General features: G+C 64.2%; 106 protein-coding genes and 1 tRNA gene (2 of these 107 cut by a window edge). 87 read left to right on the forward strand and 20 right to left on the reverse strand.

Going from position 1 to position 114,069, the window contains the following annotated elements:
* Positions 1 to 1,551, reverse strand: the 5' portion of a protein-coding gene (locus tag INQ48_06750) for a phospholipase D family protein (protein ID QRF58928.1). It extends 51 nt beyond the left edge of the window; the window shows 1,551 of its 1,602 coding nt (coding positions 1–1,551); its start codon is at positions 1,549 to 1,551; its stop codon lies beyond the left edge, outside the window.
* A 213-nt stretch (positions 1,552 to 1,764) separates the two neighbouring features.
* Here INQ48_06750 and INQ48_06755 point away from each other — a divergent pair, with 213 nt between their 5' ends.
* The 4 genes from INQ48_06755 (at position 1,765) to INQ48_06770 (ending at position 7,562) form a co-directional block, all read left to right on the forward strand.
* Positions 1,765 to 3,876: a TonB-dependent siderophore receptor gene (locus INQ48_06755; GenBank protein QRF58929.1), complete on the forward strand. Its 2,112-nt coding sequence runs from the start codon at positions 1,765 to 1,767 to the stop codon at positions 3,874 to 3,876.
* 52 nt (positions 3,877 to 3,928) lie between these two features.
* Entirely contained in the window at positions 3,929 to 5,119 is a 1,191-nt protein-coding gene (locus INQ48_06760; protein ID QRF60643.1) for a PepSY domain-containing protein, read from the forward strand.
* Positions 5,120 to 5,123: 4 nt separating this feature from the next.
* Positions 5,124 to 5,333 (forward strand): hypothetical protein, encoded by a 210-nt coding sequence (locus INQ48_06765; protein ID QRF58930.1) that lies wholly within the window; start codon positions 5,124 to 5,126, stop codon positions 5,331 to 5,333.
* A gap of 90 nt (positions 5,334 to 5,423) precedes the next feature.
* On the forward strand, positions 5,424 to 7,562 hold the full coding sequence (locus INQ48_06770; protein ID QRF58931.1) for a TonB-dependent receptor: 2,139 nt from the start codon (positions 5,424 to 5,426) through the stop codon (positions 7,560 to 7,562).
* 63 nt (positions 7,563 to 7,625) lie between these two features.
* On the opposite strand, the gene INQ48_06775 is transcribed toward INQ48_06770, so the two are convergent.
* The 3 genes from INQ48_06775 to INQ48_06785 are packed head-to-tail and all read right to left on the reverse strand — an operon-like array spanning position 7,626 to position 10,365.
* The gene (locus INQ48_06775; GenBank protein QRF58932.1) at positions 7,626 to 8,504 is read right to left on the reverse strand and encodes an ABC transporter permease; all 879 of its coding nucleotides are present in this window, start codon (positions 8,502 to 8,504) and stop codon (positions 7,626 to 7,628) included.
* 29 nt (positions 8,505 to 8,533) lie between these two features.
* A complete protein-coding gene (locus INQ48_06780; protein ID QRF58933.1) occupies positions 8,534 to 9,352 on the reverse strand; it encodes an ABC transporter ATP-binding protein in 819 nt (272 codons plus the stop codon).
* 2 nt (positions 9,353 to 9,354) lie between these two features.
* Positions 9,355 to 10,365: an ABC transporter substrate-binding protein gene (locus INQ48_06785; protein QRF58934.1), complete on the reverse strand. Its 1,011-nt coding sequence runs from the start codon at positions 10,363 to 10,365 to the stop codon at positions 9,355 to 9,357.
* Positions 10,366 to 10,527: 162 nt separating this feature from the next.
* On the opposite strand from INQ48_06785, the gene INQ48_06790 reads away from it, so the two are divergent.
* Positions 10,528 to 11,202 carry a response regulator transcription factor gene (locus INQ48_06790; GenBank protein QRF58935.1) on the forward strand — a complete coding sequence of 225 codons (675 nt, stop codon included), beginning with the start codon at positions 10,528 to 10,530 and terminating at the stop codon, positions 11,200 to 11,202.
* The gene (locus INQ48_06795; GenBank protein ID QRF58936.1) at positions 11,199 to 12,632 is read left to right on the forward strand and encodes a sensor histidine kinase; all 1,434 of its coding nucleotides are present in this window, start codon (positions 11,199 to 11,201) and stop codon (positions 12,630 to 12,632) included. The genes INQ48_06790 and INQ48_06795 overlap by 4 nt, the downstream gene beginning before the upstream one ends.
* 3 nt (positions 12,633 to 12,635) lie before the next feature.
* Here INQ48_06795 and INQ48_06800 read toward each other — a convergent pair whose 3' ends face one another.
* Positions 12,636 to 13,817, reverse strand: coding sequence for a methionine adenosyltransferase (locus tag INQ48_06800; protein QRF58937.1), 1,182 nt, complete (start codon positions 13,815 to 13,817; stop codon positions 12,636 to 12,638).
* A 221-nt stretch (positions 13,818 to 14,038) separates the two neighbouring features.
* Between INQ48_06800 and INQ48_06805 the strand changes: the two genes are divergently transcribed.
* Positions 14,039 to 14,935, forward strand: coding sequence for a lysophospholipid acyltransferase family protein (locus INQ48_06805; protein ID QRF58938.1), 897 nt, complete (start codon positions 14,039 to 14,041; stop codon positions 14,933 to 14,935).
* Positions 14,932 to 15,816 carry a lipid A biosynthesis acyltransferase gene (locus tag INQ48_06810; protein QRF58939.1) on the forward strand — a complete coding sequence of 295 codons (885 nt, stop codon included), beginning with the start codon at positions 14,932 to 14,934 and terminating at the stop codon, positions 15,814 to 15,816. The genes INQ48_06805 and INQ48_06810 overlap by 4 nt, the downstream gene beginning before the upstream one ends.
* A 91-nt stretch (positions 15,817 to 15,907) precedes the next feature.
* Here INQ48_06810 and INQ48_06815 read toward each other — a convergent pair whose 3' ends face one another.
* Positions 15,908 to 16,819 (reverse strand): alpha/beta hydrolase, encoded by a 912-nt coding sequence (locus INQ48_06815; protein QRF58940.1) that lies wholly within the window; start codon positions 16,817 to 16,819, stop codon positions 15,908 to 15,910.
* Positions 16,820 to 16,893: 74 nt separating this feature from the next.
* Complete coding sequence (locus tag INQ48_06820) at positions 16,894 to 17,643, reverse strand: YihA family ribosome biogenesis GTP-binding protein (GenBank protein QRF58941.1); 750 nt, start codon at positions 17,641 to 17,643, stop codon at positions 16,894 to 16,896.
* Positions 17,644 to 17,714: 71 nt separating this feature from the next.
* Here INQ48_06820 and INQ48_06825 point away from each other — a divergent pair, with 71 nt between their 5' ends.
* The 5 genes from INQ48_06825 to INQ48_06845 all read left to right on the forward strand — a co-directional run bounded on the left by INQ48_06825 (position 17,715) and on the right by INQ48_06845 (position 23,845).
* The gene (locus INQ48_06825; protein QRF58942.1) at positions 17,715 to 18,398 is read left to right on the forward strand and encodes a cytochrome c4; all 684 of its coding nucleotides are present in this window, start codon (positions 17,715 to 17,717) and stop codon (positions 18,396 to 18,398) included.
* Between the two features lie 132 nt (positions 18,399 to 18,530).
* Positions 18,531 to 20,705: a cytochrome c biogenesis protein ResB gene (locus tag INQ48_06830; protein QRF58943.1), complete on the forward strand. Its 2,175-nt coding sequence runs from the start codon at positions 18,531 to 18,533 to the stop codon at positions 20,703 to 20,705.
* Complete coding sequence (gene ccsB, locus INQ48_06835; GenBank protein ID QRF58944.1) at positions 20,702 to 22,018, forward strand: c-type cytochrome biogenesis protein CcsB; 1,317 nt, start codon at positions 20,702 to 20,704, stop codon at positions 22,016 to 22,018. The genes INQ48_06830 and ccsB overlap by 4 nt, the downstream gene beginning before the upstream one ends.
* A 118-nt stretch (positions 22,019 to 22,136) precedes the next feature.
* Positions 22,137 to 23,147, forward strand: a complete 1,011-nt coding sequence (gene msrP, locus INQ48_06840) for a protein-methionine-sulfoxide reductase catalytic subunit MsrP (protein ID QRF58945.1) — start codon at positions 22,137 to 22,139, stop codon at positions 23,145 to 23,147.
* 47 nt (positions 23,148 to 23,194) lie between these two features.
* A complete protein-coding gene (locus tag INQ48_06845; protein QRF58946.1) occupies positions 23,195 to 23,845 on the forward strand; it encodes a sulfoxide reductase heme-binding subunit YedZ in 651 nt (216 codons plus the stop codon).
* A gap of 13 nt (positions 23,846 to 23,858) precedes the next feature.
* On the opposite strand, the gene lysA is transcribed toward INQ48_06845, so the two are convergent.
* Both lysA and INQ48_06855 read right to left on the reverse strand, forming a co-directional pair.
* Positions 23,859 to 25,142: a diaminopimelate decarboxylase gene (lysA, locus tag INQ48_06850; protein ID QRF58947.1), complete on the reverse strand. Its 1,284-nt coding sequence runs from the start codon at positions 25,140 to 25,142 to the stop codon at positions 23,859 to 23,861.
* On the reverse strand, positions 25,139 to 25,405 hold the full coding sequence (locus tag INQ48_06855) for a lipoprotein (GenBank protein ID QRF58948.1): 267 nt from the start codon (positions 25,403 to 25,405) through the stop codon (positions 25,139 to 25,141). Before INQ48_06855 ends, lysA begins: the two co-directional genes overlap by 4 nt.
* Before the next feature lie 12 nt (positions 25,406 to 25,417).
* Here INQ48_06855 and cyaY point away from each other — a divergent pair, with 12 nt between their 5' ends.
* Positions 25,418 to 25,750: an iron donor protein CyaY gene (gene cyaY, locus INQ48_06860; GenBank protein QRF58949.1), complete on the forward strand. Its 333-nt coding sequence runs from the start codon at positions 25,418 to 25,420 to the stop codon at positions 25,748 to 25,750.
* Positions 25,751 to 25,775: 25 nt separating this feature from the next.
* On the opposite strand, the gene INQ48_06865 is transcribed toward cyaY, so the two are convergent.
* Positions 25,776 to 28,199 (reverse strand): PBP1A family penicillin-binding protein, encoded by a 2,424-nt coding sequence (locus tag INQ48_06865; protein QRF58950.1) that lies wholly within the window; start codon positions 28,197 to 28,199, stop codon positions 25,776 to 25,778.
* 238 nt (positions 28,200 to 28,437) lie between these two features.
* Between INQ48_06865 and INQ48_06870 the strand changes: the two genes are divergently transcribed.
* The 11 genes from INQ48_06870 (at position 28,438) to INQ48_06920 (ending at position 39,271) form a co-directional block, all read left to right on the forward strand.
* Positions 28,438 to 29,517, forward strand: coding sequence for a pilus assembly protein PilM (locus tag INQ48_06870; protein ID QRF58951.1), 1,080 nt, complete (start codon positions 28,438 to 28,440; stop codon positions 29,515 to 29,517).
* The gene (locus INQ48_06875; GenBank protein QRF58952.1) at positions 29,514 to 30,140 is read left to right on the forward strand and encodes a PilN domain-containing protein; all 627 of its coding nucleotides are present in this window, start codon (positions 29,514 to 29,516) and stop codon (positions 30,138 to 30,140) included. The genes INQ48_06870 and INQ48_06875 overlap by 4 nt, the downstream gene beginning before the upstream one ends.
* Positions 30,141 to 30,146: 6 nt before the next feature.
* Positions 30,147 to 30,830 carry a type 4a pilus biogenesis protein PilO gene (locus INQ48_06880; protein QRF58953.1) on the forward strand — a complete coding sequence of 228 codons (684 nt, stop codon included), beginning with the start codon at positions 30,147 to 30,149 and terminating at the stop codon, positions 30,828 to 30,830.
* Positions 30,827 to 31,369, forward strand: coding sequence for a pilus assembly protein PilP (locus tag INQ48_06885; GenBank protein ID QRF58954.1), 543 nt, complete (start codon positions 30,827 to 30,829; stop codon positions 31,367 to 31,369). Before INQ48_06880 ends, INQ48_06885 begins: the two co-directional genes overlap by 4 nt.
* Positions 31,366 to 33,540: a type IV pilus secretin PilQ gene (locus INQ48_06890; GenBank protein QRF58955.1), complete on the forward strand. Its 2,175-nt coding sequence runs from the start codon at positions 31,366 to 31,368 to the stop codon at positions 33,538 to 33,540. The genes INQ48_06885 and INQ48_06890 overlap by 4 nt, the downstream gene beginning before the upstream one ends.
* Positions 33,541 to 33,563: 23 nt before the next feature.
* On the forward strand, positions 33,564 to 34,127 hold the full coding sequence (locus INQ48_06895) for a shikimate kinase (GenBank protein QRF58956.1): 564 nt from the start codon (positions 33,564 to 33,566) through the stop codon (positions 34,125 to 34,127).
* A gap of 94 nt (positions 34,128 to 34,221) precedes the next feature.
* Complete coding sequence (gene aroB, locus INQ48_06900) at positions 34,222 to 35,343, forward strand: 3-dehydroquinate synthase (GenBank protein ID QRF58957.1); 1,122 nt, start codon at positions 34,222 to 34,224, stop codon at positions 35,341 to 35,343.
* Between the two features lie 37 nt (positions 35,344 to 35,380).
* Positions 35,381 to 36,532 (forward strand): deoxyguanosinetriphosphate triphosphohydrolase, encoded by a 1,152-nt coding sequence (locus tag INQ48_06905; protein ID QRF58958.1) that lies wholly within the window; start codon positions 35,381 to 35,383, stop codon positions 36,530 to 36,532.
* On the forward strand, positions 36,529 to 37,794 hold the full coding sequence (locus INQ48_06910) for an MFS transporter (protein QRF58959.1): 1,266 nt from the start codon (positions 36,529 to 36,531) through the stop codon (positions 37,792 to 37,794). Before INQ48_06905 ends, INQ48_06910 begins: the two co-directional genes overlap by 4 nt.
* Positions 37,791 to 38,366, forward strand: coding sequence for a DUF1415 domain-containing protein (locus INQ48_06915; protein QRF58960.1), 576 nt, complete (start codon positions 37,791 to 37,793; stop codon positions 38,364 to 38,366). Before INQ48_06910 ends, INQ48_06915 begins: the two co-directional genes overlap by 4 nt.
* Positions 38,363 to 39,271, forward strand: coding sequence for an SAM-dependent methyltransferase (locus INQ48_06920; protein ID QRF58961.1), 909 nt, complete (start codon positions 38,363 to 38,365; stop codon positions 39,269 to 39,271). The genes INQ48_06915 and INQ48_06920 overlap by 4 nt, the downstream gene beginning before the upstream one ends.
* A gap of 18 nt (positions 39,272 to 39,289) precedes the next feature.
* On the opposite strand, the gene INQ48_06925 is transcribed toward INQ48_06920, so the two are convergent.
* Complete coding sequence (locus tag INQ48_06925) at positions 39,290 to 39,997, reverse strand: DUF1266 domain-containing protein (protein QRF58962.1); 708 nt, start codon at positions 39,995 to 39,997, stop codon at positions 39,290 to 39,292.
* An 84-nt stretch (positions 39,998 to 40,081) separates the two neighbouring features.
* Here INQ48_06925 and INQ48_06930 point away from each other — a divergent pair, with 84 nt between their 5' ends.
* From INQ48_06930 to INQ48_06970, 9 genes are all read left to right on the forward strand, one after another.
* Positions 40,082 to 40,777 (forward strand): transposase, encoded by a 696-nt coding sequence (locus INQ48_06930; protein ID QRF58963.1) that lies wholly within the window; start codon positions 40,082 to 40,084, stop codon positions 40,775 to 40,777.
* Positions 40,778 to 40,960: 183 nt separating this feature from the next.
* Complete coding sequence (locus tag INQ48_06935; GenBank protein QRF58964.1) at positions 40,961 to 45,715, forward strand: glutamate synthase subunit alpha; 4,755 nt, start codon at positions 40,961 to 40,963, stop codon at positions 45,713 to 45,715.
* Positions 45,716 to 45,754: 39 nt separating this feature from the next.
* Positions 45,755 to 47,233, forward strand: coding sequence for a glutamate synthase subunit beta (locus tag INQ48_06940; GenBank protein QRF58965.1), 1,479 nt, complete (start codon positions 45,755 to 45,757; stop codon positions 47,231 to 47,233).
* A 130-nt stretch (positions 47,234 to 47,363) separates the two neighbouring features.
* Entirely contained in the window at positions 47,364 to 48,233 is an 870-nt protein-coding gene (locus INQ48_06945) for an ABC transporter ATP-binding protein (protein QRF58966.1), read from the forward strand.
* On the forward strand, positions 48,230 to 49,012 hold the full coding sequence (gene mlaE / locus INQ48_06950) for a lipid asymmetry maintenance ABC transporter permease subunit MlaE (GenBank protein ID QRF58967.1): 783 nt from the start codon (positions 48,230 to 48,232) through the stop codon (positions 49,010 to 49,012). The genes INQ48_06945 and mlaE overlap by 4 nt, the downstream gene beginning before the upstream one ends.
* Positions 49,013 to 49,051: 39 nt before the next feature.
* A complete protein-coding gene (gene mlaD, locus INQ48_06955; protein ID QRF58968.1) occupies positions 49,052 to 49,540 on the forward strand; it encodes an outer membrane lipid asymmetry maintenance protein MlaD in 489 nt (162 codons plus the stop codon).
* Positions 49,541 to 49,566: 26 nt separating this feature from the next.
* Positions 49,567 to 50,316: a VacJ family lipoprotein gene (locus tag INQ48_06960; GenBank protein QRF58969.1), complete on the forward strand. Its 750-nt coding sequence runs from the start codon at positions 49,567 to 49,569 to the stop codon at positions 50,314 to 50,316.
* 195 nt (positions 50,317 to 50,511) lie between these two features.
* Positions 50,512 to 51,174, forward strand: coding sequence for an ABC transporter substrate-binding protein (locus tag INQ48_06965; protein QRF58970.1), 663 nt, complete (start codon positions 50,512 to 50,514; stop codon positions 51,172 to 51,174).
* Positions 51,175 to 51,208: 34 nt separating this feature from the next.
* Positions 51,209 to 51,484: an STAS domain-containing protein gene (locus INQ48_06970; GenBank protein QRF58971.1), complete on the forward strand. Its 276-nt coding sequence runs from the start codon at positions 51,209 to 51,211 to the stop codon at positions 51,482 to 51,484.
* 33 nt (positions 51,485 to 51,517) lie between these two features.
* Here the strand turns inward: INQ48_06970 and INQ48_06975 are convergent, their stop codons facing one another.
* Positions 51,518 to 53,092, reverse strand: a complete 1,575-nt coding sequence (locus INQ48_06975) for a serine hydrolase (protein QRF58972.1) — start codon at positions 53,090 to 53,092, stop codon at positions 51,518 to 51,520.
* Positions 53,093 to 53,251: 159 nt separating this feature from the next.
* On the opposite strand from INQ48_06975, the gene INQ48_06980 reads away from it, so the two are divergent.
* The 13 genes from INQ48_06980 to INQ48_07040 all read left to right on the forward strand — a co-directional run bounded on the left by INQ48_06980 (position 53,252) and on the right by INQ48_07040 (position 64,355).
* On the forward strand, positions 53,252 to 54,199 hold the full coding sequence (locus INQ48_06980; GenBank protein QRF58973.1) for an ABC transporter ATP-binding protein: 948 nt from the start codon (positions 53,252 to 53,254) through the stop codon (positions 54,197 to 54,199).
* Positions 54,196 to 54,960, forward strand: a complete 765-nt coding sequence (locus tag INQ48_06985) for an ABC transporter permease (GenBank protein ID QRF58974.1) — start codon at positions 54,196 to 54,198, stop codon at positions 54,958 to 54,960. Before INQ48_06980 ends, INQ48_06985 begins: the two co-directional genes overlap by 4 nt.
* A gap of 19 nt (positions 54,961 to 54,979) precedes the next feature.
* Positions 54,980 to 55,222: a BolA family transcriptional regulator gene (locus INQ48_06990; protein ID QRF58975.1), complete on the forward strand. Its 243-nt coding sequence runs from the start codon at positions 54,980 to 54,982 to the stop codon at positions 55,220 to 55,222.
* A gap of 46 nt (positions 55,223 to 55,268) precedes the next feature.
* Positions 55,269 to 56,552 (forward strand): UDP-N-acetylglucosamine 1-carboxyvinyltransferase, encoded by a 1,284-nt coding sequence (murA, locus tag INQ48_06995; GenBank protein ID QRF58976.1) that lies wholly within the window; start codon positions 55,269 to 55,271, stop codon positions 56,550 to 56,552.
* Positions 56,549 to 57,190 (forward strand): ATP phosphoribosyltransferase, encoded by a 642-nt coding sequence (locus tag INQ48_07000; GenBank protein QRF58977.1) that lies wholly within the window; start codon positions 56,549 to 56,551, stop codon positions 57,188 to 57,190. The genes murA and INQ48_07000 overlap by 4 nt, the downstream gene beginning before the upstream one ends.
* 23 nt (positions 57,191 to 57,213) lie before the next feature.
* Entirely contained in the window at positions 57,214 to 58,584 is a 1,371-nt protein-coding gene (gene hisD / locus INQ48_07005; protein QRF58978.1) for a histidinol dehydrogenase, read from the forward strand.
* A gap of 71 nt (positions 58,585 to 58,655) precedes the next feature.
* Positions 58,656 to 59,501 carry a hypothetical protein gene (locus tag INQ48_07010; protein QRF60644.1) on the forward strand — a complete coding sequence of 282 codons (846 nt, stop codon included), beginning with the start codon at positions 58,656 to 58,658 and terminating at the stop codon, positions 59,499 to 59,501.
* A gap of 8 nt (positions 59,502 to 59,509) precedes the next feature.
* Positions 59,510 to 59,869, forward strand: coding sequence for a hypothetical protein (locus INQ48_07015; GenBank protein QRF58979.1), 360 nt, complete (start codon positions 59,510 to 59,512; stop codon positions 59,867 to 59,869).
* 34 nt (positions 59,870 to 59,903) lie between these two features.
* Positions 59,904 to 60,995 carry a histidinol-phosphate transaminase gene (locus INQ48_07020; GenBank protein QRF58980.1) on the forward strand — a complete coding sequence of 364 codons (1,092 nt, stop codon included), beginning with the start codon at positions 59,904 to 59,906 and terminating at the stop codon, positions 60,993 to 60,995.
* Entirely contained in the window at positions 60,992 to 61,627 is a 636-nt protein-coding gene (hisB, locus tag INQ48_07025) for an imidazoleglycerol-phosphate dehydratase HisB (protein ID QRF58981.1), read from the forward strand. The genes INQ48_07020 and hisB overlap by 4 nt, the downstream gene beginning before the upstream one ends.
* A gap of 51 nt (positions 61,628 to 61,678) precedes the next feature.
* Positions 61,679 to 62,344, forward strand: a complete 666-nt coding sequence (hisH, locus tag INQ48_07030) for an imidazole glycerol phosphate synthase subunit HisH (GenBank protein QRF58982.1) — start codon at positions 61,679 to 61,681, stop codon at positions 62,342 to 62,344.
* 66 nt (positions 62,345 to 62,410) lie between these two features.
* Complete coding sequence (gene hisA, locus INQ48_07035; protein QRF58983.1) at positions 62,411 to 63,154, forward strand: 1-(5-phosphoribosyl)-5-[(5-phosphoribosylamino)methylideneamino]imidazole-4-carboxamide isomerase; 744 nt, start codon at positions 62,411 to 62,413, stop codon at positions 63,152 to 63,154.
* 16 nt (positions 63,155 to 63,170) lie between these two features.
* Positions 63,171 to 64,355 carry an AAA family ATPase gene (locus tag INQ48_07040; GenBank protein ID QRF58984.1) on the forward strand — a complete coding sequence of 395 codons (1,185 nt, stop codon included), beginning with the start codon at positions 63,171 to 63,173 and terminating at the stop codon, positions 64,353 to 64,355.
* 12 nt (positions 64,356 to 64,367) lie between these two features.
* Here the strand turns inward: INQ48_07040 and INQ48_07045 are convergent, their stop codons facing one another.
* Positions 64,368 to 65,264: an amino acid ABC transporter substrate-binding protein gene (locus INQ48_07045; protein QRF58985.1), complete on the reverse strand. Its 897-nt coding sequence runs from the start codon at positions 65,262 to 65,264 to the stop codon at positions 64,368 to 64,370.
* 13 nt (positions 65,265 to 65,277) lie between these two features.
* A complete protein-coding gene (locus INQ48_07050) occupies positions 65,278 to 66,585 on the reverse strand; it encodes a dicarboxylate/amino acid:cation symporter (GenBank protein QRF58986.1) in 1,308 nt (435 codons plus the stop codon).
* A 134-nt stretch (positions 66,586 to 66,719) separates the two neighbouring features.
* On the opposite strand from INQ48_07050, the gene INQ48_07055 reads away from it, so the two are divergent.
* The 9 genes from INQ48_07055 (at position 66,720) to tatC (ending at position 71,637) form a co-directional block, all read left to right on the forward strand.
* On the forward strand, positions 66,720 to 67,556 hold the full coding sequence (locus INQ48_07055) for a D-hexose-6-phosphate mutarotase (GenBank protein QRF58987.1): 837 nt from the start codon (positions 66,720 to 66,722) through the stop codon (positions 67,554 to 67,556).
* 26 nt (positions 67,557 to 67,582) lie between these two features.
* The gene (gene hisF / locus INQ48_07060) at positions 67,583 to 68,365 is read left to right on the forward strand and encodes an imidazole glycerol phosphate synthase subunit HisF (GenBank protein ID QRF58988.1); all 783 of its coding nucleotides are present in this window, start codon (positions 67,583 to 67,585) and stop codon (positions 68,363 to 68,365) included.
* Between the two features lie 37 nt (positions 68,366 to 68,402).
* The gene (gene hisI / locus INQ48_07065) at positions 68,403 to 68,801 is read left to right on the forward strand and encodes a phosphoribosyl-AMP cyclohydrolase (GenBank protein QRF60645.1); all 399 of its coding nucleotides are present in this window, start codon (positions 68,403 to 68,405) and stop codon (positions 68,799 to 68,801) included.
* A complete protein-coding gene (locus tag INQ48_07070; protein QRF58989.1) occupies positions 68,798 to 69,178 on the forward strand; it encodes a phosphoribosyl-ATP diphosphatase in 381 nt (126 codons plus the stop codon). Before hisI ends, INQ48_07070 begins: the two co-directional genes overlap by 4 nt.
* A 47-nt stretch (positions 69,179 to 69,225) precedes the next feature.
* Positions 69,226 to 69,615 carry a hypothetical protein gene (locus INQ48_07075; protein ID QRF58990.1) on the forward strand — a complete coding sequence of 130 codons (390 nt, stop codon included), beginning with the start codon at positions 69,226 to 69,228 and terminating at the stop codon, positions 69,613 to 69,615.
* On the forward strand, positions 69,605 to 69,964 hold the full coding sequence (locus INQ48_07080; GenBank protein ID QRF58991.1) for a histidine triad nucleotide-binding protein: 360 nt from the start codon (positions 69,605 to 69,607) through the stop codon (positions 69,962 to 69,964). The genes INQ48_07075 and INQ48_07080 overlap by 11 nt, the downstream gene beginning before the upstream one ends.
* A 62-nt stretch (positions 69,965 to 70,026) precedes the next feature.
* Positions 70,027 to 70,272: a Sec-independent protein translocase subunit TatA gene (gene tatA / locus INQ48_07085; protein QRF58992.1), complete on the forward strand. Its 246-nt coding sequence runs from the start codon at positions 70,027 to 70,029 to the stop codon at positions 70,270 to 70,272.
* A gap of 12 nt (positions 70,273 to 70,284) precedes the next feature.
* Positions 70,285 to 70,746 (forward strand): Sec-independent protein translocase subunit TatB, encoded by a 462-nt coding sequence (gene tatB / locus INQ48_07090; GenBank protein QRF58993.1) that lies wholly within the window; start codon positions 70,285 to 70,287, stop codon positions 70,744 to 70,746.
* A gap of 81 nt (positions 70,747 to 70,827) precedes the next feature.
* Positions 70,828 to 71,637 carry a twin-arginine translocase subunit TatC gene (tatC, locus tag INQ48_07095; protein QRF58994.1) on the forward strand — a complete coding sequence of 270 codons (810 nt, stop codon included), beginning with the start codon at positions 70,828 to 70,830 and terminating at the stop codon, positions 71,635 to 71,637.
* 94 nt (positions 71,638 to 71,731) lie between these two features.
* Here the strand turns inward: tatC and INQ48_07100 are convergent, their stop codons facing one another.
* Complete coding sequence (locus INQ48_07100; protein ID QRF58995.1) at positions 71,732 to 72,895, reverse strand: trypsin-like peptidase domain-containing protein; 1,164 nt, start codon at positions 72,893 to 72,895, stop codon at positions 71,732 to 71,734.
* Between the two features lie 134 nt (positions 72,896 to 73,029).
* On the opposite strand from INQ48_07100, the gene INQ48_07105 reads away from it, so the two are divergent.
* The gene (locus tag INQ48_07105; protein ID QRF58996.1) at positions 73,030 to 73,803 is read left to right on the forward strand and encodes a Nif3-like dinuclear metal center hexameric protein; all 774 of its coding nucleotides are present in this window, start codon (positions 73,030 to 73,032) and stop codon (positions 73,801 to 73,803) included.
* Positions 73,800 to 74,864 carry a 4-hydroxythreonine-4-phosphate dehydrogenase PdxA gene (pdxA, locus tag INQ48_07110; protein QRF58997.1) on the forward strand — a complete coding sequence of 355 codons (1,065 nt, stop codon included), beginning with the start codon at positions 73,800 to 73,802 and terminating at the stop codon, positions 74,862 to 74,864. The genes INQ48_07105 and pdxA overlap by 4 nt, the downstream gene beginning before the upstream one ends.
* 34 nt (positions 74,865 to 74,898) lie before the next feature.
* Here pdxA and mscL read toward each other — a convergent pair whose 3' ends face one another.
* A complete protein-coding gene (mscL, locus tag INQ48_07115) occupies positions 74,899 to 75,330 on the reverse strand; it encodes a large conductance mechanosensitive channel protein MscL (protein QRF58998.1) in 432 nt (143 codons plus the stop codon).
* Between the two features lie 905 nt (positions 75,331 to 76,235).
* Between mscL and INQ48_07120 the strand changes: the two genes are divergently transcribed.
* The 21 genes from INQ48_07120 (at position 76,236) to INQ48_07220 (ending at position 100,791) form a co-directional block, all read left to right on the forward strand.
* Complete coding sequence (locus INQ48_07120; GenBank protein ID QRF60646.1) at positions 76,236 to 77,312, forward strand: polysaccharide biosynthesis/export family protein; 1,077 nt, start codon at positions 76,236 to 76,238, stop codon at positions 77,310 to 77,312.
* Between the two features lie 127 nt (positions 77,313 to 77,439).
* Entirely contained in the window at positions 77,440 to 78,741 is a 1,302-nt protein-coding gene (locus tag INQ48_07125; protein ID QRF58999.1) for a nucleotide sugar dehydrogenase, read from the forward strand.
* A 23-nt stretch (positions 78,742 to 78,764) separates the two neighbouring features.
* Entirely contained in the window at positions 78,765 to 79,712 is a 948-nt protein-coding gene (locus tag INQ48_07130; GenBank protein ID QRF59000.1) for a Gfo/Idh/MocA family oxidoreductase, read from the forward strand.
* 17 nt (positions 79,713 to 79,729) lie between these two features.
* Positions 79,730 to 80,320 carry an N-acetyltransferase gene (locus INQ48_07135; protein QRF59001.1) on the forward strand — a complete coding sequence of 197 codons (591 nt, stop codon included), beginning with the start codon at positions 79,730 to 79,732 and terminating at the stop codon, positions 80,318 to 80,320.
* On the forward strand, positions 80,317 to 81,405 hold the full coding sequence (locus INQ48_07140) for a DegT/DnrJ/EryC1/StrS family aminotransferase (protein ID QRF59002.1): 1,089 nt from the start codon (positions 80,317 to 80,319) through the stop codon (positions 81,403 to 81,405). The genes INQ48_07135 and INQ48_07140 overlap by 4 nt, the downstream gene beginning before the upstream one ends.
* A gap of 48 nt (positions 81,406 to 81,453) precedes the next feature.
* Positions 81,454 to 82,845, forward strand: a complete 1,392-nt coding sequence (locus INQ48_07145) for an oligosaccharide flippase family protein (GenBank protein QRF59003.1) — start codon at positions 81,454 to 81,456, stop codon at positions 82,843 to 82,845.
* Positions 82,846 to 82,945: 100 nt separating this feature from the next.
* A complete protein-coding gene (locus INQ48_07150) occupies positions 82,946 to 84,145 on the forward strand; it encodes a glycosyltransferase family 4 protein (protein QRF59004.1) in 1,200 nt (399 codons plus the stop codon).
* A gap of 31 nt (positions 84,146 to 84,176) precedes the next feature.
* Positions 84,177 to 85,298 (forward strand): O-antigen ligase family protein, encoded by a 1,122-nt coding sequence (locus INQ48_07155; protein QRF59005.1) that lies wholly within the window; start codon positions 84,177 to 84,179, stop codon positions 85,296 to 85,298.
* A 5-nt stretch (positions 85,299 to 85,303) separates the two neighbouring features.
* On the forward strand, positions 85,304 to 86,251 hold the full coding sequence (locus INQ48_07160) for an acyltransferase family protein (protein QRF59006.1): 948 nt from the start codon (positions 85,304 to 85,306) through the stop codon (positions 86,249 to 86,251).
* A complete protein-coding gene (locus INQ48_07165; protein QRF59007.1) occupies positions 86,248 to 87,414 on the forward strand; it encodes a glycosyltransferase family 4 protein in 1,167 nt (388 codons plus the stop codon). Before INQ48_07160 ends, INQ48_07165 begins: the two co-directional genes overlap by 4 nt.
* A complete protein-coding gene (locus INQ48_07170) occupies positions 87,353 to 88,624 on the forward strand; it encodes a glycosyltransferase (GenBank protein ID QRF59008.1) in 1,272 nt (423 codons plus the stop codon). Before INQ48_07165 ends, INQ48_07170 begins: the two co-directional genes overlap by 62 nt.
* The gene (locus INQ48_07175) at positions 88,614 to 89,666 is read left to right on the forward strand and encodes a polysaccharide biosynthesis protein (protein QRF59009.1); all 1,053 of its coding nucleotides are present in this window, start codon (positions 88,614 to 88,616) and stop codon (positions 89,664 to 89,666) included. The genes INQ48_07170 and INQ48_07175 overlap by 11 nt, the downstream gene beginning before the upstream one ends.
* A gap of 3 nt (positions 89,667 to 89,669) precedes the next feature.
* Complete coding sequence (locus INQ48_07180) at positions 89,670 to 90,797, forward strand: capsular polysaccharide biosynthesis protein CapF (GenBank protein QRF59010.1); 1,128 nt, start codon at positions 89,670 to 89,672, stop codon at positions 90,795 to 90,797.
* Positions 90,798 to 90,820: 23 nt separating this feature from the next.
* Positions 90,821 to 91,957 (forward strand): UDP-N-acetylglucosamine 2-epimerase (non-hydrolyzing), encoded by a 1,137-nt coding sequence (wecB, locus tag INQ48_07185; GenBank protein QRF59011.1) that lies wholly within the window; start codon positions 90,821 to 90,823, stop codon positions 91,955 to 91,957.
* Between the two features lie 3 nt (positions 91,958 to 91,960).
* Entirely contained in the window at positions 91,961 to 93,184 is a 1,224-nt protein-coding gene (locus INQ48_07190) for a glycosyltransferase family 4 protein (GenBank protein ID QRF59012.1), read from the forward strand.
* A gap of 7 nt (positions 93,185 to 93,191) precedes the next feature.
* Positions 93,192 to 93,797, forward strand: a complete 606-nt coding sequence (locus INQ48_07195; protein QRF59013.1) for a sugar transferase — start codon at positions 93,192 to 93,194, stop codon at positions 93,795 to 93,797.
* Positions 93,794 to 94,468, forward strand: coding sequence for a NeuD/PglB/VioB family sugar acetyltransferase (locus INQ48_07200; protein QRF59014.1), 675 nt, complete (start codon positions 93,794 to 93,796; stop codon positions 94,466 to 94,468). The genes INQ48_07195 and INQ48_07200 overlap by 4 nt, the downstream gene beginning before the upstream one ends.
* Positions 94,462 to 95,649 (forward strand): DegT/DnrJ/EryC1/StrS aminotransferase family protein, encoded by a 1,188-nt coding sequence (locus INQ48_07205; protein QRF59015.1) that lies wholly within the window; start codon positions 94,462 to 94,464, stop codon positions 95,647 to 95,649. The genes INQ48_07200 and INQ48_07205 overlap by 7 nt, the downstream gene beginning before the upstream one ends.
* A gap of 237 nt (positions 95,650 to 95,886) precedes the next feature.
* Positions 95,887 to 96,321: a low molecular weight phosphotyrosine protein phosphatase gene (locus INQ48_07210; GenBank protein QRF60647.1), complete on the forward strand. Its 435-nt coding sequence runs from the start codon at positions 95,887 to 95,889 to the stop codon at positions 96,319 to 96,321.
* Complete coding sequence (locus INQ48_07215) at positions 96,318 to 98,567, forward strand: polysaccharide biosynthesis tyrosine autokinase (GenBank protein QRF59016.1); 2,250 nt, start codon at positions 96,318 to 96,320, stop codon at positions 98,565 to 98,567. The genes INQ48_07210 and INQ48_07215 overlap by 4 nt, the downstream gene beginning before the upstream one ends.
* Before the next feature lie 214 nt (positions 98,568 to 98,781).
* Positions 98,782 to 100,791, forward strand: coding sequence for a polysaccharide biosynthesis protein (locus INQ48_07220; protein ID QRF59017.1), 2,010 nt, complete (start codon positions 98,782 to 98,784; stop codon positions 100,789 to 100,791).
* A 169-nt stretch (positions 100,792 to 100,960) separates the two neighbouring features.
* On the opposite strand, the gene INQ48_07225 is transcribed toward INQ48_07220, so the two are convergent.
* From INQ48_07225 to INQ48_07235, 3 genes are all read right to left on the reverse strand, one after another.
* A complete protein-coding gene (locus tag INQ48_07225; GenBank protein ID QRF59018.1) occupies positions 100,961 to 104,074 on the reverse strand; it encodes a YjbH domain-containing protein in 3,114 nt (1,037 codons plus the stop codon).
* Positions 104,071 to 104,700 (reverse strand): YjbF family lipoprotein, encoded by a 630-nt coding sequence (locus INQ48_07230; protein ID QRF59019.1) that lies wholly within the window; start codon positions 104,698 to 104,700, stop codon positions 104,071 to 104,073. Before INQ48_07230 ends, INQ48_07225 begins: the two co-directional genes overlap by 4 nt.
* A gap of 134 nt (positions 104,701 to 104,834) precedes the next feature.
* Complete coding sequence (locus tag INQ48_07235) at positions 104,835 to 105,095, reverse strand: hypothetical protein (GenBank protein ID QRF59020.1); 261 nt, start codon at positions 105,093 to 105,095, stop codon at positions 104,835 to 104,837.
* A gap of 417 nt (positions 105,096 to 105,512) precedes the next feature.
* Between INQ48_07235 and INQ48_07240 the strand changes: the two genes are divergently transcribed.
* From INQ48_07240 to INQ48_07275, 8 genes are all read left to right on the forward strand, one after another.
* A complete protein-coding gene (locus INQ48_07240) occupies positions 105,513 to 106,214 on the forward strand; it encodes a response regulator transcription factor (GenBank protein QRF60648.1) in 702 nt (233 codons plus the stop codon).
* 224 nt (positions 106,215 to 106,438) lie between these two features.
* A complete protein-coding gene (gene petA / locus INQ48_07245) occupies positions 106,439 to 107,056 on the forward strand; it encodes a ubiquinol-cytochrome c reductase iron-sulfur subunit (protein QRF59021.1) in 618 nt (205 codons plus the stop codon).
* A gap of 14 nt (positions 107,057 to 107,070) precedes the next feature.
* A complete protein-coding gene (locus tag INQ48_07250) occupies positions 107,071 to 108,507 on the forward strand; it encodes a cytochrome bc complex cytochrome b subunit (GenBank protein ID QRF59022.1) in 1,437 nt (478 codons plus the stop codon).
* Between the two features lie 29 nt (positions 108,508 to 108,536).
* Entirely contained in the window at positions 108,537 to 109,313 is a 777-nt protein-coding gene (locus INQ48_07255; GenBank protein ID QRF59023.1) for a cytochrome c1, read from the forward strand.
* A 95-nt stretch (positions 109,314 to 109,408) separates the two neighbouring features.
* A complete protein-coding gene (locus INQ48_07260; GenBank protein QRF59024.1) occupies positions 109,409 to 110,020 on the forward strand; it encodes a glutathione S-transferase N-terminal domain-containing protein in 612 nt (203 codons plus the stop codon).
* Positions 110,021 to 110,064: 44 nt separating this feature from the next.
* Positions 110,065 to 110,655 carry a ClpXP protease specificity-enhancing factor gene (locus INQ48_07265; GenBank protein QRF59025.1) on the forward strand — a complete coding sequence of 197 codons (591 nt, stop codon included), beginning with the start codon at positions 110,065 to 110,067 and terminating at the stop codon, positions 110,653 to 110,655.
* Between the two features lie 79 nt (positions 110,656 to 110,734).
* A tRNA-Thr gene (locus INQ48_07270) sits at positions 110,735 to 110,810 on the forward strand.
* A gap of 262 nt (positions 110,811 to 111,072) precedes the next feature.
* The gene (locus INQ48_07275; protein ID QRF59026.1) at positions 111,073 to 112,158 is read left to right on the forward strand and encodes an IS630 family transposase; all 1,086 of its coding nucleotides are present in this window, start codon (positions 111,073 to 111,075) and stop codon (positions 112,156 to 112,158) included.
* A 72-nt stretch (positions 112,159 to 112,230) separates the two neighbouring features.
* Here INQ48_07275 and INQ48_07280 read toward each other — a convergent pair whose 3' ends face one another.
* On the reverse strand, positions 112,231 to 114,069 hold the 3' portion of the coding sequence (locus INQ48_07280) for an acyltransferase (protein ID QRF59027.1). It continues 159 nt past the right edge of the window; only the last 1,839 of its 1,998 coding nucleotides appear in the window; the start codon falls outside the window, past its right edge; the stop codon is at positions 112,231 to 112,233.

Below are 114,069 nucleotides of genomic sequence, written 5' to 3' on the forward strand. Positions count from 1 at the left end.
CGTCAGCATGCTCGAGTCGGGCTCGCTGTCGAGCACCTCGTTGTTGACGTCCCCCGTGCCGATCCACTGCACGTTCTCGCCATCGGGCTTGAGCACGACGCGGTAGACGCCCTCGATGTCGTCGAGCTGGTAGGCATAGAGCAGGGCCTGGGTCAGGTCGAAGCTGCGCACGCGCACGCCGAACTCGGTGTTGAGCAGGGCCGAGCGCGGGTCGAGGTTCATCGAGCCCAGCATTACCCATTCGCGGTCGATCAGCGCGAGCTTGGCGTGCAGCCGGCCGCGCGCCTTCTTCAGCAGGTCGCGGAACTGGCCGCTGCGCTTGAGCTGCTGCGTGCTGACCTCGTAGAGCTCGACGCCGAGCTTGAGCATGTCGACGCGGTAGCGGTTGTAGTTGATGTTGACCAGCGGCTCGTCGCTGTCGGCCAGCGAGTTGGTGATCACGCTGACCTGCACGCCGCGCCGGCGGCCTTCGCGGATGCGCGCCATGCCTTCGTCGCCCGGAATGAAATAGGGCGAGATCACGAGCACGCTCGAGCGCGCGGTGGCCGCCAGTTCGTGGAAGCGCTGCGCCACCGATTCGGTGGGATGGCGCATCACGCCGAGCGCCTTGTTCGGGCTGTCGGCGCTGGCGTGCGCGTCGGCGCGCATCCATTGCAGGGTGGGGATGTTCAGCAGCTGCAGGCCCAGCGGCGGATCGCCGAGCACGTCGCTGTCGCCCGGCGGATCGGGCCAGGGCGCGAAGCGCAGCGAAGTGGCGGTTTCGAAGTCGGCCTTCAGCACGGCCGGCGTGCGGTGGTTGATGGCCACGGTCTCGATCGGATAGACGACGTCGCTGTTCCAGTAGGTGTCGAAGACCGCGGCCGATTCGGCCACCACCGGGCCGGCCATCAGCAGTTCGAAGTCGATGAAGTTGGCGACCTCGCTGCGCAGGAAGTATTCGTCGGCGAGGTTGCGCCCGCCCGCGATGGCGATGGCGCCGTCGGCCACGAACAGCTTGTTGTGCATGCGGTGGTTGAGCCGCCGGAAGTCGCCGAGGAACTCCATCCAGCGCGTGGCCGAGTGGTCGCGCGCATTCACGAAGGGGTTGAACAGCCGCACCGACACATTCGACTCGGCGGCCAGGCCGAGCAGCAGCGGGTCCATGCCGGCCGTATAGAAGTCGTCGAGCAGAAGCCGCACGCGCACGCCGCGGCGCGCGGCATCGCGCAGTTCGCGCAGCAGCAGGCGGCCGGTCTTGTCGTTGCCGAGCTGGTAGGTCTGGACGTCGAGCGAACTCTGGGCCCGGCGGATCAGCTCGAGCCGTGCATCGAGCGCGAACGCGGCCTCGATCAGCGGCCGCACGCTCGACAGCCCGTCGCGCGGCGCATCGAGATGGGCGGCGGCGCGACCGAGCAGGGTGGCATTGGAGGCCGGAATGGCGAGCACCGGCGTATCGGCGGCCCGCGGCGGCAGGCCCGCGCAGCCCGCGAGCACGAAGGCGGCCGCCAGCGCGAACAGCCATGCCGCGGCACCGCGCAGGGCGGGGAAGCGGGAGGCGAGGGAGGTGTGCATGACGGCGGGCGCGCGAATGTTGCAGGGGCGGCAAGCGAAGCTTGACGGGACTATCCCGCGCCTGGCGCGCGCCGATGCTAGCTGTGTTGCGCCGAAACCACGAGGCGCACGATCAGGCGGCACCCCTCGAACCCACCCGGATTTGGCGGAAATGTGAATTACTCCGTTTTAGAATGAGAATGGTTCTTAATATCTATGAGGAGTGGAGTCGGAATGGCGGTCTTGTTGACGCAGCGCAATGCCTTGGCGCTGATGGGGTGTCTGGCGATCTACGCAAACCAGCAGGTGCTGGCGCAAACGGCCGCCACGACGGCACTGCCCGAAATCCGCGTCGAGGCGCCGGCCGAAACGGCGACCACGTCCGTGAACGGCTACCGAGCGAGGAATGCGGCCACCGCCACCAAGACCGACACGCCGCTGGCCGAGACGCCGCAGTCGGTGACGGTCGTGACCCGCGACCAGATCCTGGACCAGGGCGCCACCAACCTGCAGGATGCGCTCACTTACGCGGCCGGCGTGCGCTCCGATGCCTACGGTCTGGACTCGCGCTCCGACAACTTCCAGGTGCGCGGCAGCGAGGCCTCGGTCTACCTCGACGGGCTGCAGCTCTTCTCCGCGGGCTGGTACACCGCGACCGCGCGGCCCGACCCCTACACGCTCGAGCGCCTCGAGGTGCTGCGCGGCCCGTCGGGCATGCTGTTCGGCGCCGGCACGGCGGGCGGCGTGATCAACATGGTCAGCAAGCGGCCGCAGACGCAGGCCGCGCGCGAAGTGGGCGTGCAGTTCGGCTCCTGGGGCCGCAAGCAGATCCAGGCCGACCTGACCGGTGCGCTGACGGCCGATGGCGACTGGTCGTACCGCCTGGTGGCGCTGCAGCGCAAGGCCGACACCCAGGTCGACCACGTGCCCGACGACCGCACGCTGGTCATGCCCTCGCTGACCTGGCGCCCGAGCGCCGCCACCTCGCTGACCCTGCAGGGGCTCTACCAGAAGGACAAGACCGGCAGCACCTCGCAGTTCCTGCCGTGGCAGGGCACGATCCTGCCGAACCCCAACGGCAAGCTGCCCGTGAGCCGCTTCATCGGCGAGCCCGGCGACGGCTACGACACCGAGCGCAAGACCTTCGGCTGGCTGTTCGAGCACCAGTTCAACGACAACTGGACGTTCCGGCAGAACTTCCGGATGTCGCGCACCTACAACGACTCGCACTACCACTACGCCGATTTCTTCAGCATCCCCGGCGGCTGGGGCATGGACCCGATCGGCCAGCGCGTGATCGGCCGCATCAACGACAAGTCGCTGACCTGGACCCGCATGACGGGCATCGACAACCATGTCGAGGGCCACTTCGACACCGGCGCGCTGCGCCACACGCTGCTGGTGGGCGCCGAGTATTCGCGCCAGCGCCAGGACAAGTACGAAGGCTCGGCCTACAGCGCCATCGACGCCTACGCCCCGGTCTACGGCCTGGGCTATGTGCCGGTGACCGACCTGAGCTGGAAGCCCCGCACCACGCAGCGCAACGCCGGCGTGTACCTGCAGGACCAGATGAAGCTCGACAACTGGATCTTTGTCGCGGGCCTGCGCTACGACCGCAGCACGGCCGGCACCGAAGGCAGTGCTTCGGAAACCACCACCGCCACCTCGCGCCGGCTCGGCGTGATGTACACGCTGCCCTCGGGCTGGGCACCCTACCTGAGCTACACCGAGTCGTTCACGCCGCAGGCCGGCACGGACGTTAACGGCCGGCTGTTCAAGCCGCTGCGCGGCGAGCAGGTCGAGGCCGGCGTCAAGTACCAGCCCATGGGTTCGCCGACCAGCTTCACGGCCTCGGTCTTCTCGCTCAAGGAAAAGAACCGCACCGTCTCCGACAGCACCAACCCGAACTACGGCCGCCAGGTCGATTCGAGCAAGAACAAGGGCCTCGAGCTCGAGCTCAAGACCACGCTCGCGCGCGACCTCGACCTGATCGCCAACTACACCTACATCGAGGTCGATCCCAAGCTCACCGACACGCCGCGCAACCAGTTCTCGGTCTGGGGCAAGTACCGCTTCGCCGTCGGCGGCATCACGGGCTTCTCGGCCGGCGCCGGCGTGCGCTACATGAGCGGCTTCCGCGACATCGAAAGCACGGGCGCGGGCCCGCGCGTGCCGTCGGTCGCGCTGCTCGACCTGATGCTGGCCTACGAGTCGGACAAGTGGCGCTATGCGCTCAACATCAACAACGTGACCGACAAGGTCTACTTCAGCACCTGCCTGGCCCGCGGCGACTGCTGGTACGGCACGCGCCGCAACGTGGTCGCCACCGCGACCTACAAGTTCTGAGGCTTTTCGAGCCGCCGCCACACCGAGCCTCGGGGACAATTCCGCCATGTCGATGAACAGCCGAAAGATCAAGACCTGGGCCTGGGTGCACAAGTGGAGCAGCCTCGTGTGCACGGTCTTCATGCTGCTGCTGTGCCTGACGGGATTGCCGCTGATCTTCCACCACGAGATCGGCCACCTGCTGGGCACCGAGGTCGAGGCGCCGAAGATGCCCGCGGGCACGCCGCGCGTGAGCCTCGACCGCGTGCTCGAGGTGGCGCGCGCGCAGCACCCCGACCGCGTGGTGCAGTTCGCCTCGCAGCCCGAGGACGACGACGGCCTGTGGTTCGTCACGCTCACGCCCACGCCCGCGCCCACCGACGACTTCAAGTCGGTCGCGGTCGATGCGCGCACCGGCGTCATCCTCGCGCAGCCGAAGTTCGACGAGGGCTTCATGTACGTGATGTTCAAGCTGCACGTCGACCTGTTCGCGGGCCTGCCGGGCAAGCTGTTCCTCGGCTTCATGGGCTTCCTGCTGCTGGTCGCGATCGTCTCGGGCGTGGTGCTGTATTCGCCGTTCATGCGCAAGCTCGACTTCGGCACGGTGCGCCGCGAGAAGCGGCCGCGCCTCAAGTGGCTCGACCTGCACAACCTGCTGGGCATCGTCACGCTGGTGTGGCTGTTCGTGGTCGGCGCCACCGGCATGATCAACACCTGGGCCGACCTGGTGATCAAGTACTGGCAGTACGACCAGCTCACCACGCTGCTGGCCCCCTACAAGAACGAGCCCGTGGTCGCCGTGAGCGAACGCGGCTCGGTGCAGCGCTCCTACGAGGCGGCGATGCAGCACGCGCCGGGCAACCGGCTGTCGTTCATCGCCTTCCCGGGCACCGCGTTCTCGAGCCCGCACCACACCACCTTCTTCCTGCAGGGCAAGGAGCCCTTCACCTCGAAGCTGCTGCAGCCGGTGCTGGTCGATGCGAAGACCGCGCAGGTCACGGCGGCGCCGAAGCTGCCCTGGTATCTCACGGCGCTGCTGGTGTCGCAGCCGCTGCACTTCGGCGACTACGGCGGCATGCCGATGCAGATCCTCTGGGCGCTGCTCGACATCGCGACCATCATCGTGCTGGGCAGCGGCCTGTACCTGTGGCTCAAGCGCGGCAACACCGTGCCCGCGGCGGCTTCCAGGGCGGCCGCCGAACGTCCGCGGCGCGAGGAGGGCGGCGCACCGCAGGCCGATCCCGCGCCCGCATTGAAGGCCTGAGCCCATGACCGCAGCAAAGCATCCGCAGCACCACGGCTTCTGGCGCCTCTGGGGCTGGCCGATCGCCCTCGGCCTGCTCACCACCTTCGGCCTGATCTCGGCGCTGTTCAGCGACGGCGGCCTGGGCGACGTGCTGGCCTGGATCACGCTCGGCATTCCTGTCGTGGTCGGCGCGTGGTACGGCTGGCGCCGTCCGCGTCCGGCCAGCGAGTAGCTCGCCTCTTCGTATCGGTGCGCGCGTTCCGCGCGCCACGGTGAGAAACCCCGAGGCCCGGCCGCCGCGCGACACCGCAGAATCGGCGGCATGAAACCCGTTGCCGCCGCCGCCGTCGCCTGTCTCCTGCTCGATCTCTCCACGGCCTCGCGCGCGCAGTCCGGGCCCGAAACCCCGTCGCCGTTCGCGGGCGCCTCGCTGCGCGAGATCACCGTCTCCACGCCGCGCGGCGAGGTCGCGCCCTTCAACGTGCCGGGCTCGGTCGATCGTGTCGACGGCGAGTCCATGCGCGACGGCCGCCTCGGCGTGAACCTCTCAGAGAGCCTGGGCGCGGTGCCCGGGCTGCAGGTGCAGAACCGCCTCAACTACGCGCAGGACCTGCAGCTGTCGGTCCGCGGCTTTGGCGCGCGCTCGACCTTCGGCGTGCGCGGCGTGCGGCTCTATGTCGACGGCATTCCCGCCACCCTGCCCGACGGCCAGGGCCAGACCTCGAACATCGACATCGGCTCGCTCGACCGCGTCGAGATCCTGCGCGGGCCGTTCTCGGCGCTCTACGGCAACTCCTCGGGCGGCGTGCTGCAGGCCTTCACCGCTTCGGGCGAAGGCCGGCCGAAGCTGGCCTATTCGGCCGCCGCCGGCAGCAACGGCACCTGGCGTCAGTCGCTGCAGGCCAGCGGTTCGCAGGGCGCCGTCGACTACCTGCTCGGCGCCAGCCGCTTCCAGACCGACGGCTGGCGCGAGCACAGCGCCGCGCGGCGCGACATCGTCAACGGCAAGCTCGGCATCGCGCTCGACAACGGCGACCGGCTCACGCTGGTCGTCAACAGCGTGCGCATCGATGCGCAGGACCCGCTGGGCCTTACGGCCGACCAGTACGCGCTGGCACCTCGGCTCGCGCCGCTGGCCGTGCAATACGACACCCGCAAGACCGTCGAGCAGACCCAGGCCGGGCTGCTCTACGAACGCCGCCTGAGCCAGACGCAGCAGCTGCGCCTGATGGTCTACGGCGGCGAGCGCAAGACCACGCAATACCAGTCGATCCCGCCCTCGGCGCAGCAGAACCCGCTGCATGCGGGCGGCGTGATCGACCTCACGCGCCAGTACGGCGGCCTCGACCTGCGCTGGACCGGCGCCTTCACGCTGGCGGACCGTCCGTTCGAACTGGTGGCGGGCCTGGGCTACGACAGCCTGCGCGAATGGCGCCGCGGCTACGAGAACTACCTCGGCAGCGGCGCGGCGCAGATCCTCGGCGTGCAGGGCCGGCTGCGGCGCTACGAGCGCAACGAGGTCTGGAACCTCGACCCCTATGCGCAAGCCACCTGGCGCTTCGCCGAGCGCTGGACGCTCGAGGCCGGCCTGCGGCGCAGCAGCGTGCACTTCGACTCGGGCGACCGCTACATCGTCGGCAGCAACCGCGACGACAGCGGCAGCGCGCGCTATGCCAAGACCCTGCCCGCGGCCTCGCTGCGCTTCCAGGCCACGCGCGACATCGCGTTCTACGGCTCCATCGGCCGCGGCTTCGAGACGCCGACGCTCAACGAGCTGTCGTACCGCGCGGGCGGCGCGAGCGGGCTCAACTTCGCGCTGCGGCCCTCGGTCAACGACAGCCTCGAGCTCGGCGCCAAGGCGCGGCTCGGCGGCGGGTTGCTGACCGCGGCGCTGTTTCGCACCCGCACGCGCGACGAGATCGTGACCGACACCAACCTCGGCGGCCGCGCCACCTTCCAGAACGCGGGCCGCACGCGGCGCAACGGCTTCGAGCTGGCCTGGCAGCACGAAACCGAGAACCACTGGCGCACGCAGTTCGCCTACACCTGGCTCGATGCCACCTATCGCGACGCCTTCTGCTCGCCCTCGCCGTGCGCGGCCGCCAACACGGTGGCCGCGGGCAACCGCATCCCGGGCATCGCGCGGCAGTCGCTGTTCGCCTCCTTGGGCTGGGTGCCGCCCGAGGGCTGGCGCGCGGGCGTGGAGATGCGCGCGCTGGGCCGCATCCAGGCCAACGACCTCAACAGCGCGAGCGCGCCCGGCTACGCGGTCGCGGCGGCCTATGCCGGCTATCTCAAGAAGTGGGAGCGCTGGGAGTTCAATGCCTTCGCGCGCGTGGACAACCTGTTCGACCGCCGCTATGCCGGCTCGGTCATCGTCAACGAAGGCAATGCGCGCTATTTCGAGCCCGCGCCGGGGCGCAACTGGACGGTGGGCATGAGCGGTTCGTACCGCTTCTGAGCCTGCGGGCCGCCATGAAAAACGGCGGGCACTGCCCGCCGTCGCGATGGAGCGCAGAGCGCGTCAGAAGGCCGCGGGCCGCCATTTCAGCAGCCGCTTCTCGAGCGAGCTCAAGAGGAAGTCGGCCGCCAGCGCGACCACCGCGAGCACGATCATCGCCGCGAACACGCCACTGGCATTGAAGGCGCCCTGCGCGGTGGAGATCAGGAGGCCGATGCCTTCCTTGGCGCCGAGGAACTCGCCGACCACCGCGCCGACCAGCGCGAAGCCGAAGCTCACGTGCAGGCTCGCGAGGATCCAGGACATCGCCGACGGGATCACCACCGCCATCGTGAGCTGGCGTGGCGAGGCGCCGAGGATCTGCGCGTTCGCGATCATGTACTTGTCGGCTTCGCGCACGCCCTGGAAGGCATTGCCGAAGACCACGAAGAACACCATCACCACCGCCAGCGCCACTTTCGAGGCCATGCCCAGGCCGAGCGCGATCACGAAGATCGAGCCGAGCACCACGCGCGGGATCGAGTTGGCGATCTGGATGTAGAGGCTGAACACGTCCGACAGCAGCTTGTTGCGCCCGAGCACGATGCCGCAGATCACGCCGGCGATGGAGCCGATCAAAAAGCCGATCACCGTCTCCTCGAGCGTCACCGCGACCTGCATCCAGAGCGACCCCTGGGCGGTGCCGTCGCGCATCCATTCCACGAGCTGGTCGTAGATCATGGTGGGCATCGAATAGAAGAAGGGGTCGATCCACTTCAGGCGCGCCGCGATCTCCCAGCCGCCGAGCGCGACCACCAGCACGACCAGCCGCAGCGCGATGATCATGCGGCGCCGGCCGCGGATGGCCGCCTGCGCGATCTCGGATTCGCGCGCGAGCGCGGCGTCGCTGAGGGCCGAGGGAAGTTGCGCGGCGGCAGGCGTGGTGGTGGTGGAAGTGCTCATGGCGGCGTGGGAGGGTGTGACAGCGTTGTTCATTGGATGACGACCTCTTCGCGCAGGTCGTTCCAGATGTGCTTGGACAGTTCGATGAACTGCGCGTCGTAGCGCACCTGCGCCATCACGCGCGGTCGCGGCAGGTCGATCTCGTAGACGCGCTTGAGCGTGGCGGGCCGCGCCGAGAGCACGAACACGCGGTCGGCCAGCGCGATCGCCTCCTCGAGGTCGTGCGTCACGAAGACCACGCTGCCGCCGTTGTTCGACCACAGCTGCAGCAGCTCGTCCTGCATCAGCGTACGGGTCTGCATGTCGAGCGCGGAGAAGGGCTCGTCCATCAGCAGGATCTCGGGGTCGTTGATGAAGGTCTGGGCCAGCGCCACGCGCTTGCGCATGCCGCCCGAGAGCTGGTGCGGGTAGTGCTTGCCGAACTTGGCCAGGCCCACGCGGTGGATCCACTGCTGCGCCAGTTCCATCGCTTCCTTCTTCGGCTTGCCGCGGAAGATCGGGCCGGCCGCCACGTTGTCCTCCACGCTGCGCCACGGGAACACCGCGTCGGCCTGGAACACGAAGCCGATGCGCGGATCGACGCCGGTCACCGGCTGGCCCATCACGCGCACGTGGCCGACGGTGGGCTTGAGCAGGCCGGTGATCATGTTGAGCGTGGTCGACTTGCCGCAGCCCGTGGGCCCGACGATGGCGACGAACTCGCCGCGCGCCACCGACATGCTGAAGTTGCGCAGCGCGACCGTGGCGTTGCCGTCCTGCGAGATGAAGCGCAGCGACACGTCGTCGAAGTCGATCGCGGAGGTGGCCGCGACGTGGCCGCTGCCGGAGGAGGGAGTGCCGTGGCGCATGGTCATTTCGCCGCCGCGAGGTAGGCGTTGCTGTAGGTCTTCGACAGGTCGATGTTCTTGCTCTTGACCAGCGGCTTGTAGGTGGCCAGCACCTTGAGCACGGTCTCGGGGCCGCCCGCGGGCATCTTCGCGTCGGCCGTGAACATCGGCAGCGAGGCCTTGAGCGCCTGCACGTAGAGCGCCTTGTCGTTGCCGTAGTAGTCGCGCGGCACCTTCTCGGCGATCTCCTCGGCGCTGTGCGACTGGATGTACTGCATGGTGCGCGCGAAGGCACGCGCCAGCTTGCCGGCCTCGGCCTTGTGCGACTCGGCCCAGGCGTTCTGCACGTAGAGGCTGGCGGCCGGGTAGAGGCCGCCGAGCGCCTTCACCGTGTCGGCCTCGGTGCGCAGGTCGACCAGCACCTGCGCATCGCCGCTCTTGACCATCTGCGACACCGTGGGCTCGGTCGTCATGCCGGCCTGGATGCGGTCCTGCTTCATTGCGGCGATGAAGGTGTTGCCCGCGCCCACGGGCAGCAGCGAGTAGTCCTTCGAGGCCACGCCCGCGCGGTCGGCGAGGTAGCGCGTGAGGAAGTCGGTCGACGAGCCCAGGCCCGTCACGCCCAGGGTCTTGCCGCCCTTGGCGTCGGCCATGCTCTTGAAGCCGGCCGCGGCAGCCTTGGTGCTGACCAGCTCGACCTCGCCCGGCACCTTGCAGAAGACGGCGATCGCCTGGATCTCCTTGCCCTTGCTCTGCAGGTCGATGGTGTGGTCGTAGAAGCCGACCACGCCCTGCACGGCGCCGGCGATCAGCTGGTTCTCGGCGTCGACGCCCGCGGGCTGGGACTGCAGCTCGACGTTCAGGCCCTCGTCCTTGAAGTAGCCCAGCGCCTCGGTGAGCTTGGCCGGCAGGTAGATGATCTTGTTGATGCCGCCCACCATGATGGTGATGGGGGCGTCGGCGGCCTGGGCGAACGGCGTGGCGAAGGCGGCGCAGAGGGCGGCGGCGAGCAGGGTGCGGCGGGTGGCGGACATGGGGGCTTGTGTCTCCGGTGGGTGTGAGTGCGGTCGGGCCAGTCTAGGAATCGCCATCCTTCGGCCAGCTTTCAGCGCCGGGCGCGAATCCTCATGGTTATCCCTAGGCCCGTGCCCTGGCCGCCACCCTTCCTAGAATCCACGGCCACTCCCGCCGACCGCATGAAGCTGCTGCTGATCGAAGACAACCCGCAACTCGCGCACTGGCTTTCCAGCCTGCTGCGCGAACAGGACTTCGTGGTCGACCACGTCGCCAACGGCGAGGCCGCGGACCTGCAGCTGGCCCAGGCCGGCTACGACGTGGTGCTGCTCGACCTCAACATCCCGGGCCTGCCGGGCAAGGCCGTGCTGCGCCGGCTGCGCGAGCGCGGCGACACGGTGCCGGTGATCATCCTCACGGCCACCGCCTCGCTCGACCAGAAGGTGCTGTGCCTGGAGATCGGCGCCGACGACTACCTGGTGAAGCCCTTCGAGATCCGCGAGCTGGTGGCGCGCATCAAGGTGCTGGTGCGCCGGCAGATGCCGGGCAAGGCCAACGACATCGCCTGCGGCGACCTGCGCTACGACCTGCGCACGCGCCAGTTCGCGCTGGCCGGCGACGAGTTGGCGCTGCCGCCGCGCGAGCGCACGCTGCTCGAGACGCTGATGCTCAAGGCCGGCAGCACGGTGTCGAAGCAGGCGCTGATCGACGCCATCTTCGGCCTCGACGACGAGCCCAGCGCGGACGCGGTGGACATCTACATCCACCGCCTGCGCAAGAAGCTCGAGGCCAGCCAGGCGACCATCATCACGCTGCGCGGCGTGGGTTATTTGCTGCGCACGCGCCAGGAAGAATGAAGAAGCGCTCCAGCCTGCGCCTGCGCCTCGCGCTGTGGCTGCTGCTGCCGCTGTCGCTGTTCGTCGCGGTCTGCGGCTGGCTCAACTGGCGCAACGCGGCGGAGGTGGCCGACTACGTGCAGGACCACGACCTGCTGTCCTCGGCCAAGGTGCTGTCGGACCGCCTGATCTGGGAGGACAACGACGTGCAGGCCAGCGTGCCGCCGTCGGCGCTGAGCCTGTTCGTCTCGCCCGAGCACGACCGGGTATTTCTCAGCGTGACGGGCGCCAACGGCGAGCTGCTGGCCGGCTCGCCCGACTTCCCGCTGCCGGCGCGGCGCAAGCCCGAGGGCGTCGATCGCGCCCAGTGGTACGACGCGGAGTTCGGCGGGCTGTCGTTGCGCGCGGTCGTCACCACGCGCTCGATGTACGAGATCGGCGGCGCGCGCGACATCACCATCGCCGTTGGCAAGACCGAGCGCAGCCGCGACCACATGCTGCGCACGCTGTGGTGGCCGTCGATGGAGTACCTGCTGATCGCGCTCGCGCTGGCCATCGCGCTCGCCGTGGCGGCGCTGACGCTGGAGCTGCGGCCCATTGTGCGGCTGAGCCAGCAGCTCGCGCAGCGCGATCCGCTGCATCTGGACCTGGTGGTGGATACCGGCGCGCTGCATTCCGAACTGCGGCCGGTGGCCGACACCATCAACCGCTTCGTCGCGCAGCTGCGCGCGCATTCGGAGGCGCAGCGGCGCTTCATCGCCGACGCGGCGCACCAGCTGCGCACGCCGCTGGCGATGCAGGCCTCGCAGATCGAGTACGCGCGCTACACGCGCCAGCACCGCGGCGAATGGGACACGCGCCGGGCCGACATGGATGCGATGTGGCTCGCGATGCAGACCAGCAACCGGCGGCTGGTCGACGTCACCAACAAGCTGCTGCTGCTCGCGCAGGCCGAGCATGGCGATGCGCACACGCGGCTCGAGCGGGTCGACCTGGCTGCGGTGGCGCTGCGCTGCGTGGAGCAGCTCGCGGCGCTGGCGGATCGGCGCCGCATCGACCTGGGGCTGGAGGCGACTGGAACGGCCTTCGTGCGGGCGCAGCCGGCGCTGCTCGATGCGCTGGTCAGCAACCTGCTCGACAACGCACTGCGCTACACGCAGGAGGGCGGCCGGGTGACGCTGGGAGTGCGCGAGACCGCGGACGCGGTCGTGCTGAGCGTGGAAGACAACGGCCCGGGCATTCCCGCCGAGGCGCGCGAGCGCGTGTTCGAGCGCTTCTACCGGGTGGCGCAGGACAGCGAGGGAACGGGGCTGGGGCTGGCGATCGTGCGCGAGATCGCGCGGGCCTTCGAGGCCGACGTGGACCTGGCAGCCAACCCTCGCGAGGCGAGCGGGCTGCTGGTCACGGTGCGTTTTCCGCCGGCGGGGCCGGCGGCGGAAAACGCGAGGTAGGCCTCAGAGGCCGGCGGCTGCGCGCAGGGCCGCGGCCTGCGTGGTCGCTTCCCAGGTGAACTCGGGCTCCTCGCGGCCGAAGTGGCCGTAGGCGGCGGTCTTCTGGTAGATCGGACGCAGCAGGTCGAGCATCTGGATGATGCCCTTCGGACGCAGGTCGAAGTGCTCGCGCACGAGCTCGGCGATCTTCTCGTCGGGGATCACGCCGGTGCCTTCGGTGTAGACCGTGATGTTCATCGGCTGGGCCACGCCGATGGCGTAGGCCACCTGGATCTGGCACTGGCGCGCCAGGCCGGCGGCCACGATGTTCTTGGCCACGTAGCGCGCGGCATAGGCGGCCGAGCGGTCGACCTTCGACGGGTCCTTGCCCGAGAACGCGCCGCCGCCGTGCGGGCAGGCGCCGCCGTAGGTGTCGACGATGATCTTGCGGCCGGTGAGGCCGCAGTCGCCCTGCGGGCCGCCGATGACGAAGCGGCCGGTCGGGTTGATCAGGTAGCGCGTGTTCTGCAGCCATTCCTTGGGCAGCACGGGCTTGATGATCTCCTCGATGATGGCTTCGTTGAACGAGGCCTTCATCTTGGTCGGCGACTCGCTCTGGTCGGGGCTGTGCTGGGTCGAGAGCACCACGGTGTCGATGCTGTGCGGCTTGCCGTCGACGTAGCGCATCGTCACCTGGCTCTTGGCGTCGGGACGCAGGAAGGGCAGGCGGCCGTCCTTGCGCAGCTGGGCCTGGCGTTCGACCAGGCGGTGCGCGTAGTAGATCGGCGCGGGCATCAGCTCGGGCGTTTCGTCGCAGGCGTAGCCGAACATCAGGCCCTGGTCGCCGGCGCCGGTGTTCAGGTGGTCGTCCGATGCGTGGTCGACGCCCTGGGCGATGTCGTTGGACTGCTTGTCGTAGCAGACCATGACCGCGCAGCCCTTGTAGTCGATGCCGTAGTCGGTGTTGTCGTAGCCGATGCGCTTGATGGTGTCGCGCGCGACCTGGATGTAGTCGACGTGCGCGTTGGTCGTGATCTCGCCGGCGAGCACCACGAGGCCGGTGTTGGTCAGCGTCTCGGCGGCCACGCGGCTGCGCGGGTCCTGCTCGAAGATCGCGTCCAGGATGGCGTCCGAGATCTGGTCGGCCACCTTGTCGGGGTGGCCTTCGGAGACGGATTCGGAAGTGAAGAGGAAGTCGTTCGCCATTTGTTCAAAGCTCCTTGAAGTGGTTTGGCGCGTTGCCAACTCTGCGGAGCCCTGGCGAACGCTTTAGCAGATTGCCGATGAGCCATCGGCGGGCACAATCGCCATGCGGCGCCCGTGCTTGTCGCCCTGCAAGTTGTTCCGTAACTCGGCGACAATTTCGATTCTATTCGAGCCGCGCCAAACCGTGCGCGCGCGTCCTTGATCCCATTCCCGACCTGTCCATGATCGCTCTCTTCCGATTGCTCGCCCGCGTACCGATGCCCGTGATGCATTGGTTCGGCGCGGGGCTCGGATGGCTGGTCTGGGCCCTGGCGCCCGATTACCGAAGGCGCTTCCGGGCCAATGCGCAGAGCGCGGGCTTCGGCCCCGACGCCTATCGCCCGGCCATCGCCGCGGCCGGCAAGATGGCCTCCGAGCTGCCCTGGCTCTGGCTGCGTCCCCATGGCGAGACGGTGCTGCCGCGCGTGCTGCGCTGGGAGGGCGTCGAGGCCTTCGAGGCCGCGCTGCAGGCGAAGAAGGGCGTGATCCTCGTCGCGCCCCACCTGGGCAGCTGGGAGATGTGCGGCCAGGCGATTGGCGAGCGTTTCCATGAACGCTATGGCCCGATCACCGCGCTGTTCCGTCCCGCGCGCAAGAAGTGGATGGCCGAACTCATCGCCGCGGGCTCGCGCGACCGTCCCGGCCTGCAGACCCTGCCGACCAGCATCACCGGCGTGCGCGGCCTGATGCGCACGCTGCGCAACGGCGGCTACACCGGCATCCTGCCCGACCAGGTGCCGCCGCTGGGGCAGGGCGTGTGGGCGCCGTTCCTGGGCCGGCCCGCCTACACCATGAGCCTGCTGCCGCGGCTCGCGCAGCAGACCGGCGCGGCCTGCTTCCTCAGCGTCTGCGAACGGCTGCCGCGCGGCGCGGGCTACGTGATCCGCTTCGAGCCGATCGTAGGCACCGCGCTGACCGACCCGAAGGCCTCGCTCGAGGACGCGGCCGCGGCCATGAACGAGGCCATCGGCCGGCTGATCCGCAGCCTGCCGGGCCAGTACGTGTGGGACTACGCGCGCTACAAGGAGCCGCGCGGCGACGCGCCCGTGGTGGCCGAGGCCGGGGGGGCTGCACGATGAGCCTGGGTTCCCGTCTGGGCATCGGCTTCATGCGCGCGATCGCGCCGCTGCCGCTGCCGCTGGTGCGCGGCTTCGGTGCCTTCCTGGGCCGCGTGCTGCACACGATCGCGCTGCCGCGCCGGCGCGTGGTCGACACCAACCTCGCGGTCTGCTTCCCCGAGAAGTCCGAGGCCGAGCGACGCGCGATCGCGAAGCAGAGCTTCGTCTACGTGGCGCAATCGTGGCTCGACCGCAGCTGGCTCTGGCATGCGCCCGAGAAGGTGGTGGCGAGCCGGCTGAAGATCGTGGGCGCGGCGTCGGAGATCCGTGAGATCGCCGAGGGCAGCGCGCCGATGATCCTGTTCGCGCCGCACTTCTACGGCCTCGACGCCGCGGCCACCGCGCTCACGATGCACACGGCGCGGCCCTCGGCCACCATCTACACGACCCAGCGCGACCCGATGGTCGATGCCTGGATTCGCGAAGGCCGCACGCGCTTCGGCGACGTGGCGGCGCTCAACCGGGTCGACGGCATCAAGCCGGTGCTCGCGGGGCTGCGCAAGGGCGGGCTCTTGTACCTGCTGCCCGACATGGACTTCGGCCGCGACCAGACCATCTTCGTGCCCTTCTACGGCGTGCAGGCCGCCACCGTGCCCTCGCTCTCGCGCTTCGCGCGGCTGGGCAAGGCGAAGGTGGTGCCGATCGTCGCGAAGCTCACGCGCGGCGGTTACGAGATCGAGGTGCTCGAGACCTGGCAGAACTTCCCGACCGACGACGTCGAGGCCGACACCGCGCTGATGAACACGCGGTTGCAGGGCTACATCGATCCGATGCCGGCCCAGTACTACTGGGTGCACCGCCGCTTCAAGACCCGCCCCGAGGGCGATCCGCCGATCTACTGAGCCCCCCGGCTTTTCAGTCGCTTCGCGCCTGTAACTCCACCCCCCGAGGGGGAGGCGCGGTCCGCCTTGGGGCGGCCCGGCGGCGGCCGCCTCAATGGCGATTGAGGAAGGCCTCGATCTCGCCCGCCACGAGCCGCGGCTGCTCGTGCACGATCCAGTGGGTGGCGCCCGGCACCTTCTTGACCACGAGATCGGGCACGTACTCGTCGAGCCCCTCGAGCAGACCCGGCAGCAGCGCGGCATCGTCGAGCGCCCAGAACACGAAGGTGGGCACGTTGACCACCAGCCGCTCGCGCGGCAGCACCGGAATGCCGTCGATGGTCTGGCCCGGCAGCGGCGGCTTCATCGGCGTCACGCGGTAGAGGTTGCAGGCACCGGTGAGGCCGGCGCTCCAGACCTCGCGGTACTGCTGCTTCACTTCCTCGGTGAGCCAGCCGAAGCCATCGGGCCCGGCCTTCATCAGCAAGAAGAAGGGCCACATGCGCTTGAAGTCGTCGGCCGCGAGCAGGGCCTCGGCATCGGGCCGCGCGAGGAAGTTCATGTAGGCACTGGCCTGCTGCTGCGCCGGGCTGTTGCGCAGCTCGCGCGTGAAGGTGCCGGGATGCGGCGAGTTGATGATCACCAGCTTGCCGACCTGCTGCGGGAACGCGTTGGCATAGCCCCAGCCGAAGGCGCCGCCCCAGTCGTGCGCGACCAGCGCGGCCATGGTGCCGTCCTGGCTCTCGGTGGCCACCAGCTGCTGGATGTCCTGGATCAGCAGCTGCGCCTTGTATTCGGCCACCTCGGTGGGCGAGCTCGACTTCTCGAAGCCGCGCAGGTTCGGTGCCACGCAGCGGTAGCCGCCATGCGCCGGGTCGGCGAAGTGGGCGAGCAGCTCGTCCCAGATGAACGCGGCCTCGGGGAAGCCGTGCAGGAACACCATCAGCGGGCGGCCGGGTTCGCCGGCGGCGCGGCAGCTCAGGGTGATGCCGTTGGGCAGGCTGCGTTGGAAGGTCTCGATCATGCGTCTGTCTCCTCTTTGCTATCGTTTCAATAGTGAATCAGGCAGAAGGGACGGCCGCTGCAGCCGGGTCTGCCTCAGGACTCTTCGGGCGGCTCGGGCTCGGGTTCAGGCGCGGGGTCGGCGGCCGGCTCGGCCGTGTGGACCCAGCGCGACAGCAGCTCGGCGGCCTCGCCCACGCCCTGCTTCTTCAGTGCCGAGAACAGTTTGACCTCGCCGCCGCCGGCCTGCAGTCGCACGATGGACAGCACCTTCGCGCCCTCGGAGCGCGTGAGCTTGTCGGCCTTGGTCAGCAGCACCAGGAACTTCAGGCCCTGCTCGACGCGCGGGCGGATCACCTCGAGCAGGATCTCGTCGAGCTCGGTCAGGCCGTGGCGCGGATCGCACATCAGCACCACGCCGCGCAGGTTCTCGCGCGTCATCAGGTAGTTGCCCATCACGCGCTGCCAGCGCAGCTTGGCCTCGCGCGGCACGGCCGCGTAGCCGTAGCCGGGCAGGTCGGCGAGCACCGCGTCGTCGACCTTCTGCCGGCCGATGCCGAACAGGTTGATGTGCTGCGTGCGGCCCGGCGTCTTCGAGGCGAAGGCCAGCCGCGTCTGCTGCGTGAGCGTGTTGATGGCGGTGGACTTGCCGGCGTTGGAGCGGCCGACGAAGGCGATCTCGGGCAGGTCGAAGGGCGGCAGGTGCTCGAGCTGCGGGGCGCTGGTCAGGAAGTGCGCGGTGTGCAGCCAGCCCAGCGCGGCACGTTCGCGTTCGACGGTCTCGGGGTCTTGGGCGGGGGCCGCGCGGGAAGGAAATGCGGTGCTCTTGCGCGACGGCGTGGTCATCAATGGGCTTTCGGAACGGGGCGCCATTGTAGAATCGCGGGGTTTTGCGCCAATAAATTCGAGCCCCCGATATGAAGTTGTTTGCCAATTTTCTGCTTGCGGCCCTCGTGGGGATCGCTGGTACCGCAGTCAGCACAGGTGCTTTTGCCGAGGAGACGGCAGCCGCACCGACCACACCGGTCAAGGCCAAGCCCGACCCGGCCAAGGGCGACACCATCTTCAATGCCACCCCGGCCAACAGCCAGAGCTGCGCCTCCTGCCACAACGCGGACGGCAACTCGGCGATCCCGGCCAATCCCAAGCTGGCGCAGCAGCACCCCGAATACATCCTCAAGCAGCTCGAGGACTTCAAGTCCGGCAAGCGCAAGAGCGCGATCATGAAGCCGCTGGCCTCGGCGCTGTCCGAGGAGGACATGCGCAACATCGCCTGGTTCGTCGGCTCGAAGAAGGTCAAGCCCGGCTTCTCGAAGGACAAGGACACCATCGCCCTGGGCGAGCGGATCTACCGCGGCGGCATCGCCGACCGTCAGGTCCCGGCCTGTGCCGGCTGCCACAGCCCGAACGGCGCCGGCATGCCCGCGCAGTACCCGCGCCTGGGCGGCCAGCATGCCGACTACACGGCGGCCCAACTCACGGCCTTCCGCGGCGACGGTGCCACGGTGCGCGCCAACAACGCCGTGATGACCGGCGTGGCCGCCAAGCTCAACGACCGCGAAATCAAGGCCGTGGCCGACTACATCGCCGGTCTGCGTTGATCCCGCACGCGCGAGCGTGAACTAACCGCCGACAACAACCCCAAAAGAGGGCGGGCCGATCCAGAAGGATGGCCCGCCCTTTTGCGTTTCGCTTCCTCCGGACGCCTTTTCCCCTCTCTTCTCCAGCAATCGATGTCAGTCTCCACTCACGGCCTTCGCGTCCATCGCGGCCCGCAAGCGGTTCGCGCGGCGGTGGAACTGCTGTCGTCGATGCGCTTCGCGATCGCGCTGCTCACGATCATCTGCATCGCCTCGATCATCGGCACCGTGCTCAAGCAGCACGAGCCGATCAACAACTACATCAACCAGTTCGGGCCGTTTTGGGCCGAGGTGTTCCGCGCCGCGCGGCTCGACTCGATCTACAGCGCCTGGTGGTTCCTGCTGATCCTGCTGTTCCTGGTGATCAGCACCACGCTGTGCATCGTGCGCAACACGCCGCGCATCGTGGTCGAACTGCGCACCTTCAAGGAAGACATCCGCACCCAGAGCCTCAAGGCCTTCGGCCAGCGCGCGCAGACGCAGCTCGGCGAAACGCCCGACATGGCGGCCAACCGCATCGGCCAGTTGCTCGTGAGCGGCGGCTGGAAGGTCAAGCTGCAGCAGCGCGAGGCCACGGGCGATGGCAAGACGCCGGCCGGCTGGATGGTCGCCGCGCGTGCCGGCGGCGCGCACAAGCTCGGCTACATCGCGGCGCACAGCGCGATCGTGCTGGTGTGCATCGGCGGCCTGCTCGACGGCGACCTGGTGGTGCGCGCGCAGACCTGGTTCAACGGCAAGAGCGTGTTCACCGGCGGCGGCATGATCGCCGACGTGCCGCCGCAGCACCGGCTGTCGGCCGGCAATCCGACCTTCCGCGGCAACATCCTGGTGCCCGAGGGCGGGCAGGGCAGCGTGGCGATCCTCAACCAGGCCGATGGCGTGCTGCTGCAGGAGCTGCCGTTCTCGATCGAGCTCAAGAAGTTCATCGTCGACTACTACTCGACCGGCATGCCCAAGCTGTTCGCGAGCGAGGTGGTGCTGCACGACCGCGAGACCGGCGCGCAGGTGCCCGCGCGCATCGAGGTCAACCATCCGGCCAGCTACAAGGGCGTGGAGATCTATCAGTCGAGCTTCGACGACGGCGGCTCGACGGTGAAGCTCAAGGCGGTGCCGATGGCGGCCGCTGCCAAGCCCTTCGAGGTCGAGGGCGTGATCGGCGGCCCGAGCAGCGAGATCACCAACGGCAAGGAGAAGCTCACGCTGGAGTTCGCGGCGCTGCGCGTGATCAACGTCGAGAACTTCGCCGACGGCGGCGCCATGGGCAGCGGCGCCGACGTGCGCAAGGTCGACCTGCGCCACGACATCGAGTCGCGCCTGGGCGCGGCCAACAAGACCAACAAGCCCAAGGTGCTGCGCAACATCGGCCCGAGCATCGGCTACAAGCTGCGCGACGCGGCCGGCCAGGCGCGCGAATACCAGAACTACATGGTGCCGGTCGACACCGGCGACGGCCAGCCGGTGTTCCTGCTGGGCATGCGCGAGAAGCCCGAGGAGCCGTTCCGCTACCTGCGCGTGCCGGCCGACGAGCAGGGCTCGATGGACGGCTTCGTGCGCATGCGCGCCACGCTCGAGGACCCGGCGATGCGCGCGCGCGCCATCGAGCGCTACATCGCCAAGGCCAGCGATCCGAAGCGCCCCGAGATGGCCGACCAGCTGCGGGTGTCGGCCACGCGCGCGCTGGCGCTGTTCGCGGGCAGCGAGCCCGCGCGCGCCGATGCCGCCTCCGCGGGCGGCTGGCAGGCGATCGCCGAATTCATGGAGAGCAACGTGCCCGAGGCCGAGCGCGAGCGCGCGGGCGCGGTGCTGGTGCGCATCCTCAACGACGTGCTCTACGAGGTGCTGAACCTCAGCCGCGAAGGCGCGGGTCTCGCGGCGCTGCCGGGCGACGAGAAGTCGCAGGCCTTCCTCACGCAGGCGGTGATCGCGTTGAGCGACGCCCACTTCTACCCGGCCCCGGTCGCGATGATGATGACCGACTTCACCCAGGTGCAGGCCAGCGTGTTCCAGGTGGCGCGCGCCCCTGGCAAGAACGTCGTCTATCTGGGCTGTCTGTTGCTGATCGTCGGGATTTTTGCCATGCTGTACGTGCGCGAGCGTCGGCTCTGGGTGTGGCTGACACCCGCCGGCGCCCCTGGAGACAACACCACCGAAACCGCCGCGACGATGGCGTTCTCGGTCAATCGCAAGACCATCGACAGCGATCGGGAGTTCGAGCACCTGAAGCACAAGCTGCTCGCCCTGAAGAAAGAAGAGCCCGCCTCACCATGAACACCACCACCCTCACGCTCAACGAAAGCTGGCTCTCGCGGCGCAACTTGTTCGACTGGGTGTTCGCGGCGCTGGTGCTCGCGGGCGGCCTGTTCGCCTTCGCGCGCCATGCGGGCTCGATGGATTCCTACGAGAAGCCGATCCTGGTGGGCGCTCTGATCTGTGTGATCGCCATGGGCTGGTTCTGGCGCCCGCTGCGGGTGCTGGCGATCGTGGTCGCGGCGGCCTCGCTGCTGGCCATCGCGTCCTACCAGGGCGACCTGGCGCGCGCCGACACCGTGTTCTGGCTCAAGTACTTCCTCTCGAGCCAGTCGGCCATCCTCTGGATGAGCGTGCTGTTCTTCATGAGCACGCTGTTCTACTGGCTCGGCTTCTTCGGCGGCAAGCAGGGCGACGCGCTCGAGGCGATCGGTTCGCGGCTGGCCTGGGCCGCCATCACCATGGCGCTGATCGGCACCATGGTGCGCTGGTACGAAAGCCACCAGCTCGGCCCCGACATCGGCCACATCCCGGTGAGCAACCTCTACGAGGTGTTCGTGCTGTTCTGCTGGCTCACGGCCGCGTTCTATCTCTACTACGAAGAGCACTACCGCACGCGCGCGCTCGGCGCCTTCGTGATGCTGGTGGTGAGCGCGGCGGTCGGCTTCCTGCTCTGGTACACGCTGGTGCGCCAGGCGCACGAAATCCAGCCGCTGGTGCCCGCGCTGCAGAGCTGGTGGATGAAGCTGCACGTGCCCGCCAACTTCATCGGCTACGGCACCTTCTCGCTCGCGGCCATGGTGGCTTTCGCCTACCTGGTGAAGGAACAGGCGGACGAGACCCGCTGGTACAAGCTCACGCCGATCTGGCTGCTGGGCATGGCGCTGTGCTTCGTGCCGGTGGCGTTCCGCCAGCGCGTGCAGGAAGCCGGTGGCAGCTACTGGGTGGCCTATGCGGCGATCTCGGCGCTGATCGCGGCCGGCATCCTGCTGGGGCGCAAGCGCATCGCGGCACGCCTGCCGGCCAACGAGGTGCTCGACGACGTCATGTACAAGTCGATCGCGGTCGGCTTCGCCTTCTTCACCATCGCCACCGTGCTCGGTGCGCTGTGGGCCGCCGATGCCTGGGGCGGCTACTGGAGCTGGGACCCGAAGGAGACCTGGGCGCTGATCGTCTGGCTCAACTACGCGGCCTGGCTGCACATGCGCCTGGTCAAGGGCCTGCGCGGCACCGTGGCGGCCTGGTGGGCGCTCGCGGGGCTGGCGGTCACCACCTTCGCCTTCCTCGGCGTCAACATGTTCCTGAGCGGCCTGCACAGCTACGGCACCCTGTAGGCGCGCGCCGGCGGCCTTTCGCGAAGAATTGAAACCGCGCGCCCCGCGTGCGCGTAACCGAATCGGGGGGAGCCACGAACTACCTTCCGAACACAACGATTCCAGCGAAAGGCCCGTCATGTCCTTCCCTTCCCGTCCGTCGCGCCGCAACAGCGGCTTCATCCACCCGCTGTCCAGCGAGATCACGCCACGCGCCCTCTACGAAGGCCGGCGCGACCTGCTCAAGCTGATGGCGGGCGGCGCGGCCGGCGCCGCGCTGGCTTCCTTCGCGGGCCGCGAGGCGCTGGCCCAGACGGCGCGGCCGAACAAGCTGGAAGCGCTGCCGGGCGCGAAGTCCGCGGTGCCCGGTGCGCAGACGATGGAAAAGCTCACCGACTACAAGGACGCGACCAGCTACAACAACTACTACGAGTTCGGCACCGACAAGGGTGACCCCGTCAAGAACGCCGGCACGCTCAAGACCCGGCCCTGGACCGTCGAGGTCGAGGGGCTGGTGAAGAAGCCCGGCAAGTACTCGATCGAGGACCTGCTCAAGCTCAGCGCGCAGGAAGAGCGCATCTACCGGCTGCGCTGCGTCGAGGGCTGGTCGATGGTGATCCCGTGGGTCGGCTATTCGCTGGCCGAGCTGATCAAGAAGGTCGAGCCGCAGGGCAACGCCAAGTTCGTCGAGTTCGTGACCCTGGCCGATCCCAAGACCATGCCCTTCGTCGGCTCGCGCGTGCTCGACTGGCCCTACACCGAGGGCCTGCGCATGGACGAGGCGATGCATCCGCTCACGCTGCTGGCCTTCGGCATGTATGGCGAGGTGTTGCCGAACCAGAACGGCGCGCCGGTACGGCTCGTGGTGCCGTGGAAGTACGGCTTCAAGTCGGCCAAATCGATCGTGAAGATCCGCTTCGTCGAGAAGGAGCCGAGCACGGCCTGGAACAAGGCCGCGGCGCAGGAGTACGGCTTCTACTCGAACGTGAACCCGAACGTCGACCATCCGCGCTGGAGCCAGGCGACCGAGCGCCGCATCGGCGACGGCGGCGGCCTGTTCGCCAAGCGCAACAAGACCCTGCTGTTCAATGGCTACGAAGCGCAGGTCGGCCAGCTCTATGCGGGCATGGACCTGAAGAAGAACTACTGAGGCGGGCGCGCACCCCCGCAACCCGCGGGGGGCGCGACCCGAACGCCATGAACAAGCTGCTGCTGCATCCCGCCGCCAAGCCCGTCGTCTTCCTGCTGTGCCTGCTGCCTTTCGCGTGGCTGGCCTACGGCGTGGTGGTCGACCAGCTGGGCCCCAATCCCCAGGAGTACCTGATCCGCGCGACCGGCGACTGGACCTTGCGCTTCCTGTGCATCGTGCTGGCGGTCACGCCGCTGCGCGTGACGACGAAGTGGAACGGCCTGGCGCGCTTCCGGCGCATGCTGGGCCTGTACGCCTACTTCTACGTGGTGCTGCACCTGCTGTGCTACGCATGGTTCGACATGGGGCTCGACTGGGGCGAGATCGCCAAGGACATCGCGAAGCGGCCGTTCATCCTGGTGGGCTTCTCGGCGTTCGTGCTGCTGACCCCGCTGGCGCTGACCTCGTTCAACCGCGCGATCAAGGCCATCGGCGCGAAGCGCTGGCAGCTGCTGCACAAGCTGGTCTACCTGATCGCGGGGCTGGGCCTGCTGCACTTCTTCTGGATGCGCGCGGGCAAGAACAACTTCGCCGAGGTGTTCGTCTACGCGGCGATCATCGGCCTGCTGCTGGCGTGGCGACTCTGGCGCTGGATGGGCGCCCGCAAGGCGGGCGTGCCGGCAGCGCGGGCCGGCGCGCGGGCGCGGCCGTCGAACTAGCCGCGGTCCCCGCTCAGCCCCTGGCGGTCTGCAGCTCGGCCTGCAGCTGGTCTTCCAGCGTCTCGCGCCGGCGGATCAGCGTGGCGGCCGTGCCGCTCACGAGCACCTCGGCCGCGCGCGCGCGGGTGTTGTAGTTGCTCGCCATGCTCATGCAATAGGCACCGGCCGAGAGCACGCCCAGCAGGTCGCCGGCCACCACGTTGAGTTCGCGGTCGCGGCCGATCCAGTCGCCGCTCTCGCAGACCGGGCCCACCACGTCGTAGGTGGCGCCAGCGCCGGCGCGTTCGCGCAGCGGCACGATGCGATGGAAGGCCTGGTACATCGCGGGCCGCGGCAGGTCGTTCATGGCCGCGTCGACGATGCAGAAGTTCTTGTCCTCGCCGGGCTTGGTGTAGAGCACCTCGGTCAGGCACACGCCGGCATTGCCGACCAGCGAGCGGCCCGGTTCGATCACCAGCTTGCGCTGGCCGAAGCCGCGCGCGTCGAGCCGCTCGAGCAGTTGCCGCCACAGCGCATCGGCCTGCGGCGGCGTCTCGCCGTTGTAGTCGATGCCCAGGCCGCCGCCGAAGTCCAGGTGATGGATGGGAATGCCCGCGGCCTCGATCGCCACCACCAGGTCGAGTACGCGCTCGAAGGCGTCGAAGTAGGGCGAGGCCTCGGTGATCTGCGAGCCGATGTGGCAGTCGATGCCCACCACCTCGAGGCCCGGCAGGCTGGCCGCGTGGCGGTAGGCCTGCACCGCGCGGTCGTGCGCGATGCCGAACTTGTTGCCCTTGAGGCCGGTGGAGATGTAGGGGTGCGTCTTGGGATCGACGTTGGGATTGATGCGGATGCTGATCGGCGCGCGCGCCTTCTCGGCCAGCGCCACCTCGTTGAGCACGTCGAGCTCGGCCTCGCTCTCGACGTTGAAGCAGGCGATGCCGGCCGCGAGCGCCTGGCGCATCTCGGCGCGGGTCTTGCCGACACCCGAGAAGATGATCTTCTTCGGATCGGCGCCGACCGCGAGCACGCGCGCGAGTTCGCCGCCCGAGACGATGTCGAAGCCGCAGCCGGCCTCGGCGAACACGCGCAGCACGCCGAGCGAGGAGTTGGCCTTCATCGCGTAGCAGACCAGCGCATCGCGGCCTTCGAAGCCGCGCTGGTAGGCGGCCAGCGCATCGAGCATCCACTGCTTCGAGTAGACGAACAGCGGCGTGCCGTGCTCGCGCGCGAGCGCATCGAGCGACACGCCTTCGACCTGGAGCGCGCCGTCACGCTGCGCGATGTGGGGATGGCCGGGCAGGGGAAGGGTGCTCATCGTGCGGCTCCGCTGCTGGCGGTGGCAGGCTTCGGCGCGGCCTGGCCGGTGCTGGAAGACGGCGTGGCATTGCCGGTGCCGCCGGGCATGCTGGGCGTCAGCAGGTCGGGCAGCGTGGCGCGTTGCGAGGCGGCCGGATCGGTCGGCAGATAGAGGGCGCCGCGCTGTCCGCAGGCGGCCAGGCCGAGGGTGGCGGCGGCGAGGCAGACCATGAGCGCAGTGCGGCCGCGGGCGCTCACTAGAATTTGGTGGACATTCAACATAACGAAATTGTAATGACGGACTCCGAATACATGGACCGCGCCGAAGCCGCGCTGGCGGCGATCGAGCACAGCTGCGACCGCATCAACGACGCGACGGACGCCGACATCGACAACCAGCGCGTGGGCGGCATGATCACGATTTCGTTTCCCAACGGCAGCCAGCTGATCGTGAACCTGCAGAAGCCGCTGCAGGAGATCTGGCTCGCGGCGCGCTCGGGCGGCTACCACTACCGCTTCGACGGCCAGGCCTGGATCGACACCAAGAGCGCGGAAGAGTTCTTCGGCAACCTGTCGCGCGAGGCGAGCCTGCAGGCGGGGCAGCCGCTGAGCTTCACCGCGGGCTGAGACCCGCGGCGCGGCCGACGCGGCATCAGTTGCGGAACAGGTCGAGGATGCGGCTGCGCTCCTCGGGCGGCGCCGGCGGGCTCACCGGCGCGCCGCTCAGCGCTTCGGCCGGTGCCGCCGGCGTCGTGTCGACACCCAGGCTGGCCACGCCGCGGCCCGGTGCGTAGTCGTCGTAGTACCACTCGCCGCCCACGTTCACCACGCCCGCGGGCGGCGTGGTCGAGAGGTCGGTGACCGGCGCGCCCTTGATGGCGGTTTCCATGAAGTTGATCCAGATCGGCAGGCTCAGGCCGCCACCGGTCTCGCGGTCCCCGAGGTTGCGCGGCGTGTCGTAGCCGATCCACGAGATCGCGGTCATGGTCGGCTGGAAGCCTGCGAACCACGCATCGAGCGAATCGTTGGTGGTGCCGGTCTTGCCATAGAGGTCGGGTCGCTTGAGCATCGCCTGGGCCTTGGCCGCGGTGCCGGCGCGCGCCACCGATTGCAGCAGGCTGTCCATGATGAAGGCGTTGCGCTGCGGGATGGCGCGCAGCGCGTCATTGAGCAGCGGCGGCTGCTTGTCGACCAGCAGCTTGTCCTTGTGGTCGGTGATGCGCGTCACGAGGTAGGGATTGACGCGGTAGCCGCCGTTGGCGAACACCGAGTAGCCCACCGCCATCTGCATCGGCGTGACCGAGCCCGCGCCGAGCGCCATCGGCAGGTAGGCCGGATGCTTCTCGCGCTCGAAGCCGAAGTTGGTGATCCAGTCCTGCGCGTAGCGCGTGCCGATCGACTGCAGGATGCGGATCGAGACCAGGTTCTTCGACTTCATCAGCGCGGTGCGCATCGACATCGGGCCGTCGTAGCCGCCGCCGTAGTTCTTCGGCTCCCAGGGCTGGCCGCCGGTGGTGCCGGCATCGAAGAACAGCGGGCCGTCGTTGATCACGGTGGCGGGCGTGAAGCCCTTCTCGAGCGCGGCAGAGTAGATAAAGGGCTTGAAGCTCGAGCCCGGCTGGCGCCAGGCCTGCGTGACGTGGTTGAACTTGTTCTTGCCGAAGTCGAAGCCGCCGACCAGCGCCTTGATCGCGCCGTCGCGCGGGTCCATGGCGACGAAGGCGCCCTCGACCTCGGGCAGCTGGGTGATCTCCCAGGTGTTCTTGGGCGTCTTCACCACGCGGATCACCGCGCCGCGGCGGATCTTGATGTTGGGCGGCGCCTTGTCCGAGAGGCCCGACTGCGCGGGCTTGAGGCCTTCGCCCGTGATCTGCACCGCGTCGCCGTTGCCGCGCACCGCATCGATCTGCTTGGCGGTGGCCTTGAGCACCACGGCCGCCATCACGTCGCCGTTGTCGGGATGGTCGCTGAGCGCGTCGTCGACGGCTTCGTCGAGATCCTTGGCATCGTTCGGCAGCTCGACGAACTTCTCGGGGCCGCGGTAGATCTGGCGGCGCTCGTAATCCATGATGCCCTTGCGCAGCGCCTTGTAGGCGGCGGCCTGGTCGGCCGCCACGAGCGAGGTGTAGACCTTGAGGCCGCGCGTGTAGGTGCTGTCGCCGTACTGCGCATACATCAGCTGGCGCACCGTCTCGGCCACGTACTCGGCATGCAGCCGGTTCGGGTCGGCGGCGTCGCGCAGGTGCAGCTCTTCCTTCTTGGCGGCCGCGGCCTGCTCGGCGGTGATGAAGCCGGCTTCCTGCATGCGGTCGATCACGTAGAACTGCCGGCCGCGCGCGCGCTGCGGGTTGTTCACCGGGTTGTTCGCGCCGGGCGCCTTGGGCAGGCCGGCCAGCATCGCGGCCTGGGCGATGGTGAGCTCGGACAGCGGCTTGCCGAAGTAGGCCTCGGAGGCGGCGGAGAAGCCGTAGGCGCGGTTGCCGAGGTAGATCTGGTTCAGGTAGATCTCGAAGATCTGGTCCTTGCTCAGCAGGTGCTCGAGCTTGAAGGTCAGCAGCACCTCGTAGATCTTGCGCGTCAGCGTCTTCTCGGAACTCAGGTAGACGTTGCGCGCCACCTGCATGGTGATGGTGGAGGCGCCCTGGCTCTTCACGCGGTTCATGTTCGCGAGGCCAGCGCGGATCATGCCCTTGTAGTCGACGCCGCCGTGGTCATAGAAGCGGGCGTCCTCGGCCGCCAGCACGGCGTCCTTCACCACCTTGGGAATGGCCGAGATCGGCGTCAGGTTGCGGCGCTCCTCGCCGAACTCGCCGATCAGGATGCCCTCGGCCGAGAACACCCGCAGCGGCAGCTTGGGCCGGTAGTCGGAGAGCTCGGAGATGTCGGGCAGGTTCGGATAGGCGACCGCCAGCGCCACCGCGACCACGCAGATCACCGACAGCACGCCGGCCGCGGCGATGCCCAGGCCCCAGAACACGAAGCGCAGCAGCCATTTGAGCCAGGCGGGCCGGGTGGAGGCGGGTGGGGTCTTGGCTGGGCGCTTGGAGTTTGGCGTTGGCCGTGTGTTTTCTTGCATGGAGGGCCCGAGAGTCACCGCGCATTATAAAAAGCCACCCCTTGAGCGGGCCCCGATGTTTGCTCGGCGCCCCGGTCCTAAATCGAAAGTTACAAAACGAGGCTTTAGCGTCAGCTTTTGGCAACGATCGACCCTGCCGTCCCGATCCGCCCCTTGGATGGCGTCGGGCGTGCTGCTAGCATGCAACCGAATTCAAATTTTTCCATTGGTTACAAATGCAGGGGAAGAGGGACAGAACTTGGCTGCTCTTGGAACATTGTTTCGTCGTCAGAACGCCCCCCTGCTCGGGCTGGATGTCAGCTCGTCCAGCGTCAAGCTGGTCGAACTCGGCCGTGAAGCCAGCGGCAAGCTGATCCTGGAACGCTGCGCCATCGAGCCCCTCGAGCGCGGCTGGATCACCGATGGCAACGTCGAGAAGTTCGACGAGGTCGCCGAGGCCGTGCGCCGCGTGGTGCGCAAGAGCGGCACCCGCACGCGCAACGTCGCGCTGGCGTTGCCGCCCTCGGCGGTGATCACCAAGAAGATCATTCTTCCGGGCGGGATGAGCGAGCAGGAGCTCGAAATCCAAGTCGAATCGGAAGCCAATCAATACATTCCTTTCTCGCTGGACGAAGTGAGTCTCGATTTCTGCGTGACCGGGCCGAGCCTGAGCTCGGCGGGCGACGTCGAGGTGCTGATCGCCGCGTCGCGCAAGGAGAAGGTGCAGGACCGCGAAGGCCTGGCCGAGGCGGCGGGCCTCAAGGCCATGATCCTGGACGTCGAGTCCTATGCCTCGCGCCTCGCCACCGCGCGCCTGATCGAACAACTGCCGGGCAAGGGTCAGGACGCTATCGTCGCCCTGTTCGAGGTCGGCGCCTTCACCACCAGCATGCAGGTGCTGCGCAACCAGGAAGTGCTGTACGACCGCGACCAGGCCTTCGGCGGCGCCCAGCTCACCCAGATGATCGTGCGCCAGTACGGCTTCTCGGCCGAGGAGGCCGAGGCCAAGAAGCGCAGCGGCGACCTGCCCGACGACTACGGCTCGGGCGTCCTCAAGCCCTTCGTCGAGAGCATCGCCCAGGAAATCGCGCGCGCGCTGCAGTTCTTCTTCACCAGCACGCCGCACAACCGTGTCGACTACGTGATGCTGGCCGGTGGATCGGCCTCGCTGCCGGGCCTGAGCAATGCGGTGACGCGGCAGACCTCCTTCGCCTGCTCGCTCGTCAATCCCTTCGACGGCATGGAGCTCGGCTCGAACATCCGCGAGAAGAAGGTCCGGCGCGAAGCGCCTTCCTACCTGACCTCCTGCGGTCTGGCCATGCGGAGGTTCCTGCAGTGATCCTGATCAATCTGCTTCCGCACCGCGAGGCCGCGCGCAAGCGCCGGCGCGAAGCCTTCTATGGCGCGCTGGCCGGTGCCGCTTTGCTCGGCGGCCTGATCGCGTGCCTGGGCTATCTCTGGTTCGAGGCCCAGATCTCGGCCCAGCAATCGAAGAACCGCTTCCTGCAGGGCGAGATCAAGAAGCTCGAGGTCGAGATCAAGGAGATCTCGACCTTGCAGGAGGAGATCGCGGCGCTGCGCGCGCGCCAGCAGGCCGTCGAGGACCTGCAGGGTGACCGCAACCTGCCGGTCCATCTGCTCAACGAACTGGTGCGGCAACTGCCCGACGGCGTCTACCTGTCGAGCATGAAGCAGGACAACCAGACCGTCACGCTGCAGGGCATGGCGCAGTCGAACGAGCGCGTGTCCGAGCTGCTGCGCAATCTCGGCAACAACAGTCCCTGGCTGGTGAAGCCGGAGCTGGTCGAGATCACTTCCGCCACCGTGAGCCTGAGTGCGAACCAGCGCGACCAGCGGCGGGTGGCGAACTTCACCATGCGCATCGGCCTCAAGCGGCCGACCGACGCGCAGAAGGCCGCGGCCGACAAGGCGCTGGCCACCGCGGCGCAGTCCAAGGGCTAGGCGATCATGGCAAGCAAACGCTCTTCCCCCCCCATCGATCTCGGTGCCGCGCTGCGCCGCTTCGGCGATCAGTTCCGCGGGCTGAACACCAACGACCCCGCGAGCTGGCCGTCCGTGCCGCGCTATGCGCTGTGCCTGGGACTGGCCGTTTTCGTGGTCGTGGCCCTGTGGTTTGTCTGGCTCACGAATTCGAACGACGAACTCGAATCGGAGCGCAGCAAGGAAGCCACGCTCAAAACCGACTATCAGAAAAAGGTGGCGCAGGCCGCCAATCTCGACCTGCTGAAGAAGCAGCGCGAGCAGGTGCAGCAGTACGTCACGCTGCTCGAGAAGCAACTTCCGAGCAAGGCCGAGATGGACGCCTTGCTGTCGGACATCAACCAGGCAGGCCTCGGCCGCAGCCTGCAGTTCGAACTGTTCCGCCCGGGACAGGTCGTCGTCAAGGACTACTACGCCGAGTTGCCGATTGCTGTGCGTGTGACCGGCCGCTACCACGACATGGGCGCTTTTGCGGCCGATGTCGCCAGCCTGTCGCGCATCGTCACGTTGAACAACCTGAGCGTGGCGCCGCAGAAGGACAAGGACGGTGCGTTGACCATGGATGCGACGGCGCGCACTTACCGCTATCTCGATGAAGAAGAGCGGGCCACCCAGAAACGCGCTGCGGCGTCCAAAGGCGCGAAGAAATGAAAGCGGCCTTCAAGTTCTTGTGGCTCGCAATGGCCGCGTTGGGATTGAGTGCCTGCGGGAACTCCGATCAGGAAGATCTTCAGCGCTGGATGGTGGAGCAGCGCGCACAGGTCAAGCCCAGCATCTCGCCCATCACGGAACCGAAAAGATTCACACCACAGGCCTATACGGAAGCCTCGTCGTTCGAGCCTTTCAACATGCTAAAGCTCACGCAGGCACTGCGTCGGGAATCGAACCAGCCGGGCAACTCCGACCTGATCGCTCCCGAACTGGCGCGTCGCAAGGAGGCCCTCGAGGCCTTCCCGCTCGATTCGATGGCCATGGTCGGGACCATGAACCGCAGTGGCCAGCCGGTGGCGCTGGTGAAGGTCGACAAGCTGCTCTACAAAGTGCGTGTCGGCGAGTACCTGGGCCTCAACTACGGCCGCATCACGCGGATCAACGAAAGCGAAGTCGCCCTGCGAGAAATCGTGCAGGACGCGGCTGGCGAATGGATCGAACGCGCAGCATCGCTGCAGTTGCAAGAGAGTGCGAAATGAACCTAGAAAAATCGAAGATGGCACATCGGCTGCGAACCGTCGCGCTCGGGTTGCTTGCATTCGGCGCCCTGGCCATGGCCCATGCCCAGAACGCCATCGAGTCGGTGACCAGTTCAATGCAGTCCGGGGCGGAGGTGATCCGCATCGACTTGGCGCAACCCCTGGTCACCGTGCCCAATGGGTTCGCGGTGCAGACACCCGCGCGCATCGCACTCGATTTCCCCGGTGTCACGAATGCTATCGGACGCTCGGCGATCGAAGTGAATCAGGGCAATCTGCGCTCGGTCAATGTGGTGCAGGCCGGTGAACGCAGCCGCGTTGTGCTCAACCTCAAGCAGGCCACTGCATACAAGACTGAGATCCAAGGCAAGTCGCTGCTGGTGACGCTCGAACCTACGGCGGGCGTGGCGCTTGCGGCACCGGTTTCCGCGACTTTTGCTGAGAATCGCAACCGGGACACCCTGCCGTTGCGCGATGTGGATTTCCGTCTAGGCTCGGATAACACGGGCCGCGTCATCATCGATCTGGCGAACAACCAAGTCGGCGTCGATCTGCGCCAGCAAGGCAAGAGCCTTGTGGCGGAGTTCACCAAATCCGCGCTGCCCGAGGGGCTGCGTCGCCGGCTCGACGTGGCCGACTTCAATACGCCCGTCCAGTCGATCACGGCCCAGCAAGCTGGAGATCGTGTGCGCCTGACGATCGAGTCCAAGGGCGACTGGGAACACAGTGCCTACCAGAGCGACAACCAGTTCGTGGTGGAAGTCCGCGCACGCAAGGTCGATCCGACCAAGCTGACCCAGGGCGTGGGCTACACGGGTGAGAAGCTGTCGCTGAATTTCCAGAACATCGAGATTCGCTCGCTGCTGCAGGTGATCGCCGACTTCACGAACTTCAACATCGTGACTTCCGATTCGGTAACCGGTGGGTTGACCCTGCGGCTGAAGGACGTGCCCTGGGACCAGGCGCTCGACATCATCATGCAGGCCAAGAATCTCGGCATGCGCAAGAACGGCAGCGTGCTCTGGATCGCGCCGAAGGACGAGATCAACGCCAAGGAGAAGCTCGAGTTCGAGGCCAAAGCCGCGATCGAGAACCTCGAACCGCTGCGCACGCAGTCGTTTCAGTTGAACTACACCAAGGCGATTGCCATCGCGCAGGGGCTGACCGGGACCGGTGCATCCGCTGGCGGGGGTAGCGGTGGGGGCGGAGGCTCGGGCACGACCACGCGCATCCTGAGTCCCCGCGGCAGCGTGATCGCGGAGGCGCGCACCAATCAGCTGTTCGTCTCCGACATCCCCTCGCGCCTGGCGCAGGTGGCCGAACTGATCCAGAAGCTCGACGTTCCGGTGCGCCAGGTACTGATCGAGGCGCGCATCGTCGAGGCGACCGATACCTTCGGCAAGTCGCTCGGCGCCAGGCTGGGCGGCGGTATCGCCAACGAGAGAATCGCGTCGGCCAACGGCAACCGTGCCTTCGGCACCCTGGGTGTCATGCCGGTGTCTGGTTCGGGGAGTGGAGGATCCGGTGGCAACAGCGGGGGGGCCACGACGACCACCTGGACCAACTCGAATTTTGTGAATCTGCCGGCCAGCGATCCGACCGGCAATGGAGCCTCGCCCGGCACCTTCGCGATCTCGCTGTTCAATTCGAGCTTCTCCCGCATGCTGAACCTCGAGATCTCGGCACTCGAAGCCGACGGCAAGGGCAAGCTGGTATCCAGCCCCCGCGTCATCACGGCCGACCAGACCAAGGCGCTGATCGAGCAGGGCGAGGAAATCCCCTACCAGCAAGCGACTTCGAGCGGCGCCACCTCGATCTCGTTCCGCAAGGCCGTGCTCAAGCTCGAAGTCACGCCGCAGATCACGCCCGAGGGCAACATCATCCTGACGCTCGACGTCAGCAAGGATGCGCGCGGTATCAACACCACCGCGGGCCCGGCCATCAACACCAAGCACGTCCAGACCGAAGTGCTGGTCGAGAACGGCGGCACGGTCGTCATCGGTGGTATCTTCGAGCTCAACGAATCCAATGACGAGTCGCGCGTGCCGGTGCTGGGTGAAGTGCCCTATGTGGGGGCGCTGTTCCGCACACGGACTCGCATTGCGAACAAGACCGAAATGCTCGTCTTTATCACCCCGAAGATGATTACCGACCGCAACGCCGCGCGCTGACGCGCGGGCGTAGCAGCCACGGCGTGGCCGTCGCACTCGTCGGATTGCCCGGCGCCGGAAAGTCCGCGGTGGGCCGGCGGCTGGGTCTTCGGCTCAACCTTCCCTTCGTCGACACCGATCACGAGATCGAGCAGCGCATCGGCTGCTCGATCCGCGACTACTTCGAGCGCGAGGGCGAAGCCGCCTTCCGCGATCTCGAACAGCAAGTGATCGCCGAGCTGGCGGCCGGCGCGAACGGCGTGCTGGCCACCGGGGGCGGCGCGGTGCTGCGCGAGGCCAACCGGCTGCAACTGCGCGGCCACTTCCACGTGATCTACCTGCGGTCCTCGCCCGAGGACCTGTTCCGGCGCCTGCGCCACGACGTCAAGCGGCCGCTGCTGCAGGTGGCCGATCCGCTGGGTCGGCTGCGCGAGCTGCACGATGCGCGCGATCCCTTCTATCGCGAGACCGCCCACGACGTCGTCGACACGGGGCGTCCCACGGTCGCGACGCTCGTGAACATCATCGTGATGCAGCTCGAGCTGGCCGGCATCGTGCCGCCCGGCGCGCATCCCGAGGGGCCCGAGCCGACCTCGTCCTCGGACTGAGTTCGCGCGGCCCGAAGCACATCGACCCTCGCGCGCCGAGGCGCTTGCGGCCAGCGCTCCGGCCCCTGGGCGCCGCACCGCCTAAACTCCCGCCATGCCATCGCCCGCCGCTTCCGTTTCCCCGCCCACCCTCGAACGCGTCGACATCCCGCTCGGCGACCGCAGCTATCCCATCCTCATCGGCGCCGGACTGTTCGACGATCCCCAGACCTACGGCATCGTGCCGCAGGCGGCCAGCGCGCTGATCGTCAGCAACACCACGGTCGCGCCGCTCTACGCCCAGGGTCTGCGCCAGGCGCTGGCCGGCCGGTTCCGGCAGGTGCATCTGCTCGAGCTGCCCGATGGCGAGGTCTACAAGAACCTCGAGACCCTGAACCTGATCTTCGACGCGCTGCTGGGCCACGGCAGCGACCGCAAGACCGTGCTGTTCGCCCTCGGCGGCGGCGTGGTCGGCGACATGACCGGTTTCGCGGCCGCCAGCTACATGCGCGGCGTGCCCTTCGTCCAGGTGCCGACCACCTTGCTGGCGCAGGTCGATTCCTCGGTCGGCGGCAAGACGGCCATCAACCATCCGCTGGGCAAGAACATGATCGGCGCGTTCTACCAGCCGCAGTTGGTGGTCTGCGACCTCGGCACCCTGCAGACCCTGCCGCCGCGCGAACTCAGTGCCGGCCTGGCCGAGGTCATCAAGTACGGGCCGATCCACGACATGGCCTTCCTCGACTGGATCGAAGCCAACATCGACGCCCTGGTGGCGCGCGATCCCGCCGCGCTCGCGCATGCGGTCAAGCGCAGCTGCGAGATCAAGGCGCTGGTGGTCGGCCAGGACGAGCGCGAGACCGGCCTGCGCGCGATCCTCAATTTCGGCCACACCTTCGGCCATGCGATCGAATCGGGCCTGGGCTATGGCGAGTGGCTGCATGGCGAGGCCGTGGGCTGCGGCATGGTGATGGCGGCGCGGCTGTCGCAGCGCCTCGGCGGCGTGGATGCGGCCTTCGTCGAGCGCCTGACCCGCCTGATCCAGCGCGCCGGCCTGCCCACCGTCGGCCCCGACCTCGGCGCGGAGCGCTACCTCGAACTGATGCGCGTCGACAAGAAATCCGAGGGCGGCGAGATCCGCTTCGTGGTGATCGACAAGCCCGGCTCCGCCATCATGCGCGGCGCGCCCGACGCGCTGGTGCGCGAGGTGCTCGCGCAATCCTGCGCGGCGGCCTGAGCCCCGTTCCGATGGCCGGCATCGCCACCGCGGATCCATGAGCCTCGCGCCCTACGCCTCGCACCCCGCGCGTTCGCGCGGCCGCCGCCATCCCGAGCCGCCCGCGCCCACGCGCGACGCCTTCCAGCGCGATCGCGACCGCATCGTGCATTCGACGGCGTTCCGGCGGCTGGTCTACAAGACGCAGGTGTTCCTCAACCACGAAGGCGACCTGTTCCGCACGCGGCTCACCCATTCGCTCGAGGTGGCGCAGCTCGGCCGTTCGATCGCGCGTGCGCTGCGGCTCAACGAGGACCTGGTCGAGGCGGTCGCGCTGGCCCATGACCTGGGCCACACGCCCTTCGGCCACGCGGGGCAGGACGCGCTCAATGCCTGCATGGCCGAGCACGGCGGCTTCGAGCACAACCTGCAGAGCCTGCGCGTGGTCGATGCGCTCGAGCATCGCTATCCGCAGTACGACGGTCTCAACCTCAGCTTCGAGACGCGCGAGGGCATCCTCAAGCACTGCTCGCGCGCCAATGCCGAGAAGCTCGAGGCGGCCGAGCCCGGCGGCGTGGCGCGCCGCTTCATCGACCGCACCCAGCCCGGCCTCGAGGCGCAGCTGTGCAACCTGGCCGATGCGATCGCCTACAACGCCCACGACATCGACGACGGCGTGCGCTCCGGCCTGATCGCCGTCGAGCAACTGGCCGAGGTCGAGCTGTTCGAGCGCTACCGGCGCGAGGCGCTGGCCGAATACCCGGCGCTCAGCGGTCGCCGCGTGCTCTACGAGACCATCCGCCGCATGCTCAGCGCCCAGGTCTACGACGTGATCGACGCCACCCGCGCGACGCTCGAGGCGCTCGCGCCCGGCGATGCCGACGCGGTGCGCCGTGCGCCGCCGGTGGTCGCGTTCAGCGAGGGCATGCGCGCGCAGTCGGAGACGCTGCAGCGCTTCCTGTTCCGCAATCTCTACCGCCATCCGCAGGTGGTGCAGACCACCGATCAGGCGCGCGAGGTGGTGCGCGAACTGTTCGATGCCTACCTCGAGCGCGGCGCCGAGATGCCCGAGTCCTTCGCCGAGCGCGCCGATCGCCCACGTGCCGTGGCCGACTACATCGCCGGCATGACCGACCGCTTCGCGATGCGCGAGCACGAGCGGCTGACCGGCCGGCGCGGCATCGCGCGCGCCGACGGGCCGACGGCATGACATCGGCCGGCGCGCGCCCGCGCATTCCCGCGGCCGCCTTCGCGGTCGTGGTCGCGGGCGTCAGCGCCGCGCTGCACCTGGGCAAGCTGCCGCCCGCGGTGCCGGCGCTGCAGGCGTCGCTGGGCATCGGTCTGGTCGAGGCCGGCTTCCTGCTCTCGCTGGTGCAGGTCGCGAGCATGACGCTGGGCCTGCTCGCGGGGCTGGCGGCCGACACCATCGGCCTGCGCCGCAGCATGCTGGGCGGACTGGTGGTGCTGACCCTGGCCAGCCTCGCGGGCGGCGCGGTTGGCAGCCATCTGCCCCCCGAGCAGGCCGTGCCCTGGCTGCTGGTGCTGCGCGCCGTCGAGGGCATCGGCTTCCTGCTGGCGGTGATGCCGGGCCCGGGCCTGATCCGCGCCCTCACGCCCGCGGGCGCCGACAAGGCCGCGCTGGGGCTCTGGGGCGCCTACATGCCGTTCGGCGTGGCGCTGGCCCTCTTGCTCGGCCCGGTGCTGATCGGCTGGAACGGCTGGCCCGGCTGGTGGTGGGCGCTGGCGCTGGTGTCGGCGCTGGCGGCCGCCTGGCTGCTCGTCGCGGTGCCGGCCGACCGGCAGCGCGCGCCGAGCGCCGCCGCCGTGCCCGAGAGCGGCTGGTCGCGCCTGCGCACCACCGTCGGTGCGCGCGGGCCCTGGCTCACGGCGCTGAGCTTCGCCGTCTATTCGGCGCAGTGGATGGCGGTGATCGGCTTCCTGCCCGCGATCTATGCCGGCGCGGGCGTGCCGGCCGGCTGGAACGCGGTGCTCACGGCGCTGGCCGCGGCGATGAACATCGTCGGCAACATCATGGGCGGGCGCTGGCTGCAGCGCGGCATCGCGCCCGAGCGGCTGCTGCAGTGGGGCTTCCTGATCATGGCGCTGGGCGGCATCGCGGCTTTCGCTGAACTGCGCGGGCCGGGCGCCGATGCCGTCGGGCTGCCCGCCTCGCTGCGCTTCGTGGCCGTCTGCGCCTTCTCGCTCGCGGGCGGCATGGTGCCGGCCACGCTGTTCCTGCTCGGCGTGCGCTTCGCGCCCGGGCCGGCCACCGTGTCGACCACCGTCGGGCTGATGCAGCAGGCCTCGTCGCTGGGCCAGTTCCTGGCGCCGCCGACCGTTGCCTGGGTGGCGCACCGCGTCGGCGGATGGCACTGGACCTGGGTCGCGACGCTGGCCTGCTCGCTGACCGGCATCGCGATCGCGCGCCGGCTCGGCCGCGCGCGGCTGGCGCTGGAGGCGGCGACGCCATGAGCGGCGATGCTTCCGTCACGGCCGAGCAGGCCGTCGCCGACACGCGCCGCTGGCTCGAGCGCGCGGTGATCGGCCTCAACCTGTGCCCGTTCGCGAAGGCCGTGCACGTCAAGGGCCAGATCCACTACGCCACCTATTTGTCCGCCGAGCATGACGACCTGCTCGACGCTTTGCTCGCCGAAGCGCGGCAGCTCGTCGCGCTCGATGCCGCCGAGCGCGACACCACCTTGCTGATCGCGCCGAACGCGCTTTCGGACTTCCTCGACTTCAACGATTTCACGGCGCGCGCCGAGCGCCGGCTCGCCAAGGCCGGCTTCGACGGCGTGCTGCAGCTCGCGAGCTTCCATCCGCAATTCCAGTTTGGCGGCGCCGAGCCCGACGACATCGGCAACGCGACCAACCGCGCGCCCTATCCCACGCTGCACCTGCTGCGCGAAGAGAGCGTGGACCGCGCGGTCGAGGCCTTTCCCGATGCCGAAGAGATCTTCGGCCGCAACATCGACACCCTCGAGGCCCTCGGGCCCGAAGGCTGGGCCGCGCTCGACGTCGGCCCCGGGAGCACCCCCTCATGAATACCCACGCACCGAAGAAGACCCGCGAAGACCATTCCGCCAAGGGCGGCAAGACCGCCAAGGTGGCGAAGGCCGATGCCGAACTCGCCGAGTCCCTGCGCCCGGGCCAGTCGGTCGAGCTGCTCAAGGAGCTGCACATCCTCACGCGCGAGGGCCGGCTCAACCAGGACTCGCGCCGCAAGCTCAAGCAGGTCTACCACCTGTTCCAGTTCATCGAGCAGCTGCTGCGCGAGCTGCCCGAGGGCGGCGCCAACGCCACGCTGGCCGACCATGGCGCGGGCAAGTCGTACCTGGGCTTCATCGTCTACGACCTGTTCTTCCGCGCGGGGCAGGGCGGTCACGTCTACGGCATCGAGACGCGCGCCGAGCTGGTCCAGAAATCGCGCGAACTCGCGCAGCGGCTGGGCTTCGACCGCATGTCCTTTCTGAATCTGACGGTAGCCGAGTCCGCCACCGCGGGTGAGCTGCCATCGCAGATCGACGTGGTGACCGCGCTGCATGCCTGCGACACCGCCACCGACGACGCGATCGCCTTCGGCCTCGCGAAAAAGGCCCGCTGCATGGTGCTGGTGCCCTGCTGCCAGGCGGAGGTAGCGGCCTGCCTGCGCGAGACCAAGGCGCTGGCGCTGTCGCGCACGCCGCTGGCCGAGCTCTGGCGCCATCCGCTGCACACGCGCGAGATCGGCAGCCAGCTCACCAACGTGCTGCGCTGCCTGTACCTCGAGGCCAACGGCTACAGCGTCACCGTGACCGAGCTCGTGGGCTGGGAGCACAGCATGAAGAACGAACTGATCCTCGCGCGCCACACCGGCCAGCGCAAGGCGAGCGCGGCCGCGCGGCTGCGCGAACTGCTGGCGCAGTTCGGGCTCGATGCGTTGGGCGATACCCGCTTTCGGCTCGACTGAGCCGCGCGCCGCGCCGGGTCAGCGCGAAGCCAGCAGCGCCGGCAGCGCGTCGCGCGTGGGCCAGGCCAGCGTCTTCCACGGGCTGCGCTCGTCTTCCAGCAGCCGTTCGGTCACCGATGCCAGCACCTTGCGGCCCATGAAGTTGCTGCCCGCGGCATCGCGTTCGCCTTCGAGGAAGCTGCGGCCGTAGCCCTCCCAGCCGTCGAAGCGCTCGATCGCCAGCGCCACCGCCGGCTCGAGCGCATCCAGCGCCTCGCGCGCTTGCAGGTAGCCGACCGCCGCCGAGCCGGTCGCAAGGTGCGCGAAGCGGGCGATCCACACGGCCAGTTCGCCATCCGTGCTGCGGGCCATCGCCTCGGCCGCGTCGTGGGTGTCGGCGATGGCTTCGCGTGCCTGTGCCTCGTCGCCCGCGTCGAAGTCGCGCGCCAGCAGCTTCTTCCACGGCGCGACTTCCTCGTCGGGGATCGGCACGCACAGCAGGTGCACCGCGCTGCGGTTCGCTTCCTTGGCGGCCTTGAGCTCGGGCGCGAAGGTCTCGCGGTAGATCGCGGCCAGCGCCACGGCCACGTTCTCGTAGCGCGACGAGGCCGCGAGACGGGCCTCGAGCGCCGCGCCGTCCTGCTGCGCCTTGGCCTCGCGCTCGGCGGTTTCCTGCGCCAGCTCGGCGCGTCCCTCCGCCATGCCTTCCTTGACCGTATCGAGCATTTCCTTGAAGAACTTGAACATCGAATGGCTCCTCCCCCGCCACGATGGAATGGTTCGGCGGGCGGCTTAGGATACAGGCCCCGCGCGTCAACCCCTTCCTGGCCCATGGCCCGCCTTCCCCGTCTCACCCTTGCCGGCTTGCCGCACCACGCGATCCAGCGCGGCAACAACCGCCAGCCGATCTTCGTGGACCGTGCCGACCACGAGAAGCTGCTCGCCCTGCTGGCCGACAGCGCCACGCGCTTCGGCGTCGCGGTGCATGCCTACGTGCTGATGGACAACCACTTCCACCTGCTGGCCACGCCCGACACCGCCACGGGGCTGCCGCAGCTGATGCAGGCGGTCGGGCGCAGCTACGTGCGCTACTTCAACGACCGCCATGGCCGCAGCGGAACGCTGTGGGAAGGGCGCTACAGGTCGACCCTGATCCAGACCGAGCGCTACCTGCTGACCTGCATGGCCTACATCGACCTCAACCCGGTGCGCGCGGGGCTGGTGATCGATCCGCGCGACTTCGCGTGGTCCAGCCATGCGCACTACGCGGGGCTGCGGCACGACCGGCTGCTCACGCCCCATCCGCTGTACTGGGAGCTCGGTAACACCCCGTTCGCGCGCGAGGCCGCGTATGTCGAACTGGTGCGCGCGGGCGTCCGGGCCGCCGACCAGTCGGCGCTGACCGAGGCCACGCTGCGTGGCTGGGCGGCCGGCGACGCCGATTTTCTGGAAGCGTTGCAGAAGAACACCGAGCGTCGGGTGCTGCCGGCCAAGGCCGGGCGGCCGCCTTCGGGCATCAAAAGCTGAGCCGAAGCGAGTGGAAACCGCCGTCCGGTGGTCGTTTCCTGCTATCCAAATTGATGTGTCCCCAATTAAATTCTGACAAGAAAACTCAAGATTTAATCGGAATCTGACCCCTATTAAAGTGTTTGGCATTCTTTGTGCATCGCAATATGCTCCCAATCCCTGCGAAAACTGAAGGAGTGCGCCATGACGACGGCTGCCGAGATTCAACATCTCCAACAACACGGTCTGTATTCCGGTGCCGACGAGCACGATGCCTGCGGCGTCGGCTTCGTGGCCCACATCAAGGGCGAGAAGAGCCACGCCATCGTGCTGCAGGGCTTGAAGATCCTCGAGAACCTCGACCATCGCGGCGCCGTGGGCGCCGACAAGCTGATGGGCGACGGCGCCGGCATCCTGATCCAGCTGCCCGACCACCTGTACCGCGACGAGATGGCCAAGCAGGGCGTCACGCTGCCCCCGCCGGGCGAGTACGGCGTCGGCATGATCTTCCTGCCGAAGGAACACGCCTCGCGCCAGGCCTGCGAGCAGGAAATGGAACGCGCGATCAAGGCCGAAGGCCAGGTGCTGCTGGGCTGGCGCGACGTGCCGGTCAACCGCGACATGCCGATGTCGCCCACCGTGCGCGAAAAGGAACCGCTGCTGCGCCAGGTCTTCATCGGCCGCGGCAACGACGTGATCGTGCAGGACGCGCTCGAACGCAAGCTCTACGTGATCCGCAAGACCGCGAGCGCCAACATCCAGCGCCTGAAGCTCAAGCACAGCAAGGAATACTACGTTCCGAGCATGTCGAGCCGCACCGTGGTCTACAAGGGCCTGCTGCTCGCCGACCAGGTCGGTACCTACTACCTCGACCTGCAGGACAAGCGCTGCGTCTCGGCCCTGGGCCTGGTGCACCAGCGCTTCTCGACCAACACCTTCCCCGAGTGGCCGCTGGCCCACCCGTACCGCTACGTCGCGCACAACGGCGAAATCAACACGGTCAAGGGCAACTACAACTGGATGAAGGCGCGCGAGGGCGTCATGTCGTCTCCCGTGCTCGGCGCCGACCTGCAGAAGCTCTACCCGATCAGCTTCGCGGGCCAGTCCGACACCGCCACCTTCGACAACTGCCTCGAGCTGCTGACGATGGCCGGCTACCCGATCAGCCAGGCCGTGATGATGATGATTCCCGAGCCCTGGGAACAGCACAGCACCATGGATCCGCGCCGCCGCGCGTTCTATGAATACCACGCCGCCATGCTCGAGCCCTGGGACGGCCCGGCCTCGATCGTGTTCACCGACGGCCGCCAGATCGGCGCCACGCTCGACCGCAACGGCCTGCGTCCCTCGCGCTACTGCGTGACCGACGACGACCTGGTCATCATGGCCTCCGAGTCGGGCGTGCTGCCCGTGCCCGAGCAGAAGATCGTGCGCAAGTGGCGCCTGCAGCCCGGCAAGATGTTCCTGATCGACCTCGAGCAGGGCCGCATGATCGACGACGAGGAGGTCAAGGCCACCCTCGCCAACAGCAAGCCCTACAAGCAGTGGATCGAGAACCTGCGCATCAAGCTCGACAGCGTGCAGGCCGAGCCGGTCGCCGCGCCGATCTCGCAGGTCGCGCTGCTCGACCGCCAGCAGGCCTTCGGCTACACCCAGGAAGACATCAAGTTCCTGATGAGCCCGATGGCGCAGGCCGGCGAAGAGGGCATCGGCTCGATGGGCAACGACAGCCCGCTGGCCGTGCTCTCGAGCAAGAACAAGCCGCTGTACAACTACTTCAAGCAGCTGTTCGCCCAGGTCACGAACCCGCCGATCGACCCGATCCGCGAAGCCATCGTGATGTCGCTGGTGTCCTTCATCGGCCCCAAGCCCAACCTGCTCGACATCAACCAGGTCAACCCGCCGATGCGGCTCGAGGTGAGCCAGCCGATCCTCGACTTCGCCGACATGGCGAAGCTGCGCGACATCGGCAAGTACACGCAGGGCAAGTTCAAGAGCTACGTGCTCGACATCACCTACCCGCTCGCCTGGGGCGACGAAGGCGTCGAAGCCAAGCTGGCCTCGCTGTGCGCCGAAGCCGTCGATGCCATCAAGGGCGGCCACAACATCCTGATCGTGAGCGACCGCGGCGTCGGCCCGACGCAGGTCGCGATTCCCGCCGTGCTGGCGCTGTCGGCCGTGCACCAGTACCTGGTGCGCGAGGGCCTGCGCACCACGGCCGGCCTGGTGGTCGAGACCGGTTCGGCGCGCGAGGTGCACCACTTCGCCGTGCTCGCGGGCTACGGCGCCGAGGCGGTCCATCCCTACCTCGCGATGGACACCCTGGCCGGCATGCATGCCGACCTGCCGGGCGCGCTGAGCGCCGACAAGGCGATCTACAACTACGTGAAGGCGATCGGCAAGGGTCTGTCGAAGATCATGTCGAAGATGGGTGTCAGCACCTACATGAGCTACTGCGGCGCCCAGCTGTTCGAGGCCATCGGCCTGAACAGCGAGACCGTCAGCAAGTACTTCACCGGCACCGCCAGCCGCGTGGAAGGCATCGGCGTGTTCGAGATCGCCGAGGAGGCCATCCGCATGCACAAGGCCGCCTTCGGCGACGACCCGGTGCTCGCCAGCATGCTCGACGCCGGCGGCGAATACGCCTGGCGCACGCGCGGCGAAGAGCACATGTGGACGCCCGACGCGATCGCCAAGCTGCAGCACAGCACGCGCGCCAACAACTGGAACACGTACAAGGAATACGCCCAGCTGATCAACGACCAGAACCGCCGCCACCTCACGCTGCGCGGCCTGTTCGAGTTCAGGATCGATCCGGCGAAAGCAATTCCCGTGGACGAAGTCGAATCGGCGGCCGACATCGTCAAGCGCTTCGCCACCGGCGCGATGTCGCTGGGCTCGATCAGCACCGAGGCGCACTCGGTGCTGGCCGTGGCCATGAACCGCATCGGCGGCAAGAGCAACACCGGCGAAGGCGGCGAAGACCCCGCGCGCTACCGCAACGAGCTCAAGGGCATCCCGATCAAGCAGGGCGACACGCTGCGCAGCGTGATCGGCGCCGAGAACGTCGAGGTCGACCTGCCGCTCAAGGACGGCGACTCGCTGCGCTCGCGCATCAAGCAGGTGGCCTCGGGCCGCTTCGGCGTCACGGCCGAGTACCTGCATTCGGCCGACCAGATCCAGATCAAGATGGCCCAGGGCGCGAAGCCGGGCGAGGGCGGCCAGCTGCCGGGCGGCAAGGTCACCGAGTACATCGGCAAGCAGCGCTACGCGGTGCCGGGCGTGGGCCTGATCTCGCCGCCGCCGCACCACGACATCTACTCGATCGAGGACCTGGCCCAGCTGATCCACGACCTGAAGAACACCGCGCCGCACGCCAGCATCAGCGTGAAGCTGGTCAGCGAGATCGGCGTCGGCACCATCGCCGCGGGCGTGGCCAAGTGCAAGAGCGACCACGTCGTGATCGCCGGCCATGACGGCGGCACGGGCGCCTCGCCCTGGTCGTCGATCAAGCATGCGGGCAGCCCGTGGGAGATCGGCCTGGCCGAGACGCAGCAGACGCTGGTGCTCAACCGCCTGCGCAGCCGCATCCGCGTGCAGGCCGACGGCCAGATGAAGACCGGCCGCGACGTCGCCATCGGCGCGCTGCTGGGTGCCGACGAGTTCGGCTTCGCCACCGCACCGCTGGTGGTCGAGGGCTGCATCATGATGCGCAAGTGCCACCTCAACACCTGCCCGGTGGGCGTGGCCACGCAGGACCCGGTGCTGCGCAAGAAGTTCTCGGGCAAGCCCGAGCACGTCGTCAACTACTTCTTCTTCGTCGCGGAAGAGGTGCGCCAGATCATGGCCCAGCTCGGCATTCGCAAGTTCGACGACATGATCGGCCGCGCCGACCTGCTCGACATGCGCAAGGGCATCGAGCACTGGAAGGCCTCGGGCCTCGACTTCAGCCGCCTGTTCGCGCTGCCGAACGTGCCGGCCGACGTCTCGCGCTTCCATGTCGAGAACCAGGACCACGGCCTCGACAAGGCGCTCGACGTCCGGCTGATCGAGAAGTCGCGTCCCGCGATCGACAAGGGCGAGAAGGTGCAGTTCATCGAGGTGGCGCGCAACGTCAACCGCTCGGTGGGCGCGATGCTCTCGGGCGCGCTGACCAAGGTGCATCCGCAGGGCCTGCCCGACGACTCGATCCGCATCCAGCTCGAGGGCACGGGCGGCCAGTCGTTCGGCGCCTTCCTGGCACGCGGCATCACGCTGTACCTGATCGGCGACGCCAACGACTACACCGGCAAGGGCCTGTCGGGCGGCCGCGTGGTGGTGCGCCCCAGCCTCGACTTCCGCGGCGAGGCCGCGCGCAACACCATCGTCGGCAACACCGCGCTGTACGGCGCGACCACCGGCGAGGCCTACCTGTGCGGCGTGGCCGGCGAGCGCTTCGCGGTGCGCCTGTCGGGCGCCACGGCGGTCATCGAAGGCACGGGCGACCACGGCTGCGAATACATGACCGGCGGCACGGTGGCCGTGCTCGGCAAGACCGGGCGCAACTTCGCGGCCGGCATGAGCGGCGGCGTGGCCTTCGTCTACGACGAGGACGGCCAGTTCGCCTCGCGCTGCAACATGGCGATGGTCTCGCTCGACAAGGTGCTGACCTCGGCCGAGCAGACCGCCAGCGTGCATCGCAAGATCTGGCACGGCGGCGAGACCGACGAGGCCCAGCTGAAGAAGCTGCTCGAGGACCACCACCGCTGGACCGGCAGCAAGCGCGCGCGCGAGCTGCTCGACACCTGGGCCGTGTCGCGCACCAAGTTCGTCAAGGTCTTCCCCAACGAGTACAAGCGCGCCCTCGGCGAGCTGCACGACCGCAAGGTCGAGCTCACCAGCACCGGCAACAACGCGCATGTCGGCCTCGAGCCGCACGCGATCGCCGCCGCGCCCAAGACGGCGCCGGCCGCCGCCTGAAGGCGCCGGTGAACGAAGACACAACGAAGGAACAGCACGATGGGAAAGATCACCGGTTTTCTGGAGCATGAGCGCATCGAGGAGGGCTATCGCCCGGTCGAGGAACGACTCAAGCACTACAAGGAATTCGTCGTCGGCCTGGACACCGACCAGGCGAAGGTGCAGGGCGCGCGCTGCATGGACTGCGGCACGCCGTTCTGCAACAGCGGCTGCCCGGTCAACAACATCATTCCGGACTTCAACGACCTGGTGTACCGCAACGACTGGCAGAACGCCTTCGCGGTGCTCGACTCGACCAACAACTTCCCGGAGTTCACCGGCCGCATCTGCCCCGCGCCCTGCGAGGCGGCCTGCGTGCTCAACGTGAACGACGACGCGGTCGGCATCAAGTCGCTCGAGCACGCGATCATCGACCGCGCCTGGGACGAAGGCTGGGTCGCGCCGCGCGTGGCCAAGCACAAGACCGGCAAGAAGGTCGCGGTGGTGGGCGCGGGCCCGGCCGGCATGGCCGCCGCGCAGCAGCTCGCGCGCGCCGGCCACGACGTGACGCTGTTCGAGAAGAACGACCGCATCGGCGGCCTGCTGCGCTACGGCATCCCCGACTTCAAGATGGAGAAGTCGCACATCGACCGCCGCGTCGAGCAGATGAAGGCCGAGGGCGTGGTGTTCCGCACCGGCGTGGTCGTCGGCGCCGCCAAGGATCCGCTGGGCAAGGGCTCCAAGGTCACCAACCTGGCCAAGGAAACCGTCACGCCCGAGCAACTGCAGAAGGACTTCGACGCCGTGCTGCTGACCGGCGGCGCCGAGCAGTCGCGCGACCTGCCGGTGCCCGGACGCGACCTCGACGGCATCCATTTCGCGATGGAGTTCCTGCCGCAGCAGAACCGCGTCAATGCGGGCGACAAGGTCAAGGGCCAGCTGCGCGCCGACGGCAAGCACGTGATCGTGATCGGCGGCGGCGACACCGGCTCCGACTGCGTGGGCACCAGCAACCGCCATGGCGCCGTGAGCGTCACGCAGTTCGAGCTGATGCCGCAGCCGCCCGAGGAAGAGAACCGTCCGCTGACCTGGCCCTACTGGCCGATCAAGCTGCGCACCAGCTCCAGCCACGACGAGGGCTGCGAGCGCGAGTTCGCGATCTCCACGAAGGAGTTCATCGGCGAGAAGGGAAAGATCACCGGCCTGAAGACCGTTCGCGTCGAATGGAAGGACGGCAGGATGCAGGAAGTGGCCGGCAGCGAGCAGGTGCTCAAGGCCGACCTCGTGCTGCTCGCGATGGGCTTCGTGAGCCCCGTGGCGACCGTGCTCGATGCCTTCGGCGTCGAGAAGGATGCGCGCGGCAATGCGAAGGCCAGCGTCGACTTCATCGGCGGCTATGCCACCAACGTGCCGAAGGTCTTTGCCGCCGGCGACATCCGCCGCGGCCAGTCGCTGGTGGTGTGGGCGATCCGCGAAGGCCGCCAGGCCGCGCGCTCGGTCGACGAGTTCCTGATGGGTTTCAGCGACCTGCCGCGATAGGTCCAGGTGCCGCGCCGGCCCTCCCTCGGGAGGGCGGATGTCTCCTCCAAACGGAGCAGGCTGCCACGGCGGAAATTTGTTTCAATTCGGCGGGGCTTCTCGCGGCTCCTTTATCATCCGCGGAAACCGCATGCCGGGATGCCTCCTCAGGGCGCCCGGCTTTTTTATTGAGATGGACCCAGCCGCACAGCCACAGCCCTTCGTAGAGTTTCGCGACGTTCGCTTCGGCTATGGCGAGCGCGCGATCCTCGACGGCGTCTCGTTCTCGCTGCCGCGCGGCAAGGTCACGGCGCTCATGGGCGCGTCCGGCGGCGGCAAGACCACCGTGCTGCGCCTCATCGGCGGCCAGCAGCGCGCCCAGCGCGGCGAGGTGCTGTTCGACGGCCACGACGTCGGCCGCATGGACGCTTCCACGCTCTATGCCGCGCGGCGCCGCATGGGCATGCTGTTCCAGTTCGGCGCGCTGTTCACCGACATGAGCGTGCTCGACAACGTGGCCTTTCCGCTGCGCGAGCACACCGAGCTGCCCGAGGCGCTGGTGCGCGACATCGTGCTGATGAAGCTCGACGCCGTCGGCCTGCGCGGTGCGCGCGACCTGATGCCCAGCGAAGTCTCGGGCGGCATGGCGCGGCGCATCGCGCTGGCCCGCGCGATCGCGCTCGACCCCGACTTCGTGATGTACGACGAACCCTTCGCCGGCCTCGACCCGATCTCGCTCGGCACCGCGGCGCGGCTGATCCGCCAGCTCAACGACACGCTGGGACTCACCAGCATCATCGTGTCGCACGACGTGGAGGAAACCTTCCGCATCGCCGACCAGGTGATCGTGCTCGCCAACGGCGGCATCGCCGCGCAGGGCACGCCCGACGAGGTGCGCAACAGCAGCGATCCGCTGGTGCACCAGTTCGTGCATGCGCTGCCCGACGGTCCGGTGCGCTTTCATTACCCGGGCGTCGGCATCGAGGAAGACTTCGGCCCCGCGCACGGAGGCCATCCATGAGCTGGTGGAACCCGCGCGACGTCGGCTTCGCCGTGCGCAGCAAGCTGTCCGACCTCGGCTATGGCGCCAAGCTGTTCCTGCGGCTGGCCTTCCAGGGCTCGCGCAGCCTGCGCCGCTTCGCGCTGGTGCGCGACCAGATCCATTTCCTCGGCAACTACTCGCTCGCGATCATCGCGGTGTCGGGGCTGTTCGTGGGCTTCGTGCTCGGTCTGCAGATGTATTACGCGCTGCAGCGCTACGGTTCTTCCGAAGCGCTCGGCCTGCTGGTCACGCTGAGCCTGGTGCGCGAGCTCGGGCCGGTGGTGGCGGCCCTGCTGTTCGCGGGCCGCGCCGGCACTTCGCTCACGGCCGAGATCGGCCTCATGAAGGCCGGCGAACAGCTCAGCGCCATGGAGATGATGGCGGTCGACCCGGTGCAGCGCATCCTCGCGCCGCGCTTCTGGGCCGGCGTGATCACGATGCCGCTGCTGGCGGCCGTGTTCAGCGCGGTCGGCATCCTCGGCGGCTACGTGGTGGGCGTGCTGATGCTCGGCGTCGATCCCGGCGCGTTCTGGGGCCAGATGCAGGCCGGCGTCGATGTCTGGCGCGACGTCGGCAACGGCGTCATCAAGAGCATCGTGTTCGGCTTCACCGTGACCTTCATCGCGCTGCTTCAGGGCTACGAGGCGCAGCCCACGCCCGAGGGCGTGTCGCGCGCCACCACGCGCACGGTGGTGGCGGCTTCGCTGTCGGTGCTGGGGCTGGATTTCCTGCTCACGGCCATGATGTTCAGTATCTGAAGGGGCTCGCCCCGATCGTTCTAGATAGAGAGTGCAACCATGCAACGTTCCAACAACGACATCTGGGTCGGCCTGTTCGTGCTGCTCGGGGCGGCCGGGCTGCTGTTCCTCGCGCTGCAGTCGGCCAACCTGTTGAGCCTGAACTTCCAGAAGACCTACACCGTCACCGCGCGCTTCGACAACATCGGCGGCCTGAAGCCGCAGACGGCCGTCAAGAGCGCCGGCGTGGTGATCGGTCGCGTGCAATCGATCTCGTTCAACGACAAGACATTTCAGGCCGACGTGACGCTGGCATTGCAAAACCGTTACAGTTTTCCCAAGGACAGCTCGCTGAAGATCCTCACCAGTGGCTTGCTCGGCGAGCAGTACATCGGGATCGAGGCGGGCGTCGAGGAGAAGAACCTGCAGGCCGGCGACACGATCACCGCCACCCAATCGGCGGTGGTGCTCGAGAACCTGATCAGCCAGTTCCTCTATAGCAAGGCCGCCGAGGGAAGCTCCACACCGGCCAACAGCAACAAGAAATGAAAAACCGTCACCCCCTATTGAATGCTATGAATAACATAGCGACTTATGCCCGATGGATGGGCGTTTCCGCGCTCCTGTCGGTGCTCGCCGCGTGCGCCACCGGCCCCCAGGCCAACCCGCTCGATCCGCTCGAGCCCTTCAACCGCGGCGTGACCCGCTTCAACGACGTCGTCGACGAGAACGTGCTCGTGCCGGTGGCCACCACCTACACCCGCGTGCTGCCCTCGCTGGTGCGCACCGGCGTCAGCAACTTCTTCAACAACGTCGGCGACGTCTGGAACTTCGCGAACAACGTGGCGCAGGGCAAGGTGCAGAACAGCGCCCAGACCTTCATGCGCCTGAACGTCAACACGATCTTCGGCCTCGGCGGCCTGCTCGACATCGCGACCGAGGCGGGCATCGACCGCCACGACGAGGACTTCGGCCAGACCCTGGGCTACTGGGGCGTGGGCTCGGGCCCGTACCTCGTGCTGCCGCTGCTCGGCCCCTCGACCGTGCGCGATGCCGCGGCGCTGCCGGTGGACCGCTGGGGCGACCCGATCTCGCACATGAACGACGTGGCGTGGCGCAATTCGCTCAACGTGCTGAACCTGGTCGACACCCGCGCCAAGTACCTGCGCGCCGGCCGCCTGCTCGACGACGCGGCGCTCGACAAGTACACCTTCACGCGCGACGCCTACCTGCAGCACCGCCGCAGCGATATCTACGACGGCAATCCGCCCGACGAGCGCGAGGACATCGACACCAAGGATGGCAAGGGCGGCGACGGCAAGTAAGCGCCGGCCCGCCGTGCCCGGCGCGCGGCAACCCAGGCGACCGGCCGTGGCATTCGCTTGCATCCGGTTGCAGGCTTCATCCGACGTTCAGGAACCCGGTAGGCCGGTAGCCTGTCGAAACCGTTCCAGACTTGGCGCGGCTGCTCTCTTTTTCGAAGAGCCGCGCGGCAGATCCAACCAGAGGGACTCACGATCATGACAAAAACCCAGACCTTGATTCAACGACGCAGCCTCGGCCGCCTGGTGCTGGCCGGCGCGCTGCTGATCGGCGCCGGCGTCGCCTTCATGCGCCCCGCGCAGGCCGCGGACGAAGCGCCCGACGCGCTGGTCAAGCGGCTGTCGACCGACGTGCTCGAGACCATCAAGGCCGACACCTCGATCAAGGCCGGCGACGTCAACAAGATCATGCTGCTGGTCGACAGCAAGATCATGCCGAACGTCAATTTCCAGCGCATGACCGCCTCGGCCGTCGGCCCGGCCTGGCGCCAGGCCACGCCCGAGCAGCAGAAGCGCCTGCAGGAAGAGTTCAAGACCCTGCTGGTGCGCACCTATGCCGGTGCACTCGACCAGGTGAGCGACCAGACCGTCACCGTGCGTCCCTACCGCGGTTCGCCCGACGACAAGGAAGTGCTGGTGCGCACCGAGGTCCGCGGCCGCGGCGACCCGGTCCAGCTCGACTACCGCCTCGAGAAGACGCCCGGCCAGGGCGGCGGCTGGAAGGTCTACAACCTCAACGTGCTCGGCGTGTGGCTGGTCGATACCTACCGCACCCAGTTCTCGCAGGAGATCAACGCCCGCGGCATCGACGGCCTGATCACCGCGCTGGCAGCCCGCAACAAGGGCGGCGCCAAGGGCTGAGCCCGCCCAGGCGCGCCGAAGAGGAGCCGAGGCCATGCTGGTCCTGCCCACGAAGCTCACGCACGACGAGGCGCCCGCCTGCATGCGCATGCTGCAGAAGGGCCTCGCCGGCCAGACCGACGCCTCCGCCACCGTGGTCGATGCCAGCGCGCTGGTGCAGTTCGACTCGTCGGCGCTGGCGGTGCTGCTCGAATGCCGCCGCGAGGCCAGCGCTCTGGGGCGCGGCTTCGCGGTGAAGGGCCTGTCGCCGCGGCTGCGCGAGCTGGCGGCGCTCTACGGGATCGCCGGCCTGCTGCCGGCCGCGCCCTGATCCCTTCTTCCTCTCGCTCTCGCCCTTGCGAGTTCAGGAGGCCGGAACGGCCTCCATCAGCAGCTTCAGTGCATCGTTGAGCGCCCGGCCGTAGACCGGCGCGCCCTTCGAATGCCCGATGCGCACGATCACCAGGTCGTGCGAGGGCACGATCAGCACCACCTGCCCGTCCGCTCCCAGCATGTAGTAGGCCGAGGTCGGCACCGGGAACGCCGTGACGCCGTTGATCGACCCGTTGAGCCAGAAGAAGCCGCCGTAGATCGGCCGCTTGTCGGCCGCCCAGCCCGGCGCCACGGTGCGCACGAAATTCACGAAGCCCTCGGGCAGCAGGCGCTCGCCGTTCCAGACCCCGTCCTGCAGGTACAGGTTGGCCAGCCGCGCCCAGTCGCGGCCCGACATGAAGTCATAGCCCTGGGCCATGAAATTGCCGTAGGGATCGGTCTCCAGCACCATCGAGCGGATGCCGATCTTGTCGAACAGCGCGCGCTGCGGGAACGACAGGTACTCCTCGCCGCGCTTCTCGACCGCCAGGCGCACCAGGTAGCTGGCCAGCACGGGGTCGGTGTTGCGGTAGCGGCCCACGAGGTTGGGCTGCCATTGCTGCGGCCGCGTGGCGGCGTAGTTGAAGGCGTTGATGCGCCCCGTGTAGAAGTAGATGTGGTCGGGGTAGGTGCCGTTGGGGTCGAAGTCCGGATCGTCGGGCGCCTTGATGCGCAGCCCGCTCGACATGTGCAGCAGGTCCGAGATGCGGATCTTCTGGCGCGGGTCGCCTTCGCCCTGCCATTCGGGAATGGGCGCCGGCTGGTCGAGGGTGTAGACGCCCTGCTTGATCAGCAGGCCCATCATCGTGGCCACCACGCTCTTGCCCATCGACCACGATTCCAGCGGCGTCGTCGGGCCGATGCCCTGCATGTAGCGCTCGCCGATGATCCGGCCCTTGTGCGTGACCACGAAGGCCGAGGTGTAGGCCTCGGGGATGGCGAAGGCGGCATCCACCGCCTGCGCCACCTTGGCCATGTTCACGCCGGCCGGTGGCGCGGTGCTCGGCAGCAGGTCGCCCATCGGCCAGGGCTGGGTGGCCGCATCGGGCAGCGTGCTCTTGACCTCGATCGGCGTGAAGAACACGTCGTCGCGCCCGGGCGGCAGCGTCACGCAGCCTTGCGAGCCGAACTGGCGCGCGGTCAGGGTCGGGCCGCCGGGGATGGCGATGCGCACTTCGCGCTTCGTGCGGTCGATGACCGGCTTGCCGACCTTCCTGCGTTCCGAATACGGCCCGACGAAGTAGCCGATGGTCTCGGCGGCGACGTCCGGGTCGAGCCCGGTGATGAAGACCGCCGAGCACATCGCCTTGGCATAGCCCGAGGTGTTGTGTTCGAGCACGTTGCCGGGCGGCGGCACGTAGGGGGTGTTGAGCTCGAGGGAGCGGGCGCGCGCGATCAGCGCCTCGCGCGACGGCAGCTCGGCCGTGCTGGGCGGCGGCGTGCCACCGACGATGGGCAAGCCGCCCCCTCCACCGCCACCGCCGCAGGCGGACAGCAGGCTCGCAAGAATCAGGGCCCCGGCGGCCAGCCAGGGCCGGGCAGGGCGGTGCAACGATCGCAATCGCATCACGAAGGCTCCTCGCGACGGCCGGCGTGGGCGGTGCCCCGCTCGGCGTCGGGCGCGATTCTGATCCGAACCGGGCCCGCGGTCCTTCAGGGTCCGCCGGGCTTGCATTCCCGCACGAACTGCGCTGGAGGACCCGCGCCCTTAAAATCCTGGCCTCCCATGCCCGCGATCTCATTCCAATCGGTCTCCAAGACCTATCCTCCCTCACGACAGCAGCGGGCCCAGGGCAAGACCGGGCTGCGGGCGGTCGACGAGGTCAGCTTCGACATCGAGCCCGGCGAGTTCTTCGGCCTGCTCGGTCCCAACGGGGCCGGCAAGACCACGCTGATCAGCATGCTCGCGGGCCTCTCGCGACCCACCGCCGGGTCGATCAAGGTGCATGGCTTCGACGTGCAGCGCGATTACGCGCAGGCGCGCCGCCAGCTCGGCATCGTGCCGCAGGAGCTGGTGTTCGACCCCTTCTTCAACGTGCGCGAGTCGCTGCGCATCCAGTCGGGCTACTTCGGCATCACCAACAACGAGGCCTGGATCGACGAGCTGCTGCAGAGCCTGGGCCTGGCCGACAAGGCCACGGCCAACATGCGCCAGCTCTCGGGCGGCATGAAGCGCCGGGTGCTGGTGGCGCAGGCGCTGGTGCACAAGCCGCCAGTGATCGTGCTCGACGAGCCCACCGCGGGCGTCGACGTCGAGCTGCGCCAGACGCTGTGGCAGTTCGTCGCGCGGCTCAACAAGCAGGGCAGCACGGTGCTCTTGACCACCCATTACCTCGAGGAAGCCGAGGCGCTGTGCAACCGCATCGCGATGCTCAAGCTCGGCCGCGTGATCGCGCTCGACCGCACCAGCGAGCTGCTGAAGTCGGCCGCGAGCAACGTGCTGCGCTTCAAGACCGATGCGATGCTGCCCTGGGAAATCGCCCAGCACGCGCGCATCACGGGCCGCATCGTGCAGCTGCCGGCGCAGAACGCGCACGAGGTCGAACAACTGCTGGCCGCCATCCGGCAGGCCGGCGTGGCGGTGGAAGACGTGGAAATGCGCAAGGCCGACCTGGAAGACGTGTTCATCGACCTGATGGCGGGCGAGCAGACGCCGCTGGAGGTTGCACGATGATGGCTGTCACCGGCTGGCGCGCGCTGCTCTACAAGGAAACGCTGCGCTTCTGGAAGGTCGGCTTCCAGACCGTCGGCGCGCCGGTGCTCACCGCGCTGCTCTACCTGATGGTGTTCGGCCATGTGCTCGAGGACCACGTGAAGGTCTACGGCACCGTTGGCTACACCGCCTTCCTGATCCCCGGGCTGGTGATGATGAGCGTGCTGCAGAACGCCTTCGCCAACAGCTCGTCCTCGATCATCCAGAGCAAGATCATGGGCAACCTCGTGTTCGTGCTGCTCACGCCGCTGTCGCACTGGGGCTGGTTCCTGGCCTACGTGGGCTCCTCGGTGATCCGCGGGCTGGCGGTGGGGCTCGGCGTGTTCCTGGTCACGATCTTCTTCGCGGTGCCCGACTTCGCGGCGCCCGTGTGGATCCTGGTGTTCGCGCTGCTCGGCTCGGCCATGCTCGGCACCCTGGGCCTGATCGCCGGGCTCTGGGCCGAGAAGTTCGACCAGATGGCCGTGTTCCAGAATTTCCTGATCATGCCCATGACCTTCCTGTCGGGCGTGTTCTATTCGATCGGCTCGCTGCCGCCGTTCTGGCAGTCGGTGAGCCACCTGAACCCCTTCTTCTACATGATCGACGGCTTCCGCTACGGCTTCTTCGGCGTCAGCGACGCCTCGCCGTGGCTGAGCTTCGGGATCGTCGGCAGCGCCTGGCTCGTGGTCAGCGCGATCGCCGTCCACCTGCTGAAGATCGGCTACAAAATCCGAGGCTGAACGGCCCACCCCACACTCCATGACCGCAGACCAACTCAAGGCCATCATCCAGTCCCACCTGCCGTGCGAGCACATCGCGCTCGAGGGGGACGGCCGACATTGGTACGCCACCATCGTCTCGGCCGAATTCGAGGGCAAGCGCTCGATCCAGCGCCATCAGCGGGTCTACGCCACCCTCGGTGCGAAAATGCACACCGATGAGGTGCATGCGCTCTCGATGAAGACCTATACGCCGTCCGAATGGGCGGCGGCTGAAAAATAACTCTCCGGGCCTGCGGGCCCTTTGCGAGCCACTCGCTGGACCTTCGATGGACAAACTCCTGATTCGCGGCGGGCGCCAGCTCCGCGGCGAAGTACTCATTTCCGGCGCCAAGAACGCCGCGCTGCCCGAACTGTGCGCGGCCCTGCTGACCGACCAGCCCGTGGTGCTGCACAACGTGCCGCGGCTGCAGGACGTGTCGACCATGCTCAAGCTGGTGCGCAACATGGGCGTGTCGGCCGAGCGCGACGACAACGGAACCGTGCGCCTGAACGCCGGCGACCTGACCCGCCCCGAGGCCCCGTACGAACTCGTGAAGACGATGCGCGCCTCGGTGCTGGCGCTGGGCCCGCTGCTGGCGCGCTTCGGCCAAGCCAAGGTGTCGCTGCCGGGCGGCTGCGCCATCGGCTCGCGGCCGGTCGACCAGCACATCAAGGGCCTGCAGGCCATGGGCGCCGAGATCGTGGTCGAGCACGGCTACATGGTCGCGCGCCTGCCCGCGGGCCGCACGCGCCTGAAGGGTGCGCGCATCCTGACCGACATGGTGACCGTCACCGGCACCGAGAACTTCCTGATGGCCGCCGCGCTGGCCGAGGGCGAGACGCTGCTCGAGAACGCCGCGCAGGAGCCCGAGATCGTCGACCTGGCCGAGATGCTGATCCGCATGGGCGCGAAGATCGAGGGCCACGGCACCAGCCACATCCGCATCCAGGGCGTGGAGAAGCTGCACGGTTGCGAGCACGCCGTGGTGGCCGACCGCATCGAGGCCGGCACCTTCCTGTGCGCCGTGGCGGCCGCGGGCGGCGAGGCCTTGCTGCGCCATGCGCGCGGCGACCACCTCGACGCGGTGATCGACAAGCTGCGCGACGCCGGCTGCGAGGTCGGCTGCGAGCAGGACGGCATCCGCATCGCCTCGAAGGGCGCCGAACAGCTCAAGGCCCAGAACTTCAGCACCACCGAATACCCGGGCTTCCCGACCGACATGCAGGCGCAGTTCATGGCGCTCAACGTGATCGCGCACGGCGCCTCGATGGTCACCGAGACCATCTTCGAGAACCGCTTCATGCACGTGAACGAGATGGTGCGCCTGGGCGCGCGCATCCATGTCGAGGGCAAGGTGGCGATGGTCGAGGGCGTGCCGCAGTTGTCGGGCGCCACCGTGATGGCGACCGACCTGCGCGCCTCGGCCAGCCTGGTCATCGCCGGCCTGGTGGCCGAGGGCGAGACGCTGGTCGACCGCATCTACCACCTGGACCGCGGCTACGACCGCATGGAAGCCAAGCTGCGCGGCCTCGGGGCCGACATCGAACGCGTGACCGGAGCCACCGCATGATCACCCTGGCGCTTTCCAAAGGCCGCATCTTCGAAGAGACCATGCCGCTGCTGGCCGCGGCCGGCATCGAGGTCACGGAAGACCCCGAGAAGTCGCGCAAGCTGATCCTCGGCACCACCCGCCCCGACGTGCGCGTGGTGCTGGTGCGCGCCTCCGACGTGCCGACCTACGTGCAGTACGGCGGCGCCGACCTCGGCGTGACCGGCCTCGACGTGCTGCTCGAGCACGGCAACCAGGGCCTGTACCAGCCGCTCGACCTGCGCATCGCCGCCTGCCGCCTCAGCGTGGCCGTGCGCGCCGACTACGACTACGCCTCGGCCGTGCGCCAGGGTTCGCGCCTCAAGGTCGCGACCAAGTACGTGGGCCTGGCGCGCGACTTCTTCGCCAGCAAGGGCGTGCACGTCGACCTGATCAAGCTCTACGGCAGCATGGAGCTCGCGCCGCTGACCGGCCTGGCCGACGCCATCGTCGACCTGGTCTCGACCGGCAACACGCTCAAGGCCAACCAGCTGGTCGAGGTCGAGCGCATCATGGACATCAGCGCGCGCCTGGTCGTCAACCAGGCCGCGCTCAAGCTCAAGCGCGAACCCATCCGCCGCATCATCGACGCCTTCGCGTCGGCCATTCCCTCCGCCTGATCCCTCGAACCGCACTTCGCCAAATGACCCTGCAAGCAGCCCCCGCCCGACTGTCCACGACTTCAGCCAGCTTCGATGCTGAATTCAAGGCGCGGCTGCATTGGTCCGCGGATGCCGATGCCGCGATCGAGAAGACGGTGGCCGACATCCTGGCCGACGTGCAGGCGCGAGGCGACGCGGCGGTGCTCGAGTACACGCGCCGCTTCGACGGCCTGGGCGCCGCTTCGGTGTCCGAGCTCGAGCTGACGCAGGCCGACTTCAAGCAGGCCTTCGACTCGCTGCCCGCCGTGCAGCGCGAGGCGCTGCAGGCTGCGGCCGACCGCGTGCGCAGCTACCACGAGGCGCAGAAGAAGGCCTCGGGCGAGAGCTGGAGCTACCGCGACGCCGACGGCACGCTGCTGGGCCAGAAGGTCACGCCGCTCGATCGCGTGGGCATCTACGTGCCCGGCGGCAAGGCGGCCTATCCGTCGAGCCTGCTGATGAACGCCATTCCGGCCCACGTGGCCGGCGTGAGCGAGATCATCATGGTCGTGCCGACCCCGGTGAAGGGCAGCGTGGCCACCGGCGGCGCCGGCGGCGAATCGTCCGGCAAGGGCGAGCGCAACGTGCTGGTGCTGGCCGCCGCCTACGTGGCCGGCGTCACGCGCGCCTTCACCATCGGCGGCGCGCAGGCCGTGGCCGCGCTGGCCTATGGCACCGCGACCATTCCCGCGGTCGACAAGATCACCGGGCCCGGCAATGCCTACGTGGCCGCCGCCAAGCGCCGCGTGTTCGGCACCGTGGGCATCGACATGATCGCGGGCCCGAGCGAGATCCTGGTGCTGGCCGACGGCAGCACGCCGCCCGACTGGGTGGCGATGGACCTTTTCAGCCAGGCCGAGCACGACGAGCTCGCGCAGAGCATCCTGCTGTGCCCCGACGCCGCCTACATCGACCGCGTGCAGGCCGAGATCGACCGCCTGCTGCCGACCATGCCGCGCGCGGCGATCATCGCCGCCTCGCTCAACGGCCGCGGCGCGCTGATCCACACGAAGAGCATGGAAGAGGCCTGCGAGATCAGCAACCGCATCGCGCCCGAGCACCTGGAAGTCAGCAGCAGCGAGCCGCAGCGCTGGGAGCCGCTCTTGCGCCACGCCGGCGCGATCTTCCTCGGCGCCTTCACCAGCGAGAGCCTCGGCGACTACTGCGCCGGCCCGAACCACGTGCTGCCCACCAGCGGCACCGCGCGCTTCTCGAGCCCGCTGGGCGTGTACGACTTCCAGAAGCGCTCGAGCCTGATCGAGGTCAGCGAGGCCGGGGCCCAGGTGCTCGGGCCGATCGCCGTCACGCTGGCCGAGGGCGAGGGCCTGCAGGGCCACGCCGAGGCCGCGCGCATGCGGCTGCGCAAGGTTTGACGGCCGCGGCCGCGGGCCCGGTTCCGATGGCATTTCCGTCCACAACCCGCTCGGGAGGAGCAAGGCTGATGATGAATCAACGTCTGCGTCGTTCGCGCCTGTTCAAGTTCGCCTTCGGCCTGCTGGCCGGTGCCGCGCTGCTCGTGGCCTGCACCCCGATGCCGCGCACCCAGAGCCAGGCCGAGGCGGTGCCGAGCACGGCCGCCGCGGTTGCCGCGCCCGCCGCGCCGGCGCCGCGCCTGGGCACCCAGTGGGGCGAAGGCCGCGAATCGAACACGCGCAGCGTGCAGGTCCAGCGCTACACGCCCGAGCAGCCCGACGAGGTCGCCTCCATCGGCTACAACGACGCCGCCAGCGTGCGCCGCGGCGTCGGTGCCAATCCCGAGCGCCGGCTCAACCTGCAGCTGGCGCAGGGCAATGTCGAATGGTCGGTGATCGACGAATCGGGCCGCGCCATCGCGCTGCAGCGCGCGCGCCGCGGCACGGGCGGCGACGAGAACTTCCGCCTCGCCGGTGCCGAGGGCGCGCGCTACACGCTGCGCTTTCGCAACCTCAGCGATCGCAGCTACGAGGTGATCGCCACGGTCGACGGCCTCGACGTGCTCAACGGCAAGCCCGGCAGCCTGCGCAACGGCGGCTACGTGCTGCGTCCGCTGCAGGTGCTCGACATCGAGGGCTTCCGCAAGAGCCAGTCCGAGGTCGCGGCCTTCCGCTTCGCCACGCCGGGCCGCGCCTATGCCGCCAACACCGAGGCCGGCGACGCGCGCAACATCGGCATCCTCGGCGCCGCGCTGTTCGAGATCGCGCAGCCCGACGCCCCGCGCCGTCCGCGCCGCGGCCCCGATGCCGCGCAGCCCAACGCCTTCCCGGCCGACGGCGCGACCGGCTACGCGCCGCCGCCGCGCTACGCGAAGTGAGGCCCGCCATGCAGCGCACGCGCCTCCTGTTGCTGCCGCTCGCGCTGGCCGCGGCCAGCCTGGGCGCCCAGGCCATGAGCATCCGCGAGTTCCACACCCTCGAGGTGAAGGAGAAGAAGCAGGGCAAGGCCTACGCCAGCTACTACCTCGTGGGCGTGCTCGAGGGCCTGCGCGAGGCGGGCGACGCCGCTCGGCGCGCGGGCCAGAAGCCGCTGTTCTGCGTCGACGGCCGCCGGCTCGAGCCTTCGATGGCGCGCTCGCTGTTCGAGGCCGAGCTCAAGCGCAACGCCGAGCTCTACGAGGCCGACATGCCGGTGCAATTGGTGCTGTCGACCGCGCTGCAGAACAGCTTCCGCTGCGCTTCCTGAATTTTTCCATCGACCGTTTTTCCCCGAGCCCCCGATGTCCGACACCACCGCTCCCGTTCCCGCGCTCCAGCGCATCCGCGCCGACGTGCGCGCCATGCATGCCTACGCCGTGCAGGACGCGCGCGGCCTGGTCAAGCTCGACGCGATGGAGAACCCCTTCGGCCTGACGCCCGCGCTGCAGGCCGAGCTCGGCGCGCGGCTCGGCGCGCTGGCGCTCAACCGCTACCCGGGCGAGCGCGGCGCCGACCTGCAGCGCGCGCTGGCCGCGCAGGCGCGCCTGCCCGAGGGCTTCTCGCTGGTGCTGGGCAACGGCTCGGACGAGCTGATCTCGCTGCTCGCGATCGCCTGCGACCTGCCGGGCGCCAGCGTGCTGGCACCGCTGCCGGGCTTCGTCATGTACGCCATGAGCGCCCAGCTCCAGGGCCTGCGCTTCGTGGGCGTGCCGCTCACGGCCGACTTCGAGCTCGACGAGGCCGCCATGCTCGCCGCGATCGCGCGCGAGCAGCCGGCCATCGTCTACCTGGCCTATCCGAACAACCCGACCGCCAACCTCTGGGACGACGCGGTGCTCGAGAAGATCGTCGAGGCCCAGGGCGCGCAGGGCGGGCTGGTGGTGATCGACGAGGCCTACCAGCCCTTCGCCGCGCGCAGCTACATCGACCGGCTCGCGAAGCATCGCCACGTGCTGCTGATGCGCACCCTCAGCAAGTTCGGCCTGGCCGGCATCCGGCTGGGCTACCTGATGGGCCCGGCCGCGCTGATCGCCGAGATCGACAAGGTGCGCCCGCCCTACAACGTCAGCGTGCTGAACTGCGAGTGCGCGCTGTTTGCGCTCGAGCATGCCGAGGTGTTCGAGGCCCAGGCCCGGCAGATCCGCGAGGAGCGCGAGCGGCTGATGATGGGGCTCGGCCGGCTGCCGGGCGTCAAGGTCTGGCCCAGCGACGCCAACATGATCCTGCTGCGCGTGCCCGACGCGGCCCGCACCTTCGACGGCATGAAGGCGCGCGGGGTGCTGGTGAAGAACGTTTCTAAAATGCACGAACTGCTCGCGAACTGCCTGCGCCTGACCGTCGGAACGGCCGACGAGAATGCCAGGATGCTCGCGGCGCTCGAAGCCTCACTATGACCACCCCCCAAGCCGCTCCCGCGGCCACCCCCGACGCCCTCGCCGCGCGCACCGCCACGGTCGCGCGCAACACCGCCGAGACGAAGATCACCGTCAGCGTCAACCTCGACGGCACCGGCCGCGCCAAGCTGGCCACCGGCATCGGCTTCTTCGATCACATGCTCGACCAGATCGCCCGCCACGGGCTGATCGACCTCGAGATCGACTGCCAGGGCGACCTGCACATCGACGGCCACCACACGGTGGAAGACGTGGGCATCACGCTGGGCCAGGCCGTGGCCAAGGCCGTGGGCGACAAGAAGGGCATCCGCCGCTACGGCCATGCCTACGTGCCGCTCGACGAGGCGCTCAGCCGCGTGGTCATCGACTTCTCGGGCCGGCCCGGCCTCGAGATGCACGTGCCCTTCACCAGCGGGATGATCGGCGCCTTCGACAGCCAGCTCACCTACGAGTTCTTCCAGGGCTTCGTGAACCACGCCTTCGTCACGCTGCACATCGACAACCTCAAGGGCGTCAACGCGCACCACCAGTGCGAGACCGTGTTCAAGGCCTTCGCCCGCGCGCTGCGCGCCGCGCTGGAACTCGATCCGCGTTCGGCCGGTGTCATCCCCTCGACCAAGGGTTCGCTCTGATCCTGCAAGCGGAACAGCGTGCCATCGCACGCTCCGCCTGTCATTGAAGCTATGAAAACTGTAGCAAACAACGCCAACACCGTCGCCGTGGTGGACTACGGCATGGGCAATCTGCACTCCGTCGCGCAGGCGGTGCGCCATGCCGCCGACCAGGTCGGCGTCGAGGTGTTCGTGACCTCCGACCCCGAGGTGGTGCGCAAGGCCGCGCGCGTGGTGCTGCCGGGGCAGGGCGCCATGCCCGACTGCATGCGCGAGCTGCGCGACTCGGGGCTGCTCGAATCGGTGCTCGAGGCAGCAGCGAGCAAGCCGCTGTTCGGCGTCTGCGTGGGCATGCAGATGCTGCTGTCGCGCAGCGACGAGGGGCCGACCGACGGGCTCGGCCTGATCCCGGGCGAGGTGGTCCGCTTCGAGCTCGAGGGACAGCTGCAGCCCGACGGCAGCCGCTTCAAGGTGCCGCAGATGGGCTGGAACCAGGTGCGCCAGGCGCAGCCGCACGCGGTCTGGGCCGGGGTGCCGGACGGCAGCTACTTCTATTTCGTGCACAGCTTCTACGCGCGGCCGGTCGATGCGCGGCACAGCGTGGGCGAAGCCGAATACGGGGCATGCTTTACCGCCGCCATCGCACGCGATAACATTTTTGCCACCCAGTTCCACCCGGAGAAGAGTGCGGACCACGGGTTGCAGCTCTACCGAAACTTCCTCCACTGGAATCCCTGAACACTTCGTTCCCCTGACCGGGCGCCGCCGGCCGGCGCCCTTTCGTTGCACTCTCGCGTTACTTTCATGCTCCTCATCCCAGCGATCGACCTCAAAGACGGCCATTGCGTACGCCTGAAGCAAGGCGACATGGACCAGTCCACCATCTTCAGCGAAGACCCGGCCGCCATGGCGCGCAAATGGGTCGAGGCCGGTGCCCGGCGCCTGCACCTGGTCGATCTGAACGGGGCCTTCGCGGGCAAGCCGCAGAACCACGCGGCGATCAAGGCGATCCTGAAGGAGGTCGGCGACGACATCCCGGTGCAGCTCGGCGGCGGCATCCGCGACCTCGACACCATCGAGCGCTACATCGACGACGGCCTGCGCTACGTGATCATCGGCACCGCCGCCGTGAAGAACCCGGGCTTCCTGAAAGACGCCTGCAGCGCCTTCGGCGGCCACATCATCGTCGGCCTCGACGCCAAGGACGGCAAGGTCGCCACCGACGGCTGGAGCAAGCTCACGGGCCACGAGGTGGCCGACCTGGGCAAGAAGTTCGAGGACTACGGCGTCGAATCGATCATCTACACCGACATCGGCCGCGACGGCATGCTGTCGGGCATCAACATCGAAGCCACCGTCAAGCTCGCGCGCGCGCTGTCCATTCCGGTCATCGCCTCGGGTGGCCTGTCGAACATGGCCGACATCGATCAGCTCTGCGCGGTCGAATTCGAAGGCGTGGAAGGCGTGATCTGCGGCCGCGCCATCTACTCGGGCGACCTCGACTTCGCTCAGGCGCAGGCGCGCGCCGACGAACTGGCCGGCGCCTGAGGGGGCTCGGCGGCGCGTGCTGTCCGCGCTCGCCATCGCCAACTACCGCTCGCTGCGCCAGCTCACGGTGCCGCTCGCGCGGCTCACCGTGGTCACCGGGCCCAACGGCAGCGGCAAGTCGAGCGTCTACCGCGCCATGCGCCTCTTGGCCGAGATCGCCAACGGCGGCGCGATCCGTTCGCTGGTGCGCGAGGGCGGCCTGTCTTCCACGCTGTGGGCAGGACCCGAGCGCTTCTCGGCCGCCATGCTGCGCGGCGAGATGCCGGTGCAGGGCACCACGCGCAGCGAACCGGTCGCGCTGAAGCTGGGCTTCGCAGGCGCCAGCACCGAGGACTTCGGCTACGCGATCGACATCGGCCTGCCGCCGCCGATTCCCTCGACCGCCTTCTCGCGCGATCCCGAGATCAAGCACGAGGCCATCTGGGCCGGCCCGCTGCTGCGGCCGTCCACGCAGCTGGTCGACCGCAAGGGCGCCTCGCTGCGGCTGCGCGACGGGCGCGGCTGGCAGCCCGTGGGCCGGCCGATCCCGCCCTTCGCGAGCATGATGACCGAGCACGCCGATCCACGCGACGCGCCCGAGATGCTCACCCTGCGCGAGCAGATGCGTTCCTGGCGCTTCTACGACCACTTCCGCTCGGACGCCGAGGCGCCGGCGCGCCAGCCGCAGCTCGGCACCCGCACGCCGGTGCTGGCCAACGACGGCGCCGACCTGGCCGCCGCGCTGCAGACCATCCGCGAGATCGGCGATGGCGAGGCGCTCGATCGCGCCGTGGACGACGCCTTCCCGGGCGCGCGCATCGAGATCGATGCCGCGGGCGACCGCTTCCAGACCCTGATGCACCAGCACGGCCTGCTGCGCGCCCTGACCGCCGCCGAGCTGTCCGACGGCACCTTGCGCTACCTGCTGTGGATCGCCGCGCTGCTCACGCCGCGCCCGCCCGCGCTGCTGGTGCTCAACGAGCCCGAGACCAGCCTGCATCCCGACCTGCTGCCCGCGCTCGGCCGGCTGATCGCGCATGCCGCGCGCGAGTCGCAGGTGATCGTGGTGTCGCACGCCTCGCGGCTGATCGCCGCGCTCGAGGCGGCGGCCGCGGACGGCGTCGCGCTGCAGTCGGTGGTGCTCGAGAAGCGCCTGGGCGAGACCCGCATCGCGAACCTCAACATGAGCGAGATTCCGCGTTGGGAGTGGCCGGCGCGCTGAAGGCGGCGCGGGCTACTCGGCCTTCACCGACATCGTCTTGATGATCGTCTCGAGCTGCGCGCTCATCGGCAGGTCGAGGCTGGCGCCTGTGGGCAGCTTGCGCAGGAACCAGCGCTTGTACTGGCGCTCGATCTCGCCGTCCTCGGCCAGCACCTGGAAGCTGTCGTTGATCACCTTCGCGAGCTGCGGGTCGCCCTTGCGGTACATGATCCCGTAGGGGTCGTAGGAGAGGAAGTCGCCGACCACGCGGTAGTCGGCCTTGGCGTTCTCCTGCGCGATCAGGCCGTAGAGCAGCACATCGTCGGTCGCGAAGGCATCGGCCTGGCCGCTCTTCACGAGCGCGAAGGACTCGGCATGGTCGCGCGCCACCTGCAGCTGGATGCCGAGCTTGAACTTCTCGGACAGCTCGCGCAGCGTCTTCTCGTTGGTGGTGCCTGCCGTCACCGCCACCTTGCGGCCCGCGAGGTCGCGGAACGAGGCGATCGGCGTGCCCTTTTTCACCAGCACCTTGGTGCCCGAGACGAAGATCGTCGGCGAGAAGCTCACGCGCTTCTGGCGCTCGAGGTTGCTGGTGGTCGAGCCGCATTCGAGATCGACCTTGCCGCTGGCGACCGCGTCGAAGCGCGAGTCGGAGGTGACCGGTTCCCACTGGATCGCGAGCGTGCGGTCGACCGCGTTGCCGATCGCCGTGACCAGCTCGCGGCACAGCTCGATCGAATAGCCGACCGGTTCCTTGCGCGTGTTGAGGAAGGAGAAGGGCACCGAGGACTCGCGGTAGCCGATGGTGATGGCGCCGCTGGCGCGCGCCTTGGCGAGCGTGCCGGTGAGCAGTTCCTGCGCCTGCGCCGCGCCGGCCGCGAGCAGCAGGACCGCGCAGGCAAGGCCGGTCTTGCCGAGGATCGTCGTCATGCCGTGCATCGCCTCAGCCATGCGCCGGATGCGCGATCGTCGCGGCCGCTTCTTCGTCGAGCCGGGCCGCGTTGAGCTCGGCCTCGCTCTCCGGCAGCAGCTCGCCCTCCCACTTGGCGACCACGGCGGTGGCGATCGAGTTGCCCACCGCGTTGGTGGCCGAGCGGCCCATGTCGAGGAAGGTGTCCACGCCCAGGATCAGCAGCAGGCCGGCCTCGGGAATGTCGAAGTGGTTGAGCGTGGCGGCGATCACCACCAGCGAGGCGCGCGGCACGCCGGCCATGCCCTTGGAGGTGAGCATCAGGATCAGCAGCATTGTGACCTGCGTGCTGATCGGCATGTGGATGTTGTAGGCCTGCGCGATGAACAGCACGGCGAAGGTGCAGTACATCATCGAGCCGTCGAGGTTGAACGAATAGCCCATCGGCATCACGAAGCTCGAGATCTTGCGCTTGACGCCGAAGCGGTCGAGCGCCTGCAGGATCTTCGGGTACGCGGCCTCCGAACTGGCGGTGGCGAACGAGAGCAGGAAGGCCTCCTTGATCAGCACCAGCAGCTTGAGCACGCGCGGGCCGAGGAAGGTGAAGCCCGCGAGGATCAGCACGCCCCACAGCACGAACAGGCCGAGGTAGAAGTCGCGCATGAACACCGCGAACTTGATCAGGATGCCCAGCCCGTTGACCGCCACCGTTGCGGCCATGGCGGCCAGCACCGCGAGCGGCGCGAGCTTCATCACGTAGCCCGTGATCTTCAGCATCGCGTGCGAGAGTTCCTCGGTGGCGGCGACCAGCGTCTTCGCCTTGTCGCCGAGCGAGGCCAGCGCCACGCCGAAGAACATCGAGAACACCACGATCTGCAGGATCTCGTTGTTGGCCATGGCCTCGATGAAGGACTTCGGCACCGTGTGGCTCACGAAGTCCTTGAAGGTGAACTTGGAGGTCGCGAGGTTCGCCGAGGCGCCGATGTCGGGCAGCGGCAGGCCGAGGTTGGCGCCGGGCTCCAGCAGGTTGGCCATCACCAGGCCGATCACCAGCGAGATCAGCGAGGCGGTGAGGAACCAGCCGATGGCCTTGCCGAACACCCGGCCCACCGACTTGGCGTCGCCCATGTGCGCGATGCCGACCACCAGCGTGGAGAACACCAGCGGCCCGATCAGCATCTTGATCAGGCGCAGGAACACGTCCGAGACGATCGAGACGTAGCCCGCGATCTCCTTGGCGGTTCCCTTGTCCGGGAAGCTCGCGAAGATCATGTAGCCGAGGATGATGCCGAGCACCATGGCAATCAGGATCCACGCCGCCATCGGCAACTTCTTCTTCATTCGATTCCCCTTGTCCTTGGTTGTGTGAGCGTTTTTTAGGCAGGCACAGGGTATCCAAGAAGGCCCCCGGCTTGCAATCGGGGCCTGACCATGCAGTCTTTAGGCCCCATGGCGCGCTGCCTACAATTCTTCACATGCACATCAGCTCGATCGAGTTTCGCGGCCAGCCCGCGCTGCGCGCCACCGGTGCCGACGGCAGCACCCTCACCGTGGCCCTGCACGGGGCGCATCTGCTCTCGTGGACCACGGCCGACGGCAGGGAAAGGCTCTACCTGAGCCCGCGCGCCGTGTTCGACGGCAAGACCGCGATCCGCGGCGGCGTACCCATCTGCTGCCCGCAGTTCAACCAGCGCGGCATGCTCCCCAAACATGGTTTCATGCGCAATCTGCCTTGGGAAAACCAGGGCGTGGATGCCGAATCGGGCGCGCTGACCCTGCGGCTGCGCGATGACGACGCCACCCGGGCCCTGTGGCCGCATGCCTTCGAGGCGCGGGTCGCGTTCACGCTCGAGGCCGGGCAGCTGCGCACCGCGCTGAGCCTGCGCAACCTCGGCGGCGGGCCCTTCGGGTTCACCGCCGCGCTGCACACCTACCTGGCGGTCGACGACATCGCCGAGGCCCGGCTCGAGGGCCTGCAAGGCGCCAACCGCTGGGATGCGGTGCGCGACGACCGCCATGTGGAAACCGCGCCGGCCCTGCGTTTCGAATCCGAGTTCGACAGCGTCTATGCCGCGCCCGCCGAGCCGCTGCGGCTGGTGCAGCCGGGTGGCACGCTCGAGATTTCCCAAGGCGCCACCTGCACCGAAACCGTGGTCTGGAACCCGGGTGCCGTGCTCGGTGCGAAACTCGCCGACATGCCCGAGGACGGCTATCGCCACATGCTCTGCGTCGAGGCCGCGCGCATCGACGAGCCCGTGCAGCTCGCGCCCGGCGCCGAATGGCAGGGCTGGCAGCAGCTGCGCGTCCTCTGATTTCTTCTTTTCCCCGTTACCCCACCATGCTCGCCAAACGCATCATTCCCTGCCTCGACGTCACCGGCGGCCGCGTCGTCAAGGGCGTCAACTTCCTCGAACTGCGCGACGCGGGCGACCCGGTCGAGATCGCCGCGCGCTACAACGCGCAGGGCGCCGACGAGCTGACCTTCCTCGACATCACCGCCACCAGCGACGGCCGCGACCTGATCCTGCCGATCATCGAGTCGGTCGCCTCGCAGGTCTTCATCCCGCTGACCGTGGGCGGCGGCGTGCGCACCGTGGAAGACGTGCGCCGGCTGCTCAATGCCGGCGCCGACAAGACCAGCTTCAACTCGGCCGCCATCGCCAATCCGCAGGTGATCAGCGACGCCTCGGCCAAGTACGGCGCTCAGTGCATCGTGGTCGCCATTGATGCCAAGCGCCGCACACCCGAGGAAGCGGCCAGCCGCGGCCCGGGCTGGGACGTCTACAGCCACGGCGGGCGCAAGAACACCGGCCTCGACGCCGTCGAATGGGCCACCGAGATGGCGCGCCGCGGCGCCGGCGAGATCCTGCTGACCAGCATGGACCGCGACGGCACCAAGAGCGGCTTCGACCTGGCGCTGACCCGAGCGGTCAGCGACGCCGTCAACGTGCCGGTGATCGCCTCGGGCGGCGTGGGCAACCTCGACGACCTGGCCGACGGCATCCAGAAGGGCGGGGCGGACGCTGTGCTGGCCGCGAGCATCTTCCACTACGGGGAGCACACGGTCGGCGAAGCCAAGGCGCGGATGGCCGAGCGCGGCATCCCGGTGCGGATTGAATGACCCTTCGGCGCCGGTCGCGGCCGGCCGATCGCCGACAATCCCGCCCATGATCTGGCTCGATGAAGTGAAATGGGACGCCAACGGCCTCGTGCCGGTGATCGCCCAGGAACAAGGCACCAACGACGTGCTGATGTTCGCGTGGATGAACCGTGAGGCGCTCGAGAAGACCGCCGAACTCGGCCGCGCGGTGTATTTCAGCCGCTCGCGCGGCAAGCTCTGGTTCAAGGGCGAGGAATCGGGCCACGTGCAAACCGTGCACGAGATCCGCCTCGACTGCGACAACGACGTGGTGCTGCTCAAGGTCACCCAGCTCGGCCACGAGCCCGGCATCGCCTGCCACACCGGCCGCCACAGCTGCTTCTTCAGCAAGTACGAGAACGGCCAGTGGACCGTGACCGAGCCGGTCTTGAAAGACCCGGAATCGATCTACAAATGAGCGGCACCGTGAACACCAACGACGCCCTCGCACGCCTGGCCGCGGTCATCGAAAGCCGCCTGCCCGCCAATGGCGGCGATCCCGAGAAGAGCTACGTCGCGCGGCTGCTGCACAAGGGCCCCGACGCCTTCCTCAAGAAGATCGGCGAGGAGGCCACCGAGGTGGTGCTGGCGGCCAAGGACGCCGACCACGGCGGCGACCGCACGAAGGTGGTCTACGAAGTGGCCGACCTCTGGTTCCACACCATGGTGGCGCTCGCGCACTACGGCCTGTCGCCCGCCGAGGTGGTGGCCGAGCTCGAGCGGCGCGAAGGCACCAGCGGCATCGAGGAAAAGGCGCTGCGCAAGGTGCAGGCCCGCGAAGCCGCCAGCGAGTGACTGCCTGATTGCCCAGGGATGACTCTGACGACCGAAAGGACATCGCCATGCCCAACGACATCGTGAACGTTCAGCCCGACGACTCGCTCAAAACCTGGGGCTGGGTCAGCTACATCCTGCACCTGATCGTCGCCATCGGCGCCGTGGTGCCCGGGGCCCAGGCCTCGGTGCTGCTGCTGCTGGTGGCGCTGGTGATCGACTTCGTGAAGCGCGACGACGCGGCCGGCACCTGGCAGGCCTCGCACTTCAGCTGGCGCATCCGCTCGGTGCTCTGGGCCGGGCTGCTCTACATCGTCACCTCGTGGCTCTGGCTGCTGCTCTTCGTCCCGGGCTGGATCGCCTGGAGCCTGATTTCGCTGTGGTTCCTCTACCGGATCGTGAAAGGCATGATCCGGATGAACGACGGCCGTCCCATGGAACCCAACGATGTCATCTGATCCGAACTGCATCTTCTGCAAAATCGTCGAGGGCAAGATCCCGTCGCGCAAGGTCTACGAGGACGAGGACGTCTTCGGCTTCCACGACATCGCGCCCTGGGCGCCGGTGCATTTCATGCTGGTGCCCAAGAAGCACATCGCCTCGATGGCCCAGTTGACGCCCGACGACGCGGCCCTGATGGGCAAGATCATGACCCTGGCGCCCAAGCTGGCGCTCGAGCAGGGCTGCAATCCGTACCCCGAAGGCGGCTACCGGGTGGTAGTCAACACGGGTACCGAAGGGGGGCAGGAGGTGCATCATCTCCATGTCCACGTCATGGGCGGTCCGCGCCCCTGGCTTCGCGGCTGAGCCGTTAAGTAAATTTGTCACATTCGCCGCGACTAAAATCGGCACATTCTTAGGAGTCTTCCATGGGTTCTTTTTCCATCTGGCACTGGCTGATCGTGCTGCTCGTCGTCGTCATGATCTTCGGTACCAAGAAGCTTCGGAACATGGGTTCCGACCTCGGCGGTGCCGTCAAGGGCTTCAAGGACGGCATGAAGGACGGTTCCGCGACCGACGCGCCGACCGCCACCGGCCCGGCCGCCCAGGTCACGAGCCAGTCGGCCGCCACCGACAAGCCGACGATCGACGTCGAAGCACGCCACAAGTCCTGATCCGGGCGACACGTGCTGGACCTCGGCATTGAGAAGATGGCGCTGATCGGCGTCGTGGCGCTGATCGTCATCGGACCCGAAAAGCTGCCGCGCGTGGCGCGCACCGTCGGAATGCTGCTCGGCAAGGCGCAACGCTACGTCAACGACGTCAAGGCAGAGGTCAACCGTTCGATGGAGCTCGACGAGCTCCGCAAGATGAAGACCACCGTCGAGGACGCGGCGCGCGACGTGGAGCAGAACATCCATTCGGGCGTCAGCGACCTCGAGAAGCAGTTCTCCACCCCGGCGGGCGAAACCCTGTCGGCGCTGGCCGAACCCGAACCGGTGATGCCGGTCTACAAGCATCCGCGCAAGAACTGGCGCCTCAAGCAGGGCGCCACGCCGCAGTGGTACAAGTCCCGCAACGGCGTGCGCACCAAGGCGCTGTCGGGCGCGGCGCGCGTCGCGCGCTATCGGCCGCACAAGGTCAGCTAGCAGCGGCGCGGCGCGTTTTCCCCTCCACCCAGCGTTCCCACGCGCGCCGCCCGTCGGCAGCCCACGCTTTCCATCTCCTCAATGGCTGATTCCGACTCCAAGAACAAAGAAGACGAGCTCGCCGGCACCGAGCAGCCTTTCGTCGCGCACCTGATGGAGCTGCGCGACCGGCTGCTCTATTGCGTCTACGGCATGGCGATCGCGGGCATCCTGCTGGCGGTCTGGCCCGGTCCCGGCGGGCTGATCGACATCATCGCGATGCCGATCCGCGCCCACATGCCGCCCGACGCCAAGCTGATCGCCGTGGGCGTGTTCTCGCCCTTCTTCGTGCCGCTCAAGGTGCTGATGATGGCCGCGGTGCTGCTCGCGCTGCCGTGGCTCATGTACCAGGCCTGGATGTTCGTGGCGCCGGGCCTCTACACCCACGAGAAGCGCTTCGCGCTGCCGCTGATCATCTTCGGCAGCCTGCTGGCCTACGCGGGCATCGCCTTCGTGCAGCTGTTCGTGCTCGACAAGATGTTCGGCTTCATCCAGAAGTTCACGCCCGCGGCGGTGGCGGCCACGCCCGACATCTCCTCGTACGTCGAGGCCATCCTGTCGCTGTACCTCGCCTTCGGCGTCGCCTTCCAGGTGCCGATCGTCGTGATGCTGCTGGTGCGCTTCGAGATGGTGACCATCGAGAAGCTGCGCTCCTTCCGCGGCTACTTCATCGTCGTGGCCTTCATCGTGGCCGCCGTGCTGACGCCGCCCGACGTGGTGTCGCAACTGGCGCTGGCGATCCCGATGTGCGTGCTGTACGAGGTCGGGATCATCGGGGCCAAGTACTTCTCGCGTGTCTCGAAGTCGCCGGAGGACGAGGAAGCGGATTCGTCGTCGACCACGCCGCCCTGAGCGGCAAGGATCTTCCGGATCCGACAACGAAAAAGCGGCCCGTAGGCCGCTTTTTTTGTGGTGCCGCGGACTCTGGGGCCCGCGCCTCGTTCGTTCACTCCTGCTGGTTCGGCACCTGCCGCACCGGGCTCTTCGGCCGCAGCCCCGGCATCACGTCCAGTTCCATCTTGTCGCTGCCGCGCTGCAGCGCGAAGCGGGCGGTGCTGCCGGGCTTGAGGCCGGCCACGGCGGTCAGCAGCGCCTGCACGCTGTCGGTCTTCTTGTCGCCCACCGCGGTGATCACGTCGCCGGGGCGGATGCCGGCCTTGGCGGCCGGGCCGTTCTGCAGCACGCCGGTGATGATCACGCCCGCGTCGGCCTTCACGCCGAAGGTCTCGGCCAGCTCGGGCGAGAGGTCGCTCGGCTCGACGCCGATCCAGCCGCGGCGCACCTGGCCTTCCTTCACGATGCCCTCGAGCACGATCTTGGCCATCGACACGGGGATGGCGAAGCCGATGCCCATGCTGCCGCCCGAGCGCGAGTAGATCGCGGTGTTGATGCCCAGCAGATTGCCGTTGACGTCGATCAGCGCGCCGCCCGAGTTGCCGGGGTTGATGGCCGCGTCGGTCTGGATGAAGTTCTCGAAGTTGTTGATGCCGAGCTGGTTGCGGCCCAGCGCCGAGACGATGCCGCTGGTCACCGTCTGGCCGACGCCGAAGGGATTGCCGATGGCCAGCACCTGGTCGCCCACCTGCAGCTCGTCGGAGCTGCCCAGCACGATCACCGGCAGCTTGTCGAGCTCGATCTTGAGCACGGCCAGGTCGGTGTCGGGATCGGTGCCGATCACCTTGCCGCGCGCGTGGCGGCTGTCGTTGAGCGTGACCTCGATCTCGTCGGCGCCCTCGACCACGTGGTTGTTGGTGAGGATGTAACCATCGGTGCTCACGATCACGCCGCTGCCCAGGCCCACCTGGGGCTGGTCGTCCTGGTCGCCGAAGAAGAAGCGGAACCAGGGGTCGTTGCTGCGCGGATGGCGCTGCGCCGCCTTGCTGGTGTTGATGCTGACCACCGCCGGCGAGGCTTTCTTGGCCGCGGCGCTGAGGCTGCCGGGCGCGGGCACGCCGGGCGTGGAACTGGCGGGTGCCTCGATGATCGAGACCACGCCGCCCAGCGAGGTCGTGCGCCGGTTGATCCATTCGGGCTTGAGCGTGGCGACCACGAAATAGGCCGCCAGCAGGACGGTCACGGCTTGGGCGAAGAGCAGCCAGGTGCGTTTCATGAAAACTTGGTGAAAAGGCGCGAAAGGGCGGGGGCGCTGAGGGGAATAGGCCGCGGAGCGCGGCGCTGCGGGAGATTGTCTCTCAACGGCAGGGGGACGAAGACCGCGCCGGCCGGCGGCGCGACAATGTCGCGATGAGCACCACCCGCCACGAACTGCTGCACGCATTCGACCTGCTGCTCGCTCCCGAGCGATTCAAGGACTACGGACCGAACGGCCTGCAGGTCGAGGGCCGCACCACGGTGCGCAAGATCGTCTCGGGCGTGACCGCGAGCCGCGCGCTGATCGAGGCCGCGATCCGCGCCGAGGCCGATGCCATCTTCGTCCACCACGGCCTGTTCTGGCGCGGCCAGGACGGCCGAGTCACCGGCTGGATGAAGCAGCGGCTGGCGCTGCTGCTGAACCGCGACATCAACCTCTTCGCCTACCACCTGCCGCTCGACGCGCATCCCGAGCTCGGCAACAACGCGCAACTCGGCCTGCAGCTCGGCCTGCTGGCTCATCCCGGATCGGCCGGGCGCTTCGGCGAGCAGGAGCTGGGCTTTCTCGGCGGCCTCGAGGACGGCGAGACCCTGGCCAACGCGAAGGCGCTCGCCGTCCATGTCGAGAAGGTGCTCAAGCGGCCGGTGACGCTGGTCGACACCGCCCATCGCCCGATCAAGACCATCGCCTGGTGCACAGGCGGCGCGCAGGGCTACTTCGAGGCCGCCATCGCGGCGGGCGCCGACGCCTTCATCACCGGCGAGATCTCGGAGCCGCAGGCCCACTACGCGCGCGAGATGGGCGTGGCCTTCCTGGCCTGCGGGCACCATGCCACCGAGCGCTACGGCGCACCCGCCGTGGCCGAACACGTGGCCGCGCAGCTCGGGCTGCAGCACGAGTTCATCGATATCGACAACCCGGCATGACGAGCGTCTCTTCCGTGAGCAGCAAGCCCGTTGCCATCACGCTTGGCGACCCGGCCGGCATCGGGCCGGAGATCATCGGCAAGGCGTTTCGCGATGCACCCGAGGCCGCGCGCGGTGCCTTCGTGGCGGGCGACGTGGCGATGATGCGGGCGGCGCTGCAGGCCCTGTCGGCGCCTGGGCATCCGGCGTGGCCCGTGGTCGAGATTGCTTCGTCGGCGGAGGCGCTGGACGTCCCGCCGGGTTGCGTGCCCGTGCTGCAGGTGATCGCGCCGCCGGTGGGTGTGGTCCATGGCCGCATCAGCGCAGAGGCCGGGCGCGCGGCGGGCGACGCGGTGGTCTGGGCAGCGCGTGCCGCGCTGCGCGGCGAGATCGCCGCCATCGTCACCGCGCCCTTGCACAAGGAGGCGCTGTCCGCGGCGGGATTCCAGTTTCCTGGCCATACCGAACTGCTGCAGGCCGAAGCTGCTGCGCATCTGGGCCGCGACGTGGCCGAGGTGCCCGTGCGCATGATGCTGGCCAACGACGAGCTGCGCACCGTGCTCGTCAGCATCCACATTTCGTTGCGCCACGCGATCGAGGCCGTCACTTTCGACGGCGTGCTCGAGACCTTGCGCATCACCCACCATGCGCTCTCGCGCACCCTGGGCCGCGCGCCGCGTATCGGCGTAGCGGGGCTCAATCCGCATGCCGGAGAGGGCGGGCTGTTCGGATCGGAAGAGCAGGAGATCATCGTGCCCGCCATTGCGGCGGCGCGCGCCGAAGGCATCGCCGCCGATGGGCCGCATGCGCCCGATACCGTCTTCATGCGCGCACGGGCGAAGCAGGCCGGCGTGGCCGATAGTGGCGAGTTCGACGTCGTGGTGGCGATGTACCACGACCAGGGACTGATCCCGGTGAAGTACCTGGGCGTGGAGAAGGGCGTGAACGTCACGCTCGGGTTGCCGCTGATGCGGACCAGCCCCGATCACGGGACGGCGTTCGATATCGCGGGCACCGGCCGGGCGGATCCATCGAGCCTAGTCGAGGCGCTGCGCATGGCGCGCGCGCTGGCCGGTATCTGAGGGATGCGTGGCCCGCGATGGGCCGCGCTGCGCTTCAGGAGCGCTTGAGGCTGTCGCGGATCTCGCGCAGCAGCACGATGTCCTCGGGCGGTGCCGCGGGCGCGGCCGGCGCGGCTTCTTCCGTGCGGCGCAGGCGGTTGATCTGCTTGACCATCATGAAGATGATGAAGGCAAGGATCACGAAGTTGACCACGATGGTGATGAAGTTGCCGTACGCCAGCACCGGCACGCCGGCCTTCTTGAGGTCCGCCAGGGTGTTGGCGACACCCGCCGGCGCCGTGCCCAGCACCACGTAGAGGTTAGAGAAGTCCAGCTTGCCGAACACCAGCCCGACGACGGGCATGATGATGTCGGCCACCAGCGAATCGACGATCTTGCCGAAGGCCGCGCCGATGATCACGCCGACCGCCAGGTCGACGACATTGCCCTTGACGGCAAACTCCTTGAATTCGCTGAGGATGGTCATGGTTGGGAGGGTGCTGGAGCACTGGGGTTGAGGGAGGCGCCAGTATGCACGGGGAGGCTGGGGCCTTCGGCGTGGCGTGGTGCCTGAGCCCCATGAAGTCTTTCACAAAGCTGAGCCAAATCTGGATCGCTGCCGGCGCGATGGATTGGCGGTGATTCGGCGCGACGGGATCCAATTTGTCGCTAATTGTTTCGAGTTTTGTCCGGTCGGAGCGAGCCCCTCGCGACCCTTAGCTCCCTCAAGCGGGTGATGCGCGAACTTTTTCGCAACTTTACATTCGCGGGGAAGGCCTTCTTTCGCAGCTTTTTCGTGGGAGTTCAGCAACATGGCCTACGGAAAACGGTGCTGACACAAGGATCGCTAACACTTTGGCAATGCTACGAAGGTTATAAAAAAGTCTTCTTCTTCGAGTAGATTGGTTTGCTGGGCAGGGGTGTTGAAACGAGGAAAGCCAAGGGGACTCGCCTATGATCGGCCTGCCGAGCAAGGTTGGACACAATCTTTTGCAACTTACAAGCCGGGATAGCAGTCGTCACGTGCAGCGACAATGCCGGGTTGGCCTGGGGAGGGAAATCCCGCAGGTCTCTTGACCAACAGCCAAACAGGGAGGCTGCTGACCACCGCGTCAGAGGCCAGGCGCAGATGCGCCTGGGGGTCTGGGTTGTTCAACAATCAATCAGTCTTGCGACGAGGATCGTTTTGAGAAGACGCTATGTGCACCCCATTGGGCCAGCCAATCTTTTGGTTCGGGTTTTGTTGAGGTAGGGCTTGTCCCGAATTCGAAATTGACGATGGCGAAAATTGATTTTCCGTGGGGGTTGAAATTGAAAAAAGAATCGAGTTTTCTGAGGTGGGCTCTGCTGGCGTCCGTGGCGGTGTTGCAGGCGTGTGCCATTGCACCGGGCATGGGGAGCGTCGAGCCTTACGACGCGGCCAGTCCGTTGCCGAACGACTTCCGCTATCTGCCGGATGGCGCGCCGGAGGGCGAGATCACGCCCATTTCCCTTGCGCTAGTTCGTACCTTGGCCGAGGCTGCGCCCAAGGGAGTGCCGCCGGAGGTGCAAGCGCTGTTTGGCAAGGGCGCGCGGTACACGATTGGGTCGGGCGATGTGGTGGGCGTCATCGTGTATGACCATCCTGAGCTTCTGCCCAATGCAGGGGCTGTCATTTCGCAGTCGGTGGACCCGACGGGCGTGCAGGTTGCTCCTGGATTCATTGTCGACGCCGACGGCGAAATTGCATTTCCTTACATCGGACGTGTGCGCGTTGCAGGTTTGAGCGAAGGCGATGCCTCGGATCTGCTGATCAGGTTGCTGAGACCGCACATTCGCGATCCGCAGGTCACGGTGCGAATCCAATCCTTCAGAAGTCGCCGTGCGTACGTGGAAGGCGAAGTTCGCATCCCCGGCTCGCAGATCTTCACGGACGTGCCGATGACGCTGAATGAAGCCATCAACCGAGCTGGTGGCATCACGGCGGCGGGGAATCGGTCTTCGGTCACGCTTATCCGGAATGGCCAGTCCATCCTCATCGACTTGGTCAAGCTGCGCGAGGCCGGCTATGACGGTAACAGCATCCCTCTGAAAAGCGAGGACACCATCCGCGTGGCCAATAGGGAGGACTCCAAGGTCTTTCTCATGGGCGAGATCTTGGCGCCTTTGGCATTGCCCATGCGCAGCAATGGTCGTCTCAGCTTGAGTGAAGCCTTGGGCGAAGCGGGGGGGCCAATGAATGCCACGGCCAGCGCCGGTCAAATTTATGTCATTCGGCAAGGCGCAACGGGCGCCCCCGCGATCTTCAATCTCAATGCCAAGAATCCCGCTGCACTTGCGATTGCGAGCCAGTTTCGTCTGCAGTCTCAAGATGTTATCTACATCGATCCCGTGCCCTTGGTCAAGTGGAACCGTGTTGTCAACCTGATTTTGCCTTCGGCTTCGGTGGCGAATACCGCGAGCGAAATTTATATCAGACATAACAACTGATTGCAGCCCCATTCGTTGCCTGAACGGCGGATACGGTGACTAGGGCTATCAAAAAATCGTTCAGGCGCTCAGGCGAAGTCTTCTGTCGGAGACACGTCGACAAGTCTTTGGCTTCGGTGTTTTTAGTATGCAAATTCCTCCTTTCAAACAACCTATTGCGATCGTTGGCCTGGGCTATGTGGGGCTGCCCCTTGCCGTGGAGTTCGGCAAAAAGCGTCAAGTTGTCGGCTTCGACATCAATGCCAAACGCATTGCCGAACTTCAAGGTGGGCAGGATCACACGCTCGAGACCACGCCTGACGAATTGAAGGCTGCAACGCAACTTGTCTTTACGTCACACGTCGATGACTTGCGTGATTGCGCTGTCTTCATCGTGACGGTTCCAACGCCGATCGACGATGCCAACAGACCAGACCTGACTCCGCTAATAAAGGCCAGCGAAACCATCGGCAAGGTCATGAAGACCGGTGCGGTCGTGATTTTCGAATCGACGGTGTATCCAGGGGCCACGGAAGAGGTCTGCGTACCTGTGCTGGAGAAGTTCAGCGGTAAAAAATTCAATGTCGATTTTTTCTGCGGATACAGCCCGGAGCGAATCAATCCGGGGGACAAGGTCAACACGCTTACCAAGATCAAGAAGATCACCAGCGGCAGTACTCCTGACGTGGCCGATCTGGTGGATGCCCTCTACAACGAGATCATTACTGCGGGCACGCACAAAGCGGCCAGTCTCAAGGTGGCCGAGGCCGCCAAGGTTATCGAGAACACGCAACGCGATCTGAACATCGCGTTGGTGAACGAACTCTCTGTGATCTTCGAGCGCTTGGGCATCGACACTCTCGACGTGCTCGAGGCCGCGGGCAGCAAATGGAATTTTCTGCCGTTTCGTCCTGGCCTGGTTGGTGGGCACTGTATCGGCGTGGATCCCTACTACCTCACGCACAAGGCGGAGCAGGTTGGCTATCACCCACAGGTGATATTGGCCGGACGTCGCATCAACGACAACATGGCGCGCTATGTTGCCCGTAACACCATCAAGCTAATGCTGAAGAATGGCATGGACGTGCCGCGTTGCCGCATTGGTGTCCTGGGCATCACTTTCAAGGAAAACTGCCCGGACATCCGCAACAGCAAGATCGTGGATATGGTGCGGGAGTTCGAAGCGTGGGGGGCTTCCGTGGAAGTGGTGGACCCTTGGGCTGAACCTGAAGAGGTGTCCCATGAGTACGGCCTTCAACTCGGCTTGGTCGACATGGACCATCCGGTCGACGCACTCGTCGTCGCGGTGGGTCACAACGAGTACCGCCGCGCGAGCATGGCTGAATTGCGTGCTTTGTGTCGCGGCGAGCGGCCCGTGTTGGTGGACGTCAAGAGCCTGTTCAGCGCGCAGGATGCACGCGACAGCGGCTTTTCCGTGTTCCGTCTTTAAGCTATTTCCCGCTTTTCTCCGTCATGACAAACTTTGCTCTTATCGGTGCAGCCGGCTACATCGCTCCGCGCCACATGCGTGCCATCAAAGACACGGACAATCATCTAGCGGTCGCCTACGACATCAACGATTCGGTTGGCATCATCGACAGCATTTCGCCGCAAAGCGAATTTTTTACGGAGTTCGAACGGTTTTTTGAGTATGCGCAGCAACTCAAGCGGAATCCCGCAACTGCATTGGACTACGTGGCGATCTGCAGCCCCAATTATCTTCATCATCCGCACATTGCCGCAGGTTTGCGTCTAGGCTGCGATGTGATCTGCGAAAAGCCCCTGGTGCCCACGCCCGATCTGATTGACGAACTGGAGCTTGTAGAAAAGGAAACCGGCAAGCGCGTCTTCAACATTCTTCAGTTGCGTCACCACGATGCTATTCTGAAGCTACGCGACAAGGTCGCTGCCGCACCGGCAAACACCAAGTTCGATGTCGAGCTGACCTACATCACTTCGCGCGGCAAGTGGTACATGGAAAGCTGGAAGGGCGACAACCGCAAGTCGTTTGGCGTGGCAACCAACATCGGCGTGCACTTCTATGACATGCTGCATTTCATCTTCGGCAAGCTGCAGCGCAATGTGGTGCACTACAGCGGTACCGCGAAAGCGGCAGGGTATCTTGAATACGAGCGTGCGCGCGTGCGGTGGTTCTTGTCCATTGACGCCAATGATCTGCCGGCTGACGTAAAGGGAAAGAAGACCACTTTCCGAAACATCGACATCAGCGGCGAAAAGCTCGAATTTTCCGAAGGCTTCACGGACCTGCATACGGTGAGCTACAAGGAAATCCTCGCGGGTCGCGGCTATGGCCTCGAAGACGCGCGCCACTGCATCGAGACCGTCGACGCGATTCGCCGCTCGACGCCCGTTCAGGGCGAGCAGGGTGAAGTACATCCGTTTGTGCGCGATCTGGCCTGATGCGGAGCGAGGTCGCCATGGCATACAAAGCCCACCCTACCGCCATCATCGACGAGGGGGCCCGCATCGGCGACGGTTCCCGCATCTGGCATTGGGTTCACGTCAGCGCGCAAGCATCCATTGGCGAGGGATGCTCGTTGGGTCAGAACGTCTATATAGGCAACGACGTAACCATTGGCCGGAACGTAAAGATTCAGAACAACGTCAGCGTCTACGACGCAGTCACGTTGGAAGACGACGTGTTCTGCGGACCAAGCATGGTCTTTACCAATGTCTATAACCCGCGCTCGGCCGTCACTCGCAAGGACGAGTACCGCCGCACTGTCGTGAAGCGCGGCGCGACGCTGGGCGCCAATTGCACCATCGTTTGTGGCAACACGGTGGGGGAATACGCCTTTGTCGGCGCCGGTGCCGTAATCAACAGGAATGTGCCGGCGTATGCACTCATGGTTGGCGTACCAGCCCGGCAAATCGGCTGGATGAGCGAATTTGGCGAGCAACTTTCATTGCCACTCGAGGGCGAGGCAGAAGCCGTCTGTGCACAAACCGGTGCGCGTTATGTACTCGAAGGCAACGCCGTGACTAAGTTGGATACAAAGAAACCATGATTGAATTCATCGACCTCAAGACCCAGCAAGCGCGTATCAAGGACAAGATCGACGCTGCCATTCAGCGCGTCCTTGCCCATGGGCAGTACATCCTCGGCCCTGAAGTCGCTGAGTTGGAGGAAAAATTGGTTGCCTACACAGGCGCTAGGTATTGTATTACTGTAGCCAACGGCACCGACGCATTGCAGATTGCCCAGATGGCGCTTGGCATTGGACAGGGTGATGAAGTTATTACGCCAGGCTTTACGTACATAGCTACTGCGGAAACCGTGGCGCTGCTGGGTGCCAAACCAGTGTACGTGGATATTAGTCCGCGAACCTATAACTTGGATCCGATGCTGCTTGAAGCGGCGATTACTTCGCGGACCAAGGCTATTATTCCTGTGAGTTTGTATGGACAGTGTGCAGATTTTGACGCGATCAATGCAATTGCTGCTAAGTACGGAATTCCTGTAATTGAGGATGCAGCGCAAAGTTTCGGAGCAACGTATAACGGACGCAAAAGTTGTACCCTCAGCACACTTGCATGCGCCAGTTTTTTCCCAAGTAAACCTTTGGGCTGTTACGGGGACGGGGGTGCGATCTTTACCGATAATGCCGATCTTGCGAAGGCATGTCGTCAGATCGCGCGGCACGGTCAAGATATACGGTATCACCACATTCGCGTCGGCGTAAACAGTCGCCTAGACACAATTCAGGCGGCAATTCTTTTAGCAAAGATGGCAATCTTTCCCGATGAGTTGGCGGCGCGGGAGGAAGTCGCAAACAGATACAATCAACTATTTACGAACAATAAAAATGTTGAGAGGCCGTATATAGAGCATTCTAATAGAAGCTGCTGGGCCCAGTATACCGTTAAAGTTCGTGATCGCGAGCGAGCACAGACATATTTGCGTAAAAATGAGATTCCAACGGTTGTGCATTATCCAATTCCCTTGAACTTGCAGCCGGCAGTAGGAAACGATACCGCCTCGCTCCCTGTTGGTAATTCGGCTGCCAACTCCGTGTTAAGTTTGCCGATGCACCCCTACTTAGCGCCGGCAATCCAGGAGCGCATTGCTGAGCTTCTAATGCAATTCGAATGAATATCGCGGTAGCTTTCGAATTTAATTTGCATCCAGCCGGTTTAAGCAATGAAGCTGTTTAATCTGATTGGCGTAAAAATTGGCAAAGCATTGCCTCAGCGATCTTTTTTGCGAAGTGTAAGCATTCTCGCCGGAGGCACGGCATTTGCTCAGGCCATTGGCGTAGTTATGCTTCCAATAATTACGCGTATATACACGCCCAATGAATTTAGTGTGCTGGCGGTCTATACTTCAATTTTAGCGATTGTGGCGGGTGTGGCGTGTCTAAGACTTGATATCGCAATTCCTTTGCCCAAGAGTGACGCAGATGCGGCCAACTTGCTCTCGGTTAGTCTTGTAATTTGTACCATTCTTTCAGTATTTACTGGAGTGGCTGCATTCCTATTCGCCGATCAAGTCATTTTTTTTGTTAAGCAGCCAGATCTGCGTCCATACATTTGGATGATACCGCTTGGGATATGGCTGGCGAGCACGTATTCTGCTTTCCAATTCTGGGCCACAAGAAAGAAGCGATATGGAGCCATTGCTAAAACTCGAATAAGCCAAACTGGAAGCAGTGTTTTCGTTCAAATTAGCTTAGGTCTTGGAAGCGCATTTGGCCCCCTTGGCCTATTGTTAGGTCAAGCTATGAGTAGCGGCGCTGGAGTGTTCGCTCTAGCACGTCTGATGTGGCTGAAGGACAAAAGGCATTTCCGCCGAGTGAGTCGAGAACGCATGCGCGCTATGTTTATTGCGTATAAAAGATTCCCAAAGTATTCGGCGCTTGAGTCGTTTGCAAATAACGGGGCGGTTCAGTTGCCAGTTATTCTTATAGCAGCAGTGTCATCTGAATCGGACGCTGGGTACTTATTATTGGCAATGAAAGCAATGGCGATGCCTTTGGGATTGATTGGAGGCGCGGTGTCTCAAGTATATCTATCACGGGCTCCGGACGAGTGGCGTGCAGGAACACTTCCAACATTTACGCTGAATTCTATTGCGGGGCTGGCAAAAGTTGGAATCGGCCCACTAATATTTGCAGGGATAACCGCTCCCATTCTATTTCCAGTATTTTTTGGCACCGAGTGGAGACGCGCCGGCGAGATGGTCGCGTGGATGACTCCTTGGTTAATCCTGCAGTTCCTCTCCTCGCCAGTGTCAATGGCACTTCACATAACCGATCATCAGCGTGCCGCTCTGGCCCTTCAGTTGGTTGGATTAGTTGTTAGGCTCGGTTTGACGGCATTAGCGGTCCTGCTGTTGCCTAAATATACGTTTTTTGTTTATGCTATTTCTGGGTTGGTATTCTATTTTCTCTACCTACTCGTTATTACTCACGTCGTAGGAATTAAAGGAGTCGAATTGTGTTCCGCTATATTTAGAGAGGGTAGGGTCGTCGCCCTTTGGAGTGGGGCCGGCTTAGTTTTAGCCCTTGCACTACGACTTGGCCTTTCTCTTTAGCACGTTATGGAATAGCAATTCTAGCGCTGGGTAAATGGCGAAGCCAAAATTAAGCGGCCGATTTCATTAAATCGTACGTTACTCCCATTCTTTACTGACAATGAGCGACAAAGAATCCAAAATCCTAACGGTCGTCCAAATGAACCCGCGTCGACGGTTCTTGACTGCTAAAGCGATCGCCGATTTAGGAATGCTAAAAAGTATGCATATCCATGCATCAGCAATCGGTCGTGAAAGACGTCTGCAGCGATTTTTGTCGCCGAAAATAACGGCTGTAGGTGTAAAAAAAGATCTCGAGAATAACTTCCAATTGACAGGAGATTTCGATCTCCATCTTTATGATTCCTTTACCTCATCCGTCTTAAACAAAGTCCGAGGCAAATTTCTGCCTTCGGACGCATATGCATACAATAGGGAAATTGTAAAGTCCTTCTGTTTAGCTGCTAATAAGAATATAGCGAAATCCGAAGATGTCTACGCTTTTTCGGGTTGCGCGCTCGAACTCTTCAGAGAACGAAGCGGCGTAAAAATTCTTGATCAAGTTGCCCTTCTTCCTCTAGATGAGGTAGCCCTTTTAGAGTCCGATAAAAGGGCCGACCCTGTTTGGGTCCGACATATGAACTATTTGCACCTACGTAACTTGGAGGAGTTGGACCGTGCAGACATCGTATTGTGTCTTTACAACCAAATCCAAGATAGCGTCTTGAAATATCGTCCCGAAATAAGAACGGCTATCGTTAACCACCCATGTGCGCTTCCTCGAGCCAAGACTTTCGAGAGCCGGCCTCGGTTGAGGTTCCTATTCGCCGGGACTAAGTCGGTTGGGAAGGGGGTGAACCTGATTGAAAATTGGCTCTTACATTCAAGTTATGCGGAGAGAGTCGAAGTTTTAATCTGCGGAGGCGACGGAAACTACCCGCTGACACGCCTGAAACATCGACCAAACGTTAAGCTGCTGCCTCATCTAAAGAAGAGAGATCTCGAGTCGTTATACGCTAGTGTTGATATATGCCTGTTCCCGGAGCAACAAAATGCACTGGGTAATACGGCGTTCGAAGCGATGGAATTTGGTACACCCGTTCTCGCACGCGTGAACGAATTTATCGACCATAATCACAATGGATTTGTATTTGAGACTAACGCCGATTTCTTTCAGAAAATGGACGAAATATCTCAGTTGGACTCTGCTCAACTTTTCCGTGTGGGGCGGGCGGCGCTTAAAATCGCCGAAAATCGATATCTAAATTTTAAGAAAGAATTGAAAGCTGCAATAAATAGTTCTAAAACTTCCGGTGCTTAAAATGCGAATTACACTAAGGGGTTTTCAGAAAATGATTGTGGCGTTGCTGTTTCTGTGCGGGACGTTGCTGCATAGTGGGGAGTCGGATTCCAATACCGGGTGGGCGCCGCCTGCGCTAATTGTCCAAATTGGGCAATTTTCAGTATATACGGCATACGGACTTTTGCTTGTCTGTTTTGTATTAATTTTATTTCAGAGAAATTTTAGGTTCTATGGCGGCGGATATTTCCAGGTGGGAATGGCATATGTTTTCTTACTTGCTATCGCAGTTGCACATACGGATGACTTGGTCCGATATTTAGTGCTTGCTATCACTTCCATTTGTATCCCTCAAGTACTGCTCAAGCTTCAAAAAAGAAAGGGGCATGAGGAGGTTATTCTAGACGGAATGCAGGCGTGGGCACTTATGTATACGTTAATCTCGGTGTCCGGATTTCTTATAAACGATGCCCCTAGTGGCAGGTTGAGCGGGTATATGACAAACCCGAACTCGTTTGGTTTCTCGATGGTCGTTGCCCTATTGGTAAATTTATTTATAGGGCGCTATTCATTTGCCAAAAAAACTGTAATCGGATTGGTTGAGTTTTATCTAATACACGCTACCGGATCGAGACTTTCGGTGTTAGCGGCGGCCATCGTAGTTATGTATTGGATTGTTGCGCGTGCGAGATCCTCTAAGGCGGGATTTGCGCCGTTGGTTTTTTTTGCTATTACTGTGTGTATTTACCTCTTGATTTTTCAAAACCCGAGTGAGGGTGATCGGGGGTTGCAATTCGCCAGTGCCTTTTCGGATTCGGGGAGAGACATTTTGTATCAGCAGGCAATACAAGGAATTGCACGTAATCCGATTTTAGGATACGGAATGACCGCGCATGAGCTCATTTTGGGAACAGGTAACGTTCATAGTTCATTCCTTCGACTGGGATTTATGATTGGATTGCCATTGGCTGCGGTATTTTTTTTATTTTACGCTTACGGGTTGTTTTCAGTATATAAAATGAGCGCAAAGGGGAGCATGCTGCGGCCTTTCGTGATGGTCATTCCCTTGTTTTTTGTCGGCGAAGATTACATTGTAGGGGTCGGGTCGTTTTTTTATTTCGTATTTTTGGCAATGATGGGATTGTCGATACGTGCCCCTGCTGAAATGAATTGATCGGTATGAGCGCAGCTGCGTTGGGCGTCTTGAAGATGGTGGCAATTTATTCGATTGTCTCGGCTCATGTGGATGTTAAGGAGGGCGCGTCTGGGGTCTTAGCTGTCCTTAAGACTGTCTATTATGTTTTTGGGTCAATGGGAGTGGGTTTATTCTTCATTGTCACGGGCTGTGGGGTCGCAGCTCGCCCTAAGAAAATTAGCGCGACCTTCACGAAGCTATTCTCTTTTTACGCCTTGCCGTGGGTGCTATCCGGTTGCGTTGTTTATTCTTACCTATACTTTAGGAAAGGCGCACCCAATCTTTCCTTGGTTAACTTCCTTATTGGCAATGGAAGTTATTTGTATTTCATGCCCGTATTTTTTCTGGTTCTGCTTTTTGGTGTAAGCCTCAGGTTTAGAGTGCTAAGAATCTTTGCTCTCGTCGCTAGTTTGGCATACACAGTTTCTGGTCAAGCTTTAATGTCTCACGTAATCAGCGAACACTTAAATCCCTTACTATGGATCCCTTATGTCGTATTTGGATTCGCGCTTGATGCTTCTTCTCGCCAATCACGCAATGTTTTCATAAGTTTAGAGTTCTTATTGATCATAATTTTTGCTCTTTGGGGATTTTTATTTACTAAAGATCAATTTGTTACGCAAAGCGGTCTCAACTATCAGAGCGCGACCCTCGTTTTCTTGGTGTGTTCAGTTGGCGGAATATTAGTGTCGCACAGGAAGCTTCCTCTCGGCTCTTCAATAGACGAGGTTTCCAAAAATACTCTCCTCGTTTATCTATGGCACATGCCCTTAATTGGGGCTTTGAATTTTGCGTCGAATAATTATGTGAAACCGTTATTTCTTGTGAGTCCTGCGATTGTTTTGGGTTGCTTTTTCTTGCTTCTCAAATTGGCTCGACGTTTCGCTCCTTCAGCATGGGGGTTGAGACTTCTGGGGGCGCGTTTGCAATGAAATTTGGCACCACATTCGCGCAGGTAGATGAGATATGGTTCTGGCACCAGATCGTTAGTCCACATATGGCCTCCCTTGCGGTAGCAATCGCTAAAAAAGGTGTCGTGGTCCGCTACTTTGCCCGATGCGCAATTAGCGAGGAGCGAGCGAGTCAGGGTTGGAAATCACCGCCAATGCCAGGTGTTGATTTGGTTTATCTGGATTCTTTGGATGATATTAAGCGCGCAATTGATGAATCCTCGAATCGCGTCATTCACGTTTGCGAGGGCATCCGTGGCAATGGCTTTGTACAGCGCGCCGAAAATTATCTGAAATCTAAGCGTAAGGAATTTTGGATAATTATGGAAACCGTAGATGACAGCGGTTTCCGCGGCATAGTCAAACGTGCTTGCTACCGTTGGCTTTTTTGGCGATACCGAGCGGTTGTACAGGGATTCTTCGCCATTGGACGCCTGACGGCTTCTTGGATCGAAAGCCGTGGAGTTTCAAGAGCTAGAATCTTTGCCGCTACGTACTTTCTACCCGAAGAGTCTCTGCCGCCAACTTCTAAAGAGAGGGCCGAAACAATCTTTAGGTTTATATTCGTGGGCCAACTTATTAGGCGAAAGCAAATAGACATACTCATCGATGCTCTGGCCTCAGTCGCCGCTTTTCATCCAAACTTTGAGCTTCGAATTATTGGTGCAGGACCGCTGGAAGAGGTTCTGCGAAAGAGGGCTTCTCAGCTACTAGGTTCACGAGTTTTTTGGGTCGAACAGCTTTCGATGTCTGAGGTACGTAGAGAGATGAGAGACAGCGATTGTTTAGTTCTGCCAAGCCTCCACGACGGTTGGGGAGTGGTGGTCACAGAAGCGCTAATGGTAGGAACGCCTGCTATTTGCAGCGACCGGTGTGGCGCTGCAGAGGCGGTAATGGCGAGCGGTGTTGGAGGAGTGTTCCGCAGTAACGATCCCACTTCGCTTTCGAAACTTCTGTGCCGTCAAATTGAGTTGGGTAGACAAAAATCGTCAGATAGAACGGCGTTGGCTTCGTGGGCCTCGTCATTTGGCGCACGGGTGGGTGCGGAATATTTGTTGTCAGTTTTTTCGCATCGGCTCGCCGATGCTCCTCGCCCGATTGCTCCTTGGACTAGTTCTCGAAGTTTGCTTCAAAATGATGATTAGTTCGACTTCAAGAAATATCGAAGGCAAGGCTGATATGCTTGCTCCCGGAGATTTGAAAACTTCAATTTTGATATTTGTCGCGTATTATCTGCCCGGCTTTAAAGCGGGGGGGCCCATTCGCACCATTTCTAATATGGTGGAGAAACTCGGGAGCGAATTTGATTTTTTTGTGGTGACGGCTGACCGTGATTTGGGAGAGCAAGTCGCATACCAAGGGATCCGTCGAAATAGTTGGCACGAACTGGGCAAGGCATGCGTGTATTACGCTTCCTCCTCAGTGTTTTGGTTTTTCCGCCTTTTTTCCATCATTAAAAGATTTAATGGTGATATTCTTCATCTAAATAGTGTATTCTCTTTCAGGTTTAGCATACTCCCTATGTTGGTTTGGAGTATCTTAAGATCTCGCGGACTAATCGTTATTGGGCCGCGAGGAGAATTTTCTAAGAATGCTCTTCTTTTAAAAAAGAGAAAAAAAAGATTCTTTATCGCGATTGCTCGCGCCTTTCTTTTGTATAGAAATGTGACTTGGCACGCGTCGACGCAGCACGAGGCCGAAGATATTCGTGATGTAATTGGTAAAGATGCCAAAATTCGTGTTGCAATCGACATTGCCTGCCCCCCAAAAGAAATAATTTTTTCTCGCAAGATTGCAGGTAGCTTACGAATTGTGTTTGTTTCTCGAATTGCGCCAATGAAGAATTTGATTGGCGCAATAGAGATGCTTGAAGCTGCGCCATGCCCAGTTCTTTTTGACGTCTATGGCCCGATTGAGGATGCTGCATATTGGTCTAAATGTCAAACTGCTGTGGAGCGTTTGCCTGATCATGTACGGTTTAATTATTGTGGCCCGTTACCAGCGTCCGACGTACATTCGACGCTGACTGAGTACGATGTCTTTTACCTGCCTACCTTAGGAGAAAATTTTGGCCATGTGATCGCCGAAGCTCTAGGATGTGGGTTGCCTGTGATAATTAGTGACAAAACACCTTGGCGCGGATTGCAGCAAAGTAACTTAGGGTGGGATATTCCACTCGAACGCCCGGTGGAGTTTGTGGATGCGATACATCGCTGTTTTTTAATGACTGCCGAAGATCATCTCGCTTGGCGAGTGCGCATACGAAATTGGGCTTTGTCGAATGTTGGGGGCGGAGAAGCTAAAAAACAAAATCGTGAGCTTTTTTTGAATTTGGAGTTCGCTAATGAGCATTGATTTTTATAAAAAAATTCTATTAATATCGGGCGGTACTGGTTCTTTTGGTAATGCTGTACTCAAGCGATTTCTAGATACTGATGTTGCCGAAATTAGAATTTTTAGTCGCGATGAAAAGAAACAAGATGATATGCGTAAGCGCTATGGTAGCGCGAAGCTTAAATTTTATATTGGCGATGTGAGAGATGGTAGGAGTCTCTCTGCTGCAATGCGTGGAGTGGATTATGTGTTTCATGCCGCAGCGTTAAAGCAGGTTCCATCTTGCGAATTCCACCCGATGCAAGCCGTTCGCACCAATGTATTGGGCACCGAGAACGTTTTGGAGGCCGCAGTTGCAGCGCACGTGTCGCGTATTGTTTGCCTTAGCACAGATAAAGCGGTTTATCCCATTAACGCCATGGGCATCAGCAAGGCGATGATGGAAAAGGTGATGGTCTCCGCCAGTCGAAATCTTGAGAGTACTAACACCGTGATTTGTGGAACCCGTTATGGCAACGTGATGGCCTCGCGCGGTTCGGTCATTCCGTTGTTTGTGGAACAGGTACTTTCTGGTAGGCCCATTACCGTGACCGACCCCTCCATGACCCGCTTCATGATGACATTGGAGGACGCTGTTGAATTGGTGTTGCACGCATTCGAACATGGAAGCAACGGCGATATTTTTGTACAGAAGGCCCCCGCAGCAACCGTGCAGGTGTTGACGCAGGCCATCCTGGAACTGATGGGTAAGCCCAATCACGAGATTCGCGAGATTGGCACGCGCCATGGAGAGAAGCTCTATGAAGCGCTTTTGAGCCGTGAGGAAATGGCTTGTGCCGAAGATCAAGGAGGGTACTACCGGGTGCCACCCGATGGACGAGACCTGAACTATGCCAAGTATGTGGAACAAGGCGAGCAGCGCATCACTCGCAGTACGCACGGCGAAGACTACAACTCGCACAACACCACGCGGCTCGATGTGGAAAGCATGAAGAGGCTGCTGCTCAAGTTGGAATTCATGCAGCGGATCGCGCGCGGCGAACACGCCGAAGCAGAGGGCTGAATAATGAAGGTGTTGATTACCGGTGCCGAAGGGTTTTTGGGCAAGAACCTGCGGCTTCATTTAGCCGAGCGCAAAGATGTCCACGTGGTCTGCTTCACACGCGACAACGGCGTGGAGGAGTTGCCAGCATTGCTGCAGAATGTCGACTTCGTTTTTCACTTGGCAGGAGTCAATCGCCCTCGAGATCTGCGGGAATTCGTTACTGGTAATTCGGAACTCACGCAGACCCTCTGTTTCGCTGTTGGAGCTGTTGCGGAAGCGGCAGGCAAGAAGGTGCCGATCGTCTACACGTCGTCTACGCAGGCCGCATGCGACAATCCTTACGGCAATAGCAAGCGTGATGCAGAAGACGCGTTGCGAGGAGTCGCAGTCAACATCGGGATTCCTGTGCACATTTTCCGCTTGCCCAATGTATTCGGAAAATGGTGCCGGCCTAACTACAACTCTGCGGTGGCAACGTTCTGCCATAACATCGCCCGCGATATCCCGATTCAGGTCAACGATCCGGCCGCGCCAGTTACGCTGGTGTATGTGGACGATGTCATCGAGCGCTTCGTTCAGCTGATGGATGGCGCGGATACTACTGCGGACAAGGATGGCTTCGCGACGGTCGTGCCGCTGTATAGCTCCACGGTCGGGGAGGTTGCGCGGCAGATTCAGTCGTTCAAGGAAAGCCGTAGTACGCTTGTGACCGATCGCGTGGGAACCGGGTTCGTGCGTGCACTTTATTCCACCTATGTGAGCTATCTACCGCCAGAATCTTTTGCCTACGTCGTACCGCAACATGCAGATGCACGCGGCGTGTTCGTCGAGATGTTGAAGACGCCGGATGCGGGTCAATTTTCTTTCTTCACCGCGCATCCGGGTATCACCCGAGGCGGCCACTACCATCACAGCAAAACCGAAAAGTTCCTTGTCATTAAGGGATTGGCGCGCTTTAAGTTCCGGCATATGCAGACCGGCGAAATTCATGAATTGGTGACTACGGGAGAGAAGTCGGAAATCGTCGAGACGGTTCCAGGTTGGACGCACGACGTCACCAACATCGGTGCCGAAGAAATGGTCGTCATGCTATGGGCCAACGAAGTGTTTGATCGCGCACGGCCAGACACCTTCGCCTGCCCGCTGTAGGCCGGGGGCATAGGATCTTTTCGATGAAAAAACTCAAAGTCATGACCGTGGTCGGCACTCGACCCGAAATCATTCGTCTTTCGTGTGTCTTGGCTCGTCTGGATGAGCACTGCGATCACGTGCTGGTGCATACCGGCCAGAACTATGACTACGAACTCAATCAAGTTTTCTTCGATGACTTGGGTGTGCGCAAGCCCGACTATTTCCTGAACAGCGCAGCCAATGCAGCCAGTGCGGCGCACACTATCGGCAATCTCATCATAGCCGTGGACCAGGTGTTGGGCGAGGTGAAGCCTGAAGCGATGCTTGTACTGGGCGATACCAATAGCTGTCTCTCGGTGATTCCAGCCAAGCGCCGGAAGATCCCGATCTTTCATATGGAGGCAGGGAACCGTTGCTTCGATCAGCGTGTGCCAGAGGAAACCAACCGACGCATCGTGGACCACACGGCTGATGTCAATTTGACCTACAGCACAATCGCGCGCGATTACCTTCTGCGCGAGGGGCTGTCGCCTGATCTGGTCATTAAGACAGGTAGCCCTATGTTCGAAGTGCTGACGCACTACCGCCAGCGCATCGACGAATCCAAGGTGCTCGAGCGCTTGGGTTTGCAAGCTGAGCGGTATTTCGTAGTGAGCGCTCATCGCGAAGAGAACATCGAGTCTCCACAGTCCTTTGGCAAGCTCGTGGCAGTCTTGAATGCAGTTGCCGAAGACCATGACTTGCCAGTCATCGTCTCCACACATCCGCGCACGCAAAAACGCATCGACGCGACGGGCGCGCAGTTTCACAGCCAGGTACGTTTGCTGAAGCCGCTGGGCTTCCATGACTATGTGAAGCTGCAGCTTTCAGCGCGTGTCACGCTTTCCGACAGCGGTACCATCAACGAGGAATCGTCAATCCTCAATTTTCCGGCACTCAATCTGCGCGAAGCGCACGAGCGCCCCGAGGGGATGGAAGAGGCGGCCGTCATGATGACGGGCCTTGAAGTGGACCGCGTCCGCCAGGGCCTGTTAATTTTGGCTAACCAGCCCCGAGGGGGTGCGCGCGGCTTGCGCCAGGTGGCGGATTACAATATGCCTAACGTGTCGGACAAGGTGCTACGCATTGTCCACAGCTACACGGATTACGTGAACCGCGTGGTCTGGAAAAAGTACTGACACATGGCAATTCGTGTGTTGCTACTGACGCAGTGGTTCGATCCCGAACCGACATTCAAAGGCATCGTGTTCGCCCGTGAGTTGGTGCGGCAGGGTTTTGAAGTCGAGGTATTGACGGGGTTCCCCAACTATCCCGGCGGCAAGGTGTACCCGGGCTATCGGATCAACCTGCTGCAGCGCGAAGTGATCGACGGCGTCCAGGTGACGCGCGTTCCTCTTTACCCTAACCATAACCAGTCGGCGATCAAGCGGGTGTTGAACTACGCGAGTTTCGCCGCATCGTCGTTCGTTTATGGTCTGTTCATGGCGCGGCGACCCGACGTGATCTATGCCTATCATCCGCCACTCACGGTGGGTATCACGGCCGGGCTGCTGCGGCTTTTGCGCCGCATCCCAGTGGTCTACGACATTCAGGACATGTGGCCGGACACCCTGCGTGCCACTGGTATGGTCAGCAATAACAGAGCCTTGAGCGTAGTAGGGACTGTATGCCAATGGGTGTATCGGCGTATGGACCACATCGCAGTGCTCTCACCGGGGTTCAAGCGCCTTCTGTTGCAGCGTGGCGTGCCTGACACCAAAGTGGATGTGATCTACAACTGGGCCGATGAGGTTGCGCTGGCCTCACCGCAGGGCCATCCTCCCGCAAACTTTCCGGGTCCGGAGCGACTTCGCATCCTTTTTGCAGGGAATATGGGCAAGGCTCAGGCCCTGGACACCGTACTGGAAGCTGCTGCCCTCCTGCAAGCACGCGACGCCAGGGTGTGTTTCGTATTGCTGGGAGGGGGTGTCGAAGCTGCTCGGCTCGAGCAGCGCGCTATCGATATGCAATTGCACAACACGATCTTTTTACCTCCCGTACCTATGTCGGAAGTTGGAGCTCTGTTGAATGAGGCCGAAGTTCTCCTGGTCCACTTGCGCAAGGATTCGTTGTTTGAAATCACGATTCCGTCCAAGACGCAGGCCTATATGGCGGTGGGAAAACCGCTATTGATGGCGGTCGATGGTGATGCGGCCGAGCTAGTTTCACGGTCGGGTGGTGGTGTGGTCGTTGAATCCGAGAATGCACCGGCGCTCGCGGATGCCGCGGAAGCACTGGCAGCAGTGCAACAGGACGCGTTGGCCACCATGGGGCGCCAAGCTCAGCGTTTCTATCGTGAGCAACTGGCCTTGCAAGTCGGCGTCTCTAAGTTCGGTGCCATCTTCACGCGGCTGGCTGCGAGGTGATAGCGAAATGAAGCGTCTTTTCGACATCGTACTTGCTTGCTTGGCTTTGCTGGTCCTTAGCCTTCCGCTGTTGTTTTTGACATGGCAGGTGCGCCGTAAGCTGGGTAATCCAGCATTTTTTCGTCAGCGGCGACCGGGTCTGGGCGGCCGGCCATTCAATATGGTGAAGTTCCGCACGATGACTGACGCGCGTGACGCCGGTGGTGTGCTGCTGCCCGATGCAGACCGCTTGACCCCCTTCGGCCACTTTCTGCGCGCCAGTAGTCTCGACGAATTGCCTGAGCTCTGGAACGTGCTCAAGGGTGATATGAGCTTAGTTGGACCGCGCCCGCTGTTGATGGATTACCTGCCGCTTTATTCCGCCGAGCAAGCCCGCCGCCATGAGGTGCGCCCCGGTATCACCGGTTGGGCGCAGATCAATGGGCGCAATGCGCTCAGTTGGGACGAGAAATTCAAGCTCGATGTTTGGTATGTTGACAATCGTTCGCTCTATCTCGATATCAAGATCCTCTGGCTGACAGTACGCAAGGTGCTGGTGCGCGATGGCATCACCGCCAAGGGCGAAGCCACGATGCCGCGCTTTACAGGATCGCGAATGGAGCATAAGCAATGAGTCTGCCGCTGTTTGCTGTGTTTGGCGCTAGTGGATGCGGTCGTGGCGTGATGCCTTTGGCCCGCCTGCAGCTTGCGCGTGAAGGCATCCCGGCCACACAGCTGGTATTCGTTGACGACCGGCCCGAGGCCAGCGAGGTCAATGGCCATCGCGTACTGCGTTATGAAGAATTCGTGCAAATTGATGCAAGCACAAGACGAATAGTGATCGCCATTGCAAACAGCACTGTGCGGGAAAGTCTAGCCGACCGCTGTGCTGTAGATGGTGTGCTGCCCTGGACGGTCCAAGCCGCGAATGTCGTGATCATGGACGACGTGTCGCTGGGGGAGGGCGCGGCACTGAGCCCGTTCGTCACCATTACGTCCAACATTCGCATTGGCAAGCACTTCCACGCGAACCTGTACAGCTATGTCGAACACGATTGCGTGATAGGCGACTTCGTAACTTTTGCGCCTGGCGCAAAGTGCAATGGCAACGTGCACATCGAAGACCATGCGTACATCGGAGCCGGCGCTGTTATCAAGCAGGGCCAACCGGGCCGTCCTCTTGTGATCGGTCGAGGTGCCTTGGTTGGCATGGGCGCGGTCGTCACGCGCGATGTGCCACCTGGCGTCGTCGTGGTCGGAAACCCTGCCAACCCATATCTGAAAAAGGCTGAACTCTCGTGTTAAGTACTTCTTTCTCCCCCTGGCCTAGCTTCACTGCCGAAGAAGCCGATGCAGTGCAGCGCGTGCTGCTGTCCAACAAAGTCAACTACTGGACGGGGCAGGAGTGCCGCACCTTTGAAAAGGAGTTCGCCACTTGGGTTGGCACCTCGCATGCACTGGCTCTCGCCAATGGCACTTTGGCGCTGGACGTGATCCTCAAGGGCATGGGCATCGGGCCAGGCGACGAGGTGATCGTCACACCGCGCACTTTCATTGCCAGCGTGTCCTGTGTTGTGAATGCAGGGGCGACACCGGTATTTGCGGATGTCGATGCGGAAAGCGGCAATCTAGCGGCTGAAACCATCGCACAAGTCGTCACGCCTCGCACCAAGGCGGTGATCTGTGTACATCTGGGAGGCTGGCCCTGTGACATGGACCCGATCATGGCGCTGTCCGCCGAACACGGCTTCAAAGTGATCGAAGACTGCGCTCAGGCGCACGGCGCGCGCTACAAGAATCGCTCGGTCGGCTCGATTGGGCATGCGAGCGCTTGGTCGTTCTGCCAGGACAAGATCATGACGACAGGCGGCGAAGGTGGCATGGTCACCACCGACGACAATGCGTTGTGGCGTGCCATGTGGGAGTACAAGGACCATGGTAAGAGCTTCGAGGCCGTTTACGAGCGGGCGCATCCGCCAGGCTTTCGCTGGCTGCACGAAAGCTTTGGTACGAACTGGCGCATGCTCGAGATCCAGGCGGTCATCGGTCGAATCCAATTGCAGCGAATGGCGCAATGGACTGCAGTGCGTACGCGGCATGCGAAAGCGTTGTGGAATGCAGCCCGTCCTTATGCTGCTGTGCGTGTTCCCGATTTCGGCCACAACGAAGCCGCAGGGAGCGCTCATGCGCAGTACAAGTGCTACCTCTACACACAGCCAGAACGGTTGGCGCACGGCTGGACGCGCGACCGTATCATCGACGCCATTCAAAACGGTGGCGTTCCTTGTTATCAAGGATCATGCTCTGAGGTGTACTTGGAGAGAGCCTTCGATGACACCGGATGGCGGCCGATGCAACCACTTCCCATCGCGCAGGCGCTCGGCGAAACAAGCCTGATGTTTCTTGTGCATCCCACGCTGACGTCGCTCGAAATCGACAGGAGTTGCAGCGTGATTTCTCAAGTGCTGGCTGAGGCAACGGCTTGATTGGTGGCGTAAGTCTGTGTGGTTTTGCGACTCGGATTTGCAAGTCGAGGCGGCAGTGGTGGTTGGGTCTAGAAAAACTGCTACATGCGAGGGCGAGACGCGTCCCGATCGATTTGGTCATGCCGAATCAACGCAAAGCAATGGGCAACTAAAATGTGAAACAAGGGAAGAGAATATTGTGATCGATTCTTCAACGCGGTTGAAAACCGCCCTCAACTTCTCGGGTCATTGCTCGGCATGAAGTCTGTATTGGTCGTATGCATCGGCAATATCTGTCGTAGTCCGATGGGAGAGGCGCTGCTTGCGGCAGCATTGCCTGATTTAAATGTTCGGTCTGCCGGTGTTGGAGCTCTCGTTGGGCAGCCTGCAGATCCGTTGGCCTGTGCTTTGATGGCCGAGCGTGGACTAAACATCGAAGGCCATCGTGCGCGACAGTTGACTAGTCATATGTGCCAAGAGGTCGACCTGATTTTGGTCATGGACGAAGAGCAGCGCCTTCATATTAACCAGCGGCACCCGTTTGCCCGTGGCAAATTATTCCGCTTGGGCGAGGTTGCGCGTGTAGACATTCCCGATCCATATCGCCTGGGCCGAGCGGCCTTTGACGAAGCCTTGCAACTCATCGACGCCGGCGCTTCAGCCTGGGCCGAGCGCATTAAGAAGCTTTCATGAACGCCTTAGCTACATCATCTGCCTCGCCAGTAGGCGCTACTCCTTTGCACGACGACGACGGCATTCGCTTGTCGGAGTATCTGGATATCCTGATCGATCGTAGATGGCTCGTGGTGGCTATTACCGGCGTCGCGGTCGCGCTCGGAATGGCCTATGCAATGCTTTCCACGCCCGTATATCAGTCGAACCTCTTGATTCAGGTTGAGGACTCGGCGCCGGACGCAAAGAGCTTTCTCGGTGATACGGCGAACCTGTTCGATGTGAAGACCTCGGCGGCTGGCGAAATTCAGATACTGCGTTCGCGCATGATCATGGGCGGAGCCGTGGAGGCTACTCGACTTTACATCGACGCCCGGCCTCGCTATGTGCCATTCATCGGTGCATGGCTTGCAAGGCGTGCCAAGACGCTCTCCGAGCCTGGTTTTCTTGGGATGAGCGGGTATGTTTCAGGTACTGAAGCAATTGCCGTTGCTAAGTTTGATGTTCCTCCAGCTTTTGAGGATCAACAAGCTTTTACCATCACGGTCCAGTCTGACGGGCAGTACACGCTTACGCACCCTGGCCTTGAGGAAACGTTAAACGGGACCGTTGGTACGCCACTGACGCAGCATATTCCCGGAGGAGATTTGGTGCTAATCGTCTCGCAGTTGGAGGGAAAGCCTGGCGCTCAGTTCGTAGTGTCGCGTGCGTCCTCACTCGCCACCACAGAGAGCTTGCAGCGACGCGTTCAACTCAGCGAGCAGGGCAAACAATCGAATGTTATCAATGCGATGCTCGAAGACAGCGATCGTGATCGCCTGCGTCGGATCCTTGATGAAATTGGGGCTCAATATGTGCGTCAAAACGTAGATCGAAAAGCGGCGGAAGCGGAAAAAACGCTTCAATTTCTTGACTCTCAATTGCCGGACTTCAAAAAGCAACTTGAAAGTTCGGAAGATGCCTATGCGGATTTCCGTAACAAAAATGGAACTATTGCTTTTGATGAAGAGGCGAAGGCAGTTCTCGGTCAAGCGATTCAATTGCAAACCAAGCTGCTTGAGTCGCAGCAGCTTCGTCGAGATCTGCTTTCGCGTTTTACCGAAACAAACCCAAAGGTGCGTGTCATCGACGGTCAAATAGCTGCATTTCGCAATGAACTTGATGGTGTTGATCGGCGAGTAAGTTCAATGCCGGCGTTGCAGCGAGATGCATTGCGACTCGAGCGAGATGTCCGGGTTAATGGAGAGCTGTACAAGTCGCTTCTCAATAGCTCTCTTCAGCTGCGCCTTGTGAAAGAGGGTAAGGTCGGGAATGTACGTTTGTTGGATAAAGCCATCAAGCCAAAAAATCCGGTGAAGCCGCAGAAACCCCTAATCGTTGCGTTGTCGCTCATCTTGGGCCTGCTGTCTGGTATTGCGATAGCAATTGCACGCAGTAAAATGTCCAATGGCATTCACAATCCACAGGAAATCGAGGATCGTCTTGGATTGAGCGTATATTCGGTGGTGCCGCAAGCGATGGAACAAGACGCACTTCTCCAGCTGATTGCAACTGGAGCCGGTGGTGCTCAAGTTCTTGCCGTTACTGCTCCGGAAAGCCTTGCGATTGAGAGCCTGAGGAATTTGCGAATTTCCTTGCAACTCGCTCTTATGGAATCAGGAAGCAACCGAGTTTTAGTGACCGGCGCAACGCCAGGTGTTGGCAAGAGTTTTGTTTCTAGCAATTATGCTGTCATCATGGCTCAGGCTGGCAAGCGTGTATTGTTAATTGATGCGGACTTGCGCAAGGGGCATCTCAACAAGTCTTTTGGTCTTCCGCGCCAGGGGGGGCTTGCGGATGTTTTAGCCGGCGATATGACCTTTGAGCAAGCCCTTCATGCGCAGGTACTTCCCAATCTTGATGTGCTCACGACAGGAAATTATCCCTTCAACCCGGCCAATATGATGCTGTCGTCTGCTCTAGGAGAAATCTTGGACGGGGCGTCGCAGCGGTACGACTTGATAGTGATCGACAGCCCACCAGTTCTTGTTGCAGCAGATGCGGCCGCGGTGTCTGCTCACGTTGGGGCGATCTTGTTAGTTGCTCGCGATGGATTGACTCAGGTCGGAGAGTTGAGCGAGAGCGTCAAGAGGCTGGCACATGCCAATCAACGAGTCAGTGGGGTAGTCTTTAATGGGATGGACCTCTCTCGCAGACACTATGGGAGCTATGGATACAAGTATGGCGGCTATCGCTATACGGAGTACAAGTACAAGCAAGCGAGTTGACGCGAAGCGATGTAAGCAATCGGCAGCGGTGACGAGCGCCGTCGCTTCTCAGAGTTGACGAGATCGAATTTCGTATGTCTTTTGGAGGAATGTCTCCAAACCTAGTGGTTTGTACACTTTCTAACAATCAAGATTTGGGGGCACAAACAGCCTTGGAGCATGAGATGCACAATCATTCGCGATATCCGAGTGCGACTCGGGGTAGGAGTCTTGCGTGATTAATCGTCTGGCAGAGCGGTTGCTCGGATTGCCTAGACCTGCCAAACGGTTATTGGCGCTGTGCGTGGATGCACTCGTGTGTGTACTGTGCGTCTGCTTTGCGTTAAGCCTGCGCTTTGAGCAATGGATGCTCCCTCGGGGGTCACAATGGTGGGCGGCAACGATGGCGGTGTTGATTGCACTGCCGCTGTTCACGGTGTTCGGCTTGTACCGCGCGATTTTTCGCTATGCGGGTGCACCAGCGGTCTTGGCGATCTTGCGGGCGTGTGCGTTGTTCGGGCTCGCCTATGCCGTACTTTTTACTGTCTTCGGCGTCAGCACGGTGCCGCGCACGGTAGGGCTCGTGGTTCCATTGCTGCTCTTCATGTGCATCGGCGGTCTCCGCATGCTGGCGCGCTATTGGCTCGGCGGCATGTACATGAGCGCAGTCCAGCGCAAGTCGCTGCCGCAGGTGGTCATCTATGGTGCGGGCGGCGCTGGGCTGCAACTCGCGGCAGCGCTCGCCCAGAGTCGCGACATGCTGGTGCGAGCGTTCATCGACGATGCAAAGCATCTTCATGGCAGTACCCTCAACGGCATCAGGATTCAACCGCCAAGCTGGTTGCGAGAGAACGCCGCGATGCTCGGGATCTCGGACGTCTTGTTGGCGATGCCCTCTACCAGCAGGTCACGGCGAGCCGAGATCCTGCATGATTTGCTTCCCCTCCATCTGCATGTACGTACGCTGCCCGCGCTCGCCGACCTGGCCAATGGCCGCGTTCAAGTTCATGACTTGGTCGAAGTCGATATCGAGGATCTGCTGGGCCGTGATCCTGTCGCGCCGGTCGACGATCTACTGCACAAGCACATACGGCACCAGGTGGTATTGGTCACAGGCGCCGGCGGTTCGATCGGCAGCGAGCTCTGCCGGCAGATCGTCAAACTTTCGCCGTCGAAGCTGCTGTTGGTGGAGCTGACGGAGTTTGCGCTTTATGCCATTCATCAAGAACTAGAGGCGATGAGTCCGGAGGTCCAGATCATCCCTCTCCTGGCCTCGGTGCGAGACCCGGCACGCCTGCGCGAAATCATGCGTACTTGGCGGCCCGATACCGTCTACCACGCGGCCGCTTACAAGCACGTACCGCTCGTCGAGCACAACCCTGTCGAAGGCGTTCGGAACAACTCGCTGGGTACGCTTTTGGCGGCGCAGGTCGCAATGGAATGCCAGGTTCGCCGATTCGTGCTAGTGAGTACCGACAAGGCGGTGCGGCCGACCAATATCATGGGAGCGAGCAAGCGCTTGGCCGAACTCGCCTTGCAAGGGTTGGCACAGCAGCCTTCAGGAACCTGCTTTTCGATGGTGCGCTTCGGCAATGTCCTGGGCTCTAGCGGCTCGGTGGTTCCGTTGTTTCGCCGGCAGATCAAGGCTGGTGGCCCGATTACTTTGACGCACGCCGATATCACCCGTTACTTCATGACGATCCCGGAGGCGGCGCAACTCGTCATCCAGGCCGGCGCTATGGCGCAAGGTGGAGACGTCTTCGTTCTCGACATGGGCGAGCCAGTTCGAATCATCGATCTGGCCCGGAGACTGGTGGAGCTGTCGGGGCGAACCGTTCGTGACGAGAGTGCCCCTGACGGAGACATTGAACTTCGCATTACGGGTCTGCGACCGGGTGAAAAGCTCTACGAAGAGCTTCTCATCGGGGACAACGCGATGCAGACCACGCACTCTCGGGTGATGAAGGCCCACGAGCCTTGCCCACCTGCCGAGGAGCTATGGCGGCAGTTCGCAATGTTGGGGGCCATCCTCGATCGCAACGATGTACCGGCGCTCAAGCACGCGCTGGCGCAGATGCTTCCAGGATACCAGCCGCACGCGGAGGTGGTCGACTGGGTGCATTTGGAAAGGCACTCGGCAAACGCAGTGCTGTTGTGTGACACCGATCCGGATTCAGACGTCATCGGTGGTGAGGTCCTGCTGGACGGCTCTCCTCGGGTTGCCGGAGCTGCTCTGGTGGCTTGATCGGATTGCTTGACTCGCGTGCCTTAGGACGACTAAAAAATAAGCGACAAGGCGGCCCGTTGCTTCAGCAACGGGCCGCCTTGTTTTTGATGTGAGTGCCTTCGAACGCAGTGCGGAGGAACTGGAGTTCTCGACCCGTTCCGCAGTCCACAGTAGCCGATCCTCCGCCTCAGCGAGCCCCTTCGAAGTTCAAAATATTGTCCCCCGCCCGCGGCGGATTGCTCTCCGGAGCCCCGATCGAGAAGGCCTTCGGATCCCTGATCGACGTCATGTCGTAAAGCGGATTGATCCGGCCCAGCTTCGCGCCACCGTCCCGAATGAGCGGCGACCAATTGAACGCGGCCGTGAACTTGCTCGACTTCGGCAGGAAGGCGTCGAAAGGCACCGCCACGTAGATGCCCTTGTCGAAGCTGCCTTCGCCGAACTCACGCGACGACACGTTCGTCTTCGTCGCGTAGGCGCCGAGCACCACGCCGTTGTCGAAGCTCTTGCTGACGTTGAGCGTGACGCCCTTGTCGCCGGCGAGGTACTGACCCACGCTGACTGTTGCGCGAACGCCGTTCCAGCCCGTGTCCCAGTACAGCGTGGCGTGGCCCGTGTTGACCTTGTAGTCGCGCAGACCGAAGTCCTGCGCGAAGTCGCGTTGCCGTACATGGTTGATGTCAATGCCGAAAGCGATACGGCTGCGTGACGGGCGATAGAGCCATTCAGCGCCGACGCCCGCGAACATGGGTTCGAGTGCGCCACCATAGACGCTGTAGTACTGATCTTCCGCCAGGCGGCCCACATGCGTGAGCTGGAACACCGGCAAGGTGAGCCGCTTCGTCGTGGCGTACTCACGCTGGAAGGTCCGCACGCGCGGCAGATTGCTGGGGGCGGTGTAGCTGAACTTGTCGAAGTTGTCGAACATGCGCCAGTTGAGAGCGCCATTGAACCAGGTGCTGTCGGTGAACCGGTACTCGAGAACCGCTTGAATGCCGATTTGGTAAAGCAGGAAGGCGTCCGGGCCGCCGACGATCTGAGAGGTGCTGGGCGTGATGCCGAACGTGTAGCGTTCACGCTTGCGTTCCCATGGCGCCATCGGCGCAGGCGCCGTCGCCGTGGCAGTGGCCACATTGGTCGACGAACCATCCTCTGCCTTCTGCGGCGCATTGACGGATGCGCTCGCCGCCGTGGCGGCGACGGCAGGCAGAGGCTGCATGTCTTCGCTGCTGTCCACGTTGGGTGCGTACTCGCGCTGGCCAACAGCACGCTTCTCGCTCGGAGTCATCGCCCTGTAGTGCTCGTTGACCCACTCGTCGCGATTGATCACTTGCGCGTGCAGAGAGAGCCCGCGTTCGCGGTAGTGGAGGACGAAGTACTTGATCGAGGCCGGCGCGTCGCGATGCAGCAGCGCGGTGATGGTCTCGACGCGTGCTTCGCGATAGACCGTCAAGCTTTCGCTGATCCAGACATGCAGCTTGTCGCCCTGCGGGGCGATGCGCTGCACGGTCCATTCGGTACGGGCCTCGATGTCCGCCGCGGTGGTCGGCCAGCCAGGCGGCGCTTTGGGTGCTTCGGGCGTGAAGCGTGGCAGCGGCGCATCGAGCGCCTTGGGGGACTGGAGCTTGGCGAGATTGGTCGAGAGCGAGACGCCGAGCATGACCTTGTCGCCGCGTTCGAAGCCCAGGGAGAACGACAGTCCGGGCGCGTAGCGGTACTCGAGCCCCACGTTGAACGGGGTTCGCTGGCGCTGATTGATGCCCGACGGCTCGTGCTGATAGTCGTTGCCGTCGTATTCGAGCTTCAGGGTCAGCGGGTCCCAGGGAGTACGCCATTCGACGCCGCCGAAAAGCGCTGCGGGCCCGCGGAAGAAGCTGTTGAAGTTGGCCTGGCCGCCGGTGGTGGCTGTGCTGCCGGGACGTGTTCTGAAGCGATTGCTGACGGCGATCAGCGGATTCTTGATGTTGCCGCTGCTGCCCATGTAGCCCCAGCCGATGCCGAGGCTGAAATCGAAGTCGCCGTAGCGTTTGCTGGCGACGAGGTATTCGGACGAGAACAGGCCGGTACCGCCGAAGTCGCGGAATCCGAGCGCGAGTTCCGGCACGTAGGCCGACTCCTTGGCGAGCCGGACCTTGAAATCGATACTCTTGTCCTTGTTCGATTGGCCCGTGGTGCTTGCCGCGTAGGCCTGGTTGCTGATCGAGGTGTAGCGAAAGCCTGCCTCGAGCCAGTCCAGCGGCTGGAACATGAAGTTCAGCCGCGAGTAGGGATAGACGTTGGTGAGCGAGAGCCGGAAGTCTCCGAGCTCCCCCATGCGCGCTGAAGGCGTTTGGAGGAGGCCGGTTTCGCCCCAGTCGTTGGCGCTGGTCCGGAAGACCTTGGGCGTGGGCACCGGCTCAGGCAGCACGGAGCGCACAGGCGCGTAGTGGGTTGCGTCGACGCCTTTTCGTGTGTCGAGGGACGTGATCAGCGGCGCGCGCTTGTCGGCGGCGGGCGCCGGCGCGACAGCATCGAGCGCAGCGGCATCCAGGACCTGGGGCGAGGGCCCCTGGGTCGCCAGGAACTTGATCATCCCCTCCGACGCCGCGACCAGATCCGGCATGGCTCGCGGCGCGGCCCAGATCCAGGATCCAGGCGCGGGTTCGTCCGATGGCTGCGCGTTCCAGGGCGCGACAGCGACGCGTGCGGTGCGGCCATCGGGCTGCGCCACCCAGGCCCAATCGGCGGCGGGAAGATCGCAGGCGTTGGCATAGTCCAAGGCGCTGCGGCCGGCCTCGTGCCGGACATGGCAGAGCTCGCCGTTGGAACGCACCACGGCGATCGTCTTCAGTTCAGGCGGGCCTGCCACGAATTGCTGGCCGGCCGACAGGACGGGGTCCTCCGCGGGATGAGTTTCCAGCCACCGAGGGTCGACGATGCCCAGAGCCACGCGCCCGGTCACGGGCAGGCCTTGCAGCCAGGTGATCAGTGCAAGCCGGTCGACCTGGTCCGCACGAGGAGCGCGGCGGGCTTCGGCCTCGAGGCGGACCAGCAGGGTGTTCTTCAGGAACTGCTGCGCCAGCCGCTCCTCGGGAACACGCCATGAGAGTCCGGGGGATGCCGTCTCCGGCGGCTGCCGCAGCAGCCAGGTGCTGAAGCGCTCGCCGGCGCGGACATCGGCGTCCGAGCGCGTGGTTGGGCCGTTCGAAGGTGCCGTACCGCTTTGCTGGGCCCAAGCGCCGCATGTGACGAGCAGCGCGCACGCCGCCGCTATGTGACGGGGCCAATGGGAATGCCGAGGGGATGGGCCTCGCGAGCTCATGTCCCAGCGCTCGCCGGGGCGCCGGTTGCCGGCGTGGGAGGTGTCCAGCGCTCGAAGCTCATACACAGATTGTTGGAGATGCACTGCTCGGAATAGATGACAACAGGTGTGCCTGTCTTGTTCGAGATTCCGAATCGGGCGGCAGGAAGAGAGGCGCTTGCCGGACGCGAGACGCTGCGCTCCTCATACCACTGAAGCGACTTCGGGTCCGTGCCGGCAATCGCGCTGTCGCCGGGCGCCGGTATGGAGATGCGGGTGATTTCGTCGTTGATGCCGAATCGATAGCCAGGCATGACGTCGCGCTCGCGTTCGTAGCGCTGCACGGGGGCGCTACCGGCGTTCGAAGCCGTGGTGGGCCAAGCGGGCCAGTTGGCAATGCGAACGGCTCGCCAGTCCGTGGAAAGCCCGGTGGTGCCGATCAGGCGGCCATTCAACAACCGAATGATTTCGCCGCCGCCGCTGTACCAGACTTCGACAGCGCCTTCGGGTCGCTGGTCCAGGTAGCCAAGCACCATGTAAAGGGTGCGGCCCGAGATGTTGGCCCGCAGATACGCGAAATTGGGATTGAAAGTCGGCGAGGATGCCGACGTCTGCCCTCTATAGAGGGCGCGTGCTGTGTCCAGCATCGCGGAAGAACCGGAAGAACAACCGCCAACGCCCAAAAAAAACGTTGCCAAAAGGCAACATTTTATAAGTCGCGTGGCGATACCGACGCGGGGACTTTTTAGCGAATGCCCTCCGTCAAGGAGGGCTCGCGGCATCAGCGCGTGGTGCCAGTCGTGCCGGTGGTGCCGGTGCCGGGGATCAGGCCGAAGCCGCCGCCCGAATTGCCACCGTTGCCGCTCACGGCTGCGACGAACAGAGCCGCGCCTGCAGCAGCAGCGATCTTCTCTCCATCCGTGAAGCTGCCTTGCGCGTTGTTCGTGGCGGTGTTGCCGCCAGCAGGAGCGGTCTGAGCGAACGCCGACGAGGCCGCCAGGGCGGACAGAGCGACAGCTGCAAGCAGTTGGTTGGTCTTCATAAGGGATCCTCTCAAAGATTTTTTAGGCAATCGATTCGAGAGTAGCAGCATTGAAAGTGGGTCGCAACCCGTTTGCACTCGGTTTCTTCTCTGTGACCCGATGCGGGCCGCATCCGTGAAAAAGGTTACGCATCTGATGTTACGTAGCGACAGGCGTGACGTCGACCGTAACGGGGCCTTCGAAACGCTCGAAATCCACCGTGTTCCGGGGGCTGTTGGCCAAATTCGCATCAAAAAAGACCAATGAAATCAAACGCTTAGATGCCTTGAGCGCGGGTTGTTGGCTCCAGCGCGCCACGCAGGCATCGATCCTGCGTTTGCGTAAACCAACGTTAACTTTTTTCAGACCCGCAACCCAGTTGCCGCACCGGGAGACCCAAGGTGGAAATTCTGTTGGAAAAGACCGACGCCAGCGTGATGGCGAGGAATTCGAAGTTCCAGAGCGTGCTGATCGTCCATGACGATCTTCAGGTGACCGAGCGTCTGCGTACCGTCGTGTCGGTGCTCGAGCCCCGAGCCCGCGTGCTGGTCGCCCGCTCGTGCGCCCAGGCCCGCGAGATCCTGGCGCGCAGTTCCTGCTCGCTGGCGCTGGTCGGCATGGACCTGCCCGAGGACGGCGGTGTCTCGACGATCCTGCATCTGCGCGAGGCGCACCCGCACATGGAGCGCATCGCCGTCTCGGCGCTGCCCGATACGCAGCGTGTGCGCGCCGCGGTCTCGGCCGGCGTGGCGGGCTACCTGCTCACCGATGCGCTCGACACCGAACTGGTCTTCCTGCTGCGCTCGCTCGAGCGCGGCGGTGCGGCCATGGACCCGCGCGTCGCCCGTTGCGTGCTCGAACGCATGTTCGGCACGCCGCGCCGCGCGCCGGCCAGCAGCAGCACGCAGGTGCCGTCGGCCGCCGCCGAGACCGAAGCGCCGAAGTCCGTGCTGTCGGTCAGCGAGCTCAAGGTGCTGAACCTGATCGCGCAGGGCTGGAGCAATCGGCAGATCGCCGAGGCCTTCTACCTCTCGATCAACACGATCGAGTTCCACGCCAAGAGCATCTACCGCAAGCTCGCGGTCAAGTCGCGCACGCAAGCCGTTCGCGAAGCGATGCAGCACGGCCTGCTGAACTGAATCTCCCCTCGTGAAGCGCCCGCGGTCGCAAGCCGCGGGCGCTTTCGCGCGCGCTCGTTCCGTTCATCGATAGCCCATCGATCACGAGCGGACGGCACCCCGCCGATGTCGGATCGGAGCGTCATTCGCGCGACCGCGCGGTCCTGCAACCGTTGAATTCGCACGTTGCGCCCCGCTACAATCGTCGGTTGACCCTGCTCCAGCGAAGAAGATAGAGGATCCCCATGAGTGACATGACCGCCGGCTCCCCCCGGATCGACACAAGCAAGCGGACCTGGTTGATCGCGTCCGGCTGTGCCGGTGCAGTGGGAGGCGTGGCCACCGCGATTCCCTTTGTCAGCACGTTCCAGCCCTCCGAAAAGGCCAAGGCCGCCGGCGCTGCCGTCGAGGTCGACATCTCCGGCCTGAAGGTCGGCGAGAAAGTCACCGTCGAGTGGCGCGGCAAGCCGGTCTGGATCCTCAAGCGCTCCCCGGAGCAGATCGCCGAGCTCCCGAAGCTCGATGCGCAGCTCGCGGACCCGCAGTCCAAGCGTCATCCCGACGAATTCACGCCCAAGTACGCCCAGAACGAGCACCGCTCGATCAAGCCCGACGTGCTGGTCGTGGTCGGCATCTGCACCCACCTCGGCTGCTCGCCGGTGGACCGCCTGCAGTCCGGCCCGCAGCCCTCGCTGCCCAACGACTGGGAAGGCGGCTTCCTCTGCCCTTGCCACGGTTCCACGTTCGACCTGGCCGGCCGCGTCTTCAAGAACAAGCCCGCGCCCGACAACCTGCCTGTGCCGCCGCACATGTACCTGTCGGACACCAAGCTCCTGATCGGTGAAGACTCCAAGAAGGCCTGAGGCAGAAGAAGAACATGGCTGAATTCCACGAAATCTCCCCCAACGCCCCGGCCAGCGCCAAGCTGCTGAACTGGGTCGACAACCGCTTCCCGCTGACCAAGCTGTGGAACGATCAGTGGGGCAAGTACTACGCGCCGAAGAACTTCAACTTCTGGTACATCTTCGGCTCGCTGGCGATGCTGGTCCTCGTGATCCAGATCGTCACCGGCATCTTCCTCGTCATGCACTACAAGCCCGACGCGAACCAGGCGTTCGCATCGGTCGAGTACATCATGCGCGACGTGCCATGGGGCTGGCTGATCCGCTACATCCACTCGACGGGCGCCTCAGCGTTCTTCGTGGTGGTCTATTTGCACATGTTCCGCGGGCTCATGTACGGCAGCTACCGCAAGCCGCGCGAGCTGATCTGGGTGTTCGGCTGCGCGATCTTCCTGTGCCTGATGGCAGAAGCCTTCATGGGCTACCTGCTGCCCTGGGGCCAGATGTCCTACTGGGGCGCCCAGGTGATCGTGAACCTGTTCGCCGCCATCCCGTTCATCGGTCCTGACCTGGCCCTGCTGATCCGCGGCGACTACGTGGTGAGCGACGCCACGCTCAACCGCTTCTTCAGCTTCCACGTGATCGCCGTGCCGCTGGTGCTGCTCGGCCTGGTGGTGGCCCACCTGATCGCGCTGCACGAAGTGGGTTCGAACAACCCCGACGGCATCGAGATCAAGGCCAAGCGCGGTCCCGACGGCCATCCGCTCGACGGCATCCCGTCGCACCCGTACTACACGGTGCACGACATCTTCGGCGTGGTGGTGTTCCTCACGATCTTCTCGGCGGTGATCTTCTTCGCCCCCGAAGCCGGCGGCTACTTCCTGGAGTACAACAACTTCATCCCGGCCGATTCGCTGAAGACGCCGAACCACATCGCGCCGGTCTGGTACTTCACGCCCTTCTATTCGATGCTGCGTGCGACCACCGACGACATGGTCAACGTGTTCGCGCTGATCATCGGCGCGGCCGCGATCTGGAACTTCGTCAAGGGCAAGTCGGGCGTGGCGCTCAAGGTCGCGATCATCGTCGTGGCCGCCGTGGCGATCTTCCTGCTCAAGACCTTCGACGCCAAGTTTTGGGGCGTGGTCGTGATGGGCGGCTCGGTCATCATCCTGTTCTTCCTGCCGTGGCTCGACCACAGCGAAGTCAAGTCGATCCGCTACCGTCCGAGCTGGCACAAGTACGTGTACGGCGTGTTCGTCTTCTTCTTCCTGATCCTGGGCTACCTCGGCATCCAGCCGCCCGGCGTCTGGGGCAATCTCGTGATCGGCTCGTTCGCGCTCGACATCGCGCAGACCATCTCGCAGATCGGCACGCTGTTCTATTTCGGTTTCTTTCTGCTGATGCCGTGGTGGAGCCGCAAGGGCGAGTTCAAGACCGTGCCCGACCGCGTGACCTTCGCCGCCCATTGAAAAGCGCAAGACAGCTCGAGAGACACACGATGAAGAAAAGCATTTCCGGCTGGCTCGCGGCCCTGGGCTTGGCACTGGGCCTGACCTTCTCCGCAGCCGCTTCGGCCGAATCCGGCGGCCTCGCCTGGGACAAGGCCCCGAACAAGACCAACGACGTGGCAGCGCTGCAGAACGGCGCCAAGCTGTTCGTCAACTACTGCCTCAACTGCCACTCGGCCGCCTTCATGCGCTTCAACCGCCTGCAGGACATCGGCATCAGCGAGCAGCAGATCAAGGACAACCTTCTGTTCACGACCGAGAAGGTCGGCGAGACCATGAAGGCCAACATCGATGCACGCCAGGCCAAGGAATGGTTCGGCACCACGCCGCCCGACCTGACGCTGGTGGCGCGCTCGCGCGCCGGCCACGGCGGCACCGGTGCTGATTACCTCTACACCTACCTGCGCACCTACTACCGCGACGACACCAAGGCGACCGGCTGGAACAACCTCGCATTCCCGAGCGTGGCCATGCCCAATCCGCTGTGGGAGCTCCAGGGCGAGCGTCGTCCGATCCACGCCAAGGTCGAACAGCATGGCCACGAGGCCGATGTGTTCACCGGCAAGTGGGAGCAGGTCACGCCCGGCACCATGACCCCGCTGCAGTTCGACACCGCCGTGGGCGACCTGGTGAGCTACATGCAGTGGATGGCCGAGCCGGCTCAGAACACGCGCATCCGCATCGGTGTCTGGGTGCTGCTGTTCCTGTCGATGTCGGTGATTTTCGTGTGGCGACTGAACGCCTCGTATTGGAAAGACGTCAAGTAGTTCCATCCTTGCCGACCGGAGCGTCAAGTGCGCCGGTCCCGTGGAGTGGGTTGCCAACGCAACCCACTCTTTTTGATTTTTAGGAGTCTTTCGCCATGATGGTGCTGTATTCAGGTACGACCTGCCCCTTTTCCCACCGCTGCCGTTTCGTGCTGTTCGAGAAGGGCATGGACTTCGAGATCCGCGATGTCGATCTCTACAACAAGCCTGAAGACATCAGCGTGATGAACCCGTACGGCCAGGTCCCGATCCTGGTCGAGCGCGACCTGATCCTGTACGAGTCGAACATCATCAACGAGTACATCGACGAGCGTTTCCCCCATCCGCAGCTGATGCCCGGCGACCCGGTCGACCGCGCGCGCGTGCGCCTGTTCCTGCTCAACTTCGAGAAGGAACTGTTCGTGCACGTGTCGACGCTCGAGAACCGCACCGCCAAGGGCAACGAGAAGGCGCTCGAAAAGGCACGCTCGCACATCCGCGACCGCCTCACGCAGCTCGCGCCCGTGTTCCTCAAGAACAAGTACATGCTGGGCGACAACTTCTCCATGCTCGACGTGGCCATTGCGCCGCTGCTGTGGCGCCTGGACTACTATGGCATCGACCTCAGCAAGAACGCCGCGCCGCTTTTGAAGTACGCCGAGCGCATCTTCTCGCGCCCGGCCTACATCGAAGCGCTGACCCCCTCCGAAAAGGTCATGCGCAAGTAATCCTCGCGCAGGTCCGTTTCCGCTTCGCTTCATCGCCGTCCTTCATGATCAACGCGCTCGAGTCGTCTTCCACCCGCCCGTATCTCATCCGGGCGCTGTACGAATGGTGCACCGACAACGGGTTCACGCCCTATGTCGCGGTGCAGGTCGACGACACCGTGCAGGTGCCGCGCGAGTACGTGAAGAACGGCGAGATCGTGCTGAACATCAGTTTCGACGCGACCAGCTCGCTCAAGCTCGGCAACGACTTCATCGAGTTCAAGGCCCGTTTCGCGGGCACGGCGCGCGAGATCAGCGTGCCCGTGGGCCGCGTGATCGCGATCTATGCGCGCGAGAACGGCCAGGGCATGGCCTTTCCCGCACCGCCCCCGGCGGCCGACACCGGCATGGGGCTCGACTCCCCGGCCGCCACGGGCGTGTCGGCACCGGCGAGCCCGGTGCGTTCGGCGCTGCGTGATGCCTCGCGCGGCGGTAGCGAGAGCGAGGCCAACCGGGTCGTGCACCTGGTGACGGCCGACGATGCGGGCAGCGACGTGACCGACATCGGCGACGGCCCCGAGGCCGACCCGACCGACGAGCCGCCGCGCCCTCCGGCCGGCGGCGGTGCGCGGCCTTCGCTCAAGCGCGTCAAGTAGCGGCCCGGGCCCGCACGACGCGCCGGCTTCCGGACCCTGGTGGGCACGCCACTAGAATCCGCAGCAGGTTTTCTTTTCGGCCGCTTTAGCTCAGTTGGTAGAGCACCCGCCTTGTAAGCGGAAGGTCGTCCGTTCGATTCGGACAAGCGGCACCAAATCAAAGCCTTGTGATAAAGACAAGGCACCCCGAAAAGCCCGGCAGTTCAAGAACGACCGGGCTTTTTCTTTCGCATGAAAAGCCGAGATCGCCATGTGATGCGAATCTGAAGTCCAAACAGTTACGCTCGAGTTCCTTGAGAATCCTTCTGAGGTAGGCCTATTAAGGAATAGGTTGGTAGTGTGGTGAGTTAGAAGTTCATTGAATTATTCTTGAACGTTGATGTCTCTCGTGTACCGTGTGTACTCGACGAGGCTGCAATGAGCGGAAGACCCAAAGCGACATTGGTTTTGACGGACACCGAGCGCGAAGAGCTTAGGGCGTTGACGCTGCGACGCAAGACAGCGCAGGCCTTGGCGTTGCGCGCGCGCATCGTGCTGGCCTGCGCCGAAGGGCAAGACAACAAGGTGGTCGCGGCGCGCCAGCGCGTCACACCGCAGATGGTGAGTAAGTGGCGAGCACGGTTCGTCGAACAACGCCTGGATGGTCTGCTGGACGCGCCGCGCAGCGGTGCGCCAAGAACCATCGACGATGCCCGGGTGGATGCGGTGATCGCCAGGACGTTGGAGAGCGTGCCACACGGGGCGACGCACTGGAGTACGCGCACAATGGCCAGCACAGCCGGGCTTTCGCAGACGGCCGTCTCGCGCATCTGGCGTGCCTTTGGCTTGCAGCCGCATCGCCAAGAGACGTTCAAGCTGTCGAGTGATCCGATGTTTGTCGAGAAGGTACGAGACATCGTCGGCCTCTGCATGGATCCGCCTCTGATGGCGATGATGCTTTGCGTAGACGAGAAAAGCCAGATCCAGGCGTTGGATCGCACGCAACCCCTGCTGCCGCTCGCTCCTGGCATCCCCGAGCGGCGCACCCATGACTACGAGCGCCATGGCACGACCACGCTGTTCGCGGCGCTCGACATCGCTACAGGTGCGGTCATCGGCCAGATGCACCGGCGCCACCGCAGCAGCGAGTTCCTGCAGTTCCTGCGAACCGTGGAGGCCAGCGTGCCAGCGGTGCTGGACATCCACTTGGTCATGGACAACTACGGCACACACAAGACGGCTTCGATCAGATCGTGGCTGGCCCGCCACCCGCGCATTCATGTGCACTTCACGCCGACTTCGGCGTCATGGCTCAACCAGGTCGAGCGCTGGTTCGCGACGCTCACTCAACGCTGCATTCGTCGCGGCACACACCGTTCCACGCGACAACTCGAGCAGACCATCCGGGAGTACCGGGACATCAACAATGCCAAGCCGAAGCCCTTTGTTTGGTCGAAAACCGCCGAAGACATCCTCGCCAGTGTCGAGAGATTTTGTCTGCGAACTTCTAACTCACCACACTAGGAAGTGATGGTTTTAGACCTTATTCCAAAAGAGCTTCAGCGAACACTAATATTGTGCCGAAGCTTCCTATAGTCAATACTGTATTGGCTTGTCGATCGTTCTGAAGACTTCTGCGAACATAGGCACAAGCAGTTTGTTGCCAAACTCACTCAGATGGTCATCATCAACATAAAGAGGATGTCCATTTTTCGCTCCGTTGCAGCGCCCATCCTTGCACAAATATGGCAGAGGATCAAGTATTTTCACCCCGCAGCGATCGCGCGCGCTATCCTGTGCCGCCCAAACGGTTGCATGGCGTTGGTGGTAGTCTTCAAGCGAAATTGAGATTTCCTTGTACCTCCCGAGTATCATAGCTCGTGACATCGCTTTTGGAACATCGATACCCATTTCTGGAATTGGACGAACTAAGTATACAAGTCGATTTCTTGAAAATTGGCATGCAGTATCTGCGAGTTTTTGAGAAAATTCAGCTAGAGATTCTGGAGTGATAGTGTTGTAAGGGTTTTTAAAATAGACCAAAGGCTGGTCTCTAGTTTTTTCCCAGGGTTCATTGTTGCCCACGGCATAAGCAGAGGTGCGATTGACAATTACTAAAGGAACGTCTTGGCGAATGTCCTTAAGTTTTTCTTCCGCCCATAATAAAAATTCACCGCATTTTTCATTTGAGCCATCATTTGATTTGAGCTGTTTGACGCCTAACAGCGTCGGGCAACTCGAATATGCCCAGGCCATGATGCCATCTCTGTCATCAGTAAGTGCAGCGGCCAAACCTGTTGTAACCGCATCTGCGTGGCTGTCACCGATTAAAACCGCTCGCAAATTATTACCACCATAGATACATGAAGGGGATTCAGTGCCGCCTCTTACATAACACTCATTGTATCGAGGGTTTTTGTTGTTACTTTCATTTGCAACGAGTTCAATTGCTTCGGAGAAACGGCCGGGGATTCCTGGCATTGAACGAATTGCAATTCCTATTGCTGCCACTGCTGCGAAAGTACCTAACAGAAAAGCTGCGCCCGATATTTTCCAAAACCGTCCCAAAAATATGCGGGCCGGTGTTTCTACTAAACGGTAAGACAGTTCACCCAACGCCAATGTCAGGGATAGGCCTAAGGCGATAGCAATAAATTCTGTCTGCCGTTCCAAATATGTCAGCGCCACTACGATTGGCCAGTGCCAAAGGTACAAGGAGTAGGAGCGTGTACCGAGCCACTGTGCCAGGGGGCATCCAGTCCAACGGGAAGCAGGTTGCGCAGCCAGCAGCATCGTCGCAGTGCCTATCACGGGCACCATCGCGAGCGCGCCGGGCCAGGGCGATGAAGAGTCAAACCCGAAGATGGAAACAATCACCAGCGTAAGGCCGACCGCTTCAAGTGCTGTACGTTGCCGCGCGGCCAGTGTCCAACGGTTGGCCAACAAGTACGCCAGGCCGCCGGCCAGCATTTCCCAGGCTCGCGTAGGCAGTAGGTAAAAAGCCGCAGAGGGTCGTAGCGACGTTACTACCACTGACAACGCGAGCGAAGCCACCAATCCCGCAACCATTGCAACAAGCACGGGGCGCCTGCCTGGGCGCCACTTCCAAACAGCCAGCAGTACTAACGGTAGCAATAGGTAAAACTGCCACTCAACAGCCAGCGACCAAGTGTGCAGTAGCCATTTTTCGTGCGAAGCGGCATCAAAGTACCCAGCCTCGCGCCAAAACTTGATATTCGAAAGAAAGGCCAAGCTAAATGCCGCATGCGTTCCCAGAATTTGGTAATCGAGGGTCGCCAATGTCCACCATCCTAGGAGGAGCAACACTGCGCACAGCGCGATCAACGCGGGAAGAATGCGGCGCGCCCTTGCAAGGTAGAAATTTAAGACTGAGAAATTTCCGCGCTCCAGGCCCACTACGACGATGCCAGTCAT

Origin of the sequence: Variovorax paradoxus (genome assembly GCA_016806145.1) — a bacterium.
Classification (GTDB): Bacteria; Pseudomonadota; Gammaproteobacteria; order Burkholderiales; family Burkholderiaceae_C; genus Variovorax.

Bases quoted from the DNA above. Each gene is read 5' to 3' on its own strand.
- INQ48_06755 (QRF58929.1), top strand. From the start codon at position 1,765: ATGGCGGTCTTGTTGACGCAGCGCAATGCCTTGGCGCTGATGGGGTGT.
- INQ48_06760 (QRF60643.1), top strand. From the start codon at position 3,929: ATGAACAGCCGAAAGATCAAGACCTGGGCCTGGGTGCACAAGTGGAGC.
- INQ48_06765 (QRF58930.1), top strand. From the start codon at position 5,124: ATGACCGCAGCAAAGCATCCGCAGCACCACGGCTTCTGGCGCCTCTGG.
- INQ48_06770 (QRF58931.1), top strand. From the start codon at position 5,424: ATGAAACCCGTTGCCGCCGCCGCCGTCGCCTGTCTCCTGCTCGATCTC.
- INQ48_06775 (QRF58932.1), bottom strand. From the start codon at position 8,504: ATGAGCACTTCCACCACCACCACGCCTGCCGCCGCGCAACTTCCCTCG.
- INQ48_06780 (QRF58933.1), bottom strand. From the start codon at position 9,352: ATGCGCCACGGCACTCCCTCCTCCGGCAGCGGCCACGTCGCGGCCACC.
- INQ48_06785 (QRF58934.1), bottom strand. From the start codon at position 10,365: ATGTCCGCCACCCGCCGCACCCTGCTCGCCGCCGCCCTCTGCGCCGCC.
- INQ48_06790 (QRF58935.1), top strand. From the start codon at position 10,528: ATGAAGCTGCTGCTGATCGAAGACAACCCGCAACTCGCGCACTGGCTT.
- INQ48_06795 (QRF58936.1), top strand. From the start codon at position 11,199: ATGAAGAAGCGCTCCAGCCTGCGCCTGCGCCTCGCGCTGTGGCTGCTG.
- INQ48_06800 (QRF58937.1), bottom strand. From the start codon at position 13,817: ATGGCGAACGACTTCCTCTTCACTTCCGAATCCGTCTCCGAAGGCCAC.
- INQ48_06805 (QRF58938.1), top strand. From the start codon at position 14,039: ATGATCGCTCTCTTCCGATTGCTCGCCCGCGTACCGATGCCCGTGATG.
- INQ48_06810 (QRF58939.1), top strand. From the start codon at position 14,932: ATGAGCCTGGGTTCCCGTCTGGGCATCGGCTTCATGCGCGCGATCGCG.
- INQ48_06815 (QRF58940.1), bottom strand. From the start codon at position 16,819: ATGATCGAGACCTTCCAACGCAGCCTGCCCAACGGCATCACCCTGAGC.
- INQ48_06820 (QRF58941.1), bottom strand. From the start codon at position 17,643: ATGACCACGCCGTCGCGCAAGAGCACCGCATTTCCTTCCCGCGCGGCC.
- INQ48_06825 (QRF58942.1), top strand. From the start codon at position 17,715: ATGAAGTTGTTTGCCAATTTTCTGCTTGCGGCCCTCGTGGGGATCGCT.
- INQ48_06830 (QRF58943.1), top strand. From the start codon at position 18,531: ATGTCAGTCTCCACTCACGGCCTTCGCGTCCATCGCGGCCCGCAAGCG.
- ccsB (QRF58944.1), top strand. From the start codon at position 20,702: ATGAACACCACCACCCTCACGCTCAACGAAAGCTGGCTCTCGCGGCGC.
- msrP (QRF58945.1), top strand. From the start codon at position 22,137: ATGTCCTTCCCTTCCCGTCCGTCGCGCCGCAACAGCGGCTTCATCCAC.
- INQ48_06845 (QRF58946.1), top strand. From the start codon at position 23,195: ATGAACAAGCTGCTGCTGCATCCCGCCGCCAAGCCCGTCGTCTTCCTG.
- lysA (QRF58947.1), bottom strand. From the start codon at position 25,142: ATGAGCACCCTTCCCCTGCCCGGCCATCCCCACATCGCGCAGCGTGAC.
- INQ48_06855 (QRF58948.1), bottom strand. From the start codon at position 25,405: ATGTTGAATGTCCACCAAATTCTAGTGAGCGCCCGCGGCCGCACTGCG.
- cyaY (QRF58949.1), top strand. From the start codon at position 25,418: ATGACGGACTCCGAATACATGGACCGCGCCGAAGCCGCGCTGGCGGCG.
- INQ48_06865 (QRF58950.1), bottom strand. From the start codon at position 28,199: ATGCAAGAAAACACACGGCCAACGCCAAACTCCAAGCGCCCAGCCAAG.
- INQ48_06880 (QRF58953.1), top strand. From the start codon at position 30,147: ATGGCAAGCAAACGCTCTTCCCCCCCCATCGATCTCGGTGCCGCGCTG.
- INQ48_06885 (QRF58954.1), top strand. From the start codon at position 30,827: ATGAAAGCGGCCTTCAAGTTCTTGTGGCTCGCAATGGCCGCGTTGGGA.
- INQ48_06890 (QRF58955.1), top strand. From the start codon at position 31,366: ATGAACCTAGAAAAATCGAAGATGGCACATCGGCTGCGAACCGTCGCG.
- aroB (QRF58957.1), top strand. From the start codon at position 34,222: ATGCCATCGCCCGCCGCTTCCGTTTCCCCGCCCACCCTCGAACGCGTC.
- INQ48_06905 (QRF58958.1), top strand. From the start codon at position 35,381: ATGAGCCTCGCGCCCTACGCCTCGCACCCCGCGCGTTCGCGCGGCCGC.
- INQ48_06910 (QRF58959.1), top strand. From the start codon at position 36,529: ATGACATCGGCCGGCGCGCGCCCGCGCATTCCCGCGGCCGCCTTCGCG.
- INQ48_06915 (QRF58960.1), top strand. From the start codon at position 37,791: ATGAGCGGCGATGCTTCCGTCACGGCCGAGCAGGCCGTCGCCGACACG.
- INQ48_06920 (QRF58961.1), top strand. From the start codon at position 38,363: ATGAATACCCACGCACCGAAGAAGACCCGCGAAGACCATTCCGCCAAG.
- INQ48_06925 (QRF58962.1), bottom strand. From the start codon at position 39,997: ATGTTCAAGTTCTTCAAGGAAATGCTCGATACGGTCAAGGAAGGCATG.
- INQ48_06930 (QRF58963.1), top strand. From the start codon at position 40,082: ATGGCCCGCCTTCCCCGTCTCACCCTTGCCGGCTTGCCGCACCACGCG.
- INQ48_06935 (QRF58964.1), top strand. From the start codon at position 40,961: ATGACGACGGCTGCCGAGATTCAACATCTCCAACAACACGGTCTGTAT.
- INQ48_06940 (QRF58965.1), top strand. From the start codon at position 45,755: ATGGGAAAGATCACCGGTTTTCTGGAGCATGAGCGCATCGAGGAGGGC.
- INQ48_06945 (QRF58966.1), top strand. From the start codon at position 47,364: ATGCCGGGATGCCTCCTCAGGGCGCCCGGCTTTTTTATTGAGATGGAC.
- mlaE (QRF58967.1), top strand. From the start codon at position 48,230: ATGAGCTGGTGGAACCCGCGCGACGTCGGCTTCGCCGTGCGCAGCAAG.
- mlaD (QRF58968.1), top strand. From the start codon at position 49,052: ATGCAACGTTCCAACAACGACATCTGGGTCGGCCTGTTCGTGCTGCTC.
- INQ48_06960 (QRF58969.1), top strand. From the start codon at position 49,567: ATGAATAACATAGCGACTTATGCCCGATGGATGGGCGTTTCCGCGCTC.
- INQ48_06965 (QRF58970.1), top strand. From the start codon at position 50,512: ATGACAAAAACCCAGACCTTGATTCAACGACGCAGCCTCGGCCGCCTG.
- INQ48_06970 (QRF58971.1), top strand. From the start codon at position 51,209: ATGCTGGTCCTGCCCACGAAGCTCACGCACGACGAGGCGCCCGCCTGC.
- INQ48_06975 (QRF58972.1), bottom strand. From the start codon at position 53,092: ATGCGATTGCGATCGTTGCACCGCCCTGCCCGGCCCTGGCTGGCCGCC.
- INQ48_06980 (QRF58973.1), top strand. From the start codon at position 53,252: ATGCCCGCGATCTCATTCCAATCGGTCTCCAAGACCTATCCTCCCTCA.
- INQ48_06985 (QRF58974.1), top strand. From the start codon at position 54,196: ATGATGGCTGTCACCGGCTGGCGCGCGCTGCTCTACAAGGAAACGCTG.
- INQ48_06990 (QRF58975.1), top strand. From the start codon at position 54,980: ATGACCGCAGACCAACTCAAGGCCATCATCCAGTCCCACCTGCCGTGC.
- murA (QRF58976.1), top strand. From the start codon at position 55,269: ATGGACAAACTCCTGATTCGCGGCGGGCGCCAGCTCCGCGGCGAAGTA.
- INQ48_07000 (QRF58977.1), top strand. From the start codon at position 56,549: ATGATCACCCTGGCGCTTTCCAAAGGCCGCATCTTCGAAGAGACCATG.
- hisD (QRF58978.1), top strand. From the start codon at position 57,214: ATGACCCTGCAAGCAGCCCCCGCCCGACTGTCCACGACTTCAGCCAGC.
- INQ48_07010 (QRF60644.1), top strand. From the start codon at position 58,656: ATGAATCAACGTCTGCGTCGTTCGCGCCTGTTCAAGTTCGCCTTCGGC.
- INQ48_07015 (QRF58979.1), top strand. From the start codon at position 59,510: ATGCAGCGCACGCGCCTCCTGTTGCTGCCGCTCGCGCTGGCCGCGGCC.
- INQ48_07020 (QRF58980.1), top strand. From the start codon at position 59,904: ATGTCCGACACCACCGCTCCCGTTCCCGCGCTCCAGCGCATCCGCGCC.
- hisB (QRF58981.1), top strand. From the start codon at position 60,992: ATGACCACCCCCCAAGCCGCTCCCGCGGCCACCCCCGACGCCCTCGCC.
- hisH (QRF58982.1), top strand. From the start codon at position 61,679: ATGAAAACTGTAGCAAACAACGCCAACACCGTCGCCGTGGTGGACTAC.
- hisA (QRF58983.1), top strand. From the start codon at position 62,411: ATGCTCCTCATCCCAGCGATCGACCTCAAAGACGGCCATTGCGTACGC.
- INQ48_07045 (QRF58985.1), bottom strand. From the start codon at position 65,264: ATGACGACGATCCTCGGCAAGACCGGCCTTGCCTGCGCGGTCCTGCTG.
- INQ48_07050 (QRF58986.1), bottom strand. From the start codon at position 66,585: ATGAAGAAGAAGTTGCCGATGGCGGCGTGGATCCTGATTGCCATGGTG.
- INQ48_07055 (QRF58987.1), top strand. From the start codon at position 66,720: ATGCACATCAGCTCGATCGAGTTTCGCGGCCAGCCCGCGCTGCGCGCC.
- hisF (QRF58988.1), top strand. From the start codon at position 67,583: ATGCTCGCCAAACGCATCATTCCCTGCCTCGACGTCACCGGCGGCCGC.
- INQ48_07070 (QRF58989.1), top strand. From the start codon at position 68,798: ATGAGCGGCACCGTGAACACCAACGACGCCCTCGCACGCCTGGCCGCG.
- INQ48_07075 (QRF58990.1), top strand. From the start codon at position 69,226: ATGCCCAACGACATCGTGAACGTTCAGCCCGACGACTCGCTCAAAACC.
- INQ48_07080 (QRF58991.1), top strand. From the start codon at position 69,605: ATGTCATCTGATCCGAACTGCATCTTCTGCAAAATCGTCGAGGGCAAG.
- tatA (QRF58992.1), top strand. From the start codon at position 70,027: ATGGGTTCTTTTTCCATCTGGCACTGGCTGATCGTGCTGCTCGTCGTC.
- tatC (QRF58994.1), top strand. From the start codon at position 70,828: ATGGCTGATTCCGACTCCAAGAACAAAGAAGACGAGCTCGCCGGCACC.
- INQ48_07100 (QRF58995.1), bottom strand. From the start codon at position 72,895: ATGAAACGCACCTGGCTGCTCTTCGCCCAAGCCGTGACCGTCCTGCTG.
- INQ48_07105 (QRF58996.1), top strand. From the start codon at position 73,030: ATGAGCACCACCCGCCACGAACTGCTGCACGCATTCGACCTGCTGCTC.
- pdxA (QRF58997.1), top strand. From the start codon at position 73,800: ATGACGAGCGTCTCTTCCGTGAGCAGCAAGCCCGTTGCCATCACGCTT.
- mscL (QRF58998.1), bottom strand. From the start codon at position 75,330: ATGACCATCCTCAGCGAATTCAAGGAGTTTGCCGTCAAGGGCAATGTC.
- INQ48_07120 (QRF60646.1), top strand. From the start codon at position 76,236: ATGGGGAGCGTCGAGCCTTACGACGCGGCCAGTCCGTTGCCGAACGAC.
- INQ48_07125 (QRF58999.1), top strand. From the start codon at position 77,440: ATGCAAATTCCTCCTTTCAAACAACCTATTGCGATCGTTGGCCTGGGC.
- INQ48_07130 (QRF59000.1), top strand. From the start codon at position 78,765: ATGACAAACTTTGCTCTTATCGGTGCAGCCGGCTACATCGCTCCGCGC.
- INQ48_07135 (QRF59001.1), top strand. From the start codon at position 79,730: ATGGCATACAAAGCCCACCCTACCGCCATCATCGACGAGGGGGCCCGC.
- INQ48_07140 (QRF59002.1), top strand. From the start codon at position 80,317: ATGATTGAATTCATCGACCTCAAGACCCAGCAAGCGCGTATCAAGGAC.
- INQ48_07145 (QRF59003.1), top strand. From the start codon at position 81,454: ATGAAGCTGTTTAATCTGATTGGCGTAAAAATTGGCAAAGCATTGCCT.
- INQ48_07150 (QRF59004.1), top strand. From the start codon at position 82,946: ATGAGCGACAAAGAATCCAAAATCCTAACGGTCGTCCAAATGAACCCG.
- INQ48_07155 (QRF59005.1), top strand. From the start codon at position 84,177: ATGATTGTGGCGTTGCTGTTTCTGTGCGGGACGTTGCTGCATAGTGGG.
- INQ48_07160 (QRF59006.1), top strand. From the start codon at position 85,304: ATGAGCGCAGCTGCGTTGGGCGTCTTGAAGATGGTGGCAATTTATTCG.
- INQ48_07165 (QRF59007.1), top strand. From the start codon at position 86,248: ATGAAATTTGGCACCACATTCGCGCAGGTAGATGAGATATGGTTCTGG.
- INQ48_07170 (QRF59008.1), top strand. From the start codon at position 87,353: ATGCTCCTCGCCCGATTGCTCCTTGGACTAGTTCTCGAAGTTTGCTTC.
- INQ48_07175 (QRF59009.1), top strand. From the start codon at position 88,614: ATGAGCATTGATTTTTATAAAAAAATTCTATTAATATCGGGCGGTACT.
- INQ48_07180 (QRF59010.1), top strand. From the start codon at position 89,670: ATGAAGGTGTTGATTACCGGTGCCGAAGGGTTTTTGGGCAAGAACCTG.
- wecB (QRF59011.1), top strand. From the start codon at position 90,821: ATGAAAAAACTCAAAGTCATGACCGTGGTCGGCACTCGACCCGAAATC.
- INQ48_07190 (QRF59012.1), top strand. From the start codon at position 91,961: ATGGCAATTCGTGTGTTGCTACTGACGCAGTGGTTCGATCCCGAACCG.
- INQ48_07195 (QRF59013.1), top strand. From the start codon at position 93,192: ATGAAGCGTCTTTTCGACATCGTACTTGCTTGCTTGGCTTTGCTGGTC.
- INQ48_07200 (QRF59014.1), top strand. From the start codon at position 93,794: ATGAGTCTGCCGCTGTTTGCTGTGTTTGGCGCTAGTGGATGCGGTCGT.
- INQ48_07210 (QRF60647.1), top strand. From the start codon at position 95,887: ATGAAGTCTGTATTGGTCGTATGCATCGGCAATATCTGTCGTAGTCCG.
- INQ48_07215 (QRF59016.1), top strand. From the start codon at position 96,318: ATGAACGCCTTAGCTACATCATCTGCCTCGCCAGTAGGCGCTACTCCT.
- INQ48_07225 (QRF59018.1), bottom strand. From the start codon at position 104,074: ATGAGCTCGCGAGGCCCATCCCCTCGGCATTCCCATTGGCCCCGTCAC.
- INQ48_07230 (QRF59019.1), bottom strand. From the start codon at position 104,700: ATGCTGGACACAGCACGCGCCCTCTATAGAGGGCAGACGTCGGCATCC.
- INQ48_07235 (QRF59020.1), bottom strand. From the start codon at position 105,095: ATGAAGACCAACCAACTGCTTGCAGCTGTCGCTCTGTCCGCCCTGGCG.
- INQ48_07240 (QRF60648.1), top strand. From the start codon at position 105,513: ATGGCGAGGAATTCGAAGTTCCAGAGCGTGCTGATCGTCCATGACGAT.
- petA (QRF59021.1), top strand. From the start codon at position 106,439: ATGAGTGACATGACCGCCGGCTCCCCCCGGATCGACACAAGCAAGCGG.
- INQ48_07250 (QRF59022.1), top strand. From the start codon at position 107,071: ATGGCTGAATTCCACGAAATCTCCCCCAACGCCCCGGCCAGCGCCAAG.
- INQ48_07255 (QRF59023.1), top strand. From the start codon at position 108,537: ATGAAGAAAAGCATTTCCGGCTGGCTCGCGGCCCTGGGCTTGGCACTG.
- INQ48_07260 (QRF59024.1), top strand. From the start codon at position 109,409: ATGATGGTGCTGTATTCAGGTACGACCTGCCCCTTTTCCCACCGCTGC.
- INQ48_07265 (QRF59025.1), top strand. From the start codon at position 110,065: ATGATCAACGCGCTCGAGTCGTCTTCCACCCGCCCGTATCTCATCCGG.
- INQ48_07275 (QRF59026.1), top strand. From the start codon at position 111,073: ATGAGCGGAAGACCCAAAGCGACATTGGTTTTGACGGACACCGAGCGC.